A 114,169-nucleotide genomic window follows, 5' to 3' on the forward strand; every position below is an offset into this window, starting at 1 on the left:
AGTTGTGAAATACGGCGGAGAACTCATACGCAATGGTGATAACGATGATCGATAACGCCACCCCCATGACGCCAATGCCGCCATTGTCGGGCAACGCAAACCACAACAGCACCATGGCGGGAACCATGATGGCGGTGAATGCGGCAATCCACGGCTTGCGGGTGCCGCCAAGGTCGGCGATGGCCCCCAGAAACGGTGCCAGAATGGCAATCGCCGCCCCGGCTATGCCATTGATATAGCCCCATATGGCCTGGCCCTGAACCGGGTCACCCACCACGGTGGTGGAGAAGTAGGGCGAAAACACATAGATGGTGATGAGCAACACATAGGGGTTGCGCGCCCACTCAAAAACCGCCCAGGCAATCTGTCCGCGTTTGTCGGCCGGTGTGCCGCCGTCAGCGGCCATTGTGTCCGGACCCGGATTATCTGTTCCGGCAGGCGTTGAGGGCGTGGTGGGTAGTTCCGTTATGTCCTGCGACAACCTTGTGTGCCTCCCGGCATCCTGTGTCCGGGTTGTCCCGGCGCTGTGTTTAGGCAACTAGCTGAGTATGTCCTGTTCGCGTCGTTCAGCTACACCAAACAGCAGCATAAAGCCTGTGACCAGAAACACCACGATGACCGCAAGGCCCGCGCGCTGGCTGTCATAGGCTGTTGTGGCCCACGCGATGGCGAGTGGCGCGAGGAACGCCGTTGCCTTGCCGGACAGGGCATAGAGCCCGAAAAACTCGGTCATCATGCTCGGCGGGGCCATGCGTGCCAGCAGCGTGCGGCTGGCCGCCTGCGCAGGACCGCCGGACATGCCGATGAGAATGCCGAATACCAGATAAATCTGCTCGCCAATGCTGGAGAACGGCGCCGCACCTGGTTGCGGCGGCTCCACCGGCACCGTGAAAAAGATTGTGTCCGGTCCGATAGAGGCGGAACCGATGGTGGCGACAATCAGTCCGAATACGGAAATCTGAATGGTGCGCTTGGACCCGATCTTGTCATCCAGCCACCCGCCGATAAACGCGCCTGCGGCCGCAAACACGGAAAGAATGATGCCGAACAGGCCAAGCGTCATGATCTGCCAGCCGAAAATGCCCGCCGCATAAATGCCGCCAAAGGCAAAGATCGCCGACAGCCCGTCGAAATACAGCATCCGCGAAAACAGATAGAGCGCGATGTTTCGGTAGCGGCGCAAATGCCCAAGCGTGGTCCTGAGTTGCACAAGCCCCTGACGCACCGCCGCCCGCGGCCTGACGCCGGTCGCCGGCACATCGGGCGTGAACAAGAACAGCGGAATGACAAACAGCGCAAACCACACGGCCACCATCGGCCCGGCAAACCTGTCGGCCTCGGACAGCACGGGGTCAAGGCCAAACAGCGGCGGCGTACCCAGCATGGTCAGCCCCGTTTCGCGATCGCCCGCCATGAAAAACAGCATGATGATGAGGGCAACAAGCCCGCCCACATAGCCGATGCCCCAGCCCAGACCGGACAACGTGCCCATGCGCGCCGACGACACCAGCGATGGCAACATGGCGTTGTTGAACACAACGGCAAACTCCATGGCAATGGCGGCCGCCGCCACCGCCACCATGATCGGCACCGGATTGATGGCCCCTTCGCCGGGCATGGCAAACCACAAAAAGGAAACGGCAGCGCAAAACGCGATGCTGCACGCAAGCAGCCACGGCTTGCGACGTCCGGTCTGGTCGGCGATGGAGCCAAGTATCGGCGACACCAACGCGATGACCAGCCCCGCGTAGCCCAGTGTCTCGCCCCACAGGGCCTGCCCCTTTGTGGGGTCGCCCACATAGGTGGCCGCGAAATAGGGTGCAAAAATAAATGTGGTGATAAGCGTGAAATAAGGCTGGTTGGCCCAATCAAACATCGCCCACGAGATCTGCCCGCGGCGCGACGCAACCGCGCCACCAACCGCACTGGTGACGGTGTCGTTGGTCAGACCACTGCCCTCTGCCGCCGTGTGCGTGCTCATACCTGTCCCCCCCAAACCCGATCGGGACTTTAGCAGCCACGCAAACCACGTATACCCCGCGCAGGTGCGACCAAGGTGCGTATGTACCAAAACCGGGCATCCGCCGCACCCACATAGAATGCGACTGTCTGCATCTTCAGAGTCCCTGTGTGGTGTCAATGTAAGGGCTGGAAGACGTGGTGCGCATCAACCCTTCCACCAGCACGCCCAGCGCGGCCAGCGCTTGTTGTTTCCAGTCGCTCATCACCACCATGCGTCCCACGTCGTGATGGCGCAGGCTCACATAGCCATGCAGCAACGCCCATGTCTGCACGGCCGCATCCTGCTGCTGTTTGGGTGTGGCGTCATCTCCGCGCAATGCATTGATGAGTTTGGCCATGGTATTGAAGGCCCTCGCCCCTACCTGTTCAGCCTCCGGTGATGGTCTGAAGTCCGGACCCCGCTCTCCGAAAATGAGGTTGTAGTGAGCCGTGTGGGCCTCAGCCATATCGAGATACTGGGCCGCCGCCGTCAGGATCGCATCACGTGGTGACAGGGATGTATCTGCCACCGTCATGCTGTCAATCACCATCTCGAACCCTTCCACATACAGCGCGTCAAGAATGCCCTGTTTGCCCTTGAAATGGCTGTAAATACCAATGGTAGAAATACCGGCCCGCGCTGCTATGGCCCGCACGCTCAAAGCCGCCACACCACCTTCAAGAAAGAGCCCGGACGCTGCCGCGAAAATCCGCGCCTTGGGGTTGGCCGCATCCTGAGCGGCGGAAACCTGCGGATCGCGGTTAGGCTTTGGGGCTTTTGTCGTGGTCATCCGGGCTTTCCAAAGGGGCCTTGAGAGGCGTCGCGCAATCAGCGCTTGACACGCCATAACGCCGTTATTAAACCATCTCCAAACACATAACGCCGTTATGCAACCGCCGCAAGGATTGATTATCAAGTGACCGAAAAACTGGAAACCGACTATCTCATCATTGGGGCGGGCGCCATGGGCATGGCCTTTGCGGACACCCTGCTGACCGACACGCAGGCCAGCGGCGCACGCATTATGATGGTCGATGGCCATGCCAAACCCGGCGGCCACTGGAACGACGCCTACCCGTTTGTGACCCTGCACCAGCCGGCCTCTTTTTACGGCGTGGCCTCGCGGGAACTGTCCACCGGCAAAATAGATGACACCGGCCTCAACAAGGGCCTGTGCGACCTTTCCACCGGCTCCGACATCAATTCCTATTTCGATCAGGTGATGCGGCATACGTTTTTGCCGTCGGGCCGGGTTCAGTATTTTCCCATGTGCCACTACACCGGCACGCCGGGCAGCAACGAAACGTTTCACTCGATCACCAGCGGCAAAAAGTACGAAGTGACCGTCACCCAAAAGACGGTGGATGCGACATTTCTCAAGAACAGCGTCCCCTCCACGCACACACCCAATTTCAGTGTCGGGGACGGCGTGACCTTCATGCCTCTCAACAGCCTGCCGGGCCTCACGTCAACGCCCGACGGATATGTGGTCATCGGCGGCGGCAAGACCGGCATTGATGCCTGCCTGTGGTTGCTGGAAACAGGCGTGGACCCGGACGCCATTTGCTGGATCGTGTCACGTGATGCGTGGATGCTGGATCGCAGCAACACTCAGCCGGCACCTGAGTTCGTGTTGAAAACCATCACCACCCAGGCCGCCCAGATGGAAGCCATCAGCGCCGCGAAAGATCTCGACGACATGTATGACCGTCTGGAGGCCTGCGGCTACTTCGTGCGCCTCGACAAGACCGTTTGCCCGTCCATGTTCCATGGTGCCACCATCAGCCCGCTTGAACTGGACGCGCTGCGCACGATCAGGAATGTGGTGCGCATGGGCCACGTGCAAAATGTCGGGCAACACGAGATCACGCTTGAGCGCGGCACCATCCCCACCACGCCCAACACCGTGCATGTGGATTGTTCGGCAACCGCGATCACCAACAAGGGCACAAAGCCGATTTTTGCAGGCAACGTGATCACGCCGCAGTTCGTGCGTTCGTACCAGCCACTGTTCAGCGCGTCACTGATCGCCCACGCAGAAGCAACGCTCGGCAACGATGAAGACCTCAAGAACAAGGTCTGCGGCGTGGTACCCCTTCCCGACAGCAATGAAGACTTCGTGCGCTTTACCTTTGCCGCCATGATGAACCAGTACACCTGGTCCACCATGGATGAGTTAAGTGCCTGGTTGCGTGGCAACCGCCTTGACGGGTTCTCAAGAGCAATTGCCGACATTCCGCCCGGCAACAAAGAGGCGCAGGCGGTGTTCAAACGCATAAGCGCCGCAGGCGCGCCAGCGGTCACCCGGCTGGGTGAGTTTCTGGCGCAACTCGACGAGGCCGTAGCATAGGCAGAAAAAAGCAAGGCACCACATCCCCGCATGTGTCGCCTTGCAGCCCGCACAGCTTCATGATGCGATACCCCAAACCATGACACGATAAATGTCACCACAGGGGGAAACGCGCATGAAGATGCCTGCAAAAGGTCGCAGCAAGGATGATGTATTTGCCGCCCTTGAAGCGTTCGGCACAGACGACCTGGATGTGCATGGCGGCGGCACATTCGCCTACATCTATGATGCCGGCCCGGACGTGGATGACGTGGCCAAGCGCGCCTATACCCGCTACCTGACGGAAAACGCACTCGACCCAACGGTCTATCCAAGCCTGCTGCGCTTTGAAAACGAGATCGTCGCCATGGCGATTGACCACCTGCGTGGCGACGAAGAGGTGGTGGGCAACTTCACCTCGGGCGGCACCGAAAGCTGTATGCTGGCGGTGAAGACCGCCCGCGACTATTTCCGCGAGAAGAAACCCGAAATCACCGAGCCGGAAATCATCCTGCCGGTCACAGCCCATGCGGCCTTTCAAAAAGCTGCACAGTACCTGTGTCTCAAGCCGGTGCTCGTGCCGATGGATCCGGTCACCTACAAGGCAGACCACGCAGCAATTGAAGCGGCGATCACCCCCAACACCATCCAGATTGTAGCCTCAGCCGTTTCCTACGCGCACGGCGTGATCGACCCGATTGAGGAAATCGCATCCATCGCCAGGAAGCACGATCTGCTGTTTCACGTTGATGGCTGTATTGGTGGCTTCATGCTGCCCTATTGGCGCAGGCTTGGTGAAAACGTGCCGCCGTTCTCGTTTGAAGTGGACGGCGTCACATCCATGTCGATGGATCTGCATAAATATGCATATTGCCCCAAAGGCGCGAGCGTCATCCTCCAGCGCAACAAGGACCTGCGCCGCCACCAGATTTTTACGTGTTCCAACTGGACCGGCTACACCGTCATCAACCCGACAATCCTGTCCACCAAGACTGGCGGTCCGATGGCCGCCGCCTGGGCGGTAATGAATTTTCTCGGCGATGAAGGCTATATGGGCATCGCTGATCGCATGTTGCAGGCAACAAAGAAAATCCGCGCCGGTATTGCCGCAATGCCTGAGTATGAGATTTTGGGTGACCCCGAACTCTGCCTCTTGGCATTCACATCGAATGTCATGAGCGTCTTTCCGGTCATCGACGAAATGAAAATGCGTGGCTGGTTCATTCAGCCACAGCTTGGTTTCTTTGGGTCGCGCGAAAACATTCACCTGTCGATAGATCAGGCCAGCCTCGCGCAGGCCGACGCCATGCTGAAAGACCTGCGCGAATGCACCGACATTGTGAGGGCCCGCAACCAGGAGGCCGTGCCCGCCGATATAAGGGAGTTTGTCAAAGCTCTCACGCCCGCAGACTTTACGCCGGAGCTGTTTCAGGAGTTCATGAAAATGCTCGGCTCGACGGCGTCCGGCGAACTGCCGACCGGCACCACCGAAATCAACGAACTGCTCAACATCATGGACCCCGGCGTGGCGCAAAAAGCCCTGACCGAGTACATGAACCAGCTTTATGTTCCGCCCGCCAAGAGCCACGCCGCCGACTAGATTGCTCCGCCCTTCACCGGACTTTAGGCAGGATCACGACACGCGGGCATTCCCCGCTGTCCGCGTTTTGGGGTCGCATTCGCACCTCCGGCCCGCTACCCTGCGGGGAACCACGTCAGTATAAAAAGGCCCGCCCCACATGAGCACCCAACAGCAAACAGACCTGCGCACCAACTGGACCCGCGACGAGGTCACGGCCCTGTTCGACATGCCGTTCAACGATTTGCTGTTTGCCGCCCAGACAGCCCACCGCCGCTACTTTGACCCCAATGAAATACAGCAGTCGGAGTTGCTGTCCATCAAGACCGGCGGTTGCCCTGAAGACTGCGGCTACTGCTCACAGTCAGCGAAGTTTGAAACAGGCCTCAAGGCATCCAAGCTGATGGACGTTGAAAAAGTGCTGGAAGAAGCCCGCAAGGCCAAGGCGCGTGGCGCGACACGCTACTGCATGGGCGCAGCGTGGCGCTCCCCCAAAGACCGCGATCTGGATGCTGTGTGCGCCATGGTGGAAGGCGTCAAGGACATGGGCATGGAAGCCTGTGTCACGCTGGGTATGCTCGACGCCATGCAGGCCAAACGCCTGCGCGAGGCCGGTCTCGACTATTACAACCACAACATTGATACCGGCCGCGAGTACTACACCGACATCATCACCACCCGCACCTTCGATGACCGCATCGACACACTGGCCCATGTGCGCGACGCTGGCATTCACGTGTGTTCCGGCGGCATCATCGGCATGGGCGAACAGCAAAAAGACCGCGCCGACATGCTGATGGAACTGGCCAACCTGCCGGAACACCCTGAAAGCGTGCCCATAAACGCACTGATGAAAGTCGGAGGCACACCGCTTGGCGAGGTGGACGACCTGGACCCGCTGGACTTCGTGCGCACCATTGCCGTTGCAAAGATCATGATGCCCGCCTCCATGGTGCGCCTGTCGGCGGGTCGTGAAAACATGTCGGACGAATTGCAGGCGCTGTGCTTCCTCGCCGGTGCCAACTCCATCTTCGTCGGCGACAAGCTGCTGACCACCGACAACCCCGGCGAGACCCACGACAAGGCGCTGCTTGCGCGCCTGGGCATGAAGCCGATGGCTGCACATAGCGCTGCCCCCGCCGTGCAAAAACCGGCAACGGTACACGCGGCCGAGTAACCGCGAGTGGTCGCGTATTTCCAGCCAGACTATTACGCCTTCCGGGATCAGTTTCGCGAACTGGCAACCCAGCGCGGCTTTACACTTGAAGCCCACATGCTGGATGCCAAAGGCCCTGGTGGCCGCGACCTTACAATCGATACCGCCTATCTTGGCCCGGCGATCACGCACACATCCGGCCCGGCCCGCGTACTGGCCGTGAGCTGCGGCACCCATGGTACCGAGGGACCGTCGGGCTCCGCCGTTCAGGCCCAGTTTCTCAACGATATGCTGGATGATCAGTCCCTGCCCGAAGATGGTGCCGTGCTGCTGGTCCATGCGCACAACCCGTATGGCTTTGCCTGGGTGCGGCGGCAGAACGAAGACAATGTGGACATCAACCGCAATTTTCTGGCCCCCGACGACCCGCGCCCCACATCGCCGAACTACCGCGATGTGCATGACATCCTGAACCCGACGGTTCTGTCGGACGAAACAACCGCGCTGTTCATTGAGCAGGCCTGGGCGCTGGTTGAAAAGCACGGTATGCCATGGGTCCAGCAGGCCTTTACGGAAGGGCAGTATGAGTTTCCCTTCGGCGTATATTACGGCGGCAAAGACCGCGTGCAGTCTAACCGCCTGCTGTCGCGCATCTATGGCGACGTGCTGCGCCATGCCAAAGAGGCGGTGCTGATCGACATGCATACCGGCGCGGGTGACTACGCGACCTATGAGGCACTGTCGCGCCACGAGGTTGGCGCGCCGGGCTACATCTGGCTATGCGACGCGCTGGGCGAGGAGAACGTCAAATATCCCGCCGGTGAAGCAAGCGTGATGACCCCGACACAGGGCAACGTAACCGCAGGCATTGCCCGCGAAAATCCGCATACGGATATTCGGGCCTTCTCCTGCGAAATAGGTACATTCGAGGGTGCACGCATGATTTTGGCAGAGCGCGCCGAGGGGTGGCTGTGGGCGCATGGCGACCGCGACAGCGAACAGGGCCGCGCCATTGTTGCGGAAGTCGGTGAATGCTCCAACCCTGCCGACCCTGAATGGCGCGAGAAGGTTCTGGATATCGGCGATGAAGTGATTACGGCCTGCTGGAAAAAACTGTTTGCCTAACACTCGCGTTGCCGCGGACTTGATCCCGAGCCTACGCGCGGATGCTCCGCACCACAGCAAATGCGAGTGGACCCCGTATCAAGTACGCAGTGACGGCAGGTGCCGGGTCAATCAAGCAACACACCGGCAGCGCCGCTGAGGGCAATCACACCGAACAGATAAGGCGCGGGTACCTTCAGCATTTCACCGCCGACCACACCCATGCCGATGCATATGAGCGACAATGCTCCTGCCATGAGCGCAGCCATGATGGCCACATCGCGCGCGGCAAACCCCAGCGCCACAGATGCGAACGCCAGAGCAAACGACACCAGCAACAGCGATACCGCGTGCCAGCCTACGTAGCCGAGCCATTTGGCCTGCTCAGTCATCTGGTCAGTGGCAAACAACGCATCGACGAACATGCGACCACCCGCCGATATATGGCCGACGGTGCCAAACGCCGCTACCGCAAAGGCGAGCCAGAGAAAAATTGTCGATAGTGATACCGTCATTGTGCACGCCTTTCGTTTGTCATCCCGACAAACCTAAGCCTTGGGCGCGGGTGTGTCACGGGTCTCCGGCGCATCCACCGCGTCATCAACGGCCTTCTGCCAGCCGGAACGCTTGAGCGCGCGGCGCACCCACCAGGCAAAAGCAACCCACAAAATGAGGATCGCCACCATCAGCGCCAGGTCCATGGGGTCGCGGCTGGCCAGAAAGTCACCCAGGCTTGCCCCCACATAGGCCACCACGGCAACCTTGGGCACGGTGCCAATGCCGGTGCCGATCAGAAACTTTGCAAACCCCACATGGCTGGCCCCGAACGCCATGTTGAGAATGACAAACGGCATGGTGGGTACCACCCGCGAAACGGCAGTGGCCAGAATGCCGTGTCGCCCCAGCGCCTCACTGATGGAATTGATCCGTACACCTGCAAACCGGCGCAGTGCCTGTGCCCCTGAAAAGTGCCCGGCCCAGAAAAACACCGACGAGCTGACAAGCGTGGCACCCCACGCATAGATAAAACCAAGCCACGGCCCGAACACAATAATGGCAGCCGCCTGCAACAGGAATTGTGGCGCACCCAAAGCCCCGAGCCCAATGTAAATGAGCACGACGGCAAGAGGTGCGAGCACCGGGTCATTGACGCTGGCAATCATCGAGGCCACGTCACCCTCGCCGTCCAGCGCCAGCCAGGCACTGCCAAACAGAATAAGCGTCAGTGCCGCGCCAAAGGCAAAGAACGCCAGGCCAATGACCATGACGGCCCGACTGTCGAGTGCCCGCAGGCGCGCCTTGATGCGGTCTGCCAATGTCATGACGTCAGCACACTCCGCTACTGGTCCGCCTGCAGGCTGTCTTCGCCTGTCTGCGTCCGCAGACTGTCTGTAATTTTTTGCGGCTGCGACATGCGCCGCTGAAGCCAGGCTACGCCTGCAATATCAAAAATGCTGACGAACAGCCGGTCCAGCGTGCCGTATTTAGAAGTCCCATGTTCACGCCCGCGATGTTTCACGTCGTGGTTCACGACCCGGTAGCCGTGCCGCTGCATGAGCGCGGGCAAAAACCGATGCATGTGGTTGAAGTAGGGCAGTTCCAGAAATGCATCCCGCGGAAACAGCTTGAGGCCGCAGCCGGTATCCGGCGTATCGTCCTGCAGCAGACGCGCGCGAATGCGGTTGGCCCAGCGCGACGACACGCGCTTGATCCAGACGTCCTGCCGTGTGGTGCGCCGCCCCGCCACCATCAGGTCATGCGAACCGTCAAGCCGCGCCCACATGCCGGGAATGTCAGCGGGCACATTCTGACCGTCCCCATCCAGCGTCACGATCATGCGCCCTCGGGCATGTTTGACGCCGGTATGAACCGCACGGCTCTGGCCGCAACTGTTTGAATGGGTGAGTATGCGCAATGCCGGAAAAGCGACCTGTGTTGCGCGCAGGCGTGCAGGCGTTTCGTCGTCAGAGCCGTCGTCCACATAAACAATCTCGTATGCAGCACCGGTTTCGCGCAGGGCTGCGTCAATTTCCGTCACCAGCGGCAAAATGTTTTCCGCCTCGTTCTTGACCGGCACAACGACCGAGACGGCGAGGCTTTCAGGCATGTCAGCCACAGGCAAAGGCTCCGGATCGTCAGATGGATAGCGCAACAGCGCCTCTTAGCACATTAGCGCCGCAACGCACGCTTTTTGCTTTGGCGAGGTAAATAAGAGGGGGCAAAACCCAGATACTTAGGTGGGCAGGAAAATGAAGTTGAACACATACTCAGCCGCCGTAGCTGTCGCCCGGTGGTGGGCTTCCGGGTCAAACTTCGCCAAGGGCGTCAACTGGCCGTGCAGCATGAAAAACCCTGAAAAGCCCATGTCGGCAATCTTGCCCAGCATGTCTTCAATCGGTTCGCCGGTGTGTGATTCTTCAAGTTCAATCAGCAGGTTGGGTTTTTCGCGCAGCAATGTCTCGCGCGCGCCCGCCAGAACGGCGGCCTCAAACCCTTCCACATCAATTTTGATAAACCCGATATTGCGCAGGTCAAACGCATCCAGCGTCTGCGTTTGAACCGCCACCTCACCATGGGGAATAGCCGCCTTGCGGGCGGACAGCGACCCACCCTGATTGGAGTAGCCTTTGCGCCGCTGCGGCACAAAAAGCCCGGCCTCGCCCGCACTATCAGACAAGCCCACCGCATAGCTGGTGGCATTTTCAGGCAGCACGGAGTTGAGAATACGCAGCATCTTCGGGTTTGGCTCAAATGCATGGACATGGTTGGCGCTGCGGGCCATCCACCACGTATAGACGCCGCGATTGGCACCAATATCAATCGCGTCCTTGTTGCGCGCGCACAGATATGGCACCAGCCCGAACTCAGGCTCCCCCTTGCGCAGCTCACGCGCCACCCGGCGGCGAATATCCAGCGAGGGCGGGATCAGCGCCTGCTTCAGCCGCTCTGAAAACTCGGTGGGTGGCGTCCAGCTACTGGTAGTGGTCATGCCTGCTGCACCTCGTTCAGCCCCGCAGCCACTATGGCTGCGGCAGCACACATGCAGGCAAATACAGCAATCACCACCCAGGTGCCAGCCAGCGACGCCACCACGCCAAAGCCCGCTGCGAGCAGAAGCAGAATGCCAACGGCTGTGTTGGACAGCGCCGTGTAGGACGCCCGCGTATCTTCATTGCCCATATCAACAATATGCGTTGAGCGACCAAGACGCACGCCCTTGTAGGCAATCATCAGCACAAAGAGCACTGCCGCCATGGCATAGGCAAGCAGGCTGGCAGGCACCAGGAATGTGGCACCAACCGCCAGAACAAGCGCGCCGGATCCCATCATTGCTGAATACATCAACACCCGGCGCGACGACGTGTCAGACATTCGCCCCCAGAAATACGAGCTCAACACCGAAGCCAGCCCGGACGCCACAATGAACGGCCCAAGCTGCCCCAGATCAGTACCGCCGCGCTGAGCCGCGATTGTCACCAGATAGGGTGGTGCCAACCCGGTCGCGATCAGCAGCCCGCGCGTGGCAATAAACCGCTGCAACTGCTTGTCTGTACGCAACAATGAAAGCTGGCTGATGGCGGTCTCGAACGCATTGCCGCCACCGCCAGTGGCGCCCGGCTCTTCCGCGAGCGTGGAAAACACAACGGCGGCCAGCATCCAGCAGCCTGCCGCGACAAACAGCGCCGCAGCCACAACAGAAACAGAGCGCTCCAGCACGCCAAAGCTCAGCGCCAGCCCAAACGCCAGCACCACGGCAGCAGACAGCGTATCGGCTGTGCCCGTGGTTGTGCCCCGCTTGGCCTTTGACACGGTTTTGCCCAAAACATCCTTGTAGGCAACTGATGCAACAGACCGCGCAAGGGCGAACACGCTGAGGCAGACGATGACACCCCACCCCGCAGCGGCACCACTCAGCGTCAGCACCGCAACGCCCATGCCCGCAACACAGACCCCCTGAACGGCAGAGGCGAGAGCCCACGCCCATTTGCGCACCGGCAAGGAGCGAATGGCCCCGGCCGCAAACAACTGCGGCACCAGCGCACCCGCCTCGCGCAGCGGCACCAGTAAACCGATGAGGAACGCAGGCGCGCCCACGGCATTCAGCACCCACGCCAGAACGAGCTTGGGGTCTGCCAGCCCGTCACCCGCCTTGGTGGCGGCGAGGCTGATGAGATGCGCCGACACATTTTCCGGCTGCGCATTGCACGCGCTTTCAGGAATATCGCGACAGACGCGCCCCTCATCGTCACCGAACAGGGCATCATAGGCAGCAGTGTGCAGAGCCAAGGGAAGGCACCTCCGGCGTATGGTCTCGATCAGTTTACGACTACGACGTCAGGACGTCCTCAAGCGGTGCAACATCAACGGATACATCAACAGTGTGCGAACCACCGCCGGTGATGACGCCCGCGATCGGACTGACATCCGCATAGTCGCGCCCCCAGGCACTGGTTATGTGATCCGTCGAGACAACCAGATTATTGGTTGGATCAAGATCAATCCACCCCGGCCCGGGACAATAGACCGAGACCCAGGCGTGGCTTGCATCCGCCCCAATCATCCGCTCTTCGCCCGCGGGTGGGTGGGTCAGCAAATATCCGCTGACATAACGCACAGGCAGGCCGAGTGACCGCATACAGGCAATCTGCACATGCGCAAGGTCCTGGCAGACACCCGCCTTGAGATCAAACGCCTCGTCCACCGGCGTGGTGACGTCGGTGACCGCAGGATCATAACGGAACTCTTCGTGAATGCGCCGTGTCAGATCGAGTGCTGCATCAAAAAACGGCCGTCCCGGCGTAAACGATTGCAGCGCATAGGACGGCAGATCTCGACTCCACTGGGTGTGCGGACTGTCGAAGCAGTATTGGACCGCGTCATGGGACACATCCGTTGGATCATTGGCCAAAAAGCCATGCACCTGTTCCCACGGCATTGTGGAAGCAGGGTCCGGCAGGTCGCGGGTTCGCACTTCAACCTCGCTGACCGCCAGAATAAGCAGCAGCGTATGGTCGTCCGTCAGGGTGAGATAGCGCACCGGGTTGCCGAAGAAATCCTCACCAACTTCGTTGTGTACCGCCTGGGGAGCCACGGACATGGAAAACTGCAGACATGTTTGTGTCTGCGTCTCACGCGGCATCAGATGCACGATCTGTTGCGAAACAGTGACCGGCGACGAGTAGGTGAATGTTGTGCTGTGCGAGATGCGGTAGCGTTTGGTTATCATAGCACCCGCCCCGATCCGGATGCCGGCCCCAACGCCTGACCCGGTTCAGGCAACACGGCAGGTTCAGCCAGTGACAACGAAGCCTGCGCACGCGGCGCAAACGATATGCGCTGCGACGCCGCGTGCGCAAAGTAAATGCGGCTGATCGCGTCAGACAGGTCATTGATCTGGCCGTCCATGCGCGTCAGCATGGCGTCAAGCTGATCGCGGTGACCTTTTGAATCAACCGCACACACCTCATCAAGCTGCGCAAGGCGAATGTCGGCTCCAAGCGCTGTCAGCACACGCTGGTCCTGCGGCAGACCACCGTCATGTGGCGGCTTTGGCAGCCGCGAGACACTGGTTGCCAACGCCTGCACCTGATAGGCCAGCGAGCGCGGGTTGGTTTCATCCAGCAGCACCAGGTCAAGCATCGGCGCCAGTTGCGGTGCCGCCAGATAGCGCGTGCGGTAAGTCATGAAGCTGTCGGCAAGCTCAAGCAGCAATGCCAGCGAGCCGTTGAACGCCGGCTCACCATCCACCACCAGCGTATGCAGCATGGAAATGATCGTCCGCGCGCGCTCAATGCGCTTGCCCATATCCATGAACAACCAGGCAGGTCCGCGTGTGGAGTTTTCGGCCTGCAGGCCCGCCAGCGCCGCAACCACTGTGAGGTTCTGGTTGAGGGTGGCAAGCATCGGCGTTGTATCGAAGGCAATGGCGCGCGACAACGGCGGGATCGACGGCGAAAACTCAGTGATGATACGAAACGAGTCCATCGACAGCCGGTCGCGCACCAGATAAGCCGTACGCTGAACATTCTCGATAGCGCCGGGAAAACTGTTGGTCAACGCACTGTCGGTCAACAGTGCATTCAGCCTTTCAAGCAGCACTTCAAGCGGACCAGCCCCCTCCTCGGCGTCAATTTCATAATCGGTTCGTGCATGTAGCAGCACCGCCAGCCGCGACAATGCAGCGCTTCCGCCGGGATAGGCTTCAGGTTCCGCCAGCCGCATGACGCAGGCGCGCAACAGCCGCAGCGTGGCATCCGCCCGCTCCTGATAGCGCCCCAGCCAATACAGATTGTCAGCCGCACGACTTGGCATGTCGCCGCCCGCCCGCCGCGACGACACCGCCCGGTCAGCGTTGGGCAGCATGGAGAAAGACGACACCGGCTTGTCGCTCAGAACCCAGGCATCTTTCGAGCCATCGCCGGACTGCATGGAGATTGCGTGCGGGTCACGCGACGTTGAGAAACGCGCCATACCGCCGGGCATCACCACATAGTCGTTGCCGACGGCCGCTACATAGCAGCGCAGTGACACCGGCCGTGCCTTCAATTCATCGTCTTCAAGCACCGGCGATGACGACAACGTGACCAGTTCCTGCGCCACATAGTCAGCACCGCGAAGCTGCATGGCGCGCAACAGGTGAGAGCGTGCCTCCGCATCAATCTGGCTGCCGGCGGTGCCCGATGCGGCAGGTGCCATCACCCTGTGCGTGTTGGTGGCTTCACGGATCGCCAGCGTATCCAGATTGGCAACCACGTGCTGGCGGGCGGCGTCATCGCCACACCACCAGGTGGCAATGTCCGGCAACAGCAGGTCGCTGCCCTCAAAGTGTTTGGCCACTGCCGGCATGAACGCGTGCAGCGCCTGGGTTTCCAGAACGCCGGAGCCAAGCGCATTGGCAACCACAAGGTTGCCCGCGCGCACGGCACGCACCATGCCCGGCACACCCAGCGCCGAATCGCCGCGCAGCTCCAGCGGATCACAGAACTCGGCATCCACGCGCCGCAACACCATGTCCACCCGCTTGAGGCCATCCAGCGTCTTGAGATAGAGCACATCGTCGCGCACCGTCAGGTCGTCGCCTTCAACAAGCGTCAGCCCCAGATAGCGCGCAAGATAAACATGCTCAAAATAGGTTTCATTGTAGGGGCCAGGCGTCAGCAACACGGCGCGGCCATCGTCGCGGGCCATCATCGACATCAGGTTGTCGCGCCAATGGCCAAAGAATGACGCCAGCTTGTGCACCTGCGCCTTTTCAAAAATCTCCGGCAGCGACCGCGACATGATGATGCGGTTTTCAATCGCATAGCCCGCGCCCGAAGGGGCCTGGGTGCGGTCTGCCAGCACCCACCAGCGCCCATCCGGCCCGCGCGCCAGATCAACCGCATAAAAATGCAGGAACGTATCGTTGGGCACCGCAATGCCATGCATCGGACGCAGAAAATGCGGGTTGCCCAGCATCAGGCTGGCGGGCAGCACACCCTCCTTGATGAGCCGCTGCTCGCCGTACACATCGCGCGCTATTGCATTCAGCAGTCGCGCGCGCTGCTTGAGCCCGGCTTCAATGCCCGTCCATTCCTGCGCGCTGAGCACAAGCGGAATGAAATCCAGCCCCCAGGGTCGCCGCAGCCCCTGCGGATCACCGTAGATATTATATGTGATGCCGTTTTCGCGGATCAGCTTGCGGGCCGTATCCCATCGCCAGCTACGCATCTGCGGACCAAGCTGCGCCAGCCCGTCGATGATGCCGCGCCAGTGCGGGCGGATCTGGCCGCTGGCGTCCAGCATCTCGTCCACCGTGCCATCAATTGGATGGTAGCTGCGCAGAAGCTGTGCTGCGTCCTGCACATCTGATGTGGGATTGTTCAAAAATGCCGCCACGGCAGACTACTTTCTATGGTTCAGCCCGAAACACAGGCGCGCACCACTCCGGCCAAAAGGCGGGAACGGCACCGGCGCGCAACCCTTATAGATCACTCAACAGTCAAAGGCGTTGTCTTTTTGGATGCCGGTCAGGCCGCTTCGGGGAAGAAACTCAGCGCGAACTCGTCACTGACGCGAATGAGCTCATCCTGAATGGAATCCAGAAACTCATGCAGACCCTGCTCCATCACTTCTTCGATGGACTCGTTCTCCAGCGTCTTGATGAGATGCCGTAACTGCTTGCGGGTCTTGGTGCTGGGCGCAACCTGATAGGTTGATTCCAACCCCTCAAGCACCTGCACCAGCCGCACCAGGCACGCGCGCACCGAGCGCGCAAAATACTTGTCGAACAGCATGAACGCAGCGACAAGTGCAGGGGTCATTTCCTGGGGGTGCGCCCGGCGAAACGCATGATACCCCGCCGCCGAACGCAGCAGCGCGTTCCACTGGCTGACATCAAGGCGCGACCCCACATCTTCAACCGACGGCAGCAGCAGGTGGTATTTCACATCAAGCAGCCGCGTCGTCTGGTCAGCACGCTCCAGTGCCCGACCCACTTCATAAATGTACCAGGCCTCATCACGCATAAACGTGCCTTCGGTGATGCCGGTGTGCGTCTGGCACCCCTCCTTCACCATGGCGCAGAACGTTGAGAGTTTGGCTTCATTCACATCCGCCCGCCGCTTGCCCGCCACCTTGCCGTGGAACGTGTTGATGTGCGTCCACATCTCGGTGGAAATCAGCGGACGCAGGGCGCGGGCATTTTCCCTCACGGCCTTGAGTTGCGACACGATGGAATTGGGATTGTTCGTATCCAGCGTATAAAAATGAATGACGGCATCGGTTGTGGCGCTGGTGTCGCTGTGCAGTTTGGCGAACAGCGCCGTGTCTGAAAAGATTTCCAGCACGGCAGCCCAGTTTTGTTCGCCCAGCGCATTGCGCGAGAAGGTTTCGTTGACGTCCAGCATACGCGCAAGATTTTCACACCGCTCGATATAGCGCGCCAGCCAATAGATATTTTCTGCGTGGCGTGAAAGCAGGCTTGTCATTCAAGCACCCATGTATCTTTGGAGCCGCCACCCTGCGACGAGTTCACCACCAGCGACCCTTTTTTGAGCGCAACGCGCGTCAGCCCTCCAGGCAATACCCAGGTGTTCTTGCCGGTGACAGCAAACGGCCGCAGGTCCACATGTCGCGGCTCAACCCCGCGTGGCATCAACGTCGGGCTGACGGAGAGATTTATCATCGGTTGCGAGATGAAATTATCAGGGTCGTCCTTGATGAGTTTTCGGGTGCGCGCGATCTCGCGCTTGGAGGCACGTGGCCCGATCACCACCCCATAGCCGCCCGACCCGCCAACGGGCTTGACCACCAGGTTCTCAAGATTATCCAGCGTGTATTCAAGGCCCTCAGGCTCGCTGCAGATATACGTATCCACATTATCGAGCGCGGGCTTTTCGCCCAGATAATATTCAATCAGCCGGGGCATGTAGGCATACACCGCCTTGTCGTCGGCAACGCCGGTGCCCACCGCATTGGCCAGCGCCACATTGCCCTTGAGGTAGCTGCGCATGATGCCGGGCACACCCAGCGCGCTTTCGGGGTTGAAGGTTTCGGGGTCAAGAAAATCATCGTCGATGCGACGATAGATGACGTGAACCGGCTCAAGGCCCTTGATTGTCTGCATAAAGACTTTGTCATCACGCACCACGAGATCGCGGCCTTCAACCAGCGGCACCCCCATCTCGCGGCTTAAAAATACGTGCTCGAAAAACGCCGAGTTATAAACGCCCGGCGTCAGCACCACCACCTGCGGGTCGCGCACATTGGCGGGCGCCACCTCGGCCAGCTTTTCGTGCAGCATCTGCCCGTAGTTGGAGACATGCCGCAGACCAATGTTGCGCATCAGGTCGGGAAACGCCCGCTGCATCAAATGGCGGTTCTCGATCACATACGAAACACCTGACGGCGTGCGCGCATTGTCTTCAAGCACGCGAAAATCGCCCTGGCCATCGCGCACCAGATCGACGCCGCAAATATGCGCGTAAGTGCCGTAGGGCAGATCCACACCCTTCATTACGTCGCGGAAGTTCTCGTTGCCTTCCACCAATGACGCGGGCACCACACCGTCCTTGATGCAACGCTGCTCATGATAAATGTCATGCAGGAACTTGTTGATGGTTTTGACGCGCTGCTGCACGCCGGTTTCAACTTTCGCCCAGTCCCCTTTTGAGATGACGCGCGGAATGATGTCGAACGGCAACACCCGGTCGATCACATTTTTTTTCGTATAGACCGTGAACGTAATGCCTGAATTGAAAAGCTCGCGCTCTGCTTCGCGCGCCCGCCTGCGCAGTTCGCGCATGTCCAGCGGATCCAGCAGTTTTCGGACCGGCGTTGCAAACCTGGCCGGCTCATCAACCGCGCCGGTCAATTCGCAGTAAAAATCGCCCGCATCGTAATCCGCCATCAGGCTGGGCACGTCGGGAGCCGCCACGGCACCGCTCCGGGGGCGCGGCGAGGCAGATGGCTTTTTCTTCTGTCCTGTCTTTGTCACGGCAGTATTCCTAGCATCTTCGCCAGCGAGTTTCAATTTTTGCATGTTTGGTGGGCAGAATAGGGGACGCGGAAGGTTTGCACATTTTTTGGGCGAACGGGCGCGCCGCTGTTTATTCTTGCATCCGCCACAAACGCGGAGTTAGGCTACGCAATAACAGGCGCGATCAACGCGCTCGGCAGACTGAAAGACCGCCACACACCCCTTGGGAGGGACCCCACCATGAGCCAGGCTGTATCAAGTGACGCAGGTGCACCCGCACCGCTCACCAGCAAGACCAACATCGCCGACCCCGATCTGTGGGATCGCAACCTTTATTTTCCGATCTTCGAACAGATGCGCGCGCAGGACCCGGTGCACTACTGCGCGGAAAGCGAATATGGCCCGTACTGGTCGGTGACGCGCTACGACGATATTATGGCGGTAGACACCAACAATCACGTTTATTCATCAGAAGCAGACCATGGCGGCATCGTCATTGATGACCGCATCACCATTGATCCCGAGCGGGACTTCAAGGCCGTCAGCTTCATCTCGATGGACCAGCCAAAGCACGACGAACACCGCAAGGCTGTGAACGGCATCACCAACCCGAACAATCTGCAGCACTTCGGCACCATCATCCGCGAGCGCACCAGCAACCTGCTGGACAGCCTGCCCGTGGGCGAAGAGTTCGACTGGGTGCCAACAGTCTCCATCGAGCTGACCACGCAGATGCTGGCGACCCTGTTCGACTTTCCCTTCGAGGAACGTCACAAGCTCACCCGGTGGTCTGATGTCATCACGGCAGAGCCGGGGTCGCCCATTGTCGAAAGTCAGGAAGCCCGCATCGCTGAGCTGAACGAGATGGCCGGATACTTCATGGCCCTCAAGCAAAGCCGCCTCGCCAACCCGGACGGCATCGACCTGCTGACCATGATGAGCCACCACCCGGCGACCGCGGAAATGTCGCCCGAAGAGTTCATGGGAACGCTATCGCTACTGATTGTCGGCGGCAACGACACCACCCGCAACTCTATGTCCGGTGGCGTGTACGGCTTTAGTCAGTTCCCGGATCAATGGGCAAAGATGGTGGCCGACCCCTCGCTGATCGACAACGCCGTCGCGGAACTGATCCGCTGGCAGACGCCGCTGGCCCACATGCGCCGCACCGCCCTTGAAGACGCCGTGCTGGGCGGCAAACAGATCCGCAAGGGCGACAAGGTGGTGATGTGGTATGCGTCAGGCAACCGCGACACAGCCATTTTTGATGATCCCGACGTCATCCGGATTGACCGCAAGAACGCCCGTCGGCATCTATCGTTCGGCTTTGGCATTCACCGCTGCATGGGCAACCGCATCGGCGAGCTGCAACTGCGCATCCTGTGGGAAGAAGTGCTCAAGCGCTTTTCACGTATTGAAGTGACGGGCGCACCCGTGCTCACCAAATCCAACTTCGTGAAGGGATATGCGTCGTTGCCGGTGAAACTGCACGCCCTTTAGGCGCAAAAACACAGTCAACAAAAAGGCCCGGCGGTGTGTCGCCGGGCCTTTTTAATTACACTGCCTGCCAGATGATGAGCGCGCCGACGCCCATTACCACGCTGGCAAAGACCGTTCCCAGCACATTGCCCCTGCGCCCCAATGCACGCGACGTGCGCTGCCCAGCAAAGCCGCCGACCACCCCGCCCGTGATCATCGCAAACGCGACCGGCCAGTCCACGAGGCCGGACACGCCATAGTTTGCAGCGGTTGTGGCGCCAAACGCCAGCACTGCAACAAGCGATGTGCCAACGGCAACCGAGAGCGGCATCCGCGTGGCCGCCATCAGCCCCGGCGCGATCAGGAAACCGCCACCGATCCCGAAAAAACCTGCGCCCGTCCCGGCCCCCAACCCAAACGGCACCAGACGGGGCAGCAGCTCGCGTGCCGTGTCCAGCGTCAGCCGGACATCGGGTTGTTCCTCACGCGTTTTTGGTACCAGCGTCCAGATGCCAATCAGGATCATTGCCGCGCCAAACGCTGCAAGCAACGCGTCGCCGTCAATGGCTTTACCAAGACTTGACCCGGCATACGCACCCACAATGCCCGACAGGCTGAACACCATTGCGCAGCGCCACTTCACAGTGCCTGCCCGCGCATGGGCCACCAGCCCCGAAGCGGCATTCGCAGCAACACCCACCGCCGCCGTGCCGATAGCAATGTGCGGGCTGGCCACACCGACAACGTAAAGCAGCAGCGGAACGGCAAGGATCGATCCGCCGCCGCCCACCAGACCAAGAATGAACCCCACCAGCACACCCACGCCGCCCGCGAGCACCAGCATGGTCGGGTCCGCCAGAAAGGCCTCCACTAGACCGCCATCCGGTCGGACGCGGAACTGCCGGCACGCGGCATCCGGTTCCACGGCATCAACGCCAAAAGCCGCGCCATGCCGCACCACCCCGATGCCCCGGCAAAAAACAGCCCGGCCCCGACAAACCCGGACAGAGCCAGGAAGCCCGGCGATACGAAATACCCAAGCATCACGCCCAACAGCACAAGGCCGCCAGCGGTCATCTGCACCTGCCGCATGATTTCAAGCGGTGCCCCGGGCGTGCGCTCCACGGCAAGCCCCGCCTTCTTCCAGGCATCCAGCCCGCCTTCAAGCACATATGCCTTGCCCGCCGTGCTGGCGGCGAGGGCAGCCGCGTGAGCCTGGGTCCGCGCCCCGGACCGGCAATGAAAAATGATGTCGTCGCCTTCGGTATCAAGCTGCTGCGGCAAGGCGGAAGCAGGCACGCACCTGGCTCCTGCGATCCGCTCGCGCAGATGCTCGTCGCGCTCGCGCACATCAATGAGGCGGGTGCCCCTGGCAATGCGCTGCTGCGCATCCTGCGGGGTAAGGGGATGAAGTGTCATGACGGTCGTCCTTTATGGCTTGAAGTAGGGGGGCCGGCCTGAAGAAGGGGGGCGGCCTGAAGAGGTGTCTGCCGCATCGGGCGGACAGAAAATGTCGTGCAGCACCATCACCAGTTGCTCCACGCGTGCGTCACTGATGCGGTAGAAAACCGTCTGGCCATCGCGGCGGGTGCCCACCAGGCCATCGTCACGCAACAAGGCAAGGTGCTGCGACAACGCTGACTGCGACAGCCCCACATCGCCCGCAAGCGCGCCGACAGACGCTTCGCCGATTTCGATCAGCCGGCACAACACCAGCAATCGCTTTTCGTTCGACAGGGTCTTGAGAAAGGCTGCTGCTTCGGCAGCGTTTTCAGCCATGTCCTGTGCCCGGTTATCGGCAGGCGTTTTGGGTGTGTCGATCACGGAACATCCTATATATTAGTTATTGCTAATTTAGAGAGTTATAATATATATGTCAAGCAACATGACAGCCATACCGAGGAGAGCAGACATGACCATGCGCGCCGATGTGCAGGGCTTCTTTGACGCTGATACCAATACGGTGAGTTATCTGGTGTCTGAACCAGGCGGGCCAGCGGCCGCCATCATCGACCCGGTTCTTAACTACGACCACGCCAGCGGCACCTTCACGAAGTCCGGCGCACAGGCCATTCTGGATGCAGCCGCTGCCCGCGGCCTGACCATCAGGTGGATTCTTGAGACCCATGCCCATGCGGATCATCTGTCTGCCGCGCCATTCATAAAATCCAAAACAGGCGCGCCGGTTGCCATCGGCGAGCACATCACCGATGTGCAGCAGATTTTCAGCACGGTGTTTGACGCAACCGACGTCAGCAGATCAGGAGCTGAGTTTGATCGTCTGTTCACGGACGGTGAAACGTTTGACATCGGCACTCTGACAGCAAGGGTCATTCACACCCCCGGCCATACGCCGGCCTGCGTGTCCTACCAGATCGGCGACGCGGTATTTGTCGGTGATACGCTGTTCATGCCGGACTACGGCACCGCGCGGGCGGATTTTCCAGGCGGCGATGCCGGCACGCTGTACCAGTCAATTCACAAACTGCTGGCACTGCCGCCGGAAACGCGGCTGTTCGTGTGCCATGACTACCTGCCCGCAGACGGGCGCGATATCCACGCATGGGAAACCACGGTGGCAGCTCAACGGACCGGCAACGTGCATGTGCATGATGGCGTCGCGCAGGCAGATTTTGTGCGGATGCGGCACACCCGCGACAAGTCCCTGGCAGCACCGGCATTGCTGCTGCCGTCCGTTCAGGTCAACATCCGCGCAGGGCACCTGCCGCCCGCATCACCCAACGGCACCAATTATTTGCGCATCCCGATAAAACCGGCCGCCTGAGCAAACACTTCGGTCGCGTTACCAGTTTTGCGACCCCGGCCCGCCCTTGATCGGGCCCTTGATGGCGCGCGTGACCCAGCCTGCATAATAGCCGCCGGGCTGCGGCACGACCTTCTCAGATCCGACAAAACACGCATCCACCCGCGCGGGATAAAACGCAACCCACCCGGCAATGCGCGCCATGTTTGCGTCCAGATCGTCCAGCGGCTCAGGGTAGGCGAATGCTGCGTGCTCCACGCGCACACCAGGCAGCACCAGATCATAATGAACCGCCGCCCCCTTCCATTCGCACACGGTTACATAATCGGTTTCACGCAACACGCCGTCAGCCACATCATCACGCGGCACGAAATACACCGGCGCACCAGCTGTTTCGACAACCCGCAACGCCCGATCGCTTTTTGCTATTACCTGACCTGCATGTTCCACACGCACCGGACCAAGTGCGCCGCGCACCTGCGGCGGACGCGGATAGTCCCATACCGATTCCTCACCCGCCGCCACAGGCTCAATCCGGGCAGGGCGCACGGAATTACGCCACGCATCACGCGCGCCCCCCACACGCTCAAGCAGCCACTTCTTGTCTGGTATCTTTTGCATCAATGCTCCGCTTACGGATAAACGGCCAGCGTCTGTTCGCTGACGGCAGCAGCCTGCCCTTCAGGGGTCCATAATGTTGTGACATGATGACCATAGCCGTCACGCAAAGACGTCAACCGCGTGTGAATAAGCCACCAGCCGCCTTCATCAACCGGCGCTGGCGGCTCGAACAGCGACACCGACCACGCCACCGTGCTGGACTTGGCCATGCCCGGCATTACGCCGATGGCAGGAGAGGGAATGGCGTCGGAAAACAACACGCTGAGCGCCTCAGGGCCGATCTGCCCGTCGCGGGCGCGCAGCCAGGTCAGACTGTCGGTTTCGGTGGAGCCTGAATAGGGAACCGCCCCGCGCACCCAGCGAAACTCGAAATGCTGCAAAAATTTTGGCATCAGACCGTCAATATAGGGCGCGGCCTCGATCATGTCCGGTGCGGGCGCGTCCGGCCACACAGGCGGCGGCACCCGGTCAACCGTATCCAGCGGCAAACCGAAGATCGCCCGCGTCGTTGCAACCCGCTCACCATCCTGAAACCCGATGGCGCGGATCTGCGTCAGGTTGCGGCCATCGCGCTCCATGGAGGCTTCAAACCGCAACGGCCCCGGTTGCGACGGGCGCACAAACGTCGTCTGCAATGCCCGCAGCCGACGGTCGGGAGCGGCCAGATGCCGCGCCGCCATCAGTCCAAGCGCCGCCACCAGCCCGCCAAAGGCCGCACGCCCCTGCAACCAGTCGTCAGTGATGGTAAAAATCGTCGCATCACCATCGCGCTCATATGCGGTGGTGAGGGTTTCAAGTGTTGAGGACATGGGTGGGGTTTTCCGCTTTGTTTAGGTTAGACTTGGCGCAAACGCACACAGAAACAATGGCCGAAGAAGCCCAGAGAAGAAAAGAAACCTGAAACCAATGAAAACAGTCATCCGCAACGGTCACATCCTCGATACAGCCACCATGAAAATGGGTGAAGCCCAAACCGTCACCATCGAGGACGGCGTCATCGTAGAGGTTGGCGGCACACCCGGCACCGGCGCCGACCACGACATTGATGCCAAAGGCGGCTTCGTATTGCCCGGCCTGATTGATGCTCACGTGCATTTTCGCCTGGCCACGCTGGATTTCAGCAAGCTGGCGTCCTGGACCGAAGTTGAATACGGCATTGCCATGACCCGCCTCGCCCGCGAAACCCTGGCGCGCGGCTTTACAACAGTGCGCGACATTGGCGGCGATGTATCCGGCCTGATGCGCGCCATCCGCACCGGCGCCATTCCCGGCCCACGCATTTTCCATGCTGGCCGCATGTTGTCGCAAACCGGCGGCCATGCGGATGCTGAAGGCGGCCCGCGCCCGGTGCCAACCTGTGCCTGCGAAATGCGTCACACAGCATTTGGCATTGTGGCAGATGGTGTGGAGGCCGTGCGAAAGGCCGCGCGGCACAACCTGCGCGACGGGGTGGACTTCATAAAAATTCACGTCTCCGGCGGTGTGGCGACACCTTCCGATCCACTGGACTCGATCCAGTACACTCCCGAAGAGATCCGCACCGTTGTTCAGGAGGCGGAGCATCGCCATACCTATGTGGCCGCCCACGCCTACAGCCCGCAATCCATTTCCATGGCAGTGGAAAACGGTGTGCACACCATTGAGCACGGCAATCTGCTGGACGCAGACGCTGCAGCGAAAATGGCAAAGGCGAATGCGGTTCTGGTACCAACCCTCGTCACTTACATTGCGATGCAGGAAGTCGGCAAACAACTTGGCCTGCCGCAAACCAACATCGACAAAAACAAGGTGGTGGCCGACGCAGGCATTGCATCCCTTGAAATTGCCAAGGCCGCCGGTGTCACCATGGGCTTTGGCACCGACCTCATCGGCGAAACACAGGGGATGCAGAACCGTGAGTTCACCATCCGCGCGCAGGCCCTGACACCTGCCGACATTCTCCATGCCATGTATGTTGTGAACCCTCAGATCATGCGCCTTGAAGGTAAGGCCGGTGTCATCGCGCCGGGTGCTGCCGGTGACATTGTGATCGCCAATGCCAACCCGCTGGACGACATCAACGTGCTTGCCGACCCGGCAAAGAACTTCACCCACATTCTGCAGGCAGGCAGTCCCGTCAGCCGATAATCAGCAAGATCGCAGATATGAAAAACATGCTCCTCGCAGGGCTTCAGTTCCTCTTCAGGATAGGCCCCATCCTTTTTGGCCTGGCGTTTCTGGCACCGGTCAGCGCAGAGCTGATGACGCTTGCAGGCATCATCCAGCCGTTCGGTATGCCCTCCATTTATGTGGGCCTCATCATTGGCCTGAGTTGGGGCAGCTACGCCCTGCTGCGCGGGAGATGGATATGAATACCCCTAGTCTCACCAAAGAGCGGGACGCAGAACTGCGCACCCTTGAATACGCCATCGCCAAGAAATACACCGGCGGCACACCCTGGCGCATTGTTGCGTGGGGCATTGGCAATGTCGCGGTGTGGCTGTCTCTCTGGCCGCTGGTGATGACGGGCGCGCTGCCGCTATGGGCTGGCTTCATTATCGCCACACTGTGCGTCACCGTGTGTTACCTGCCGTCGCACGAAGCGCAGCACAACAACATCGCCCGCCCCGGCACGCGGCTTCGCTGGCTCAACGAACTGGTGGGGTATGTCTCAACCATTCCCATGGTGCTGCCGTACCGGACGGCACGCCTCACCCACCTTGAGCACCACGCCCACACCAACAACCCGGAACTGGACCCGGATTATGGCGTGACCGCCAAAGGCTGGTGGGACGCAATCCGCACATCCGTCATGGCGCGGATCGACCGCACCAGCGGTGGTGGCAACGCCGCCTATGCCCGCACCCTCGACAGGATTGGCGGCAAGGCGGCAGACAGAGCCCGCATCGAAGCCCTCATCCAGTCACTGGCGTTCTGGATCATTCTGGCGGTGATGGCGTGGAGTGGCTTTGCTCTTGAAGCACTGCTGCTGTGGTGGCTGCCGCGCCACATCGGCGTGACATACATCCAGCTCCTGTTGAGTTGGGCACCCCACCACCCCGGCGAGTTGAAAGGCCGCTACAGGGATACGCGCGCCTTCAAGTATCCGTTCGGCAACATCGCCGCCATGGGGATGGAGTATCACATCATCCACCACCTGCACCCGTCGATCCCGCTGCACAAAAACATGCCCGCCTACCGCGAGCTGAAACCGATTCTCGAAGAACGCGGATGCGACCTGGGTGGGCTCTAGGCCGTAGTCCGGGGCGGCAGCCCCGGCACCCCAAACAGCGCAAGCTGCAAACTCGCGGCAATTCGCTCCGCGCGCTCCATGAAGTAGGCAACGGTCTGCGCTGAAGGCGAGATGTCTTCAAGCGTTTGGCGAAACAGCCCCAGCCAAATGGCAAAATGCGCGCGCTCGATTTGCGGGTGCTTCATGTGCGCAGGCACGGGCTTACCGGAATAGCGACCGGCATTGAGCGCCACCGACGCCCAGAAATCCTTCATGGTCGCCAGATGCGGTGCCCACGTATCGCCAATGGCGTTTTCAAAGATAGGCCCCAGCGTCGCATCGGCACGGATACGTCCGTAAAACGTCTCAACCAATTCATCGATAAACGCATCATCAATGCCAAGTTCGGCAGCGTTCGCCTGAATGTCCGCGCGACGCTCCTGCGCTGTTCTCAGCCGTGTATTTGTCATGTCTGTTACTGCTGCGTGCCGGATAATCTGGTCAATCGGCATATGTGGGCATCTTGGCAAATATCCGACCGCTGCCATACTACGCCTTATGACCTATGATCCAAACCTTGCTTCGCTAAACGCTCATCGGGTTCCCAAATGGTATGACGATGCAAAGTTCGGCATCTTCATTCACTGGGGCATGTGGGCCATTCCAGGCTTTGCCGGATCAAGCGGCAGCATCGGCGATATCTTTCGCGATCACTACGACAAAGCCGTGGCCATGACGCCGTACACGGAGTGGTACGAAAACGCAATCAAAGTCCCCGGCACACCATCCGCCCGGTTTCATGCAGAGACCTATGACAACCGGCCTTACGCAGACTTTCGCGATCCGTTTCTTGAAACCGTTGAGCAATGGAATCCCGACGCCTGGGCAGACCAGTTTGCCCGCGCAGGCGCCCGATATGTAGTGCTAGTTACAAAACACCACGACGGGTTTTGCCTGTGGCCATCGAATGTAAGAAACCCGAAGCGCGACAACTGGTTTTCAAAACGCGACATTGTGGGCGAGCTGGGCGAGGCCGTGCGGGCGCGCGGTATGCGCTATGGGTTGTATTACTCAGGCGGCATCGACTGGACCTTCAACCCCAAACCGCTGCGCACTCTGGGGGACTTCATCGCCTCCGTGCCGCGCGGAAAATACCCCGCCTATGCCGTGGCGCAGATGCGCGAACTCATAGACCGCTATGAGCCGTCCATTCTGTGGAATGACATTTCGTGGCCAACACCGCTCAAGCCGCAGATGCAGCTTTTTGCCGACTACTACAACGAGATTGCCGATGGCGTTGTGAATGATCGCTGGATGCCCGTCTCATGGAAATCAAACCTTATGCGGCTGCCTCCAGTGCGGCGCAGTTTTGACCGCGCAGTGCGCAAGCGCATGATGTCGGATGCACCGCAAAAAGGCATTACGCCGCCCAAGCCGCCCCACTATGATTTTCGCACACCCGAATACGCAACCTTTGACGACATTTCGCCGGGCAAGTGGGAAGCCACACGCGGCATGAGCCATTCCTTCGGCTTCAACCGCAATGATACGGACGCAGACTATCTGACGACGGCAGAAATCGTGCATGGGTTTGCAGATGCCGTATCAAAGAACGGCAACCTGCTGCTCAATGTCGGCCCGCGTGGCGACGACGGGACGATTCCGCCGGAGCAGACCAAACGCCTTGATGCATTCGGTGCCTGGATCAACCGCAACGCAGATGCAGTCTATGGCACACGACCGTGGGGCAAAGCACACGGCGCGGCGGTGACGGAAAGTGAAACCATAGAGCTTCGCTTTACCTGCACCGACAGCACGCTGTTTGCCCACGCGCTTTCAGCAACCCGGCCTGAGCGCGTGCGCATTGCTGACATTGCCGTGGCCGAAACAGCCCGCATCGAGCTGTTGGGCCATGGCGCCGTCGCGTGGAGCAGCGAAGCAGGCGGTATTGCATTGACCCTGCCGCCCAAGACCGACGCGGACCCCGCGTGGGCACTGGCGATCACGCCCAAACCCGCATAGGTCGCGCGCAACCGCTAAGCAGTGGCCGATACAATCCAGACGCCTGCACCAAGCATCACCTGTCCATCTGTGATTTTTGCTGTCATGGCATCTGTCAGATCTGACATCACGGCGGCTTTTTCAGCGTCGGTCTTGTCCATCATCACCCGCGAGATAGGTCCGCGCAGCATCAGGCTTTCAGCCGCGGCCTGTGCGGAGCTTCCCTGATTGAGCTTGGCCGCAAACGGCTCCGCGCTGGCGTTGGACCATCCGGCATCCCCCAGAATGCCGAGCGTTCGCTCAATATCGGCAAACGCAAACGGCCCCGGCGCATGCGGGTCCGGGGGCGGCGGAAACGCCACATGCTTCTTGGCAATACCCAGGCCGATATGCACCCACTCGTTCTCACGCACCGGTTGCCAGCAGACAAACACCATCCGCCCGCCCGGCTTTGTGTGCGCATGAATGTTTTTGAAGGCCGCGACTGGCTGCTCAAAGAACATCACCCCAAAGCGCGAGATCACAAGATCGGCGGCATCTCCCAGCGTATCCGTCTGGGCATCCCCAAGCGCAAACGTTGCGTGAGCCGCCCTTGCGTCTTTGGCGCGCGTGCGGGCCAGCTCCAGCATCGGTTGCGAAATATCAACGCCATGTACAGCACCCGCCGCGCCAACAGCACTGGCAGCCCGAAGGGACGTATCGCCGGTGCCGCAGCCGATATCAAGCACGCGTTGACCATCAGCAGGCGCTGCATGAACCATCAACTGCTCAGTGAACGGAGCAAGAAACCGATCCATCTCTTCCTGTCCCGAAACCCAGCTTGACCCGCCCTGTCCGTTCCAGAACTCTTTTTGATCCTGATTGATGTCAGCGTCCGTCATCTAGCGGCCCCCCTGACCATCATCAACCGTGATAACGGTGCCGGTTACAGCCTCCGATGACGGCGACACGAGAAACAGCAGCGTTGAATCCATCTGCTCTGCGGTGCAGATACGCTTGCGCGGAAAATGCTTTGAGAAATCGCCCATGCGTTCCAGCATTCCCTCCAGCATCTCGGTCATGAAGGCACCGGGCGCAATGCCGTTGACGTTGATGTTGTAGCGCGCCCACTCAACAGCCAGCGCCTCCGACATCCGCGCGATGGCGCGCTTGGTGATCGAGTACAGCGCCGCCCCGTTGCCGTCATAACGGTATGCCGCCACGGAGGCGATATTGACGATGCGTCCGGGCTTCTCGGCGGCGATCAGCCGCCTGGCAACTTCCGCCGCCAGAATGTATGGCCCGCGCAGATTGGTATCGATCACCCGGTCGATCAGCTCAACTTCCATCTTGTGTGCACGCTGCGCATCCGGGACGCCGGCATTGTTGATGAGAATATCAATCGTGCCGAACTGCGCTTCAGCCTCCGCCACCACCTGTTTGATATTGTCCGCATCCGTCATATCCAGCGGCAGGGCAATGGCCGTACCGCCCATGCCTTCAATCTGCTTCCTGACTTCTTCCAGACGCTCCACCCGCCGCCCGGTCAGCACCACCTTCGCGCCCGACTGCGCCAGCACATGGGCAAAGCGTTTTCCAAGACCGGATGTTGTGCCTGTCACCAGCGCCACACGGCCTGAAAGATCGGCTGAAAAACGGGGGGCTTCAATTGTGTCGGCCATCGTCACTCTCCTGAATCGTTTTATGTAATTTTTTCATCCTATCCATACCCACCCGCCCTGAAAGCAGCAAACCGTGATCCCGGCCGGATGTGAAAACGACGACGCAGATATCTTCCCGGACATTTTTATGTCAGAAAAGAAGGGACATATGGCAAATGCGACAGTTGCGGAGCCGACCACTGGTGCGGTGCAATATATATCAGCTAATGTAGGCCCTATATCATCTTCGATCGGTGATTTACCGCACACAAACGAGAACATCATGCTGCCGGAATTGAAGCCCCACAGCGACGCCATGGCCACAACAGCCCATGCCATGGTCGGCGGTGTGGTCTGGCAGACCATCGCTCTGTCACTGGGGTCCGCGGCGGCCATCGGGACCGTCATGACTCTGGGCGCGCTTGGCATGATGCCGCTATGGGCGGTGGCAATTGTGGTCTATGGCAGCGTCTATCTCAGCTACACGGCGCTGCATGAATCCGTGCACCAGAACATTTCCGGTGACCGCAAGGACATGGTGTGGATCAACCGCGCGATCGGCACATTGTCATCGTTCTTTCTGTCGCACTCCTATGAGATGCACCGCACCATTCACCTGACCCACCACCGCAACACCAACGACCCAGAACACGATCCGGACCATTGGGTGAAGGGCTCAAACGGTCTGATGACGATGCTCCGTAGTCTGACGATATTTCATGGCTACTTCCTGTATTGCGCCCGCCATTGGGACGACAAGAGAATGCGCCGTGCCTACTGGGTCGGTCTGCGTGACACCCTGATTTCCACGCTCGCATTGGTGCTGGTCGCTGTTTTTGTGGACTGGAAGCTGGCGCTGTTTGGCTACGCCGCGCCTGCAGCCCTCGCCGCCATGACGCTGGGCCTGCTGTTTGATTATTTTGTACACACGCCGCACAAGGCGCGCGCCCGGTTTGAGAACACCCGCGTGTTCGTGTTTCCCGGCTGGCTGGATACGCTGGTGACATGGGCCTATGTGCAGCAGAACTACCACGGCGTGCACCACGCCTTCCCGCGCATTCCGTTCACGAGATACCGTGCGTTCTTCCGCGCCACTGACGCGGACATGGTGAGCGCTGGCATGCCGGTCGCACGCCCGCTGGGGTAAGCCCCCGGCGCGTCAGGTGGCAGACATCTTGCGTCGCGCCTTTGACGACGCGCTTGATGACCCGCTTGCGGGGGCGGATTTCTTACCGCGCGGACTGCGCGGCGCGGTTCTGGTCATTCTGCCGCGCGAACTTGACCGTGCGCTGCGTTCAGCGGTGCTGCCTGCTGCATTTGCGGCCAGTTCAATTTCCAGCGCATCATATTCAACAAGAATGCGGTCAAGTGTCCGGCTGATCTTTGTGCAAACCCTGATCATCTCGATCTTCGGCCAGGTTGCCCGCTCGCCTTCTTCGACGAACGACATGATCTCGTCCTGCGTCGGTTGCGACAACAGCTTACGCGGATCAAAAATACGGGCCGTCGGAATGATATTGATGTCGCCGGTATAGGTCTGCGTCGCGACGGACGAAAACATCGACAACACAAAGTTCACCCGCGGCATGTCGCGCGTGAACATCTGCGTCATCGACACACCGCTGCGCACAAGCTCCTTGGCAAGCTTGCCCGCCTGCTGGGTAATCAGCGCAACAATCCCGGTGTCTGTCTTGGGATCCCTGATCCACGGAATGACCAGCGGGTTCACCATCGACACAATAAAGTGGTTCACGCCGTAAAGCCGCATCAATCGCTTGGCCGGCAGATCGTCATGCACCGACCCGTCAACCCATTTACGCGTCGGCAGATAGGGCTGCCTGTCACCCCGAACGGTCTTGGCTTCCAGCATGACCGGCGGAAAAACACCCGGTACCGCGCTGGAGGCCAAAACAGCCTTGCGGACATAAACGTTCGGCGATGTGATGGCATTGAGCAGCCGCGAGGTCTGGTGCATTTCGGCAGGCGCAATGGAGACATTGATGTGCCGCCCGGTCTTCTCAAACGCTTCCTGAAACGTCAGATCCGGGATCAGCCGCGCAATCATCTCTTCGACTTCATGAATATCAAGTTGTGCGTGCTTGCCCCACAACGCGCGATCAAACCACTTGGCCTCGCGCCGCGCCTCAAGCGCAAGTGCGGGGTCCGCCACCAGCCGCGCCAACTGTTCATCGCTGTTTGACCCAAGCACCGCAGCAACAATGGAGCCGGCGCTGGAGCCGGACACAACCGTCGGCAACAGATCATGCTCAATCAGCGCCTTGACCACGCCCATGTGGTAGTTGCCAAGAATACCGCCGCCCGACAGCATCAGTGCCGTGCGACCATAACAATGACTGGCGCGGCGGAAAAAATCGACCTTCTCCTCAAACGAGATTTCATCCGTATCAAGAGCAGCAAGGTGCTCAATTGCTGACGCAATCTCGTCCACGTAGTCGCAGATCAGCTTCTTGGTGCCAAACTTCGCGCGTTTATACAGCATGGGTTTTCCCATGCCGCCCATGTTTCCGTGGATGCCTTCGTTGAGCGCAAACAACAGGCCCACATTGTCATGACGCGCGCGCAGCTCGCGCAGCCTGTCAAGCCGCGACCTGATTTCCACATGGTCATAGAGGCGCGATTGATCCATGCGCTTCCACCGGTCCATACCGGTCTTGGCATCATGGTCCATCGCCGCCTGCGACCACTCGGCGTAGCTGTCTGCCATCGCGATGGCGTCTTCGAGTTTTTTAAGGCCGTTGAACATTTAGCGCTGTCCCCTGCGTTGTTCAGCGCGAAGTATAGCACTTTGGCAGCATCATTTCGCGCCTGCGAAACAGCCGCGACCATTGAACCCGGAAAAGAATAAAAACCAAACAAAATCAGTTGGTTAGAAACTCACGCCCCAACCAGTCATTGATGGTTTCAGCGCTTTGTTCCCACGCCGGGTCCACCATCAGGTTATGAGCGCCGGGCACAACCGTAAGGGGTGCCGCGAAAGTTCTCGCCAGCCACTCATGGTCGGCCATCGGGATGGACCAGTCATCACGTCCGGCCACGACAAGCACCGGGCGGGTATCAAGATCGGGCGTCGCCGGAGGCGAACGCTTGAAGGTTTCAGCAATGGCACGCGGAGATTCGCTGCATAATTCGGATATGTATTTTGCCCTCAGGGTCGGGTCCAGATCATCCCCATAGAAAAACGAAACAAAGGCCGGCATACCCGCCTGCATGTTTCCGAAAATCTGTGCACGGATGAGCGCGATCGGGTGTTGACGCAACATCCGCCAGGCAACGCCAAGAGACGCACGCAGGGGAGATGAAGCAAGCAGAACCGCCCCCACAACATTCCTGTTGGATGCCCGCACCATCTGCGCCAGAACCCCGCCCATGGAATGGCCGATGAGCACAACCGGCCCGCCGATGCGCGCCATGGCGGATTCAACATCCTGCGCAAAGTCATCAAGGCCCGGCTTGTCAACCGCCAGGTCGCCGGGACTGGCACCATGCCCACGCAGGCTCACAGCATGTGCCGCCCAGCCCTCCGCTGCAAACCACGGCAAAAAATGATGATCCCAACACCGGGCATCATGAAAGCCACCGGGGATGAACAGCAGCGACGGCCGATCTGCGGACGCACATCCGCGCGATATGAGTTCGAGTGTCATGGTGTTCCCTTTGTCATGGACGCATCACGGCACGGTCACACGCATCACGCAATAACCTCAAAGGGAAGGACGCTAGACCCCAAGACTCTTGTTGATGATGCGGATCGTATCCGCCCGCAGCATCCGCTTGTTGTTGCGATACGCCTCGCCGGGAAGCTGTGCGAGTTGCGCCGCGATGCCGGACGCAGCCTCAACCACCTTTTCCGCGTCCACCACCTGATCCAGATAGCCCACGCTGACCGCACCGTCGGGGTCATACATTTTTGCCTGCACGATGGCGGCCGAAAGCTGTTGCGGATCAAGCCGCGCCTTGGGCAGCTCGATACCAAAGACCGGCAGCGTCATGCCGTTGGTGGTCTCATTTGCACTAATCGCAAACTCGCCACGCGCACCAACACGCGTGTCGCACGACAATAGAAAAAACGCACCCATGGCAATCGCGTGGCCGGTGCAGGCCGCCACCACGGGAAGTTCTCCGCCGTAAAGCCGCATGGCGAACGCGCCACCGCGATTGACCAGCGCGGCCACTTCTTCGCCGGTCGCACCCCGCATGAGCTTGAGGTCAAAGCCCGCTGAAAAAAGTCCCGGCTTACCCGCCAGCACAACGGCCTTTGCTTCGGCCTCCGCCTTGTCCAGCGCCGCCTCCAGCCCTTCCAGCAGTGTAGGGTTCACGGCGTTGGCCTTGCCGTCATTCATGGTGATGACGGCAACATCGCCGTCCATGTCGAGCGTCACACTCATGCGCGCATTCCTCCTGATTTTTTCTCTTCTGCAAAACGAATAAGGGGCCACGGCACAAAATGCCAGTGGCCCCTTAGCGGTACACAACGCAAACCCGCGCGCTTAATCCGCGGCCGCAATCTTGTCGGCGGTCTTGGTATCAAAATCGCTGGCGTCGTGGCGCTCATGCAACTGTGATTCAGGCGCGCCAAACACGCGGTTGACCATCCGCCCGCGCTGAACGGCAGGGCGTTCGCCCACCAGATCCATCCAGCGTTTGACGTTTTTATATTCTTGCGTCTGCAAAAACTCCGCAGCGTCATAAGCGGCATTTGCCACCACAGCGCCGTACCATGGCCAGATCGCCATATCGGCAATCGTGTACTCGTCACCCGCCATATATGTGTGGTCCGCCAGATGCCGGTCCAGCACATCAAGCTGGCGTTTTACTTCCATGGCAAAACGGTCAATCGCATATTCGATCTTGATCGGGGCGTAGGCATAAAAGTGGCCAAAGCCGCCACCCAGATAGGGCGCACTGCCCATCTGCCAGAACAGCCACGACAAACACTCGGTGCGCGCGGTGTGATCCGTCGGCAAAAACGCGCCAAACTTTTCAGCCAGATACAAAAGGATCGCCCCGGACTCAAACACCCGCGTTGGTGGCGTTGTTGAATGGTCCATCAGCGCAGGGATCTTCGAATTGGGGTTAGCCCCCACAAAGCCGCTGCTGAACTGCTGGCCTTCACCAATGTTCACCAGCCATGCGTCATATTCAGCTCCGCTGTGACCCTTTGCCAGCAGTTCTTCAAGCATCACCGTCACTTTCACGCCATTGGGCGTACCCAGTGAGTAGAGCTGCATGGGGTGCTTGCCCACCTGCAACTCTTTATCGTGCGTGGGGCCAGCAATCGGGCGGTTTATATTGGCGAACCGCCCACCGCTTTCCTTGTCCCACGTCCACACTTTGGGTGGCACATATTCAGTTGTGTCGCTCATGGCGCGCTCCCTGCCTGTCTTGTTCGGGTTGTATGTCTAAAGAGGGGTTGCCCCATGTGACCACGCATGTGCACAGCCGTCGAGGCAACTTTCATGACCCAAGGTGAGGGCGTGGGCCACGAATTTCAATTCACGACATTTGAGGCCACCCCGCCACCCCTTCGCAATACGCCGCTGCTGACATACTATTCGACAGGAAAGCAGGCTGAATAACAGCCTCAAAAACATGTCGCACACGCAAAACACGCGTGCGTAAGGGGGGTGAATGATCTGGATTGCACGTATTGCCGTTGGCCTGGCGGGCCTGTTCTCACTGGCCATGGGGCTGCAAACCTTTTTCACCCCGGAAGCTGCCGCCGTCGCGCTTGGCCTGGGCAGCAGCCTGCCGGACCTGGGCATGAACACATTCCGCGCTGATGTCGGGGCGTTTTTCCTTGCGGCGGCAACATTTTGCATCATTGGCCTGTTTGCAGGACGGCCCGGTGCGATCTATGGCGCAGCGCTTCTCTATGGTCTGGCGCTCATCGGACGCATCCTCGGCGTGGTGATGGCGGGCGCGCCAGCAGGTGTGGAAACGCCGATTGTTGTAGAAGCGATTTTGGTGCTGCTGCTTGTGTTTGGTGCCCGCACGCTTGGCAAACGGTAGAACGTAGCGCACCTGTAATGTCCAGCTTCACACACCCGGAAGATGTCCTGCGGTTTCTGACCGACACGGCCACCGCCGGGCGCTCCGGTGCGCTGGTCGCCATCACTGAAACCGTTGGCGGCGGACTGCGGGCACCCGGCGCCCTGATGGCCGTGGACGAAGCAGGACGGTTCGCGGGCTACATGTCAAACGGGTGTGTCGATGCTGATGTCATTCTCAATGCGCGGGAGGCCATCCGCGATGGCAAACCCAGGAACCTGACATACGGCGCAGGGTCCCCATTTTTGGATATCCGCCTGCCCTGCGGTGGCCGTCTGAGCATGATCGTTGTTCCAATGCCTGATACGCAGGTCATCAGCACCGCCTGTGCACAGCTTGAGAGCCGCACCGGGCTTGGCCTGAAAATTGCCGAAACCGGCATTTCTCTTGCTACGCACATGCCTGACAAAACCGCATGGGATGGTGATCTCCTGACAATGCGCGTGGTGCCCAAACTGCATTTGCGCATTGCCGGGCGCGGCGAGGAACTTCTGGCCCTTGGACGGCTGGCGGCAGCCGCCGACTTCGCCGTCACGGTTCAATCCCCGGACGACATAACCCTCAGTCGCGCGAAAGAGGCCGGGCTCGCACATCAACGCCTGACAACACCACACTCCCTGCCCGCCCTGCAGGACGATGAATGGACAGCCTTCATTTTGATGTTCCACGATCAGGACTGGGAGGTGCCGTTGGTGCGCCAAACCCTGAACGGGCCTGCATTCTGGCTGGGGGCTGTTGGCAGCCGCCGCACCCACCAGGTGCGTTGCGAGGCGCTGCGTGAGGCGGGCGTATCGACAGACGGCATTCGTCGCCTGAACGGGCCCATCGGCCTCATTCCGCGCACCCGTGACGCTTCCATGCTGGCCGTCTCAACACTGGCCGAAATTGCAGGCAGCTACAAAGACCTCAATACATGAGCCTCGCAGACGTCGCGATCATCATTCTGGCCAGCGGCTTGTCGCAGCGCTTCGGTACCCGCGACAAACTACTGGCGCCGCTGAACGGCCAGCCTATGGCGACGTTCACCGCCAATCTGGTGAGCGGTCTCGACGTTGGAAAGGCCATCAGCGTGGTGCCCGCAGATAACCCGCACCTCGCGACCATTTATGCGGACGCAGGCATCGAACTGGTGCTCAATCCCAGTCCCGAAAAAGGCCAGGGGGCATCGCTGGCCCTGGGTATTGCGGGCATCCAAGGCCTGCCCGTCGCAGCAGCGCTGGTATTGCTGGCCGACATGCCCTTTGTGACACCAAGCCATATTCAAGCTGTTGTCGCTGCATTGGACAATCACGCCGCCGTGGCAAGCAGATATAAGGGCGTCATCCTGCCGCCCGTTTTGTTCGCGCGAAAGACCTTCGGTACCCTTACCCGGCTGACAGGCGACAAAGGTGGCAGGGCTGTATTTGAAAACCTGAGCAAGACGGCCTGTGTCGATATGCCGGAGCGCGATGCAACCGATATTGACACGCCGCAGGCACTTGCTCGCTCGTCTGTGAACTGACTAATCGGCCGCTGGGCATGGGGTGCCCGCGTTCTGCCATGTGAGCAGCGCGGTTTTCACCTCTTCAGCACTATGGGGCGCGGGCTCCCGACCGGGGCCGGGAGACCAGCCCCACAGCACCAGCGGATCATCAACAACGTGCTGAGCAACCTGCTCAACGCTCTTGCCGCCATTGCGCTCAGGGTCTTTTATCTGTTCGCAAATCTGGGTGGAACTTTGGTCCCACCAGACCATTTCCACCGGCGCCAGAACCCAGTTCGGCGCACCCGGCGCACCACGCGGAAACGGCATATTGGATGCACGGTGGCAGGTTGCACACGACAATCCCGCAGCCTTGCTGCGTGTGGCATCCGCCACAACACCCATGCCATGATATGGCCCTCGCCCCTCATAGCTGGGGCCAGACCAGCGCGGCTTGTTATCGTCCGGCACATGACAGTTGACGCAGCGCGCGTGAGAGAAAACTTCAAACGCCGTGTTCCACGCCTCCAGACCTTGTGCCTCACTTGTTTGTGTTCGCGCATCTGACAGTGAGCCTGCCAGCACCACAAACACACCGATGCCAAATATTGCTGCACCTGTCAGAACACGGAACATATTGGCAGCCCCTCTAGACCGAGAAAGACTGACCGGCAAGCGGCAGCTTGCGCGGGCGGATGCCGGTTGCATTGAACACCGCGTTGGCAACGGCCGGTGCGATCGGCGGCGTGCCGGGTTCACCGCCGCCGCCAATATCGTCCGGTGCGCCATTGATGATCTCGACAACGATGTCAGGCGACTCGAACATCCGCAGCATCTGGTAATCGTGGAAATTGCTCTGCTCCACGGCCCCGTTGCGAATACTGATTTCACCGTAAAGCGCCGCCGTCAGCCCGTAGATGATGCCGCCCTCGATCTGCGCGGTGAACCCGTCCGGGTTCATGGCAAAGCCGGGGTCGGCACAACAATAGACCTTCTTCACCGTTGGCGAGCCGCTGCTCATGTCCACATCCGCGACCATTGCCACAATGGTGTTGAACGAGCGCACAAGTGCAACGCCCCTGCCGTGGTTCGCCGGCATGGTGCTGCCCCATCCGGACATGTCGGCGGCTTTCTTGAGAATCGTCGCAAAGCGTGGCGAGTTACCCAGCATGGAGAGCCGGAACGCGACCGGGTCCTGGCCCGCCGCGTGCGCCATCTCATCAACAAAGGATTCAACGAAATAGCCGTGCTGGCTGTGGTCCACCGAGCGCCACGCCCAGAACGGCAGCGGCAACTCAACATCGTTGATGGCCCGAACCCGCTGTGCAGGTATGTCGTAATAGGGCACGAAGGCGGCATCCGCAGGATCGTTATGGAACAGGAAGATATTGTCCCAGCTCAGCGGTTTGCCGTTCTCATCAAGGCCCGCCCTGAAACGGCTGGTTGTCGCGTTTCGGTAGGCAGCTTTTTGCGTGTCTTCCTCCCGCGACCAGATCATCTTGACCGGACCGTCCACCTCTTTGGCAATGCGCGCCGCCATGGTGACCATGGCGGCATCCGAACGCCGGCCAAAGCCACCGCCCATATGCAGCAGATGCACGGTCACATCATCCACGCTCACATCAAAGGCCTCCGCCGCTGCGGTGCGGCAGCGCAGCGGTGACTGCGTGCCAATCCAGACTTCCACCTGCCCGTCATGCGCCCATACCGTGCAGTTGATGGGCTCCATGGCAGCGTGTGCCAGAAACGGCACCTGATACTCAGCCTCAACCTTGGTTGCAGCACCTGCAAACGCTTCTTTCGTGTCGCCAACAGACACAAGACCGTCGCCGCCGTCCTCGCCGGCTTCATTGAGTGCGGCATCAAACATCGCAAACATGCCGGCCTGATCAAGCGTGTCTGTCGCCGTGGTTGTATAGGTTGCGTTGAGCGTGTTCGCCGCCTGCTGTGCGTGCCAGTAGCTGTCAGCAACCACCGCCGCGAACTCACCAAGGTTCAGCACATGAGTGACACCGCGCATGGCGCGGGCTTCAGCAGCATCGAGCGTCGCGATTTTTGAACCGGGAACCGGTGGTGCCAGCACAGCCGCATAGGTCATGGTCTGACCGGGCACCTGGGCATCAATGCCAAACAGCGCCGTGCCGTCCACTTTGGAGGGGATGTCCAGACGCACGGCGGATGTACCCATCAGCTCAAACTCGTCAATGGATTTGAGTTTGGGTTTAGCCGGCACACTTTGCCGGGATGCTGCGGCCGCAAACTGCGCATAGTCGGCTTCATTGCCGCTGGCCGCATGATAAAGGCGGCTCTTGCGCGTAGTGATTTCACTCGCCGGAACGCCCCACTCATGCGCGGCTGCGCCAACAAGCATTTCACGTGCCGCGGCACCTGCCGTGCGCATACCCAACTGGCCCGTGGACCGAACGGAAAAACTGCCACCGGTCAGATAAAGGTCCATGGACCCGGCAAGCTGCTGGAAAATCCCGTCAACCGTGGGCTCCAACCAGCGACCCGGATCAAGTCCGGGCGCCACAAAATGCCGTGCCATGTCACCGCCGACATAATCACCATTCGCGGGCGCGGACATAACGTCCATCTTGTCCCAATCGGCGTCCATTTCGTCGGCCAGCATCTGGGCGAGAGTGGACAGTGCGCCCTGGCCCATATCCGTATGCGGTGCAATGGCCGTCACCACATTGTCTTCGCCGATCTTCACCCACGCATTGACAAGCTGCTCGCCCTCGCGCGCGGCACCGTTCTTGGCAAGCTCGCCAACCGGGTTGCCGGGACGGATGGCAACGCCCACCACAAGCGCCGTACCCCCCACAAGACCTGCACCAATAAACCCTCGCCGGGACCACTTGTTCATGTTGCCGCTCCCTTATGCGCGCGCTGCGGCTTTGATGGCCGCGCGGATGCGTGGATAGGTGCCGCAGCGGCATATGTTGCCTGACATTGCAGCATCGATGTCGTCGTCGGTCGGGTTTGGATTGTCGCGCAGCAAGGCGGCTGCCGACATCAACTGGCCTGATTGGCAGTAACCGCATTGGGGCACCTGCGCATCAATCCAGGCCTGTTGCACTTTCGCCAATTTGCCGTCTTCATCCGGCAGGCCTTCGATGGTGGTGATCTCCAGACCTTCAGCAACTGAAATAGGCGTAGTGCATGAGCGCACCGGCTGACCGTCAAGATGCACCGTGCACGCCCCGCACATGGCGATGCCACAGCCAAACTTGGTGCCGGTCATCGCCAACTCTTCGCGCACTACCCACAAAATGGGCATATCCGGGTCCACGTCCAAAACCTGTGGTTTACCGTTAATCGTCACATTGATCATGGGATAAGTGTCCTCCCGACACGAAGCCCACCATGGAGCTTCGACAGCCGCCAATTCAAATTACGAATATGACCATAAGTCATTCTGCGGCGTGCGCAAGAGGCCACAACTGCTGCTGACCCGCAGTGCGCACTGCCAGGACAGCGCCATGGAAGATGGGTATGGTGCTGCCGTAGCAAACATCACACTCAGGAAACCATGACCATGCTGAAACTGCTCGGATTCCCCGCATCGAATTACTACAACATGGTCAAGATGGCGCTGATGGAGAAAGGCGCGGCCTATGAAGATGTGCGCGTTTATTCCGGCTCAAAAGAAGAGTTTCTGTCCAAGAGCGCCATGGGAAAGGTTCCCTGTCTTGAAACCCCTGATGGATTTCTGACCGAAACAAGCGTCATCCTCGATTACATCGAGGATGCAGTGGACGGGCCGTCGTTCTATCCCGCCGACCCCTATGAGCGCGCCCGTGTGAGGGAACTGGTCAAATACTCAGAGCTGTATCTGGAGCTGCCCGCACGCCGCTGCTACGGCGAAGCCTTTTTTGGAACCGGACCCGTTTCCCAGGAAGTGAAAGACAGCGTGCGCCCGGTGCTTGAACGCGGCTGCAGCGCCATAAAACGACGCGGTCGTTTTACGCCCTACCTCGCGGGCGACACACTGACCTACGCAGACATGGTATTCCTGCATTCCTTTCCGATGGCCGCCAGCGTCGCGCATAGCGTTTTCGACTGGAACCTGACCGAAGAACTACCCCAGGCGCAGGCCCTGCTGGAACACCTCAACCAGCGCCCGGTTGTTGCCCAAATTGCCGAAGACACGAAACAAGGCATGAAAGAGTTCCGCAAAGCATACGGCATGGCTGACTAGACCGCAGCCGCCATCCCGGCGCGAAGCACTCGCGCCACCAGCTAAAAACACCATCAAAGCAGGCGCTAAAGCGGGCGAAGCTGCACGGGAACGGACGCAATGCCGCGGATGAAATTGTTGGAGAGCCGCTCAACATCTCCCACAACCTCAACTGCGTGGAACCGCTTCATGATTTCTTCCCACAGCACGCGAAGCTGCATTTCAGCCAGCCTGTTGCCCATGCAGCGATGAACGCCGAAGCCGAATGAAACATGCTGGCGCGCATTCGGCCGGTCAATAATCAGCCGGTCCGCATCCGGAAATACCGTTTCGTCGCGATTGCCCGACAGGTACCACATCACCACCTTGTCGCCTTTCCGAATGGTCTTGCCGCCTAGCTCCACATCTTCAAGAGCCGTTCTGCGCATGTGAATGACAGGCGTCTGCCAGCGCACGGTCTCGGCCACCATGTTTGGAATAAGGTCAGGGTTTTCACGCAGCCTGGCGTATTGATCCGGATACTGATTAAGCGCCACGACACCACCACTGATGCTGTTGCGTGTGGTGTCATTGCCGCCAACAATCAACAAAATGATGTTGCCAAGCATGAGCAACGGGTCTTCACTCAAATGCCTTGTGGCCTCGCTGTGCGCCAGCATCGACACGAAGTCGAACTTTGGCGGCTGCGCAGCCCGCTCCTGCCACAGCCCGTAGAACGTCGTGGCGCACTCAATCAACGCGTCCCGGCGGGCATCCATGTCATTGGCCTCGCCCGTGACCTTGGGCACGGCAGTGGCAACATCCGACCACCGGATCAGGTCACGCCGCCTTTCATATGGAAAATCAAACAGCGTGGCGAGCATCCGCGCCGTAAGTTCTACCGACACCTTGTCCACCCAGTTGAAGGTTTCACCAACCGGCAGATTATCGAGAATGTCAGCCGCACGTTCACGGATGATCGGCTCAAGCTCTGCGAGATTTTTGGGCGCAACTGCAGGCGAGACGGCATTTCTTTGTGGGGCGTGCCGCGGTTCATCCATCGAGATAAACGAGGGGTCGCGCATGAGCTGCTCCCCATCGAGCGGCATCGGATCCACAATGGCAATGCCGCCTGCTTCAGATGAAAACACCTTGTGATTGGCATCGACCGCCTTGGTCATTTCATGACTTGTAACTGACCAGAAAGGCCCGTTATCGCTGTCGGCCAGATAGTGCACCGGAGCCTCCGTCCGCAACCGCGCGAACCACGGCCGCCAGGTATCATCCCGGAACAAATGCGGCTGGGAGACGTCAATCTCGTCAAGTGGAATACTGCTGACGTCTTGCGCAGCAGACACGCCGGTTTGTGTGGTTGCCGTCATTGACGCCTCTTTCTCGCGCAACCGCGCTGGTTGGGGTGGTTGCCGCTGCTGTGACGCGAACCGCTGGCAGCTCGCTGCATACCCTCTTGTCAAGCCTAGTCCGTAGCCCGCAGGACACTCAAGTCATCCGACGAGGCACATGCCGGAAACCGCGATCAATTTGGTGCGCACGGCGAGGAGCATTCAGCAAACCGCGCTTCGGCTGCCGCATTCCGCAAAAATGCCCGCCTCCGCCGCCCGCGCCATGGACCCGCCCCAAAAGCGATCCGCAAGCCAGTCCAGATCCTGATCGCCGGGGCCGATGCCGGCGCTGACGACCCTGGGCGGGATGACGGTCACGGTTTCATCGCGATACTCGGCAATGGCAAAGCGGAAGACATAGCCCGGCGTAAGCCCCATGCGCAGGTCAGAAACGACAATTTGCCGGTCCAGCATTTCCGTTCGGTAATACCCCCGGCTGAACCACTCGAGTTTCCTGAACGCATCGGCATCTCGCAACCCCGCCAACAGTTCAGGGTGCCGGGGATGGGTATAAATCTGCGTATCATTGCTGTCATCAAACAGCGACAGATACACATTGTGATATCTGTCCTCTCCAAGCCCCACCACCTTCCAGAGCACAGTATTCAGCGGCCCCGCAGTGGCAAAGACACGATCCACGGCTATGCCGGCATCCGCGAAAACAGCCTTGGCCCTGCTTTCAATGTGCGCCTGCACCACCGCGCCAAGGCCCATATAGCCGGTACTCAAAACCAGCGCCGCCACCAACCCGGTGCGAAACGCCCGCGACCGGCTATCTCGCGCCAGCGCCCAGATGACGACAGCGAGAAGCGGCAGCGTGTATAGAGGGTCTATGATAAACACCGAGCCCACGCCCACGGGGTCAGGATAAAACGGCCAGAAAATCCGTGTCCCATACACCGTCATGGCATCAATCATCGCGTGCGTGGACAGGCACAGGAACACCGTCAGCCACACCATCCAGCGATGATCTCGCAGCGCTTTGAACGATCGCACAAGCAGTTCGCCGATCACAGGCGCTGCTATCGCGTGAACGAAAACCGAATGCGTCCACCCGCGATGCAGCACAAACGCATCGACCGGATTGTCGAAAGGAATAAGAACGTCCAGGTCAGGCAGTGTGCCCAGCGCACCGCCGAGCAGGGCCGCCTTGCGAACCCCAAGCGTCTTGCCCAGACACAGCGTCGAAACAGCGGCACCAAGTGCGAATTGTGTGAGCGAATCCATGACGGTGATCTTGTTCCCGTGTCAGATGCAGCGCGATGCCGCGCGGGCCCTGGGCCATCCGTCGACACAAGAAGTATGCCGACTGACAGACAACATAGCTCACAACGTGTGTGTGCCGAGAAAAACGTCTGCACACGCACGCCTTGCCCGTATGGCCGGGAGCAGCGCAGTATGCGGGATCAATATTTATGGCCTGCGTTCTGTGCTCCCAGTATGGCAGGAACGCAGGCCGGACAAACTCAAGAACCACCCCGGAGGATACGCGCGTGCACTCTCAAAACCCTGACCTTTTCGATCTTGCAATGTCTGAGAAGGCACGCCCGCTTATGGACGCCGTCAAGCGCCATATCGAGCAGAACGTCGTGCCGATCAGCGAAGAGTTCAAAGCCCTCGACGCCCAAAAAGACGACCGCTGGACGTGGCATCCCCGCCAGCTTGAACTTCTGGATGGTGCCAAGGCAAAGGCGAAACAGTCAGGCCTGTGGAACTTTTTCCTGCCTGATTCTGAATATGGCGACGGCCTGTCCAATCTCGACTACGCCTATATCGCAGCCGAGCTGGGCAAATACCCGCTGGCGTCAGAGACACTGAATTGCAGCGCCCCTGACACCGGCAACATGGAAGTGCTTGAGCGTGTGGGCACCACCGCCCAGAAGGAAAAGTGGCTGAAGCCGCTTCTCGATGGGGAAATCCGCTCCGCATACGCTATGACGGAGCCGGGACTTCCGTCATCCGATGCCAAGAACATTTCCACCAGCGCGGTTCTTGAAAATGGCGAGTGGGTCATCAACGGCGAGAAGTTTTATATTTCTGGTGCCGGCGACCCGCGCTGCAAGATCATGATCGTCATGGTGAAAACCAGTCCCGACGCAGCACCACATAAACAGCAGTCGCAGATCCTTGTTCCCAAGGACACGCCAGGCGTGGAAATTCTCGAAGGCATGGAAGTGTTTGGCGAGGACCATGCGCCGCGCGGCCACATGCACATCAGGTTCAACAATGTGCGCGTTCCAGAAGAAAACATTCTGCTTGGAGAAGGTCGCGGTTTTGAAATCTCGCAGCTTCGCCTGGGCCCAGGCCGCATTCACCACTGCATGCGGTCAATCGGCAAAGCAGAGATGGCGCTGGAACTGATGGTGCGCCGTGGTGCCACCCGCGATGCCTTCGGCAAGCCGCTCATCAAGCTGGGCGGCAATCTTGAAAAAGTGTCGCGCGCGCGTATCGAAATCAACGCCATGCGCTTGGCCGTGCTGCAGGCCGCCAAAGCCATGGACGTGTTGGGCAACAAGGAAGCGCGCGTATACATCAGCGCCGTCAAGGCAATGGTGCCCGAAAAAGTCTGTCAGATCATCGACGACGCCATCCAGATCCACGGCGCCACCGGCGTTTCCCAATGGACACCGCTGGCGTCACTGTATGCCGACATCCGTCACCTGCGGTTCGCAGATGGTCCAGACGAAGTGCATCACATGGTTGTCGGCCGCGCCGAAGTGCAAAGCTACGACCTTTGGTAGCATGCGCAAATACCTGACGAGATGCTGGTTCCGCCAAGGGCACAAAGACCCGGAACCAGCATGTCGCTACGGGTTCTGCGCGACATCTATCTGATGATCGCGAAAGACCGTCAGGTCGCAGCACGGCACGTCCTATGGTGTCACACGATAGCGCCACAAAATTATGTTGTCGGTCTCAATATCCGCCGACCAGATGAGCTTTGCTGATCGGTCCCACTCAATGTCGTTATACCCAAACCGGGCGCCGATTTGTTCCGCGGTGTACTCAGTCGCTGCTGCCCAGCCGGTGTCATCAAAGTCAGCATCCTTCCAGCCGGTTGGCTCGGCGGAGACTTTGAACTTGCAGTCAACCAGTGGCTGCCGTGATTTCTCACAATCAGGGTTGAGTGGTGCTTGATGCACGACCAGACCGCGCCAATCGCTCGATGTTGTGGCAACCACATCACCACTGCGCGTCTCCGCAATCTGTGCAATGAAACCGCCATCTCCGATCTGTTGGAAGGGCGTGAAAAACTCACCCACGTAGAACAAGCCGAAGAACGAGCCGATATATTCCAGGCCACTGTCGTTCTCGACATAGTCTTTCGTCACCACGGCAATATCAAACGGGTATGATGCGCGGAACGTGAATGTCTGCGAATTGAACGAGCGGATCTCGGTCACCGGCACAATGTCTTCTACCACCAGTTCACCGTTGACGTAAAACGCAAACCAGTTGTCGGCCCAGACCGAAGCTGTGAACTCCATATCGTCGGCTGCCGCCGGGAGTCCCGCAATACCAACGGCACAAACAACGCATACGGACAATACAGCCTGCCTGAAAGACTCAGCATATCGCGCAACCATGAAAGTGATCCCTCCGGTTAGGAACGTAGCTTGCTACTCAGCTACCGTATTGACCAGCTCGCCTAGTTTATCGGCTGTGATGGTTATGGTTTCGCCTGCCTGCAGGTAACTGCCCTGCGCATAAGCGCGCGCAATCTGACGCTCAATGACCCAGTGTGTGACGGGTTTATTCCAGCCCCCCAACACCCAGTCAGCCACCCCCCTGACAATGGCCATGGTGTCCATTCCCCTGAATATCGTGCCGTCCGGCGTACCTCCGAGCACGCCCGTGCGCGCGGGCACAATGCCATTGCGGATTGGAAGCCCAACCGTCCTGTCATTGTAATCCCAGGTGACGTCGGCACGCGCTGCTGACTGCCTGAGAATCTCGTCGAAATCCCAGATGGCAAGCGACTGCCTGGCTGATTGCGCAAGCTCACCACCACGATAAAGCCGCAGATCAACGTCAGGCGCAAAGCTGCGCAGGTCGCGCGGGATAACAAAGAGGTTGCCGACAGGCAGATAGCCCGGCGCACTCTTGCCGGTCGTAAACCCGTCGCCGGAAGTAACATCAGACGCATTGAGGTTGCGCATGAGCTTTGCGCGATCCGTTACGTCGTTGCACAAAATAAGCCCCGCTTGCGCAGGCGCAGAGGTGATCTCGAAATCCTCAAGAGCGACGAAGCACAGCTCCACTTCAAAATCCAAGAGCCCGTCCCCTTTGGGGATCGGCGCGTTGAACGCAGTTGGCTCAACTTCCTTGGCAAACAGGAATGGCCCGTCTTCAACCGATGCTTCTTCGGCATGAGCCGGAAAGTTCGTCCCCACTGCAATGTGTGATGCCGTCAGGTCAACGGGTAGCGCCAGGTCTTCCACTGGCACGTCCATGGCCGGGCCATCCGCCGACGCAATCGCGTCATAGCCCTGCGCGCTGTAAAGCGTTATGGGGTCGTCCGCGCCAAAAACTGACGACAGGTTGATGCCGCCGACCTTGCCGTCAACATAGGAGGAGACCAGCATCAACTGGTACGCACCAGGTGCTCCGACCCTTGCAAATGTGAGCGCTTCATCGCGCGGCGCGATATCCACTTTCGCCGCCGCCGGGTGAGACAGAACCATCAGGATGCTCCAGATCAGAATGAAGGGGGTGCGCATATGCATTTCCTTACGCATTCAAAACCAGCCAGACACCCGCCGTATTGACGACAACAAAGATGCTTGCGCCGAACAGGTTGGTATCGACAAGATAAATCCGTCCGAGGATATTGAAGCGGAAGGGCTTGATGCCGTTCTCGTCTTTCAACGCCCCGCCATAAAGCGGCATGGTGGCCATCGTGGCAAAAAAGCTGGCGAGCCAGACATAGTTGAGCAAAGCCGCCAGCCCTATGTGCGTGGCGTAGTCCGGCGAAGGGGCCCACAGCAAATACAGGATCGCCATCGATATGCCCGCCTGGCTCAGCACCTGCCAGACCACATGAAAACGCGCATGCGGCGTCCACAGGGGATTGGTTGCATGTGTCTTGTTGAAGTCGGCAAACATCGGACCGACGGCAATGGCGAAGGCAATAATCGAAAACAGAATCCGCGGCACAAGCGTCTGGTCGTAGAAAGCATCCATGATCTTTCTCCTAGATAAGACCGGCGTATGATCCGCCGTCGAGTTGCAGGTTCTGGCCGGAAATGAACCCGGCCTGCGCGCTGCACAGGAATGCACAGGCATCGCCGAACTCCTCCGGTCGCCCCATGCGTTTTGCAGCAATGGTCTCGCAGATTTCCGCACGCGCCTCTTCGCGCGTGATGCCTTTGGCAGCCATTGCGAATTGCGCCATGCGCTCCTGCCGGTCAGTATCGAACCGTTCAGGCAACATGTTGTTGATGGTGACATTGAAAGGCGCCGCCTCAACCGACAGGCCCTTGCACAGGGCCGTCAGCCCCGACCGCGCAGCGGTGGAAAGGCCCATATAATAGTTGGGCGACTTCACCATGGCAGAGGTGATGTTGACGATGCGCCCGAAGCGCCGCTCCTTCATGCCCCCGATCACCGCCTTGATCATGAAGGCAGGGGCCAGCATGTTCGCGTCAACCGCTGCGTGCCACTCAGCCACGCCCCAGTTGGTAAACTCACCCGGCGGCGGACCTTCATTGTTCGTGACCAGAATGTCCGCATCCGGACAAGTGCGCACAAGCGCATCTCGCCCTTCTTCGGTGTTGAGATCAGCGGCAACACCCGGGACGTTTGCCTCATCAACACCAGCCTCGATGGCGACCGCACTGCGCGCGACTTCCAGGGTGTCAGCGTGTCGGCTGTTGAGTATCACCATCACCCCTTCACGAGCGAGCGCGACGGCGCAGGCGCGGCCAAGGCCCCGCGACGATGCACAGACAATGGCCTTTCGGCCTTCAAGACCAAGATTCATGAGATGCTCCCGGGCTGAACCATGAGTGCGTTCGCCAGCGCCGCGCGCAACGCGAGTTCCGGATCGTTTTCGGTGCCGGAAAACCGTGCCGCGATGTGACCGTCGGGGCGAACAAGAACCGCACCTGAGGCAGGCAGACCGGTGGCGTCACACCAGTCAAACCCGCCGTCAAAGTCACACCCCTTGCGGCGGATATCCAAATCCATACCGCCCACCTTGAACGCATCAGGTGCCTGTGGGCCCACCAACAGGGAAAAGCGGTTCATGGGCAGCAACGAATATGTCGAGGTCGTTGTCGCGCCCTGCGTCACCCAGTAGTGCGGCACATGCGCACCCACGTCCCATTGAGGATGAAACGCGCTTGTCTCAATGGCGGATGCAGCAGGCAGCGGCTCGGCACCTGGCAATGCAGCCGATGCATAGCGATACCCGATCTGCAGGTTGAAACTATCGAAGTGCGGCCGCTGGGCTTCAACCACATCAGGCAATGCGTCGATACCAGAGGGGTTTGCACACAATGCCGCGTAGTGCTCGCTTGCTTTGGTCGGGTCCAGCCCATGAAGCAGTATAAAAAGATCAATGATCTTTGCGGCGTTGGTCAGGCTTTGCTCAGAGTTGATGCGCGCAATGGGCTGACGTTCGCTTTCGTATGTATCAAGCAGGTCCAGCGATGCCTCGCCCTTGATGACAGCCGCGAGTTTCCACGTAAGGTTCTGCGCATCGCCTGCACCGGTGTTCAGGCCAAGGCCGCCGCTTGGCGGAAACCGATGCGCCGCATCGCCGACAAGAAACACACGCCCCTTGCGATAAGACGACGCAATCTGCGCCGACATCGCCCAGGAGCTGATGTTCTTGATGGACAGCTCAAGTTCAGATGCACCAACAGCGCCGCGCACCAGGGCGGCGCATCTCTGTGCATCAAAGTCGGCGAGTGTTTCGGACTGCGGATCATAGGTGTGCATCAGCACCCACGTGCGTGCGCGGTCATAGGCAATCAGGACGCCGGCATTGTCCGGATCAAACAAAAAGTAGAGCACACCAGTGCGCGCATCTGTTATCGACCGCAGATCAGCCTCGAAATGGATAGTGATGAAGTTCTCGAGAACTTCCGGCCCTTCCATTGCAATGCCAAGGGCATCCCGGGTTTGCGACCCGGCACCATCTGCTGCAATCACATAATCATAGGTGCACGTCCTGGCTATTCCCGTGGAGCAGTCTTCGATCGTTGCAATCACCCCGCCATCGACTGTTTTTATTCCCGCGCATTGGGTGCCGCGCCGCAGCCGTACCAGAGGCTCTGCGCGCACATGCGCTTCCAGAACCGCTTCGAATTTTGGTTGGGGAATATTGGAGAGCGGATATGGCGTATGGGCAAGCGCCGCATTGTCCTGCCGTTCATAAGGCAGGACGCCAAACTCAGGTCCGCTTAAAGTTCCCATGAAGCGCACCCAGCCGCCGTCGTTAGCACTTGCGCCCTGCGCTCGCAGATCTTGCGCATCTATTCCAAGGCGTTGGCAAATTTCCAGCGTCCGCGCATTCACGGCATGGGCTTTGGGTGCAGCGCCAATTTCGACGCGTCGGTCAATCACATCACACGCGATGCCGTGTCGCGCCAGCGACAGGGCCGATAGCTGCCCTGCCGGGCCGGCACCAATAATGAGTACGGGCGGATCATGCGTCATGGGTCACATACCGAGGTCAAACTGTTGAACTGAGAGCGCTCTCATTTTTGAGATACACCTCATTTATCTGGTCTGTCAACCCGGCACACGGCATACTGCGGCGTGCAGCATGGATTCGAGCCGGAGCAATGACGTGGACGACAGGTTTTTTTCAAACGCCGCCAGTGGCCTTGGCAAACGTGAAAGAACACTGGCCGCCCTGCTGGATGCGGCGGTGGATGTCATTGGGCGCAAGGGGATGGAAGCTGCGAAAATCAGCGACATGACAACCGCTGCCGGTCTCGCCAACGGCACGTTTTATAACTACTTCCAATCCAAGGAAGAGATCCTGCACAAGGTGGCGTTGGACCTTGCCATCGAGGTCAGCCGGCGTCTGGACGACCAGATGACAGGCATCAACGACGGGCCGACGCGCGTCGTCACGGCAACCTCAGGGTTCGTTGACCTGGTCCTCAACTCACCCGACTGGGCCGCGATACTGCTAGACGCGCAAGAGTACGTATCGACACCCCCTGAAGGAGCGTTTCAGCATCTCATCGCTGACCTGACGCGCGGTGTGGAGCAGGAGGTGTTCAGCACACAAATCGATGCCTTCACTCTCAGCCAGATCGTGGCGTTGATAGGCGCTGCCATCCACTTTCAGCTCAAACACGGCCGCGACCAGACCCTGACACACCGCCTGTGCATCCACATCCTGCGCCTGCTCGGCATGAGCAAACGCAACGCAGATTCGGTGACGCGCAACGCATTGGCGCGAGATATCCATATCTGAAGAAAATTGGAGCGGGCGATGACATTGGAGCTCACGACCCCACCCCAGGATTGAATTGACATTCTTAGTGCCAATTTATTAGTCTTGCGGCAAGCGCTGGACGCTGGTGCATGAGAGGCGGTTCCACCCGGCGATCAGACCTGCATCAGCAGCCAAAAGCAGGCTAGCCAGGTCGTACCTCGGAGGGGTGTAATGAAGATCGTCATACCTTGGTGGCTCACGCTCATCATCATTATTGAAACATTGCCGATGTTCATCGGTCCGGTTGTGGCATTTGCTCTGCCGGGCTTTCTGGGTGGCCCCGGGGCCGAAGAAGTGAACCAGGCCGCCTATATCTACGCCGCGCGCAACCTGGCAGTTGGCTTTGCCTTTATCATCGCATTCGCACTCAAGAGCGCTCCAATGCTCTTTATCCTGATCTTTATTCGGCTCTTCACAGACCTGATCGACCTGCCGACACTCCTGCATTTCGGCCTGTCGACCAACACCGCCCGCGTCGTGTCGATCTTCGTTTTTCTCTACTACATCCCGGCTCTTATTGCCCTGCGGTATCTCTGGAAACAGATGAGACAGACCAATGCAGAGCCAACCGCTGCGCCCGCTTAAGAGGCGTGAGCCCCCGCATAGTGATGCCCCGCGTTTAAAAGGTTGAGCACGTGAAAAGACTGATCCTGATATCCTTGGCGATAGTTGTCATCGTCGCCGCCGGCATCGTGATTGCTTTGACGCGCGATGGACAATTGGTCACTCCTGAAGGAGCGGGGACCGTCGCTATTGAGGGGAAAAACTTCGAAGCGTTTCCCCTGCCCGACTACGCCGCGAAGCTCATTTCGGACGACTACAAGAGCTACTTCATCGAGGTAGAGCCGGGCATCAAGGTGCACATGCTGGAAGTCGGGACCGGGTACCCGGTGTTCCTGATGCATGGCAATCCAACGTCAGGATTTCTCTATCGCAAGGTGGCGGACGAACTGCCGACGGACCGGCTGCGGCTGATCATGCCGACGCTGGTGGGGCTCGGGTTTTCCAGCAAGGTGCCCGCAAGCCAGCACACCCTCGACAATCACATGCGCTGGATAAATGCAGCGCTCGCCCAGTTGGATCTGACTGAACTCGTTTACATGGGCCAGGACTGGGGCGGTGCCGTCGGGCTTGGAGCTTTGAGCCGATCGCCCGGCCTGATTGAAGGCGCCGTGATACTCAACACCGGTTTCAATGCACCGACGCAGGCAGGCAGCCTGTCGAGAGCCCATGACATTGCCAAGACTCCGGTGCTTGGTGAAGTGGTGTTTGAAGGTCTTGTTTCGATCTTTGACCGGTTGCGCGATGCACAAGGTGACCCGGACTCAATTCCTGCGGAGGTGGCAGACCTCTATGGGCGTCCGGTTGTGGAAAGCGGCAACGCAAAGGCCCCCCTCGCCATGATGCGCATGGTCCCCTACAGCCCCGACGAGCCAAGCTCGACCCAGCTCAGAGACATTGAGCGCTATGTGGCCGGTCTGAACATTCCTGTCGAAATCGTCTGGGGCATTAACGATCCCATCCTCGGGCAAGTGCTGCCAAGGATGAAACAGAACTTTCCCGACGCGCCGGTGACGCAGACCCAGGGCGGCCATTTTCTGCAGGAAGAGGTGCCTGCGGAAATCGCCACAGCCTTGTTGCGCATCATTGATCAGGTTCAGTAGGGAGGAGGTCCATGGCCAAAGACCTCAGAACAGCGGTCGTGACAGGCGTTTCTTCTGGTATCGGGCGGGCCATCTCCGCGCAGCTGATCAACGATGGCTGGCATGTCTTTGGCACCAAGTAGCGCCACAGGACAGATCGGCGAAGAAAATTGAGCAACGCAACGGGTTCCAGCAACCAGCGGCTTCAACGCGCCAGGGATTTTACTGGTGACAGGCTCACGACATTCCGCGAGGTGTTTGTACGCCACGGGCTTCCGGGTGCCGCCCTTGCCCTGATTTGCCTGGCTGTGCCCGGTTTGCAGACCGCCTTTTCACACAGTCTTGCAGAAGGTATGGCGAACCCGCAGCTATACTTTCTCGCGCTCGTTGTGCTGTTTCTTGCCTTCAACGGGCATGCGTGGCTGATTGACCGGCGTTGGGACGCATCGAAACTGGGGTGGATCATCTATCTGGGCGCCCTGTCCTTCTGGGAAGAGTGGGTGTTCCGTCTGGCAGTGCCAAACCTCCTGGAAGGCTTTGGCGCATCGGTCTGGGTGGCGGCCACGCTTAGCGCCGTGGTATTTGGAGCCGCGCATTATTTCACCCTGCGGTGGAAGTGGCAGTGGTGCGTGGCGGCGTTTGTCGGCAGCCTCGCCCTGAGCCGGCAAATGGAGCTGCATGATGATCTGTTGCTCATCACCGCAATCCATTGGATCGCGACCTATCTCAATACGCCCCGCCCGCCTGCGGGGTCTGTATCGAACCAGAACCGGAAATAGGAAACTTCAAGCCGACGCAGCCGCATACTGCATCACTTGATGCCGCAAGACCCCGAAAACCGGTATCTATGATGTTGGAAAATTGGAGCGGGCGATGAGATTCGAACTCACGACCCCAACCTTGGCAAGGTTTGCATAGTGACGTTCAACGGTTTCATCACTTTGCAGGAGGTTGATGAAAAGTAGACTAGCTGGCTGTATGTATAGCTCTCTTATGGTTGGCAGAATGGCCCTGAAAGCCTCAAGTCGGGAATGTAACCGCCCAGTAACCGACATGCCGTGCATCATGGTGTCTGATAAACCCCATCGATCTACGAGTTCTGGCCGCAGTTGGATGAGCATTGAGGCTCAGTTCACTAGCCAACGGCGCGAAATGACAAAACGCGGTGGGCGGTCAGCGGCTTTCCAATAGCCGCTTCTGCATCTCGGCAATCAAGCAAAAGTAGTTATTAGGCTGGCGACTCTAAGGGCAATTCAGGTAGAAACAGGCAATGGAAAATTCCGGCTCCACTTTCTCCGGTCGCTTCGGGTACCACGCGCCTGCAGTCGAGATCACTATTCGCGAAGACGCCCCGACTTCGGTGCGCGATGGCATCTTGATGCTGGGCTACGGTGCTGACCTAGGACCGGGGGAAATGCGCGACATCCTCTGTCGGGTCTTACTGACTCGCCCCGATCAGAATAATTGGTCGGCTACCAACATTGAGCGTGAGGTCTCAGGGCTAATCGACGATGCGCCTTGGTACAAGGTCTATGACTTTGCGGAACGTCTTTACATCAAACTAGGTGCAGATGGTCATACGGGCGACCGTCAAGACTCCTTCGAAGCTCAACTCAATCAGCTCTTCCGCGAGAAGGGTGTCGGGTGGGAGATGAAAAACGGAGCCATTGTCGCTCGCGGCTCAGAAGCATTCACTCTGGCAACTGGGCACGCGACGGATGTCATGCGCGAAAGTGGGACCCCAACTGCCGCGAGCGAAATCCACGAAGCGCTTCGCGATATTTCACGCCGCCCAGATGCCGATGTAACGGGCGCAATCCAGCACGCCATGGCAGCTTTAGAATGTGTGGCGCGGGAAGTGGATGGCAGTAGCGATACGCTAGGACAGATCATCAAGCGACTTAACCTGGCTGCACCACTTGATGGTTCACTGCACCAACTATGGGGATTTGCCTCGCAGCAAGGTCGCCATATTCAAGAAGGTCGGAATCCAAGCTTCGAAGAAGCAGAGTTAGTAGTTACGCTTGCGAGCGCGGTTAGCATTTTTCTCCTTCGGCGTCGGGACGGTTGATTCAGCCGACCATCAAGCCTTATCACGCGCCATTTGCTTTTGCAGAAGCGGGCGGACGGTTGAGGTCATTTTCCCCTGCGCCCAGTTTTCAAGACCCGGAACAACAGACCCTTTGAGACTGTTGAGCGCATGATGGACCCTGACGGTCGCCGGCAGGGAGTCAGCCTCGACCAAGCGCAGGAAGAAGAAATCAAGATCACGCCATTCCTCATGTAAGAGTTTGTGAATGGCGGAAGTCAACGGCTCCGCCAAAGCGTGTTCCGCACTCAAGACGCTGCCCGCATTTCCAAGGTTTGCAATACTATGCGCTTTGAGGTTGGCCATGTTTCCACCGCGCACAAGCGGCATCCGGGCGCGGCCGACATGAAGCATAACCTCTATGTCAAGGCGCTCCTCAATTGTTTCGCCAAAAGCGGTACGGACGGACGCTAGTTGTGAGAGGATCAGCCAGGACATCATGTTGCCGTATGCAACGCCGAAATCGTCATCATCCGATAGTGGAGTGTAGTCGCCAACGACATTGCCATACACATCGAGAGCGGCTACCTCGCCGTCTTCATTAAAATGGAGGTCGCGTACGGTACCGTCTGCCATCTGAATTCCGATGGTCTTGCCAAATAGACTCTCAACGCAGGGCCGATCATTCATCAGCGATCCCATCAAGCCTAAAGGCAGGCCATTTCGCTTTCGACCGAGATCGCAAAGGGCCTGTGCGCCTACAATATCGCCGAGAAAGAAGCGGCTTGCTTGCTGAATCAGTACTCGCCAAGCCTCATCAGGCTCAGCGTTGAGGGCAACTTCGATCGTGTCGGCGAGCTCCCGCGCCAATTCGCTCATGAAAAGTTCGGGTACGCGGAAGGCAACGAGATCCTTACCGGTCGAATGCCGATAGAAGCCCACCCATCCTTCCTCCTGTAGTTTGACCGCAGCGTCCTCACCATCAGAACTGAGCGCGTCCCGCCGGATGACGAATGCGTTGGTGCCGGCCAAGGTAACTTCCGGGTTCGGGGCTTCCTCATCACAGAGCGCGTCGCGGACAATAAGGCGGTGACGGCGTGCGACATCATGGAGCGGATCGAAGCGCTCTCTCGCACTCTGAACTAGTCTGAGACCCATGGTAGCAGGAATTGCAGCAGCAACGTTTTCCTTCTCAGGTAACGCACCGCCCGCAAGGACGGAGCGAAGCACCCAGGCAGCGCGATATTCGTCAGACAGCTCCGCGCCTGGATAGAAGAAAATCCGGTTCCTGGAGAGATGTTCTCTGATCGCACTGAACTCATCATCGTCGAGGGTGTCGACTTGCACAACCTTAGCAATTGATGAGACCGCTGTTTGGCCGCGGCCCGTGCCATCGAGAAGGATGTCATCGGCGCACTCCGTGCAACCTACAAGACGGAGACCTTCGCCAAAGCCCGTCTCGGCGAGCTCCTCGAAATCGTGTGCAACCGGAGATCCGGGCTTCAATCCGTCGACGGCGAGGACAAGTGCGGGCTTGCGCGTCGACTGGGACATTCGCCTCAGCCAAGTGCGGACATCATCCGCTTCCAGCTTCCATTCCAGCGCCGCTCCCAGAATATTGGCCAGACGTTGAAAGAGACCAGGACCGGCTGTTGCGCCATTGACCATGAATATGCCCCAATCAGGCGAACAGCGCGTGGCGACCGCCAATTCGCGCAGGACGTTGCTCTTGCCAGCGAGAGGGGGCCCCTCAACGATCACCGCTTTGGTCGCGCTGTCGAATTGCGCGATGATCTCGTCCGTGGCCCTCCGGTGAAACAGCAGCTCCTCACAGAATGGCTTAAATGTATCGCCTGGTTCTCCCGTCATGCGATCGATCAATTTATCAGTGCGTTGACGCACTGCTTCAACCCAAACGCTGGTCTCTGGACCCATTAGGACCTCAATGGCCCAGCTATTGTCAGCTGCAGCCAACTTACCGATGTTGGCGAAGACCTTTTCGATAGTCGCCGCGCCATCGAGACCAAGAGGTAGTTCCTTGCCGCTATCGACCTGGCGAACCCACGTCTCGTTGCCATTGCTCACAATAACAAGAGGCGGCCTAGGAGTCAGAACTGCAGCATAGCTCTGGCCTTGCTTAAGATCCTGCGCCATTAGCGCCTTATCCGCGCGCTTAAGCTCGACAACGGCGAGCGGGTCCCCGTCATAAAGAAGTAGAAGGTCAGCCCGTCCCTCGGCCTCCCAAGCGGCAGTGCCGTCATAGTCATTATCCGTATGTCCGAGTTTGAGCTTGAGGCGCTTCTCGACCTTAAAACTCTCAGCTTTCACATGCGGAAAAGCTTCGCGGGCTAAGCCCACAACATAGGATTGCAACTGTGCTTCGGGAACGACTGTCATTCCCCTATTATAGGAATTTTAGTGGGGCAACCGCGATAAAGTTTCATCGAACACCCACCAGTGTCTTAGTTGTTTCAAGAGGCTGACAATTTGAAAATCCTTATTTAGCTGTGTGACGAACGTGTCGGGAGCAGAACCTTAACTAGCTAGAGCGCCCTGCACGCTGCAGGATTTGGCCATTTGACGATTGACCACCGGAAGGTGGACCTAGCTTGGAAGAAGCCAGGGACCTCGGCAGGGTGATTTTCATTCCGATGGCATTGGCCCAACCGGTTGCGGTACGGAGCGGGTAGCTGAGCGGCGACCCACGTTGTTCTCGAGGGAATTGAGCCCCTTAATCGAACAGTAGCGACTATCGAGGGTGTCCGTCCTTCCTAATCGAGTGAGATTCTTTGCCGATGAACAGAAAGCAATTCATCCAGTCCAATGGAGCGGAGTGTGCGAACTGGACATGGAGCTGGTCTTTTGTGAACCACGCCAACAAAATGGTCATATTTGGACTGTGGGAACAGTATGACCACGGGGGCTTGGGCTTACTGATGGCGAAGGACTGGGCCATCAGCAACCGGGGAAGAAAGCAACCAGGGTATGCGCAAGCCGTGCATCATCTCAACTTAGTCGCGGACAAAGGCTACATACTGTTTACATTTCCTATCCGGCCCAAGTTTGGTGTGGAAAAGCGTGACACCCTCGAACCAACCAAGATATCCAGTTTCAAGCCGGAGTTGACGCAGAAAGTTCTTATTGTCCTAGGCGGCGGTTGGTACGCAGCGCCCGCTGGACAATCCAGCATCCCAGACGAGGAAGTCAGCTCCGGCGAGCTCCTTTTTGAAGGAGCTGTCCAATCGACTACTGTGAACGCTTACGAGCGCAACGCTGGAGCTCGCCAAATGTGTTTGGATCATTTCGGACACACCTGCTGCGTATGCGCATTTGACTTCGAGCACGTCTATGGAGAGCTGGGAGCGGACTACATCCATGTTCACCATATCATTCCGCTCAGTGAAATAGGGGAAGAGTACGCGATTGACCCCACAGCAGATTTGGTGCCGGTATGCCCGAACTGCCACGCGATGATCCATAGGACACGCCCAGCCCTGACCATAGAAGAACTAAAATCGCAGATAGAAAAGGCCTCTCCTGCGCATGGTCAGCATCGAGGGTAGAATACCAAATTAGTAGGCTAGGAATCACAACTTCCATACAATTCGTGTACAGACTGTTTCTAGCTATATGTGGTTTTGTCAGAGCGCGCCTCTACTCTTATTGCCTAGCGTGAAATCTAGAGCACAGCTTCGGCTCCAAAATCGAAAGTCACTTTGATGTCTATTGAACCATATGAGCCATGGGTGGGTAGCAGCTATGGAAAGGGCATCAATGGGACGCGCGTAATGCTAGTGGCGGACTCCCACTACGTTACGGAGGGCGAGAAGCGACATAAGAAGTCCAGCCATACGACGGACATTGTCAAATGGTGGGTCCTAAAACAGAAGAATGGTAAATCGAACAAGCATCCACCTGAGACGCCGCTGTTTTTTAGGCGGCTAACAGAGGTGGTACAAAGCGGACTTGATTTTCAAGCCACTGAACCTGAGATCTGGGATCGCCTAGCGTTCTATAATTTCATCCCTGAGCCGATGGGCACGGCTACCAGCATACCTTCCCGCCGCCAGTTTAAGGCAGGAAGAGATGTCTTTCGCAAAGCCCTCGACAGCATCACGCCAGAACCAAACGTAATCCTAGTTTGCAGTATGAGGTGTTGGGACTGGATGGAAGCGGAAGAGCTCAAGGTTCTAGAAACTCACCCAAAAAGGCGTTGGGCTTATCGCATCGGCGAGAGCGTGGCCGGGCCGATGCATCACCCGAGCTACTGGAACAGATCTGGAATGGCAAACCCTGCTAAGAGCTGGAGCAATGTACTGCAAGAGCTCGCGTCTTTTTCAAAGGCTCCAGCCCCTTAGGACTCTCGCAGCGGCCTGTAAGGAAGTCCCCTTCCTGGCTTCGCGAGATAAAAGTATGTCCCGCCGTTGCATTCCATATTCGGACACCTGCCACGTCTGTTGATCAGCGTGGCATGAGGACCATGCAATTTCTCGAGCATCTCGTAGGAAACTCGGAGCTTGAGAGCACACCGGCTGCAGCGCGCGTAAACCGGTACACTGGCAGCTTTCATTTCAGCGATGGTTTGGAGGGATCGTGGCCAGATGACCGTGAGGTTTCGCATGGCTATCATGGTGACTACTGTGCTGTGCAACCTCAACCACGCGATAGGTAAAAGCGTACACTCCTAGCCCCTGGAAAGTTGGTGCAGCGATGGCCAAACCCCCAAAACTTACTCAAGAGCCGCCGAGCTACCTGCCGGAACCTTCGGAAGATGACTATTGGGATTGGGTCAAACGCGAATTCGAGGACAACTGCGTGACCATCGAATCGGTGCGGCTGGAAACAAGAAAGGACGCGATCGGAATACGGACGAGCCAGAAGAAATGGCAATCCACATCGGCGTCGGAGTTTCCATATGTGGAGCTCAATCCTTCAGAGAAGGAGCTCAAGAACAAGCCCAAACTGGGCAAAATCAGCACAAAGCATCACATGTACATTCTCCACAATGAAGCTCACGACGCAGAGTATCTCGCCGAACACCTGGCATTCGCCCGTTCGCTGATCGATGAAATTTCAGAACAGATTGAGAAACGCGTCGCGACCCCAAAACTGCTCAAGCAGTTGAGTGGGTTCAATTACTCAGTCGGCATAATCATACACGCGTGGACGAACGAGCAGTCCGACATGTCAGCAACCAGACGAAGCGAACAGGCGAAAGAGGCCGACACAGTTCATCGCAAAAGGTGGTTGGCTCACTACGTCCTGCGAGAATTCAAGCACCGACAACGCAAGGCGGCGGATGATGCGTTCGAACGGTTGGTGAACCGGCTTGTCTTTACAGCCCCGCGAGACCTCACCAATGCGGAGTTGGAAGCCGTAACCATGAAGGGACGCCCTTGGTTCGCGGCATATTTGGGGATCGAAGATATCGGAGCCCACGAATATGGGCTTCTGAGTGACACTTACCGACAAAAGAAAATCAAGAAGGCCATGTTGGAAGACTTCGCGACGCAATCGACCAAAGACCTACCGTCCTTCAACTTGGAAATTCCCCGGTCCTAGAAGCGGGGAATACCCATCATCCAACTCCTGACAATTTCTCCGTTCGTGCGGCCGATGGTCGGCTGCCTGAACTTCGGAGAAATGGTCATGAAAACGGCTAAACAAGACCCATCGGTGCTGTATGGCACTATTCCCAACGTAGCAAAACTTCTGGGTATCAAGGAGCACGCCCTCCGGCGTGCGGTGAACAAGGGGCTCATCCCCTTCTACACACCGTTCGGGTCTCGCCGCTACGTGCGGCTTGATGAGGTGCAAGCCTTCATTCAGGCACACCGCTGCCTGGGAGGTGCGCTATGAAGTTGCGTCCACTTGAACAGGGCATAGACGATTGGCGAGAGAGTCGGATACCAATCGTTCCCTTCAAGCCCAGGCTGAAAGAACCTTCAGAAAAAGGCTTTCTTGGATACACCTCCAACCCGGCAAGTCGACAGCGAATTGACGAATGGAAAGCGAAGTTTCCCGATCACAACATCGCTGCGGTCATGGGAAGCAAGATTGCCGACGGCTGGCTGATCGCAGCAATTGATATTGACGACGAGGTCTGGGTGAATGTCATAAAGGCCCTATTCCCGAATTTCGTCAGTGCTAAACGCGGAAAGAAAGGACTGACGATCTTTGTAAAGGTCCGCACCGGGCTGAACATCAAATCAACGTCGTTCCAAAGTGTAAGCGTTTTTGGCGGTGTGGACTTTCTGTTCAACGGTAAGTGTTGCCTTGTTCCGCTGTCAATTCATCCGGAAACAGGCAAGCCATATGAGTGGATTGGCAAGCCGCTCTATGAATGCTCACCGGATGAAATTCCCGAGTGTACCAAGCGCCACCTCGACATTATCAAGGCGACAGTTACCTCCGCCCAATCGGCCATCGTTATCAGTGGCACAGGCACACATGATGCTGGACTCGCATTGGCGGCCGAACTTGTGAGGGCCGGTGCAACGGATGAGGAGATCAAAGCGATGTTCGCGGCGCTCCTGCCAACAGACTATTCCGGGAATTCGTTGGACGAGCTCCCGGAATGGATTGAGAGCGCTCGTCGCAAAGGATTTGATTTACTAGACGACAATACCCCACCGCGCGACGAGCACATCGCGCGTCTGGTCGAAGAAGAGCTTGGCTTGATCGCTTATGTCGAAGGGCACGGCTTTCTTCAATACGAAGAAGGCCACTGGCAGAGCCTACTCGACAGCCTCATTGATCAGGTGTCGAAGAAGCACATAGTGGCCGGCGGTGGCAGATCGTATGCGAGTTCCTTGCTGCGACCGGTGCGTACTTGCCTGTCACTAAATGTGCTTCGGCCCAAGTTCGGTGAACACAGCGGGCTTATCTGCTGCAACAACGGTACACTTGATGTTCGGACTGGCGAGTTGCTCGAGCACTCTCCAGACCATGAACTTCGATATCGTCTAGACATCGACTACGACCCCAAAGCCGAGTGTCCCACCTACGACAAGCTCATCAACGATACACTGAAGGGACATGCTGGGTGCATCAGGCTATTCGATGAGTATGCTGCGCTCACGTTGATCCCGAACATGCGTTTCCAGGTTGCATTATACCTTGTCGGTGAAGGGGGTAGTGGCAAGAGCACCTTGCTGAGAGTTGTGGAGATGGTTCACGATCCCGATGCGGTCAGTACGACCCCGCTTGATAAGGTCGACGACGAACGGCACCGAACCGACATTGCCAACAAATTGGTTTGCATCAGCTACGATGTGCAAACTCAGTATAAAATCTTTGGTGAGACTTTCATCCGCATCACCGGCGAGGACTCAATTACGACCCGGCGGCTCTATCAGGAAGTCGATAGCCGGGTTCGGCCTTCAGTCCGTTTCATCGGCTCAATGAACCCAGAGATGCCCGGGTTTATTGCAGCACCGGACGCCCTGAAGCGGCGACTGTTGTTAGTGCCCTGCGGTCCTCGTGTCGAAGACCCCGATCCTGACCTCTTCGACAGACTTAAAGCTGAGAAAGCCGGCATTCTCGCGCGCTATGTCACGGCTCTTAAACGGCTCCTGAAACGAAAACGCTTCGATATCCCTGGCTGCGTCAGGGACGAAGTACGGGAGTATGTCAGCTACCAAGACGCCTTTGATGCCTATGCGGCAGAACGACTTCGGCGCAGCGAAAGTACAACTCCGGTGGCCGAAATTGCTCTGGATTTCAACGATTGGGCTGATCGGCATGGCGAGAAGCATCTCAGCACTTTCGTGGTTGGTCGCAAGCTCAAACGGCTGGGGTTCACCGGAGGCCAAGAGCGGCGCGATAGGGGGCAAGGCAGCACCAATACAAGGGTGGTGAACGCCGAGATTACGGTGCCCCGCCGGAGCCGGACGAGCCCCGAATTCTAGATGGCCGTAACAGTGTCACAGTCCCAAACCCGCATTGAGCAAGACCCAAGAGGGGGAGGGGGGTATCCACCCTCCCCCTCCCCTCAGTGGTGCCGTCAACCTCAGTTCTGCGTTGTGACACCGTGACAGCGCTCTTTGGTAGACGCCCAATCAATGCGGGTAGTTCGCAGCGGCAGAGTTCCGCCCCAAAAGGGCCATTGTGGCAGCTCGGTTACATGTTCGGTTACACGAAACACTCCGTACACATACGGAAATTCCTGCGCAGACTACGTCATGATTTTTTCGGTCTTTTGACCAACGGATGAAACTATGTCGTTCAAATCATCAATCACCAAGCGCGTCCGGAAGCGCAAGAACAAAGCCGGTGAGGTCGTGCTGCACACGCGGCATGTCCTCAATTACAAACACCCAGCGGACGGGAAACGTCGGCAGGAGTTTTTCGAGCGTCGCGCCGAAGCACAGGATCGCCAATCACAATTGGCGGCGAGTATCGAGATCGACCCTTTCTTCGATCCGATGAGCGGGCTGACTGTATCCAAGGCCGTCGACCACTGGCTGGAGAACAAACAGAAGCGCGTGAAGGCAAGTAGCTATGCAGCCTGCCTGGCTGTCGTGGAGCACATCCGGGGGCCGGTGTTGATTGGCACACGGGACGAGCGCGCGCAGTTCAAGAAGACGGGCATCGCGCCCGTCGGCACCGACGTGCAGGAGCGCCTCGGCAAGCTCCTGGTGTCGGAGCTGAGAACTGCCCACATCCGCACATGGTTCAACGAAGTCCGAGACACTTCCGGTGCTTACACCGCTCGGCGGGCCAAGTCGTTCTTCGGCAGCGTCCTTGCTTTGTCCGAGGAGGACTTCGGCATCCGCGTTCCTTCCATGCCCACACAGTTGGGCAAGGGTAATCCCAAGACACGCAAATTGATCCTTGAACCGCAGCAAGTTGCCCAGGTTATCCAAGAGGCCCAAGCCGATAGTGAGCACGGCCTCTACTATGCCTTCCCGTTCCTTGCCGGCACCCGACCGAGCGAGCAACTGGGGCTGTTGTGGTCCGAAGTGGACTTTGATCAGAACACGATCCGCATCTGCCGTATCCAGGAGCGGGATGGGACCCTATGCGAGACGACCAAGACGGCCGCAGGGACGCGCGAGGTACCCATGGGCGGTACCCTTAGGGCGATGTTGCTCCAATGGCGCCTCCGATGCCCAAGGGAGGCCGGGGAGCTATATCGCGTGTTCCCCGGTCCCGGTCGACTGCAGCCGTGGCCACTCCCGCGCCTCGGAGGCGGTCCGCTGCTGTATCAGAATTGGCGACGGAGGTACTGGCAGCCCGTGTTCAAGCGGCTGGGTTTGCCATACGTGACGCCCCACTCGGCGAGGCACACCTACATCTCGACGCTACAGGCGCAGGGTATTGAGGTCGGACTAGTGGCCAAGATGGCGGGGCACGCCAATCCGACCGTGACTCTGGGCATCTATACCCAAGCAGTGAGGGGCGGGGAGGACGCTGTCCGGAAGCTCGACGAGGCATATTCGAGGTAGCCCGGGGCCCATCTCATTTTCGCGGCATAGCAGACCGCCCGCCCCGAGACAGAAGCATTTGAGGTAAAAACCTCTTTACACCAGAGCTATCCCACCGCTACACTCTCAACAGTAGGAATAGGAGTTCTTGGCATGCGGGATATTTCAATCAGCATCGATTTGTTCGCCGAGCTTTGGGCTCTACGAGAGCCACAAGAGCAAAGCGAAAACGACATTATTGGCAGGATATTAAAGGACTATGTTGAGATGAAGAGCCCCCCTGGCGCCCCGAACGCAGTAGAGGCGCCGGCTGACCTTCAGAATCAGACACGTACGGCACCAAACCGCAAAGTTCGAGCTCCAAAAGAGGGAAATAGCTCTAAAAGGGCTCGGAAATTGGGTGGTTTAGAACCTGAGCAGCAGGTGGGGAAAATACGCTGGGTGGATGATATTCGTGCCGCGCTGCTTATCCTAGGCGGCAGCGCGACCCTTCATGAAATTTACAAGGAGGTCCGAGTTCAGAGGCAAGAAGCCAACCGGTCCGTTCCTCGGACATTAGAAGCAACTGTGCGACGAACGTTAGAGGACCACTCCTCAGACTCTGCTAACTTCCGAGCTGCAGACCTGTTTAAGAAAGTACGTCGTGGCGAATGGGCGCTACGCTCGCCCTCGGCCTCGGAGGCTTGATTAGAGCGCAAAGTCGGACCACGGCATGCTTACGCCACTAAACCAAGGCGGTACGGGGAGGCGAGGACGCTGTCCGGAAATTGGATGATGCCTATTCGAGTTAACCCGGGAGCACTCTCTTTTTTTTGCAGTGTCGTAGGTCACAGCTCCGCCGCTTCCAAGATGGATCAAGTAGCGGATTCCGTATTGTTCAGCCGATAACCTTCGACAAACCCCGGGTCGAAATCGCGAGCGACCTCCATTGCCCGTGGCGAGAGGTTTGCCAGGTGCTTGGGATTGATCACCAATAGAAAGACAACATGCTTAGTCCGATAGGCCCACACATCGACGGCCGCCAGACTTGACGTGAGCCTCTGCCGGCAGCTTTCGATAAAGGCGTCGCGCTTCACGCGAGGAAAGTGCTGGTAGATCAGCAGCGACTTACCCGCCTGGAAGAATGGAATAGTCTCATCGAGGTAGAGAAACTTAGATGAGTTCTTGCGGCCTCGGGGCAGTGATCCTTCCATCCCATTGTCTGGATCGAAGAAGACGAGATCGCAGTCGGCAAATTGCTTCTCACAATCGGTCCAGTACGCCAGCCTCCCATTTTTGTCATCGGGCAAGACTGAGTTGAAATACTTGGCTTCGGCAATCAGCTTCGCTTGCTCAATGGCCTCCAAGGATCGGTTTGGGTGATCATCGACGACCGTCCTCAAGTGATCGAACAGCCCTGGATCATGTTGGCGAAATTGCTCTGGTTGGCTGAGGTATTCGAGCATCATTCCATCGGGACCGCGATCATCAGGGGTTAGCATCCAGCAGACCCCGATCTTGTGATTGCCCTCCGCCGAAAGCGCTCGCAGCAACGCGTATTTGCGGTAGTCGCTTACATCGGCCACGTATTGTTCTTTCACTTCTGCCACCTCTCCAACGAAAGGGGCAGAGTGCATCAATACCCGATTTTGGGGTACTCTAAATTCGGGTGCCTTTTATGTGCCGTTCCAACAACGGCACAGCACCTTGTCTTCAATACGCTCTGATCTCTATTGGCGCATAATCGAGTTGATGATTCAGGCACGCAAAGATGCCGGAATCACGCAGGCGGAACTCGGCCAACGGATTGGCCAGCGCCAGACCTTCATTTCAAAGGTTGAACTCGGTGAACGGCGGATAGATGTCGCGGAGTTCGTGGAACTCTGCAGCGCTCTTGAGATCGACTACGCGTCGCTCTTGAAGAATGCAGCAAATAGATAGTTGCGCTGCCGTTCAGCTTGAGCCGTGCATTAAGCGAACTAGGCCCCCTTATGGAGCGGGCAGCTCCACACCAGTCATCAAGCAAACTGAAACACATCACAATTTGTCGAAGACCGATCCCATGCGCGGGCTAAACAGCCGCTCATAGGTCTTCAAGAGGTAGGAGTCCGTCATGCCGGCTACATAGTCACAGACCGATCTGTGGATGTGACCTACGTCTTTGCAATTCTCGTAGACGTCAGTCGGCAAAAACTTTCCTGGCTCCGCCAGCATCACTTCAAAGACCGCGATCGCCATCGTCTGACCCTTGAACTCAAGATGTTGAACGCTTGGGCTTAAGATAACGGCTTCGTAGACAAAGTCTTTGAGAGCTCTCACGAAACGATACGCAGCGTCGGGCATCGAAGCACGAAACTTCAAACGGGGCTCTTCGAACTCAGGCTCTTCTCTAATCTGCACGCTTGGGATGACGTAGTTCAGAATACGATTGATTTGGTGCTTTCGTTCTCCGCCTTCGGCGAACAATCTGTCTACAAGTCCTCCGTATATGTCATTGCCGTATTCGTCCTTATAGTCGCTGAGATAGTCGAGCATGCCTTGGCATTTTTCAGACGTGACAGACTTTTCAAATTGCTCGCGCGTCACGAGACGAAGCGCCAAGACATCTTCGAGATCGTGGATGCCGTAGCTGATGTCATCTGCCAAATCCATGATGCTGCAAGCGAATGATTTGTGCTGGGCAGAATGGTGCTTATTGCTCTTGGAATCGAAGCTTTGCAGCAGGTCTCTGTCAGACTGAGAGAGAGGCTCAAGCAACCAATCAACAACATCCTGCTCGCAATCAAGGTAGCATTTGGGCGGCTTCGATGCGTTCCGGTCCAGAATAGCCGTGCCGCTTGTGTTTGACAGCATGGCCGGAAAAAACGCCGGACTACGCGCCTTGCTGAATGGGACTGGATACTTCAGTACACCGAGGAGTGTCTCCCGCGCGAGATTTGATCCAGATTTTGCAGAGAATTTCTCTAGTTTCGACAGTATGCGAAGTGTCTGACCATTGCCTTCAAAGCCGCCATGGTCCCGCATACAATAGTTGAGCGCGACCTCACCACCATGTCCAAATGGGGGGTGGCCCAGGTCATGCGTGCATGCAATGGCTTGCATCATTGAGCGCTCGGGAATGAACTGCACCGCCGCATGCTCTGGAAAAGTGTGAGGTAACTGTTTCGCGAGGCCCCCGGCGATCTGTGCCACCTCAAGCGAATGGGTCAAACGTGTACGATAAAAATCGCTATCGCCGAGGTTGAGGATTTGGGTTTTGCCCTGTAGACGCCGGAATGAAGCTGAGTGGACAACGCGCGCATAGTCCACATCACCAGGAGACCTCGCATCAAAGGGCTTTTGAACGTATTCCTCCATACGATCATGCCAGATCGATTGCGTACCTTTGATATCAGTCATGCCGCCATCTCCTTAACATCATCGCGTTCGTCCGTGCGTTTGCGAGAGAATGCCCCTGATGACTATTTCGATTAGTCCTGAGGTGGGGTCATCCTTTTGGTTTACGCCCACCTTTCAGAGGCGCGGGCGGCTTCTCACCCGGCTTAGGCCGCACAAAGAACTCTACGATATCGACTTCAAGCGCATTCGCTAGCCGGTCAAGGATCACCACAGTCGGGTTCTCCATGCCCCTTTCCATGCGGCTGACATAGGTCCGGTCTACCTCAGCCTCAGCGGCTAAGGCATCCTGGGACAATTCACTCACGACCCGCAATCGGCGCAAGTTGTGCGCCACAACACGTTGGATTTCCATCCAACGAAGGCAACATCTTGTGCGCGATTAAACCACGGATTATAATCCCAGTGTTTATTATACCAATTATAATGGGATGTTTTGGATGTCGATTTTAGTTTGCGACCGCTTGCGCGGCGCGAGAGTTCTAGCCGGAACCACCGTGGCAATCATTCTGTTGAGTAGTTCTTTGGCGCTAGCCGGTAAGGCGTCGCGAGTTCAGGAAGGGTACGTCGGGTGCATCAACGACGATGCGCTCGATGAGTTTATCGGGGCAGCTATCGACAAGAACCAGCGCCAGATGGATAGCCTGAGCGCGTCTGGGCAATGCTTTTATGTTGGGGGGCTGGAATTCGACTATGTTGACGCTGGGTTCATGACCAGCGAGATCCGCGTCTATGTGCCAGGCGGAGGGTCGCTGGTTCTGTTCATCCCGACCGAGGGAACACGAGAGTAAATCGCGACACGAACAAGCAGGGGAAATCGAGCATGGACCGTGCGATCACTACGTGCGCGCATTATGAATTGCAGTATAATCGTAGAGTTGACGCGCTTTGACCTTCCGAGCCATACGCAAAGATGTTGACGAAAATCAAAAATCCCAAACATTCAGGCCCCATGCCAACAATAACTGCTCTTGCTGACAGGGTGCGGCGCGATGTGTCTCCTCGGTTGGATGGCAAAACGCGGGAAGAACTTGGCCAGTTCCTGACCCCGGAGTCGATTGCCCGCGACATGGCGACAATGTTTGGTCAACTGCCGCAGGATGTTGTCTTGCTGGACGCTGGGGCTGGCGTGGGCTCCTTAACAGCCGCGTTCGTATCGGAGGCCCTCTCTAGAGATGAGCCACCGCGCTCAATCACCGTCACTAGTTTCGAGGTTGACGAGGGGCTAGCCCAGCTTCTTGCGGAAACGCTAGAGCGTTGTCGCGAGGCCTGTGAGGGAGCCGGGGTTCGCTTCGCATCTAAAGTAGTCTGTGATGACTATATTCTGTATTCGGCTGAACCGCTTCTCACAATGGTCGACAGTTTTAACTGCGCCATCCTCAACCCGCCTTACGCAAAGCTCAACAGCGCCTCACGCTGGCGGCAAGCCCTACGCTCGCAAGGCATAGAGACAGTCAACCTCTATTCGGCCTTTGTCTCACTCGCCGTCAACCAGCTAGAACCCAGCGGCGAGCTTGTCGCCATCACACCACGCTCATTCTGCAACGGGCCGTACTACCAACCCTTCCGCCGCCACGTGTTAGATTCATCCAGCATTGAACGCCTTTATCTCTTCGAATCACGAAAGACGGCCTTCAAAGACGACGCCGTCCTGCAGGAGAACGTCATCTTTCACCTTCGCAAAGGCAAACCGCAATCCAAACTAGTCCACCTTGAAACAGATGGCGGCGATACTCGAGAGGTCCCATTTGAGGAGATTGTTCTACCGGATGACGAACACCACTTCATCCGACTGACCATCTCGAAAGAAGACGCTGAGCTGGCCGAGCGGGTACAGGCGCTGCCTTCCACACTGGTCGACCTCGGCTTGAATGTATCAACCGGCCGCATTGTCGATTTCAGAGCAAAGGAAGCCCTACGCAAGACGCACGGAAATGATACCGCTCCCCTGATCTACCCAGCTCATCTTCGGGACGGAGGTGTTCGCTGGCCTATCCCAGACTTCAAGAAGTACAACGCGATCGAAGTTACCGAGCGCATAGAGCGTGAGCTCGTTCCGCCGGGCCGTTACCTCCTCGCCAAGAGGTTTTCCTCAAAGGAAGAGAAGCGGCGGCTAGTCGTATCCGTGTATGATGCCGTGGCCCCGGCCGCGTTCGACAATAAGCTGAACTTTTTCCATTGCGACGGCAAAGGACTCCCAGATGAGCTCGCTCTCGGGCTCGCTGCCTTTCTAAATTCGACTGCCGTGGATGACTACTTCCGGCTTTTCTCCGGCCATACGCAGGTCAACGCCACAGACCTGCGGAACCTCCACTATCCTGCGCGAGACGTTCTCGAGGCCCTTGGCCGGGCAGACCTGGGCGGGCAGGAGAAAATTGATGCGGCAGTAGAGGCGCTCTTTTAGCCAGACAGCAGCAATTGCTTCGCCGGGTCATCCCGAATCCAGATGTAAGTATTAACCGCGACATTGCGCTGGGCTCCTTGCCGAGCGGCTGCCTCTTTCCACGTACGGTATGCCGTAGTGAAGCCCACGCCAGCCTTGCCACACCGATGGGCGAAGGCCTGCATCCCTTTGACTTTATGCGCGTCCACTTCCCCGTCGCTGGTCACAGCCTCTATCACCCACAGCCAATCTGTTTCCGGGTGCCTGAGGAGAACGTCGGGCATCGGGTCGGCAAGCGTGAGAACCGCGCCAGCGGCCTCCATCTTGGCGCGTTCCTCGGGACTGATTCGGTCCCCATCGCTGTCGTCCACATAAAGAACCTCGTACCCCGCGAGAAAGCGCGGGGCATAATACTCGACACAATCATTGATAAGCGCAGCGTGCCCAGTGTCTGAGGCCGCCTTCGCCGCCGCTGCCATCTTAGCTTGGAATGCCAACCGCTCCCGGGCCATCTCGGAAGCGGCCCATGCATCGAGGCTCTCCTGCCACTCCCCATCCGGCGCTGTTAGTATCTCCCGGAAGGCCGCCTCAAGCCTGTAGGAGGAGTTGGGGCTCTTCGCTTTGGTGTGGCCCGGGACGAATTCACCGCGGTCGAGCGTGACGGCCTCGATGCCCCCCAGATCACGGAGCGGTTTGATCCAGTAATCCCGGCCCTCCCGATCTAGCTTTCCGGCACCACGCTGTAGGATGCCGATATGACAGGCAAGGTGCGCTGTCGACGCGCCGTCGGATAGCGTTGAACCCTTTGGAGCCTTTGAGAACCAGCTAAGAGTCTCGTCGTCTAAAAGTGCAAAGACGGCATCAATGAGATCATTATTACCTTGGAGATCAAGATGCCTGAGAACCCGCCGAATCTTATCCTTGGTAACCCCTTGGTATTGATCTGACACAGCCCGACCGTACTCTGCTACCCGCCTTTCCCTTAGACCCTGCACTTTCCCATCCAGCGCCATACCCATCTCCGCATAAAGCGTTGAAAATTGAATCGATGCCACAAAGACACGGGTCAAGCCAGCTCTATCGATTTCCTGACAATCTCCGCGACCGACCACAAACGCCCATCTGCGGGGCATTAATATGGCGCCATATCCAGCAGCTCGCCACACCCCTTTGCGAAAGCGTTTTCTGACAGGCTTCAAAAGGGGCGCTATAGATGTCAGCTGAGATAATAGTGCCGGGCACCAGCTCTACAGCACATCCGGCCCGCCTCAACGACCATAGATTTTTCAGGCCAGACGAAGGATCACAGCAATGCCCCGTTCTATTTCACAGCAGGATGTCAGCTGGTTTCTAGACCTGCATGAGAAGAACCAACTTGATCTCGACCCTCCGTATCAAAGACGGAGCGTCTGGACACTTAGCGACAAGCGGTTTTTCATAGACACCATCCTGAATGACTATCCAGCGCCTCCCATCTTTCTACACAAGTCGCTAGACGAAGGCGGTAGGCCCACATATCACGTCGTTGATGGCAAGCAACGACTTACTACCATAATTGATTTTGTCGCCGGTAAAATCCGTATACCCGACGACTTTGGCGATACCAGCTTGCAGAAGAAACGATGGAAAGACTTGCAGCGCGAAACTCGCGAAGCATTCTGGAACTATGTCCTTATCGTCGAGATGCTGCCAAGCGTTGACGAAGCTTCCGTAAGAGACACGTTTGAGCGAATTAACAGGAATTCGAGGAAACTCGAGCGACAAGAAATCCGCCACGCAAAGTTTGATGGTTGGCTGATAAATTCCGTCGAAACCGAGGCCAACAGAGATGAGTGGAAAGAGTTCGGCATAGTAACAACGGCACGCGCTAAACGTATGTCAGACGTCCAATTCATTTCGGAATTATATGCAGTTGTCCTCAAACGCAAACTGAACGGCTTCGATCAAGATTGGCTGGACAATCTTTACGCAGAATATGAGGACCCCCAAGAAGATCCTTTGTTCATCGAACAAAATTTCGCAGAGGTCTTCGAGAAAACAAAGAAAGTTGTTGGGGAAGTTTTAGAGCACTGCCCCGACATCAAGAACCACACCAAAGTACTGGTACATTTTTACACGCTTTGGGGGTTCTTGGTGCTGCACACCGACAAAAAATTTGATCCAAAGGTTTTTGCAGACAAGTACATCACTTTCATGAACAACGTGACAGAGGAGATAAAAGCAGCGGCATCCGACAACCCCAGCCCCACAGTGGATGAGGCAATCCGCATCTACGCAGCCAACTCACGCGGAGCGAGCACAGATCATACCCCGCGCGCGGCACGTCTCAGTCAACTGGTAACCGCAATGGCAGGGATCCAAGGCGTCAACCATGAAGGTAGCTAATGGAATCCGCAACACGTTCCATGAACAACATCCGTTCTTCGAGCGCTTGGCGGAGGAGGTTGAAGGAAAGCTCGGTGGGCAGGTTGTTCAAAGAGGTTGGTTCTTCGTCCACAGACTTAAGGAACTAGAGAGTTTTGCGCTCAAAGTCGAAACGGGGCGCGTGGAGCATCCTGATCGCATGGATGACTTTTTTGCTTGCACAATTGTTGTTCCGACGGTCGCTCAGATCGATGACGCAGAGACCCTCGTTCGCTCGATTTACAAAGTAGTCGAGCGGCGCCCGAACGACAAAGATAGAACCCACAAGAAGGCATCGGATTTTGTATTCGATGATCTGCGAATTTATTTGCAGCGACAACCTTCAGACACGGGGCGGAACGCCGACCTAGATGAGTTGGTGTTCGAGGTACAAATCAAAACTATCTTGCAACATGCTTGGAGCATCGCTTCACATGATCTGATCTACAAGACAGACGCCATTAGTTGGTCGAAAGAGCGTATCGCGTTTCAGGTCAAAGCGATGCTTGAACATGCAGAAATAGCCATTGCGGAAGCTGAGCAATTGGCAAAGTCGTCAGTGATGTTGGTGAGTGACCAAAATACTGAAGATACTTTAACTGTCGTCACCGCCCTTCGCTCGTTTTGGGATGCAGAGCGCCTGCCGACAGACATCAAACGGCTTGCCGAGAACGTAAGGGGAGTGCTCGAAGCCTGTGAACTACAACCTAAAGCTTTGCCAGACCTTCTAGAGGATGAGCGCAACCGCATTGGCTTTATCCCGAAAGACCTCGCTCCATACGCTTTTTTTGTACAGGCACTCGCCCATGCCAAGTCACTCGATCTGGAAAAGAAACTGAACAGCCACAAGAATAGGCGCATCAAGATTTTTGTGCATGACGATATGGAGCTACCAACCTGGATGAAAGACGACCACAAGCGGATTGTTCGCCTAAAGAAGAATACTTAAGCTGACAGCAAACGCGCACAGCCTCATACGCACTAGCGCCCCACTGTATTCCTCTAAAGAGTTGGGTGCAGAGCTGCAGACCGGGACACTCTCAGCCGTTCATGTAACCCACGCGTAACCGAAGGGCGCATGGGAGCCCCAAACGCCCGCAAGTTGAGCAAATGAAATTGGCGGAAAAGCACCACTCTAAGCGCTAAGAAATTGGAGCGGGCGATGAGATTCGAACTCACGACCCCAACCTTGGCAAGGTTGTGCTCTACCCCTGAGCTACGCCCGCTCTGACGTGGCCTGCATGTCGCAGGCCGGGCGGGCCTGTGTGCCCACCCCCAAGGGAGCGGTGTTATTGCGCAAGAAATGTATGATTGCAAGAGGCTAGATGGCCCCCGCAATGGTGATGCCCACACCGAGCGCACCCCTCTTGAACTCCCTCGTTAGGTGCATACCGGGAGATGTTCACGCCCGGCCCCTCTGCATATGTGCAACCGCCCCGTGCTATAGTGGGCAAAAGCCCCCCTCACCCCATATTGGGTGGTGCGGCGGAGCTCCAACAGCAAAACAAGAGCGCACGCAGGAGAACATGATGAGCGATATTTCAGGCATCGGCAGCCCGCCCGACGACGCACCCAAAGTCCAGGCCCCTGGCGGCGCTGCAGACCTCATCAAGGATGCCACCACCCAGACATTTGCCACCGATGTGCTGGATGCCAGCGCGCATACCCCCATCATAGTCGATTTCTGGGCCCCGTGGTGCGGTCCCTGCAAGCAATTGACGCCGATACTTGAAAAAGTCGTGCAGCAGGCCGGCGGCGCCGTGCGCCTGGTGAAAATGAACATTGACGACCACCCCGAGGTCGCCCAGCAACTTCGTGTGCAGTCCATTCCCGCCGTGTTTGCGTTCAAGAACGGCCAGCCGGTGGATGGCTTCATGGGCGCGCTGCCTGAAAGCCAGATCAAGCGCTTCGTCGAAGCGCTGGCGGGCGGTGCCCTTGAGCCCACCCAGAGCGAACAGATGCTGGAAGCCGCCGCACAGGCGCTGGACGCTGGCGACATCGGCACCGCCGCACAGGCATTTGCCGCCGTCCTGCAGGAAGAGCGCGAGAACCCAAAGGCCATCGCCGGACTGGCGCGCTGCTATATCGCATCCGGCGATCACGACCGTGCCGGCGAGGTGCTGGGTCTGGCGCAGGGCAACGCAGCCAACGATCCTGATATTGCCGGTGCCCGCGCGGCGCTTGAGCTGGCCCAGGCAGGCCCTGCCACGCCGGAAATCGACCTCGCCCCTCTGCACGCCAAGCTCGAGGCTGATCCCAACGACCATGCAACCCGTCTGGAGCTTGCCGTGGCGCTCAATGCCGTTGGCGACCGCAGTGCCGCAACCGACCAGCTAATTGAAAGCGTCCGCCGTGACCGGGCATGGAACGATGAGGCCGCCCGCGCGCAGTTGCTGCAGTTCTTTGAGGCGTGGGGCCCAATGGATGAGGCCACTCAGACGGGCCGCCGCAAACTCTCCTCTGTTTTGTTTTCCTAGACCTTCATCTACGCCCGCCACAGAAAGCCGCTATGACCTCGCGCTATCAGTCGATCAAAGACCTTCCGGCCAAGCTCCCCATCTTCCCGTTGGGGGGTGCATTGTTGTTGCCGCGCGGGATTTTGCCGCTCAATATTTTCGAGCAGCGCTATCTGGCGATGGTGGATGCAGCATTGCGTTCCGGCAACCGGATGATCGGCATGATCCAGCCCAAGGGCAACGATGCCGGCTTTGGTCAGTCAGATGCCAAAGCACGCCCTGCAATCCATCAGGTGGGATGCGTCGGCCGCATCACCGGCTTCAATGAAACAGAAGACGGGCGCATCCTGATGACGCTCACCGGGATATGCCGGTTCAAGGTCGCGCAGGAACTGGACGCCATGACGCCGTACCGGCAGGTCACCGCAGACTATGCGCCGTTTCATGGTGACCTTGCCGCAGGCGACGGCGAAGACGATGTGAACCGCAAGGGCCTGCTGGATATTCTCAGGCGCTATCTTGAATCCAACGGGATGCAGGCCGACTGGGACGCCATTGAGCGCTCCTCCAACGAGGCTCTGGTGAACTCCCTCTCCATGATTTCGCCGTTTGGTCCGCAGGAAAAGCAGGCGATGCTTGAAGCGCCAACGCTGGAGCAGCGCAACCAGATTTTGATTGCCCTTGCCGAGATGGCGCTGGCGCAAACCCAGGCTGATGATGATACAACGCTGCAATAGCAGCACCTTGAAGACGACACAGGACACAGTGCCATGAGCGACGCCAAATCACCTGACGCCATTCCCGGTGCCGACAGCACACTGCGCGCTGCCGCAGGCGAGGTGGACCCCAAGCTGCTGGAGATCCTTGTGTGCCCTGTGACCCGCGACACGCTGCACTATGACCGCGACAAACAGGAACTGGTCAGCAGGAGCGCCCGCCTCGCCTACCCGATCCGCGACGGCATTCCCATCATGCTGCCCGAAGAAGCCCGCTCCCTTGATGATGCGCCGACAGGTGCCTGAACCGATGAGCACCACCAAAGCCGCCGCCGCAACAACCGCTCGCCCCTGGCCGACAGAACTGCGGCTCAAAAAAAGCGAGCGCGTTCTGGAGGTCGATTTTGACGACGGCAACACATTTGCCATCAGTGCCGAGTTGCTGCGCGTCGAAAGCCCGTCCGCCGAAGTACAGGGCCACGGCTCAGGCCAGAAAAAAACCGTGCCCGGCAAGCGCGCCGTTGCCATTGAAAAGGTGGAACCTGTCGGCACCTACGCCGTGCGCCTGATCTTCTCCGACAGCCACGACTCAGGCCTGTTCACCTGGGACTACCTGCACGAGCTTGGCCGCGATGCCGACGCCAAAATGGATGCCTACCTCAGCGCTCTCGACGAAAAAGGCTTGAGCCGCGACTAGGGTGGCCCGACACTCGTGTCCAGCCATTTGGAGGGACACATGCTTAGCCGTTTCAAAATCCCGCTCATCGCACTTGCTGCATTCGCCATCGGCCAACTGGGACCGCTAACATGGGTGTTCTGGCAGGCCGCTGAATGGCGGCTCCCGCAGATCAAGGCGGAGAGCCTTGCCGAACCAAGTCCGTTTGAAACGATGTCAGAAGACGTCTGGATCGCGCAGACGCAGAACGCATTCGCGATTGAAGTGAAGAAAGAGAAGTTGGCCCCGGTCCATCTTCTGGTCATTTCAAAACAACGCTACGAGACGATACTCGACGTTCCGGCTGATATCCGTGGTGAGATGCTCAATTTTGCAGTCGAGCTTGCGCGCGCCCAAGGCGTTGCAGATAGCGGATTTCGTCTGACCACCAACACCAATCCGCAAGGGGCTCAAACGGTTTATCACGTTCATATTCATGTCATTGGCGGGCGCCAGATGGGGTGGCTTGGATAGCACAGTTGTGCTGGCTCCCCGCCATCCCCATATCTGCGACACACGCGGGAGAGGGACAGACAATGACGCTGATAACAGACAACATATTCTGGATACTGATTGTTTCAGGCGCACTCACGTCAACCATGCTGTTGGCAGCCGTAGCCCCACGCCCTGTATTTCAGCAGTTTTTTGGCAACCCGCTGGAAGGGCCGCTTGGCAACGCCATCATGCGCAACTGGGGCCTGATCGTCGGCATGTCCGGCCTGTTGCTCATCTACTCAGCATTTGACGAAACCATCCGTACACCAATCATGCTGTTTTCCATTATCGGAAAGCTGTTCTTTGTGGGCCTGGTGTTCGCAGCCGGCGGTAGTCTCAGGGCGGCCCGCGGTGGTGCACTCATTGACCTTGTGATTTGCGCACTGTTCGTTGCCTATCTCATTGGCACCTGACAAAACGCCAGCGGCTAGCCGCGCATCAGCCTCGGCAACTCGCCAACGGCACCGGCCGCCTGCCGCATGAACAGGCGGCGCGCAGGGCCGAAACGGTTGACGAGATCAAGCCCGATGTCGCGGGCAAACCGCAGCAGCGCGATGTCGTTTGAGAACAGGCGGTTGAGGCCGTCTGTCATGGCGGCAAGTGCTGTGCTGTCAAACCGCCGCCAGCGCTGGTAGCGGTCCAGCACCGTCAGTGCGCCAATGTCCAGGCCCACGTCACGAGCCTCTACCAGCACATCAACCAGCGCCGCTACATCGCGCACACCCAGGTTGTAACCCTGCCCTGCGAGCGGATGAATGGCGTGCGCGGCATCCCCCACCAGCGCAAGGCGCGGACGCACATATTCACGCGCCAGTTGCAGCGACAACGGATAAGACCAGCGCGGACCTTCAGGCCGGCACGCGCCAAGATAACTGCCGAACCTGTCCTGTGCTTCTGCCGCAAAGGCTGCGTCATCCAGCGCCATCAAATCGGCAGCGACGGATTTTTTTTCGGTCCACACAAGCGACGAGCGGTTGCCGGTCATCGGCAGAACCGCAAACGGCCCGCCGGGCAAAAAATATTCCTGCGCCACACCTTCATGCGGCAGGTCGTGCGTCATGGTGGTGACAATGCCGGCCTGATCGTATCCCCAGCCGACGGTTCTGATACCTGCCTGTTCGCGCACCGGGCTGCCACGCCCGTCTGCCGCCACACACAAAGCTGCACGCACCGCCGATCCGTCATCAAGTGACACATCCACATGCCCGGGGTGATAAGCGACATTCTGAACGCGGGCGGGCGCAATCAGCGTGATTGCATCACACGCTGCAACCGCATCCAGCAGCGCTTCGCGCAGGTGGCGGTTTTCAACAAAGTGGCCCAGCGGCGCACTGCCGGTTTCATCGGCGATTTCAGCCGCGGCAAAATGCAGAAACATCGGCGACGCTCCTTCGCGCACCTTACCGTCAGTCACCAGAATGTCGTTGATCGGTTGCTCGCGGCCTTGAAGGCGGTGGGCGATGCCGAGCGCCTCAAACAGCCGCCATGACGCATAGGCAATGGATGAGTTACGGCCATCATAGGCCGCACCCACCACCGTCCTGGGGTCCTGCGCATCCACCACAACCACACGAAACGGCGCCCCTGCCCGACCACTCGCAAGCGCCAGTGCAGCGGTCAGCCCCACAAGGCCGCCACCGGCAATGACAATATCTGTTTCCTGCATGTTCATAGGGGCAAGGTGGCTCACCGCCTGCAGATCAGCAAGCCCTGGCAGCACTGCACGGCAAACCGTGGCGAAATGTCCCGCACCAGCATACGCTGCCCACATGACATCTCCCGCGCCGCTTACAGCCCTGGAAATTGGCAAAGCCATTTCCGACGGAACCATTGATCCACGCGATTTGCTGGAAGGCTATGCCGCCCGCATTGCCGAACGCGATGCAGAGGCGCGCATTTTTTACCGCACGACCTTGCCGCGCGCCCGCGCCGAGGCAAAGGCGGCCCGTGAACGTGCGCGGGCAGGCCTTGGGCGCTCTCCCCTCGATGGTGTGCCGCTTTCGTGGAAAGACCTGTTTGACAGCGCGGGCACACAAACACCTGCGGGATCAAAGATGCTGGCCGGTCGTGTGCCCCGGCACGACGCTGCGGCGTTGGCCCGGCTTACGGCAGCAGGCACGGTCTGCATCGGCAAAACAGCAATGACGGAACTCGCGTTTTCCGGTCTTGGCATAAACCCGGTTTACGGAACACCGGCCAATGCGTGGGACGCCGGAACTGAGCGTGTGCCCGGCGGCTCGTCTTCGGGTGCTGCCGTCAGCCTCGCGCACGATATGTGTGCAGCGGCAATCGGCACCGACACCGGCGGCTCGGTGCGCATTCCCGCATCATGGAACGGCCTTGTTGGATTCAAACCAAATCATGGCAGCATATCAACGCGGGGTGTTGTGCCTCTTTGTCTGTCGCTGGACACTGTCGGCCCGCTGACCCGCTGTGTGTCAGATGCAGCAGCATTGTTTGCGCTGATGGCAGGTACGCGCGCACCAGTGCTGGAAGATGAGACGCTCCGGGGGCGGAGCATCATTGTGCCTGATGAGCTCGTGTTTGATGATGCAGATGCCGGCATTGCGCAGGCTGTGGAAGCTGCGCTCGACACCATTGAAAAGTCAGGCGCCCACGTGCGCCGCGAGGCTGCTGACCCCATAAGCCGAATGAATACACTGACATGGGACAGCGGCATTTCGCTTGCCGCCGTTGAAGCCTGGGGGCATTGGGGTGACACGATCAAGCGGCACGGCGCACTGATGTATCCGCCCGTCCGCGCCCGATTTGAGGGTGGCGCAAAACCATCCGCGCAGGACGTATGGAGGCTTATGATCGAACGCAACCACCAGCGTTCCGCCCTCAGTGCGCAGTTGGCAGCGGTGGATGCCATTGCCATGCCGACCATCCCCATTGATCCACCGTCCATCGCAGCCCTTGCAGATGGTGGCCCTGACTATGACCGTGCCAACCGGCTGGCGCTGCGTAACACAACCTTGGCCAATCAACTGGACATGTGCGCCATAACGCTTCCCGTGGGCACCAGCGCGGCGGGCTTGCCGGTTGGCCTGATGCTGATGGCTCCAAGGGGCCGTGACGTGCGGTTGTTGCGCCTCGCCCACGCCGTGGAGAGGGCGCTGGCTTGAAGACGCGGCCATAAAAAACGGGTGCCGGAAAAACCGGCACCCGCTCTTTTTATCCGTAGGCAGACTAAAGCCTAGCCGCCCTGCGACCCGGCTGCGATCGCCGCCTTGCGGTCTTCGCGGGCGCGGGTAACGATGTAGCCATAGATCAGATCGATCTCTTCATCAGAATGAAGGTCCGAGAACTTTGCCATACCTGTGTGGCCCAGCATTCCATCCGCCACAATCGCCTTGAAGTTTTCATGGATGACCGGCGACATGTAGCGAAGGTCAGGAATAACCCCCGGTGAAATGGCCAGAGCGCCATGACACAGCGCACAGGTTCCCATGAACAGCACACCGCCCTGCCGTACTTCGGCAGCGGTAAGCTGCACGTCAGAAGGCGGTTCGGGGATGTTGAGGTTTTTCTCGGTCACCTGCGGATACTCCGCCGTACCGCCAACCTCAAACACGAGCAACCGGCCTTCGTTGCCATAACGCGCCGCCGACGCCGTGCGGGCATCGCCTGCGGTGATGGCCGCACCGCCCCAGCCAAGCAGCACAGCAACATATTGCTTGCCATCAACCGCATAGGTGATGGGTGGCGCAATGATGCCTGTCTTGGTTTCAACTTCCCAAAGCTGCTCGCCATTGTCCGCACGGTAGGCGCGGAACATGCCATCGCCAGTACCCTGGAACACCAGGTTGCCCGCTGTTGTCAGCACGCCCCCGTTCCAGTGGTCCTTGTGGATGACCGCCCAGGCTTCTTCCTGCTTGACCGGATCCCATGCCTTAAGAACACCGCGGTTGTAGGGAAGATCGCCTTCGGCTTCCAGTGTCTCGATGATGGTGTCGTAATAGGCATCCCACTTCATGCCGGTGTTCCACCAGCGGTCACGGATTTCATGCACCTCCTGGGAATCCGCATAGATGCCGAATGTCTCCATGGCGGGGATGTACACCAGCCCCGTGTCCGGGTTGAACGCCATCGGATGCCAGTTATGGCCGCCGATCGCGCCTGGCAGAACAATCTGCGTTTGGTCTTCGTAATCGGATTCCGGTGCCTCCACGGGCCGCCCGGTTTCCATGTCCACATGGGTGGCCCATGTTGCGAGCGTATATTTCTCGGCCGAAATAAGTTCGCCCGTCACCCGGTCCAGAACATAGAAGAACCCGTTCTTGGGTGCCTGCATCGCAACCTTGCGCATCTCACCGTCTATTTCGAGATCGGCCAGAATAATGTGCTGTGTAGCGGTGTAGTCCCATGTGTCGCCGGGCGTTGTCTGATAGTGCCATTTGAGATCGCCCGTATCCGGGTCCACCGCGAGAATGGACGACAGATAGAGGTTGTCGCCACCACCGGGAGACCGCACATAGCGCGACCATGGCGAGCCGTTGCCGGTCCCCACGTAAAGCGTGTTGAGCTCCGGATCATAGACCATGGTGTCCCAGGTGGTGCCGCCCCCGCCGATTTCCCACCACGGCGGGCCGGTGTAATCCTCGCCCATGGACCATGTATCCATGGCCGCTTCGAGAGCCGGGCTTTCAGCAGGCTCGTCCGGGTTGCCGGGCACCGTATAGAAGCGCCAAAGTTGCTCGCCGGTATTGGCGTCGTAGGCCGTGAAGTAACCGCGCACCCCAAGCTCGGCGCCGCCATTGCCGATAATGACCTTGCCATTGATGACGCGCGGCGCACCCGTGATCGTATAGGGCGGCGTGTTGTTGATGGTATCCACCTGCCACACAGGTTCGCCCGTCCTGGCATCCAGCGCATGGAGGCGTCCGTCGAATGACGCCACATATACCTTGCCGTCCCACACGGCCACGCCACGGTTCACCACATCACAGCAGCCATAGCGGCCCCATTCGCCGGGCACTTCAGGATCAAACACCCAAAGCTCCTCGCCGGTGCGCGCATCAAGGGCGTGCGTCACACCCCAGTTGCCGGTCATGAACATGTAGCCGTCCACCACGATGGGCGACGCTTCAAGGCCACGGTTTGTATACATCTCATAGGACCACGACAGGCCCAGCTCAGACACATTGTCGGCGTTGATCTCATTGAGCGGCGAATAGCGCTGCTCTGAGTAGGTGCGCCCGTGCGCCAGCCAGTTCTGTGGCTCGCTGTCAGCATCAATAATGCGTGCCGCCGTAATCTTGGTGGCGTCTGCAATACTCTTTCGGGCTGTGTTTTCAGCAGGCGCTGCTGGCTCTCCGGCAGCCACCTCCGCAGGGACCGCTTCCTCTACAGCCGCCGGAACCGTCGCCTGCACGGCCTGATCCGCATCCAACGGTCCGCGATCAGGGCCAAGCGCCACCGCAGAAACAACAAACACCGCAACAATGGCCAGACCGGCCATGGCCGGGGTCACAGACCCCGCACCCTTCCAATAACTCATGCTGGTCCCCTCCAAGGGTAGGGCACAAAAAGCCCCGACAGACGGTGCCGCTGATTATTCGCGGCGTTTTTTCAACTATTCAGCCACGAAACTAGCGCGCCTTCGCCGTTTGTGAAAGCGGGAGCAAAAATTACCCCTCAAAGTACGCACAAAAAATGGGCATTTACCTGTGGCCGCCTACTAATTAGGCGGAATTACCGCCTCAGCGCTGTGCACCGAATCTGACCCCCGGTGATTCTGACCGTGATTCCAACGCGCTAGCCGGTTAATGCCGACTTGGCACGCTTCATGATTCCTTAATGGTCGCCTGGGGGGCTGGAGCGCACGAAATCATGCGCGTTTTCTCCGGGAACACATCAAGGCGATCGGCGCTCGTGCCGGTCGCCACACAACTAGGCCAGTGAGAAACCGGCCAGAGCCCATACGAAGGAGGCCCAATGAAACTGGTTATGGCAGTCATCAAGCCGTTCAAACTGGACGAAGTCCGCGAGGCACTGACCTCGCTCGGCGTTCAGGGTTTGACGGTGACGGAAGTGAAGGGGTTCGGGCGGCAGAAGGGCCACACCGAAGTCTATCGCGGCGCTGAATATGCCGTGAGCTTTCTGCCCAAACTGAAAATCGAAGTTGTCATCAAGGACGAGCAGGTGGAGCAGGTGGTCGAATCGATCGCCTCCAACGCCAAGACCGGCCAGATCGGCGACGGCAAGATCTTTGTGTACCCGATCGATCAAGTGATGCGCATCCGCACCGGCGAGACCGACGGCGACGCGCTTTAAGAGATTTCGTGTGAGAGGAGAAATCTACTATGGATAACCTGAAGAAGTTCTGGGGTCTTGCCATTGCGGTAGCCCTTACGGGCATGCTGCTGGTGGACCCGGCACTTGCCCAGGAGGCTGAAGAGGCACCGCCCTCAACATCTCCCGAAGAAGCCTATTTCGTATTCAACACGCTGCTGTTCCTGATCGGCGGCTTCCTGGTTATGTGGATGGCAGCAGGTTTTGCCATGCTCGAAGCCGGTCTCGTTCGCTCAAAGAACGTGGCCATGCAGTGCACCAAGAACATCGGCCTGTTCTCTATTGCGGGCCTGATGTACTGGCTGGTCGGCTACAACCTTATGTATGACGGCGTCGATGGGGGTTACCTCGGCTCGTTCACATGGTTCGCCCATCCTGAGCACAGCGCAGAAGACCTTACCTACGCTGCGGGCACATCAGACTGGTTCTTCCAGATGGTGTTCTGTGCAACCACCGCGTCCATCGTGTCCGGTACGGTTGCCGAGCGCATCAAGCTGTGGCCGTTCCTGATCTTCGTTGCCATCCTGACGGGCTTCATTTACCCGATCCAGGCGTCCTGGCAGTGGGGCGGCGGCTGGCTCTCAGAAATGGGCTTCTCCGACTTCGCCGGTTCTACGCTTGTGCACTCCACAGGTGGTTGGGCAGCGCTCGTTGGTGCCATTGTTCTGGGTGCACGTGCAGGCAAATACGGTCCCGATGGCCAGATCAATGCGATCCCCGGTTCATCCCTTCCGCTTGCCACGCTTGGTACGTTCATCCTGTGGCTCGGCTGGTTCGGCTTCAACGGCGGTTCACAGCTTGCTCTTGGTACGCTTGGTGATGCGTCTGACGTCAGCCGTATCTTCGCCAACACCAACATCGCGGCTGCCGCAGGTGTTGTGGTTGCGATGGTGCTGACCCAGGTCATCTACAAGAAGGTGGACCTCACCATGGCACTTAACGGTGCTCTGGCCGGTCTTGTGTCAATCACGGCTGAGCCGCTGACACCGACCTTCCTGTCAGCAGCTCTTATCGGTGGTGCCGGTGGCCTCATCGTGGTGCTGACCGTGCCGCTTCTTGACCGCCTTCACATCGACGATGTGGTCGGCGCAGTCCCGGTTCACCTGTTCGCAGGTATCTGGGGCACGATGGCGGTTCCCCTCACCAATGGCGACACGAACTTCGTGACGCAGTTCATTGGTGTGGCTTCAATCGGCGCCTTCGTGGTGGTGGCCAGCCTGCTGTTCTGGCTGATCCTCCGCTTCACGATCGGCATCCGGGCGTCTGCCGAGGAAGAGATGGAGGGTCTCGACCGCTCCGAACTCGGCCTCGAAGCCTACCCGGAGTTTGGCCGCGGATCGCAAACCATCTAATGGCGATCTAACGCTCAACCAACTCAAACAGCACCGGGGCGCGGTTTGCCCCGCCCCGGTGCCCTCCTTGTTTCCTCCGCTCTGTTTTGCCCTTCTCCCTTGAAGGTCGCGTCACAGAGCAACCTCCCAACTTGAGGCCCGGCGGTTTTTCCGCCGGGCCTTTTCTTTTGAGCTCATCGGTCTTTTGGCTGATCCGGCCCGTGTGCCCAATTGCCCATGTGCCGCGCCAAATTGCACACTTCGTCTAAGGCTGTTTGTTGTGCATACTGCCAGCCTGCTAACCAACGAAACAGGCGGGACCAAAAACACCGCACAAAGACTATGGATCGACGCCCACCACGCTGCCCGCAAAAGCAGCCGGAGGGATCAAAATCTGTGCAGCACCAATCGCGGTCAACGATGCGGTCACAGCACAAACGGCAAAAACAAAACGGGCGCTGACCACAGCGTCTCATTCCTGGAGGGGGAACCAGAATAATGGAAAACTTCGATCCGGCGGCTGTCTCGACGGCCCTGACCGGCGCAGACGTGTTTTTCGTGCTGATGGGCGCGATACTTGTGTTTGCCATGCATGGCGGCTTCGCATTCTTGGAAGTCGGCACGGTGCGGCGCAAAAACCAGGTCAACGCGCTGGTCAAGATCATGGTGGATTTTTCAATCTCCACCGTCTCTTATTTTTTCGTCGGCTTCATGGTCGCATACGGCACCACATTCTTCCTGTCCGCCACCATCCTGTCAGGCAATGCGCCTGGCCCCGATGGCGTCCAGTTCGCAGGCTCAGGCCTCGACCTTGTGAAGTTCTTCTTCCTGGCAACGTTTGCCGCAGCCATCCCCGCCATCATTTCAGGCGGCATTGCCGAACGCGCCAAGTTCTGGCCACAGGCGATGGCAACAGCCGTCATCGTCGGTCTGATCTACCCGTTCTTTGAAGGTCTGATCTGGAACGGCAATTACGGTATCCAGGAAACACTCGAAGCAACCTTTGGTGCGCCGTTCCGTGACTTTGCGGGGTCTGTCGTTGTGCATGCCGTTGGTGGCTGGCTCGCGCTGGGCGCCGTGCTGGTGCTTGGCCCCCGGCTTGGCCGCTACAAGCCCGGTCAGCCCGCAGCGCAGGGCATTCCGCCCTCCAACATTCCATGGCTCGCAATGGGTTCGTGGATGCTGTGCATCGGCTGGTTCGGCTTCAACGTGATGACCGCAGGTTCCCTTGAAGGCGTGACCGGGCTTGTTGCCATCAACTCACTCATGGCGCTGGTCGGCGGCGTCATTGCCGCCGTCATTGTCGGCCGCAACGATCCGGGTTTCGTGCACAACGGCGCGCTCGCAGGTCTTGTGGCTGTGTGTGCCGGGTCTGACATCATGCACCCCATCGGCTCGCTGATTACCGGTGGTGTGGCAGGCGCACTCTTTGTAGTCACGTTCCAGTTGGCGCAAAACCGCTGGAAAATTGACGATGTGCTGGGCGTGTGGCCACTGCATGGTCTGTGCGGCGCATGGGGCGGCATTGCTGCGGGCATCTTCGGCTCAACCGCACTGGGCGGCATGGGCGGCGTGGCCCTTGGCTCGCAGATAGTCGGTACCGTGATGGGGGCCGGATATGCGCTCATTCTGGGTTACGTGCTCTATGGCGTTCTCAATGCCACCATCGGCATTCGCCTGACGCCGGAAGATGAAGAGCGCGGCGCGGACCTGTCGGTCCACTCGATCTCGGCCTACCCGGAGGACGACCTCACTTCGAGGCGCTAGCCCGCAGGGAATACCAGACCAAACGGCACAAGGCCCGGCTGCGAAAGCGGTCGGGCCTTTGCTGTTGCACCATAGTGCGCGGGCTGGGGCACAACGGCAAAACTTGTTTTGCCGGCAAGCGTAAGCGCGCGGCCTGCCTGTTGATGTGCTGCGACACGTCTCCAGCGGACAATGACCTTTCCGGCACGCGGGGCAAACCACAAGGTGAGCCCGCCGGCAAAAACAGCCAGATCAATTATCAGCGCCTGCATGATGTTGAAACCCATGGCAATGGACGCGCACAAAACATAAAGGCCCGCAAAGGCCGCCGTGAATGCCATCAGCCCGCCCAGATGGGCAAGCCTGCTGGTGGCAGCGTATGATCCGGTCACATGCATCTCATCTCACCCGCCTGTACATCTTTTGAAGCAACATCGGTTCGAGCTTGAGATGAATCCTAGACGCCAGATATTGCACCTGCCCTGACAAGGCCGTTGGCAATTCGTTCAACTTGTAAGCAGCCGCTTTACGGATTTAGAGGCATGACCCCAAGCGCCGCGTTAACAAAGCGTTAAGCCTAAGGCTTCAGGCTGACATGACTGCCCAAAAGCGCCCAAACCCTGCGCCCTGCGCGCTCCTGACGCCCCATCATGACGGACCCCGTTCGTGCCGCATATGACCGCCTCAACTGACCGTTTTGACGGGATGCCCGCGTCGCCATTTGCACGGCTGCGCACACTGCTGGCCGACCATGAGCCCGGCGACACGCCCATCAACATGGCGCTGGGCGAACCGCAGCACCCCTACCCTGACTTCATCCTGCGCGAGATCACGGCCGCTGCAGCAGGCTTTGGACAATACCCGCCTGCCCTTGGCACACCTGCCTTTCGTGCTGCCTGCGCTGGTTGGCTTGAGCGCCGCTATGCGCTTGCCGGTGCGATTGATGCCGATGCCATGATCCTGCCCGCCAATGGCACACGCGAAGCGCTGTTCAACATTGCCCAGGTCATCACACCGCCGGGCACGTCTGACAAAAGCAGTTCCCGCCCTTCGATCCTGCTGCCAAACCCGTTTTATCAATGCTACGCAGCCGCAGCGCTGGGGGCTGGTGCCATCCCTGTCTATCTGAACGCCACCGCCGCGACAGGCCACCTGCCCGACCTTGCCTCTGTGTCCGAAAAAGAGCTGAAGCGCGCAGCCGCGCTCTACATCTGCTCGCCTGCCAACCCGCAGGGCGCCGCCGCCGACACCGGGTACTGGACATCACTCATCAAGCTCGCCCGTGCCCATGACATCGTCATTGTTGCGGATGAATGCTACGCGGACATTTATACGCGCACACCGCCGACGGGCATTCTGGAAGTAGCGCACCACGCGGGGCTTGGGTTCAACGGCATCATCACTTTCCACTCGCTGTCAAAGCGCAATAATCTGCCGGGTCTGCGGTCCGGATTCTCCGCAGGCGACCCCGACCTGACCGCGCGTTTTGCCAAGTTCCGCAATCTTGCAGCCCCTCAGGTTCCGTTGCCGGTAATGGCCGCCAGCATTGCCGCATGGAACAACGACGATGACGCGGCCCGCAACCGTGCCCTTTACGCTCAAAAGTTCGATGCGGCCGCCAACATCCTTGGCAACCGTTTTGACTTTTGCGTTCCCGACGGCGGCTTCTTTTTATGGTTGAACATGGCTGAGGCTGGCGGCGGAGAAAAAGCAACCCTTGCCCTGTGGCGCGAAGCTGGTATCCGCGTCCTGCCCGGTGCCTATTTGTCGCGCGACACTGAGCACGGCAATCCGGGTACAGACTATATTCGCGTCGCTCTTGTCGGCAGCCAGCAAGACACCGTTCGTGCCCTTACACGCATGTCGGAGATTTTCTGATCATGCGCCTGTCCGTCAGCATCACATCTGCCTTCGCTGGGGCCATCAACATGGTGCCCCTGGCCGTGCGTGACTTCATCCGTGAGCGGACAAATGAACTCATTGGAGTTACGGCTGTTCTGGGAGCCGTGTGGAGCGCGGTCGCCCTTGCCTCGTGGAGCCCGCGCGACCCCAGTCTGAACAATGCAACCACCGCCACACCTCAGAACTGGCTGGGTGAGGACGGCGCCATGGTTGCGGATCTGATGATCCAGGTCGCAGGTATTGCCGCTGCCGTTCCGGTTCTTGTGATGGCCGTTTGGGGCGCACGTCTTATCGTTCACCTTGAGATTGAGCGTATCGGCCTGCGGCTTCTGGCACTCAGCGCGGCAACGCTGGGGCTCGCCTGCGCTGCCTCCCTGTTTCCCCTGTCAGTGCTGCCCGGCGCAGGCGGCGCGTCAGGCGCAATGGTGCTGGCATTTGCCACAAATATTGCCGGCGACATTGTAGCGCCCGTCATTGCGCTGCTGGCAGGCGCAGGCGGGATGCTGCTAGCCGCATGGGCGATGCCTGTCTCCATCGACCAGATTGCCCGCACTGCTCCGTGGCTTGTCGATTTTGTGCGGGAGGTCGCGTGGCGTTTGCGCCCTGCAACAGCCGCTATCGGCGGAACCATAAAGGCAACCACACTGCTGCTGGTGCGTTTCTTTAGCCGCGGCGACGATGACGATGCGCCCGACCGCGGCGACCGGCGCGAGCCGGTCTTCGGCCAGCGCCGCCGTGACGAGGCGGCGGGCCGCAACGGTCCTGTAGGCATTGCCGGACCAGACGACAGCCCGACAGTCTCCAAACGCGTGACCCGCATTTCAAAGCCGGTGCGGGAAAGCAAACGCGCGGCGGCAGAGCGCGAGCCGACCCTCGACCTGGTGCCCAACGCCGATTACGAACTGCCACCGCTCTCGCTCCTCAGCAAGCCAATCGCACGCCAGGGTGAGACGATCTCAGACGAGGCGCTGCAACAAAACGCCCGCATCCTTGAAAGCGTGCTGGAAGACTTTGGCATTCGCGGCGAGATCATTGAAGTGCGCCCCGGTCCGGTCGTCACCATGTATGAGCTGCAACCCGCACCGGGCATCAAGTCCAGCCGCGTCATCGGCCTGGCAGACGATATTGCCCGCTCCATGAGTGCCGTCTCGGCCCGCGTGGCCGTGGTGCCCGGACGCAATGTCATCGGCATCGAACTGCCAAACGCCAAACGCGAGACGGTTTTCCTGCGTGAGCTTCTGGCGTCAACTGACTACGAGGCCACCGCCACACATCTGGGTCTGGCGCTCGGCAAGGACATTGCCGGTGAACCGGTAATCCGCGACCTGTCGCGTATGCCGCATTTGCTGATTGCAGGCACAACAGGCTCAGGCAAGTCGGTCGGCATCAACACAATGATTTTGTCGCTGCTGTATCGGCTGTCGCCGGACCAGTGCAAACTGATCCTGATTGACCCCAAGATGCTGGAATTGTCCGTGTACGACGGAATACCGCATCTGCTCTCCCCTGTTGTGACAGACCCCAAGAAGGCGGTGGTGGCCCTCAAGTGGGTCGTGCGCGAAATGGAAGAGCGTTACAAGATCATGTCAAAGCTCGGCGTCCGCAACATCGAGGGCTACAACACCCGCGTGGCCGAAGCGCTTGAGAACGAAGAAATGTTGTCGCGCACCGTACAGACCGGCTTTGACCCCGATACCGGCTCCCCGGTTTACGAAGACGAGCAAATGGAACCGACACCGATGCCGTTCATCGTCGTCGTCGTGGACGAGATGGCCGACCTGATGATGGTGGCCGGCAAAGAGATTGAAGGGGCCGTGCAGCGTCTGGCCCAGATGGCGCGCGCGGCAGGCATTCACATGATTACGGCAACCCAGCGCCCGTCGGTTGATGTCATCACCGGCACCATCAAAGCTAATTTCCCCACCCGCATTTCGTTTCAGGTCACATCCAAAATCGACAGCCGGACCATCTTGGGCGAACAGGGTGCCGAACAACTTCTGGGTCAGGGCGACATGCTGTACATGGCCGGCGGCGGCCGCATCCGCCGCGTTCACGGGCCGTTCGTGTCAGACGAGGAAGTGGAAAAGGTCGTTCACTTCCTCAAGAAGCAGGGTGCTCCGCAGTACCTCGAACAAATCACGGCGGAACCCGAAGACGGCGGCGACAGCATGTTTGGCACCGGCGTGGCGGATGGCTCAGGTGATGAGCTGTACGACAAGGCCATCGCTATTGTGGCGCAGGACAAGCGCGCCTCCACCAGCTACATCCAGCGCAAACTGCAGATCGGCTACAACCGCGCCGCCCGGCTGATTGAGCGTATGGAGGAAGAGGGCATCGTCTCCGGCCCCAACCACGCAGGCAAACGCGAGGTGCTGATCGGCGAGATCGGCTCCGGCGATCACGCCTACTAAAACCATCATTTCGCCTGAACTTCTATTCAGGATAGGTTCACGCCGCGCGCTTAGACTGGCGTGACTGTTAACTACCAGGTATCCGCTCCCATGGGTCGTTTTCGCCATATCATTGTGATCTTTGCCGCAGCCGTACTGCTGGCCGCCCCTGCGCGCGCCGACCTGACGCCGCAGCAAAATGCCGACGTCGAGCGCATCAATACCTACCTCAACGACCTCACAAACCTGTCCGGACGGTTCCTGCAGATAAGCCCCGACGGTATGTTGGCCGAAGGCGCGTTTTATCTGGCACGGCCGGGGCGGGCCCGCTTTGACTATGACGACGAAGACCTGATTGTCGTGGCCCGTGGTCAGCAGTTGCTCATCAAGGAAGGCAACTTTGTCACCAACGAGCTGCCGCTCGACGGCACGCCCCTTAAAGTGCTGCTGGGGCGCGACGTTGATCTGGCCAGAGACACGCGCATTGTGGCGATCGATGCCCGCGCCGGCACGCTTTCCGCCACCATTCAGGATCCCGAAGCACCGGAACTGGGACAGGTCACACTGGTTTTTACCGGCCCCGCCCTGCAGCTTCAGCGCTGGATCGTGACGGACGCACAGGGGCTGCGCACCACCATTTCGCTCACCCAGGTGGACTATCCCGAGCGCATTGATCCCGAATTGTTCAGGCTTGAATCCGGCAATTCGTCGTTTCGTGGCCGCCAGGATTAGGCCCCGAAAACCCGACCTGTTAACCACAAAATGTGCGGATCAGCGCCACAAACGGGTCTCCGGGCGCCTGACCGGCACTTTATCCACACCTATCCGCGTGCGGAATCCTCAAGTACTCGGCCCAAAATATGACACTACGTTCACCTTTGCTTTACGAAAGTGACGGATTTGCGTTGAACCCCGCAGCAGTTCGACTTACGTCTAGAGCATTAGCGGGGTCGCGGTTTAAGTGTGTCCGGTTGAGCGTTGCCCCCCCGCTCGTTCACCGGCAAAACCGCACCCAGCCCCGCAAGCGCCGCTGATCCCCCTCTCGGCGCGAAAAGAGCGCTACACGCGCGGCCCCCGGCTGTCCCCGCAGCCGGGGGCTTTTCTTTTGAGTAACCTGAAAAGGGTCATCTGGCGTTTGCCAATACGCCGCGGTAAGAGAGCACATGGCACGCGACTCTTTCCCCACAGATGACAACGACGACGACCTCTCAGGGCCCGAATTGCAGGCGCTTGAATCGGAGCTGCCGTCGCTGGCACGTATCCGCCGGTTTGCCACCGCCGCCACCCGCGTGGACTGGTTCGCCCATGTCGGCGAGCACCCCGGACCCTTCACCATGGACATGGCGGAACACTATGCGGATGCGCTGGGTTTTCCCGATGCCCGCGTGGCACTTGTCACCGACTGGGCAGAAGCAGCAGCAGCCGCTGAAACCCTGGACTTTGACTCAGCCTCCTGGGAAGCCGAAGAACAGCTTCGGTCAGCGCTGACCATGGACGCGCTCGCCGTTTTGAGTGAAGACGCACTATCTGTGGCGCTCACCCATGTGGCAGCCACCATCCACGCGCCAATCCGCACCAGCGTGGAAGAAGCGCTGGCGATCTGGGATGAGCCGACAGATGAAATGCTCGACCTTGCCGTGGGGAGCGCCGTTCAGGCCTGCCATCAGGCAGCCCTCGTGCTTGCGGCCGGGGCCGAAGAAGACCACCCATTTGCATTGCGGTTCCGCCTGTTTGAAGGGGGCCGCTGGCCCATCGGCGTGGCGGGCCTCAGCTTCAACCTGTTTTGAATAAGGCCTGACCCAACGTGTCTCTCAAAGTTGCTACCTGGAACATCAATTCCGTCCGCCTGCGGATTGATCTCGTCACAAAACTTCTGGCCGATGAAGCACCGGACGTCTTGTGCCTTCAGGAAACAAAATGTCCCGACGATCTGTTTCCGGAAAAAGCGCTTCATAAGGCCGGCTACACGCACATCGTTAAAAGCGGCCAGAAGGGATATCACGGCGTGGCTATTGTCGCGCGCGTGCCGCTTGAGAACGCCAGCGTCAAACAGTTCTGCGGCAAGCAGGATTGCCGCCACATTCAAGCGACGGCAAAAGGCGTTGAGATCCACAACTTCTATGTGCCTGCGGGCGGCGACGAACCCGACCCCGTCAAGAACGAAAAGTTTGCGCACAAACTACAGTTCCTCGACGAGATGGCCACATGGTTCAAACGGGCAAAGGCCAAGACAACCGCAAAGCGCGTTGTGGTAGGCGACCTCAATGTCGCCCCGCTGGAACACGACGTGTGGTCGCACAAACAGATGCTGAAAATTGTGAGCCATACACCCGAAGAAGTCGCACGCTTCGAAGCCGTAGTGGCTGCCCACAAATGGATTGACGTACCCCGCCTGTTCACGCCCCACGACGAAAAACTGTATTCGTGGTGGAGCTACCGCGCCAAGGACTGGGAAACGTCCAACCGCGGCCGCCGCCTCGACCACATTTGGGCAAGCCCTGCCCTCGACGGTGCCGCAACCGGCGTTAAAACACTGACACATGCGCGCGGATGGGAGCGCCCGTCAGACCATGCACCGGTGATTGCCGACTTCGCCGTTTAGCGCGCGTTGATCAGCCTTTGACGAACTGCGCGGACGCAGCCCGCGCATCGCGCGTTGCACTGCTGAGCGCGCTTTGATCCGCATCCGCATAGGCCCCCACTTTGTGCAGCGCGCCCGAGAGCGCATTGACCGCCTCTTTCACCATGCGTGTTGCAACCGGAGGCATGTCAGCCGCCTGCATGGCCAGCTTCGTGGCAACAGCCACAGCGTCACCGGCCTCCGCCAACTCGTCCACCAGACCCCAGTCATGGGCCATCTGCGCATTCATGCGCTCGCACAAAATGCAAATGCGCTTGGCCCGTGCAGGCCCCACCATGGAAACAAGCCGCGGCAGCGCGCCCCATTGCAGGTTGATACCGATCCTGACTTCGGGAACGTACAAAAAAGCATCGCGCGACATCACCCGCCAGTCCAGCGCCAGAGGCAGCGCAACACCCGCCCCCACCGCCATGCCCTCAATCGCCGCGACCGTGATTTGCGGCATGTCTTCCCACGCCTGACACAGCTTCACCCCGCGATAATAAACCTCGCGCAGTTCAAGATCGCTGGACGCATCATCATCGCGCGTCGCACGCTCCTTGAGGTCGATGCCTGCCGAAAATGCGTCAGCCCGCCCCGTCAGCACCACGGCGCGGGTTTCAAGATCATCATGAAAGCGGCGCGCGACTTTTGTGAGCTCAAGAATAAGCGCCTGATTGAATGCATTCAGGCTGCCGCCGCGGTCAAACCGCACGACGGCCACGTCACCGTATTTGTCAACTGAAACCAACTCACCCATTATTACCTCCCGCGTTTTTATGATCCGGGAAGTCTAGCAAACGAACATTATGCGGTTGGTTTTTCTTCGCGCTTCTTGAGCGTCACCAGCGTGCAGGTGCTGGAACCCTTGGCCAGCAAAGTGCCTTCCGCATCCAGCAATTCGCCTTCAACGAACACAACGGATTTACCCCGCCGCAATACCCGTCCACGCCCCACAAGCCGTCCGGGTCTGGCGACGGACAGCATGGACACTTTCATTTCCAGCGTTGGTGAAATCTGGCCCCATTCCAGTTTCAGCCCGACGGCAATCGCCAGAATATCGTCCATCATGGCCGCCACCATGCCACCGTGAATGCCGCCCCACAGGTTGCAAAGATTTTCCGTTGCCTCAAACGCAAGCTCAACAGTCCCCGCATCCACATCGCAGTCGATCACTTCAAGACCCAGATACGCGCTGGCCGGTGAGCGGCGCTTGAAGATTGCCTTGATGTTGGGTGGCCACTCATCTGTTGCCCGCGCGCTCGTCATGTGATTTTCCTTTTTGGTTTCCTGAGGGGTGGGCTAGCGCTGAGCAGCCATGCGGAGCTGCGCGCGGATGCCGCCGGCAAGTTGCCGCAGATCGGCGCCTGCCGCCCGCATCATGGCGCGCCCCATGGCCGGATATTCCGTGATCAGCCGCGCGACCAGCGCCCGGTCTATGACCAGCAGGCGCGCGTCGGTCTTAGCCGTCACGGCAGCGCGAAGCGCCACACCCGCCAGCGCGCCGGGTGCATTTATCAGCACACCCGCACCAGCCTCCTGCCCGGCTATGTCGAGGGTGCCCTGTATTACCAGATAGGCCGGCGCATCCTTGGCACCTTCACGCGCCACGCACCAGCCATTTTCAAAATCGCGTTCCTGCGCAGAGAACGCAAGCAGCCGCAACTGCGGCAACTCCACATCACGAAACAGCGGCGCGCGGGCCAGCGCTGCCACGCGATCCTCAAGCGCCATTCCCTGTAGCTCGTTTCGTTCTTTGCCCATGGCCGCAAGTTGTGGCAAAGCAGATGATCTGTTGCAAGCACCCAGGACGCACCCCCCATGAGCAGCTTCATGAGCAGCCCCGACTGGGACCACGAAAACCCGTTTGTCGCCCCCTTCAAAGTGCGCCCCGACGACATTGACGGGTTTGGCCACGTCAACAACGCAGTGTATGTGCGCTGGATAAACGACGGCGCGTGGGCGCACTCAAAGGCGCTGGGCCTGGGCTTTGACAGCTATCGCGACCTTGATGCGGGGTTTGTGGTGGTGCGTCACGAGATTGACTATCTGAGTTCAGCCATGCCCGGCGAAACGGCACTGGTGGCCACCTGGATTACGTCCAACGACATGCGGCTGCGCTTGTCGCGCCGCTTCCAGATATGCGACGAGGCAACAGGGCGCACGCTTGCCCGCGCCACCACTCAATTTGCTGTTATCGCGTTATCAACCGGCCGCCCCAGGCGTATGCCGCAGGCGTTTCGGGAAGGCTATCCGGTGATGTGGCCGCAGGAAAAAATACCCGTCTAGGTTTTTGGCCGGTCGAGCATGATGGCAACGCCCATGGCGAGACTGCCGAAGGTCACGGACAGCCCGCCAAAAAACAAAAGCCCGAACAGCCACCAGTCCGGCGATGCAAACAGCAGCGTGCGCAAGCTGGCGACATTGGTTGCAATCAGCGCACCACCAAACACGAGCCCCGCCGCAAGCCCGGCAACAAGATGCCCCGCCATGAATGTCAGCAGTTTACGTTCTTCCGGCTGCATGCAGATGCGCTCCCGTAACTGCATGAAGGGTTGCACACCCGGCCCGACAAACGGATGCGGCGGCGTGTCGCTGCGACAGCCGCAAACCGCACGCCCATATCTGCCAAGGGTCCCGGCGACCCACCAGGGGCTTCGGCGACCCAGAGCACCAACGAACGGAAGAGCATCCATGAACCATGCCCACAACCTGCTGATGACAATGATCAACGCCCTGTTGGCGCTGGCGCTCGCAGCCCTGCTCATCAGCCCGATGGTGTTCTTTTACGCAGCCCTTGCAGCCGCCCCTGCCATGCTGGTGGTGCTGGTAATCATTACCCTCACCACGCGTGCCAAAGCGCCCCAGTCAGCAAAGGCCCCGCAGTCCCGCGCTCAGGGAACCAGTCTGTAACCGCCGGTTTCCGTTACCAGCAACGCGGCGTTTGACGGGTCAGTCTCAATTTTTTGCCGCAGTCGATAGATGTGTGTTTCCAGCGTGTGCGTTGTGACGCCCGCATTGTATCCCCACACTTCGTGCAGCAGCACATCGCGACCCACCACCCGGTCGCCGGAGCGGTACAGGTATTTGAGGATGGATGTTTCCTTTTCCGTCAGCCGCACTTTCTTATCGGTTTCTTCTTCAAGCAGCAGCTTGGCTGCAGGCTTGAACGTGTACTGACCAATCTTGAAAACTGCATCTTCGCTTTGTTCGTGCTGGCGCAACTGCGCCCGGATACGGGCCAGCAAAACCCCAAACCTGAACGGCTTGGTAACGTAATCATTGGCGCCGGAATCAAGACCCAGAATAGCATCAGAGTCGGAATCATGACCGGTCAGCATGATGATCGGACATTTCACACCCTGACTGCGCAGCAACCGACATACTTCGCGCCCGTCCATGTCCGGCAGGCCCACATCAAGCAGCACAAGGTCCACATGGGCATCCTTGGCCAGCTTCACAGCGTCCGCACCCTTGTCGCAACTGCTGACATCAAACTCCTGGTGCAGATCAAGCTGTTCGGCGAGTGAGTCGCGCAGCGCGTCATCATCATCAACCAGCAGTATTTTCCGGATGTTGCTCATAAAGGGGCCCCCGCCGCCTGAAGGTGACGCCTGCAAATCAACCTGATCTGCCGACGCACATGGTTGTACATTGAACCGGCCCGCCTGCCCAACCTGTCGATCTTGAGAGGGTCAAACACATCACCGGTATCCGCTGTATGTAGGGGCCACACCCGATCAACTGCCACACACAGTGCTTCACCTCCACGTCAACTTGCCGTGAGCGGCATGATGCGCCGGGTCGGGGCAAAACCCGGCAAATAGTGCCGGGGGCAGCGCGGGCTCAAGCATTTAAGTACCTGAAAAATAAGGAGGTTCTGACTGGATTGGGTCTTGCATCCACAAAGGCAAAGGAGCCCCGGATGACCGTTCAGCCGCTCACAATGCCTGCCGCCACGCCCGTGCCCGCCGAACCGACCCACCGGTTTGGCCGCGCGCTGGACGACCGGCTGCCATTTGCGTCCAGCCTTTCAGCTCAAAAAGCCACGGCGGCATCAAAGGCGGAGGCAACGCAGGAGACCACCGGCATGTCGTTTGATGATGTGCTGGACATCATCAACCCGCTGCAACACCTGCCCGTGATATCGACGCTCTACCGCGAAATGACCGGCGACGAAATTGGCCCTGCTGCAAAGGTGGTGGGGGGCGGCTTGTTCGGCGGCATCATTGGGGCCGCAGCATCGCTCGTGGATATTGCCGTCGAGCAGTTTTCCGGCAACGACATGGGCGGCCACATCATGACCGCTCTGTTTAGCGATGAGCCAACGCCCGACGAGCGTTCGATTGCCGAAGCACAAACAGTCGCCACGCCGGTGGGGGCCTCGGCAACGACACCAACAACACCAACGATGGCACCCGTACACCCCGCCAGCACGACACCAGCGATGGAGCCATCACCACCACCAGCAGGCATCAAAACAGACCGGGCCGATGCATCAGCGCCGGTTCCCAACATGAGTGCGGACGCTTTTGATGCACTCATGCGGTCATTCGGGGCGAATGAGGAAAGTGACCGCCCGCATGGTGAGAACAACGGGCACATTTCTCTGGCACCCGGCCTTGCGTATGCGGCACCTGCGCGCGCAGGACAAGTTCTGGATACAGCACTCTAGACATGTGCCGCGCCCGGAAACATGTGCCACGCGCGGCCCGGCCAATCTGATACTCTGCGGCCATGATCTTTTCGGTTTGGCAACACGGCGCGCGCGCCCATGACGGCCTGATGCGGGCAGGCCCCCGCACGGTGCGCTGCGCCCTTGGGAAAAACGGCATTGTCGCCGATGGGCGCGAAGGGGATGGCGCGACGCCTTCGGGCACCTACCCGCTGCGCCACGTGCTCTATCGCGCTGATCGGGGGGGGCGACCGACAACAGCCCTCAAGGCCAGCCCGATAGGCCCCCGCGACGGATGGTGTGATGATCCTGACAGCCAGGCCTATAACAGGCCCATCCGGTTTCCGTTCCCACGAAGCGCGGAGCATCTGACGCGCCGCGACCGGCTGTATGACCGTATTGTTGTGCTGGGTCACAATGACAATCCGGTGGTGCCCGGATTGGGTAGCGCCATCTTCATGCATGTGGCTCGCGCTGATTATCGCGCGACGCTGGGGTGCGTGGCGCTGGCCCCTGACGACCTGACCTATGTCTTGAAACTTGCGCACCCACACAGCCGACTGCACATCATGCAGACGCCACGCTAATGCTGCGGGCGCGTGCCAAAGATTGCGCTGCCGACACGAACATGGGTTGCACCATGCGCAATGGCCGTTTCGTAGTCCGCGCTCATGCCCATACTCAGGCCAGAAAGGCCATTACGCCTGGCAATGCCTGCCAGCATATCGAAATGGCGGACCGGATCATCCGCGGCAGGGGGAATACACATCAGGCCGCCAATCGCCAAACCGAACTCACTTTGGCATTGGCGAATAAACCCGTCCGCATCTGCAGGCAGCACGCCCGCCTTTTGCGGTTCTGCGCCGGTGTTGACCTGCACAAACACCTGCGGCGCGCGGCCCTGCCGGTCAAACTCCTGCGCCAGCACGCGCGCCAGTTTGGGGCGGTCCAGCGTATGGATGGCATCAAACAGCGCCACCGCCTCCCGCGTCTTGTTGGTTTGCAGCGGGCCAATGAGATGAACCTGCGCGTCTCGATATTGCTCGCGCAACGATGGCCATTTATGCATCGCTTCCTGCACGCGGTTTTCTCCAAACACCCGCGCCCCGGCGTCAAGCACCGGCACAATATCATCAGCGGAAAATGTCTTGCTGACGGCGATAAGGGTCACATCATTCACGGTGCGGCCAGCGCTCTGCGCGGCTTCAGTCATCCGTTCACGGACGGTTTTCAGGCCGTCGGCAGCACTATGGGGAGTGACTTTGCTCATGACGCCGGACAGTAAAGCCGCCTTAGCTGCCAGCGCAAGAGTATGTACGCGCACCTTCGGACCGCGCGGCCCCCATGCGTGGCCATCGCTGATGGTGATGACCGACCACGCACAGCAGGGCGATGCCACGCACCTGATGGATGCCCTGCCTGCCGGAACACTTGTGTGCCTGCGCGACTACGACCACCCCGCCCGGCCAGACCTTGCCCTTGCCCTAAGCGCAAAGGCGAAAGCGAAACGGCTCAGATTGTTGATCGGCAAAGACCCGTGGCTGGCACTGGCGGTGGGGGCATGGGGTGTACATATGCCCGAAGGCCTGTGGCGCATGTCAGCGCGTGGCATATCTGCTGCGCGCGCCCGCGGACTGCGTGTCACGGTATCGGCCCACAGCGTCCGTGCCGCCAGATCTGCCATCAATGGCCCGGCGGGAGCATGCGATGCGCTTGTGGTGTCGCCCGTATTTGAGACCCAAAGCCACCCCGGCCGGAAACCAATGGGCGCGCTTGGCTTTCAGCGCATTTGCAACAGCGCCGGCACTCAAGGCCGCAGCATCCCGGCCTATGCCCTTGGCGGCATGAATGCGCAAACAATTGCAGGCCTTAAAGGCACACATGCATGGGGCGCATGCGGCATTCGCTTCACTGCGTAACTCCAGCGAGCACCAGACAAAAGCAGGCATCAGACAAAAGCGGGCACCGGGCAAAAGAAAAGGGCGGGTCAAAAGACCCGCCCTTCCCGTGTAAGCAGCTAAGTCGAAAGACTTAGAACTTGACGCCGAATTCGGTGAACAGTGCAGAACCTTCGCGGTTCACTGCATCGTCTTCAGCATGCTTGTAACCGAGAGTGACGTTTGCGCCACCGCCCAGTGAGTAGGCAACACCGCCAACCCAAGCTGAGAGGTCAAGCTCGTCGATGCCAGCACCGGTAGCAACGCCGTTCACGAGAAGAGTACCAATGGCACCCGTGCCGCCAACTTCGTCGCGCTGTGCTTCGGCATACTCAAGACCAAAAGTCCAGGGACCCGTGCCATACGTGGCGCCGAGGTTCCAGTGCTTTGTTTCTTCGAGAAGTGCACCCGTGTTGATTGCTGCAATGCCGTCAGTTTCCTTTTCGGCATATGCACCGCCAACTGTGAAGCCAGCGAAACCAACGCTTGCACCCAGAGCCCAGTCTTCGACATCCGGCGTGTTGAGCAGCGTGCCGTCAGCAGTGAGGTAAACACCGCTTACGCCAACATCAACGCCATTGAAGCCGTATTCCCAGGTCAGACCAGCTTCAAACACATTTTCCCATGCGTTGTTGCCAGAGAACGGATCCTGTGTGGATTCGTCACCGGAGAGCTCTGTGGGCTCAGGTGTGTAAGACACACCTACCTGGAAGCCAGCAATGCGCGGCGTGAAGTAGATGATCTTTTCGTTGTCGCCGGAGAAATCGACGACCGTGTTGATGATGCCGCCGGAGTTCGGTGTCATCACGTTGTTGATACCGAAGGTTGCGTCTGTGAACAGAGCAGGCATCGGGTCAAGGTCTGTGTCGTTGGCGAACGTTTCCAGGAACGGCGACGGAGCAACGATTGGCATCTGATCGCCAATACCGTCCTGTGCACCGAACTGGAACTCACCGAAGGCGCCGCTCACCCAGAGGTAGGCTTCGTCCATGGTGTCGAACGCACCGGTTTCACCGGTTTCAAGTTCGAACTTCACGCCAACTTCAATGCCGTTGTCGAGAGTGGTTGAACCCTTGAAGTGCACTTCCGATTCACGAGCGAAACGGATCGTGCGCTGGTCAACGCCTGCACCAAGCGCAACAGGAAGACCCGTCGCACGGTTGATGCCTTCGCCTTCGTCGCTGTCAAAAGCAGCAGCGATACCGCCGACGAAATAACCGCCGACTGCAATGTTAATTTTATCAGCAGCCATAGCGGGCGCGGTCGCAAATGCGGCGGCCACCAGGGCTGTAGTTCCAAGAAGCTTCTTCATGTGTCCCTCACATTCGAAAAGAGGTGTGCTACAGAGCACGAGAACATGCCCAAACGGGACGATACTCGCCCCCCATGCTCGAATGGCAACCTCTGACATTGAACGGCCATCGTCAAGCAAACAGAGGCCGCCGGAAGCTTGCGACCACCACAATGTGGCAAACCCGCCACAATTCCCTAACGAAGCGTTACCAAAACACCCTCTAAAACCCGCAAACGCCCTGAACCGGCGGGAAATCGGAACGGACGAGCCGTCGCAGCATAGGCACGGGCGGGCGCATGGGCGCCATTTGCATGGCGGTCATCCCCTTGTCCGCGCCCGACTGTTGCATCTATGCCGCATCCCGCAGGGGGACGGTGAAGGCACCAGATGCGCGCTCAGCCGAGCGCCCCGGAAACCCGCCGCCCGTGGCGCTTGCTAACGACGGTTTTGGGTCGCTATAAGCGTTGCATATCAAAGTAGAGCGGTCGCGACTGCGGAAACACTGCCGCTCCGACCAGGGTTGAGAAACCAGCACACGATTTGCGCAAAAGGATTCTGTAAGGCTGTGACACATATCTTGAAGGTAGCGGCCCTGGCGGCGCTCAGTTTTGTCCTGGTTGCCTGCAGCGGTGTTGAATCCGAGCAACGCTACCCGACTGAAAAGCCGGGCGGCCAGAGCGACCCGTTTGGCCGCGCCGGTAACGAGCCGGGCATTTTCGGCGAAGGCGGGCTTTTCTCGCTTGGCCTGGGCGGCGACGACAGCGGCGGCGGCAACGGCATCGGCGTCAACAGTTTTCTGTGGCGCGCCTCTCTGGATACCACCTCCTTCATGCCCCTGTCTTCGGCAGACCCGTTTGGCGGTGTCATCATCACCGACTGGTACTCGGCCCCCGAAGCCCCCGGCGAGCGGTTCAAGATGACCATTTACATTCTTGATACGCGGCTGCGCGCCGACGGCGTGAAGGTCTCTGTGTTCAAGCAGGCGCAATTGCCGGATGGCACAGGCTGGGCGGACGCTGCCGTTGCGCCGGGCACTGCCTCACAGCTTGAAAACGCCATCCTGACCCGTGCCCGCCAGTTGCGGATTGATACGCTCGCGGCGGAAGAGTAAGAGCGGCGAGCCTACACCTGCGGCCGCAAACATCGATGCTTGTGCGCCCGCAAGGCCGGATGCATACCGCTTGTCCACCCTCTGCCCCGTCACTTCGTGTCTGCACCCAATCCGAGCCTGCATAAATGACTGCTCCCACGCCCGACACACCCTCCGCAGCGCCGGACCGCTACAACCCCAAAACCGCTGAAGCCAAATGGCAGGCCGCGTGGGACGCGAAGCGCGTTTTTGCGACACCCCCCGGGACCGACCCGCGCCCCAAATACTACGTGCTGGAAATGTTTCCCTATCCGTCCGGGCGCATTCACATGGGGCACGTGCGCAACTACGCCATGGGCGACGTTGTGGCCCGCTACAAGCGCGCCCGCGGCTTTGCTGTTCTGCACCCCATGGGCTGGGACGCCTTCGGGATGCCTGCTGAAAACGCCGCAATGGAAAAAGGTGTCCACCCCAAAGGCTGGACCTATGACAACATCGCCGCCATGCGCGCGCAGCTCAAGGTCATGGGGCTGTCGCTGGACTGGGAGCGCGAGTTTGCCACCAGCGACCCCGCCTACTATCGCCACGAGCAGGCGCTGTTTCTGGACTTCCTGAATGCAGGCCTCGTCGAACGCCGCAATTCCACCGTCAACTGGGACCCGGTGGACAACACCGTGCTCGCCAACGAACAGGTGATTGACGGGCGCGGCTGGCGCTCAGGCGCACCCGTTGAGCAGCGCGAACTGACCCAGTGGTTTTTGAAGATTGCTGACTATGCCGAAGACCTGATCGCAGGCCTGGATACGCTGGACCGCTGGCCCGAAAAAGTCCGGCTGATGCAAAAGAACTGGATCGGCAGGTCGCAGGGCGCGCGGGTGTTTTTTCCCCTCACGGGGGATAATCTGCATACGGATGAAAAGCTGGAGGTTTTTACCACCCGCCCGGACACATTGTTCGGGGCGTCCTTCTGCGCCATCTCTCCGCAGCATCCGCTGGCACAGCGCCTGGCAAAAACCAACACCGCCGTTGCTGATTTTGCCGCCGACTGCGCTCGCGTCGGCACCAGCGAGGAAGCAATCGAGAAGGCTGAAAAGCGGGGGCTTGATACCGGTCTGACAGCGCAGCACCCGTTTATCGAGGGCAAGCATCTGCCGGTGTATATCGCCAACTTCGTGCTGATGGACTACGGCACCGGGGCGATCTTTGGGTGCCCTGCACACGACCAGCGCGACCTTGATTTTGCCCGAAAATATGATCTGCCGGTAACAGCCGTTGTAGCTCCCGCCGACAAGGCGGGCGATGCTGCGTTTGCAGCGGAACTCGAAGCCGGAACGGACGCTTTTACCGGCGATGGCGTGGCCATCAACTCCGGTTTTCTCAACGGGCTGGCGGTTGATGCCGCCAAAGCCCGCGCCATAGAGGCATTGGAAAACGCAGGCCTTGGCACCGGCACCGTCAATTATCGCCTGCGTGACTGGGGCATATCGCGCCAGCGCTACTGGGGCTGCCCGATTCCGGTCATTCACTGCGAGGCATGTGGCGTTGTGCCGGTGCCGCGCGCCGACCTTCCGGTGACGCTGCCCGAAGACGTGACCTTTGACGTGCCCGGCAACCCGCTTGATCGGCACCCCACCTGGAAAAACGTGGACTGCCCCACCTGCGGCAAGCCTGCCCGCCGCGAGACCGACACGTTTGATACATTCGTTGACTCGTCCTGGTACTTCGCCCGCTTCACAGCACCGGATGCGGACACCCCGACAGATATTGATGCCGCCAATGCGTGGCTGCCGGTAGATCAATATATTGGCGGCATCGAGCACGCGATTTTGCATCTGCTGTATGCGCGGTTTTTTACCCGCGCCATGCACAAGACCGGGCATGTGGATGTAACGGAGCCGTTCGCCGGGTTGTTTACCCAGGGCATGGTCAACCATGAGACCTACCGGGCTGCTGACGGCACCTGGCTGTCGCCCACCCAGGTGAGCTTTCAAACCATCGACGGCAAACGTATTGCGACGAACCCGGCCACGGGTGAGGCAGTGACCATCGGCAGTGTCGAAAAAATGTCGAAGTCGAAAAAGAACACCATCGACCCGACAGACATCATCGCTGAATACGGTGCCGACACCGCCCGCTTCTTCATGCTGTCAGACAGCCCGCCCGAACGCGATGTGGAGTGGACAGAGGCCGGTGTCGATGGCGCATGGCGGTTTACGCAGCGCCTTTGGCGTGCCGTCACCGGTCAGCTTGCGGCGATGGCACACCTTGATGCGCCAATCCCGAATGATTTCGATGACCATGCGATGGCACTGCGCAAGGAGACCCACAAAGCCATTCAGGGTGTAACCGAAGGCATTGAGAGTTTTCGGTTCAACAGCGCTGTCGCCCGGCTGTATGAGCTTGTGAATGCGCTGGTGGCCTTCAAGCCTCGCCGCGGCAACGCCGCTGATGGGTTTGCATTGCGCGAAGCAAGCGAAGCGTTGGTGCGGTTGGCGGCTCCCATGATCCCGCATCTGGCCGAAGAGGCTTGGGCGCAGCTGGGCCACAGCGAGCTGTTGGTCAACACGCCCTGGCCCGAAGCAGATACAGCGCTGCTCGTAGAAGACACGGTAACGCTGGCCGTACAGGTCAACGGCAAGCGCCGCGACGAGCTGACAGTTGCGCGCGATGCGGATCAGCCTAGTATCGAACAGGCTGCGCTGGCACTTGAGAAAGTGCAAAAGGCTCTGGACGGTAAACAGGTGCGGAAAATCATCGTCGTGCCCGGGCGTATCGTCAACGTGGTTGGATAAGCTGCACAAACCACATTGAAACGGAAGACAGGGATACAGATGCACCGATCCGGCGGTTTTGTTTTCGCACTTGCAGCCTCGCTTTTGCTGGCGGCGTGTTCTTTCAGGCCGTTATATGGCAGCGACCAGCAGGGCACAGCGGCACGCGAAGGTAGCGCCGACATCATGATTTCAGCCATTGGCGACAACCGGGTAGGTCAGCAGCTTCGCAACGGCCTTATCGACCGCCTCACCCCGCGCGGCCAGTCGGCCAGCGCCGCCTACCGGCTTGATGTCGCAATCACCGATGTGCTCGCTGATCTCCTGGTGCAGGAAGACTCAACCGTGCTGCGCCGGAACTACCGCCTGACAGCGACCTACCGTCTGATTGAGGTCGCAACCGGCGAGCAGGTGTTCAGCGCACAAACCACCCGAACCGCAGCGCTCAACCGCCTTGATTCGGAATACGCCAACGTCATAGCCCAACGCGACGCCGAAGAACGCGCAGCAGACGCTGTTGCTTCTGTCATCGCTCAACGTCTCGGCATTGCCTTGTCGCAGCTTGCGTCACCTGAAAACCGCCGCAAGGCAGCACTGCGCGAAGCGGCTATTGTTCAGCAGGCACCAGCGCCCCGCGCAACACCGCCGCAACCTGCCGAGTTTCCCCTTTCTGCTCCCCGATCTGATCCGGCGCCCGCGCCTGATCCCATCGCAGCACCAGTCGCAGCGCCAGTTGTGGAGCCCGTTTCGGCAACGCGTCAAACAAGCGATCAGCGCTTTCCGGACCCCGTGGCTATTGAGCCCGGCCAATAGACTTTGGCAGAACCGGACGCTGCACTGGCATGAAGCTGAAACCCGCCGAGATAGACCGCTTCATCAAAAGCCCGCCTGATACAGTAAGAGCCGCGCTGATTTACGGTCCGGACCTTGGCCTTGTGCGCGAGCGTGCGCGGGCATTGCTCAACGCCCTGACAGACACGCCGGACGATCCCTTCAGTGTAGCTGACGTGGAAGAACAGACCCTGAAGGGAGACCCGGCCCGCCTTGCCGATGAGGCAGGTGCTGTGGCGATGTTCGGTGGCAGGCGTGTTGTGCGGGTACGTGACGCGGGCGAGGCCGCGGCAAAATCATTGGACGGCTATTTGAAACTGCCCGGCGACGGCTTTGTTATTCTTGAGGCAGGCGACCTTGCGCCCAGATCAGCACTGCGCAAGCTGACCGAAGCATCAAAGCAGGCGGCAGCCCTGCCCTGTTATTCTGACACCACGGAGAACCTTGAGCGCCTCGCCGCATCGATGATCCGCGAGGCAGGGCTCCAGATTGATGCGCCGGTGCTTTCCACACTTGTTGAGCAACTGGGCGCTGACCGGCAGCTGTCGCGCAATGAAATTGAAAAACTCATTCTCTACAAGGGCGGCGAAAGCCCCGTGACGCTTGACGACATCGCCGCCAGTGTCGGCGGGGCGGATGGACGCGGCCTTGATGACGCCATCGACAGTGCGGCAGGCGGCGACATGCAGGCGTTTGACGCCAACTTCGCGAGGCTCATTGAGGCGGGCATGGCCCCAGACCGAATAATCCGTACACTGACAATGCACATGCAGCGGCTGCATCTGGTGTTGGGCCGCGTCGAGCGCGGCGGGCGACTGGACGAGATCGTTCGGTCGCTGCGCCCGCCGCTGCATTTTTCGCGGCAGCCAGCATTGCGCCGACAATGCGCGGTGTGGTCAAGGCGACGGCTGGATGGTGCCCTTGCAATGCTGGCAGATGCCGAAGCGCAATGCCGGGGTGCCGGACCGCTCTCACAGGCCGTGGTGGCGCGCGCCATGATGAGCATCGCCCACGCGGCCGCCGCAGGTCGCCGGGGTTAAATCAGACACCACAAAGACACGGCGCGGCCTAGATCTTGCCGTGCGCCAGACGGCGGCAGATTTCATCAAGCTGCTCAAGCGTCCTGTATGACACCGACAAGGTGCCACCCTTGTCGCCCTTGTGATCAATCGACACCGCCAGACCGAGGGCATCGGTGATATTGCGCTCCAGCGATTTTGTGTCGGCATCCTTGGGCCGCTTCGCCGCTGAAGACTTGCCACCCCCCTTCGGCGCATCAGCCAGAGGAGCCTTGCCCAAAGCCTCAGCCTCACGCACCGACAGCCCGTCAGCAATAATCTGCTTGGCAAGTGCAACTGCGTTGTCATGCCCCATGATGGCGCGCGCATGACCTGCCGTGAGGTCGCCGGACGCCACAAATCCACGCACTTTTTTCGGCAGCGTCAAAAGCCGCAACGTGTTGGCCACATGGCTGCGGCTCTTGCCAATGAGTTTTGACACATCCGCCTGGGTATATTTGAACTCGTCCATCAGCCGGTCATAACCATCAGCCTCTTCAATGGGGTTGAGGTCGGCGCGCTGCACATTCTCGATGATGGCAATTTCAAGCGTCTCGGCATCGGTGAGGTCGCGGACCGTCACCGGCACCCGGTCCAGCTTCGCTGCCTGCGCCGCCCGCCAGCGCCGCTCGCCGGCAACAATCTCGAACGAATTGGTGGCGCCCGAAACCGGCCGCACGACGATGGGCTGCAATACACCCTTCTGCGCAACGGAAGCTGTCAGGTCGGCCAGATCATCCGCCGTGAACGTGCGGCGCGGCTGAAAAGGGTTGGGCCGCAGAAACTCGATGGGCACCGTATTGGGACTGATCTTGGCAGCGGGCGCACCAGCCCCCGTAGTGTTCGTCGGTTCGTCGCCGATCAGCGCTGCAAGTCCGCGCCCAAGCCCCCGCCGTTTACCTTCATCTGCCGCCATTTTCCTGAACTTTCTGTTGTTGTAGGCACCTGAGAGGTGCGGGCACTACCTGGCCCTACTTTTGGGGTGTTGCGTTGCTGACGACCGATCAAAACCGGGTCAGGCAGCGGCGTGACGAATGTCCCGCTCACGCTGGATCAACTCGGAAGCGAGCTTCATGTATGCCTTCGAGCCCGCGCATTTGTAGTCATAGACCAGCGCCGGCTTGCCGAAGCTCGGCGCCTCGGAAATGCGCACATTGCGCGGAATGACCGTGCGATACACCTTGTCGCCCATGTGCGCACGAACGTCTGCCGCCACCTGGTCCGACAGATTGTTCCGCTTATCAAACATTGTCAGCACAATGCCCTGGATTTCCAGATCCGGGTTCAGGCTGGCCTTCACCCGGTCCACCGTCCGCAGCAACTGGCTCAACCCTTCAAGGGCAAAAAACTCGCACTGCAGCGGAACCAGAATGGCATCTGCTGCGACCATGGCATTGATGGTCAAAAGATTGAGCGACGGCGGGCAGTCAACCAGCACATAAGAGTAGGCGCGACCGGCATCCGATCGGGTGAAAGCATCCAGCGCATCGTTCAACCGATGTGAGCGGTGATCAAAATCAGCCAGCTCAAGCTCAGCCCCCAGAAGATCCATTGTCGAGGCCACCAAAGACAGCCCCGGAACGGATGTATCAATCACAGCGTCGGCCAACTCGGCATCGCCAACCAGCACGTCATAAGCCGACACCGGTCGCTCATCGCGATCAACCCCAAGACCGGTGGACGCATTTCCCTGCGGATCAAGATCAACGATCAAAACCCGCTCGCCGACGGCAGCCAGCGCGGTGCCCAGATTGATGGCGGTGGTGGTTTTGCCGACACCGCCCTTCTGGTTGGCCAGCACCAATACGCGAGGCTGCGACGGCGCAACGGCGGCACGAATGGCAGAGAGGTCAATCAGATCCTTTGCCGGGGCAGACGCACCCGCCTTGCCGGACGCGTCATCGGGCGACTTGCGATCTTTATGCTTTGACTTCTTGTGGGCGGACACGGGCAAGCTCCTCAAGCTTTAGTATGACCCCGTCGCCGGACGTATGGCTTGGGATATTGGACGCTTTAATCGTCCACCATTTTGACGCCTCGGTCAATTCCAACCCTACATCTCGGCCCTTTGGAAACAGACCCACACTATGTTGTGTCCAAAAAGGCTCAATCATCTCCAGGAGCTTCGGGAGGGGTGCCAGTGCACGGGCGGAAATCACCTGCAGCCCTGCAGGCGGCAGGGCTGCAAGTTCGGCCGCAGCACTACCTGCGCGCATCGCCATTACACGGGCGGGCGCGCCGGTCTGCGCAATGACCGTTTGCAGGAATGCACATTTGCGGGTGTCGCTCTCAACAAGCACAACCTCCGCACGCGGATCAATCTCCGCGAGCATGATCGCGATCACCAGACCGGGAAAGCCTGCCCCGCTTCCAATATCCAGCCAGCGTTCAACGCCTTGCGGTGCCAGCGCCAGCAACTGCGCGGAGTCGGCAAAATGCCGCTCCCAGGCCTGCTCAATGGTGGAAGGCGACACGAGGTTGATCGTGCCCTGCCACTTTACCAGCAGAGCATGGTAGGCGCGCAGGCGTTCGCGTGTTTCACGTGAAACAGCCCCCAGGCCGCAAACAGATTCCAAGTCAGTCACTTGCAGACCTTTATCCACAGGAAATGCAGCGAAGGCAGCGCCCAGGCAGCACCTAGGCAGCAACACCGGAGCCGGACGGGCGCGACCGCAAATGCATAAGCAATGCGGTGATCGCCGCCGCCGTAACACCCTCAACCCGCGCAGCCTGTCCCAATGTTGCAGGCTGCACACGCGTGAGCCGCTGCTGACATTCAATCGACAGTCCGGGCACGGATGTATAGTCGAGGCCGGACGGCAGCCCCACATTCTCATCGCGCTCGAACGCGCGAATGTCGGACGCCTGCCGGTCAAGATAAACCGCATAGCCCCCTTCGATTTCCATTTGCTCGGCGACGGCAGCATCCATGCCGCCAAGCTCTGGCCACACACCGCTTAGCCACGCCATATCCACATCGCGGTAGCGCAGCATTTCAAAGGCAGACCGGCGCACGCCGTCCTGATTGATCTTCAGACCTTTTTGAGCAGCCTCCCGCGGCAGGATGGTGAACGCGTCCAGCATCGCCCGCGCCCTGTCAAGCGCCTCACGCTTGGCGGCAAAGGCCCGCGACCGCTGTGTGCCTACACAGCCAATTTCAATGCCGCGACCGGTCAGTCGCTGGTCTGCATTGTCGGCCCGCAAGCTAAGGCGATATTCAGCGCGGCTGGTGAACATCCGGTAGGGCTCGCTGACCCCGCGTGTCACCAGGTCATCAATCATCACGCCGATATACGACGTCGAGCGATCAAAACTGACTGCCTCCCTGCCGCCGGCAAGACGCGCCGCATTCAGACCCGCCACCAGCCCCTGGGCGGCAGCCTCTTCATAGCCGGTGGTGCCGTTGATCTGCCCCGCCAGAAAAAGCCCCGGCACGCTCTTGACCTCAAGCCCTGCGCTCAGTTCGCGCGGGTCCACATAATCATACTCAATGGCATAACCCGGCCTGACCATCCTGGCACCTTCGAGGCCGGGAATGGTCTTGAGCATGGCAAGCTGGACATCTTCGGGCAACGACGTGGAAATGCCGTTTGGATAAACCGTCGTGTCATCCAGGCCTTCAGGCTCCAGAAAAATCTGGTGACGGTCTTTTTCCGCAAAGCGCACCACCTTGTCTTCAACGGACGGGCAATAGCGCGGCCCGGTGCCTTCGATCTGGCCCGAATACATCGGCGCACGATCAAGATTGGCGCGGATAATGTCGTGGGTCGCCTGCGTTGTGCCCGTCACATAGCAGCTTATCTGGCGCTGGGTAATGGCCCCCGTCAGTGTTGAGAACGGCTCGGGCGGCTCATCGCCTTTTTGTTCCGGAAGCGATTCCCACCTTATGGTCCGCCCATCAAGACGCGGCGGCGTGCCGGTCTTGAGACGCCCAAGGTTTAGCCCGAAGCTGTCCAGGGTTTCCGCCAGACCAACCGCCGGGGCATCGCCGATGCGCCCGCCGGCGGACTTCGTCTCGCCCATATGAATGATGCCGCGCAGGAACGTACCGGTGGTCAGCACCACTGCGCCAGCAAGCAGTCGCCGTCCGTCTGCCAGAACCACACCGGTCACGCGGCGACAGTCAACAACCAGATCCTCGACGCCGGATTCAACAACGACAAGATTGCTGACAGATGAAATGGCCCCCTGCATGGCCGTCCGATAGAGCGCCCGGTCTGCCTGCGCGCGCGGGCCGCGCACGGCAGGCCCCTTGCGCCGGTTGAGCATTCTGAACTGAATGCCGCCTGCATCCGCCACACGCCCCATCAACCCATCGAGCGCATCAACCTCGCGCACCAGATGACCCTTGCCGATGCCGCCGATCGCAGGGTTGCACGACATTTCGCCAATCCGGTCTGCACGGTGGGTCACAAGCGCCGTGCGAGCCCCAAGCCGCGCGGCAGCAGCAGCAGCCTCGCAGCCCGCATGGCCCCCGCCAATGACGATCACGTCATAGCTGGTGCCGTCTGCGGGAGACGCGATATTTGTCATGCAGGGCATATCTGTCTTCATGGCCGCCGTGCTTACCGTACTTTGCACGCCAGCTAAAGAGCCAAGGGTGCGGTTTATCCACAGCTTTGGACTCCCTTTGTTTCACGTGAAACATTCAGCGGGCGGGCAGGTTCACTCCGGCTCTTATTTGCCGATGCAAAAATCGCGGAAGATCACGTCCAGCACGTCTTCCACATCCACCGCGCCAACCAGTCGGCCAAGTGCCCGCAGCGCCAGCCGAAGTTCCTCACTGACCAGCGCCGCTTCGCCGTCATCACGGCTTTCCTCAAGGCATCGCTCAAGGGCCGCGTGCGCGTCGCCCAAAGCCGCAGCCTGACGCGCACGGCCAACCACCGACGCAACACCTGCTCCTCCCGCCAACTGCATTGCCGCATCAAGCAGCCACGCCTCGAGCGCGTCCATGCCAGCACCGGATTTTGCCGAAATGGCAATATCAATACCATCAGGCGCTGCGCTGTCGGCAATGTCAGCCTTGTTGCCCACATTCAACTTGCGGCCCTGCCCAATGCCAACCGGCCAGTCGGGCCTGTGATGTCCGCCTTGGCTCAGGTCGCTCACCAACAGCGCAATATCCGCGCCCGCAGCGCGCGCATGGGACCGCGCAATGCCCTCACGCTCCAGGGGATCGTCCGTCTCCCGAAGCCCGGCGGTATCCGCCAGCACAACGGGTATACCGCCCAGATCGAGCCGCACTTCAATCACGTCACGGGTGGTGCCTGATATGTCGGAAACTATGGCCGCGTCGCGCCGGGCAAGCCGGTTCAGCAAACTGGACTTGCCCACATTCGGCGGCCCCAGAATGGCGACCTGAACACCATCACGCATGATTTCTCCACGGCGGGCGAAGGCCAGTATATCCGCCATCTCCCGCGTCACCAGTGAGATGCGGGCAACGGCCTGCGCATTCAGGCCGTCGGGAAGCTCCTCGTCGCTGAAATCAATTTCGGCCTCAACGAGCGCCAGGGCGCCGATCAGCGTCTCGCGCCATGCAGCGCAGCGCGCCGCCAGACCGCCTTCCGCCTGCGCCAGTGCCAACCGCCGTTGTCCTGCGGTCTCTGCCTCAATGAGATCCGCAAGCCCCTCCACCTGGGTCAGATCCATGCGGCCATTGCCAAAGGCGCGGCGGGTGAACTCGCCGGGTTCAGCAAGCCGCACACTTTCAAGGGCGCCAAGCGCGTTCAGCACCCCCAAGACGACTGCCCGTCCGCCATGCACATGAAACTCGGCCATGTCCTCGCCCGTGACAGTGCCCGGCCCCGGAAGCCACAGCACCAGCGCCTTGTCCAGCATGTCCCCGGTTTCAGGATCAGTCAGAGTGCGCACAGTGGCGCGGCGCGGTGAAGGCAGCCGCACGCCGGTAAGCGCCCTTATTGCTGCGCCCGCTGCCCCACCGCTGACACGGATTACCGCTATACCTGCGCGTCCCTGCCCGCTCGACAGGGCAAAAATCGTTGAGTCCATACTCTTGTCGTGCCGCTTGTCAGAACACTATTAGCTGCGCTTGCGCGGGCGTTTAGCGGTCTTTGCTGCGGGGGGTGAATCGCCCTCGCCCACCGCTGATTTGGCAACCGCCCAAAGCAGCTTCTGCAACTTGTCGATACCTTCAACACCAACCGGCAACACGCTTTTCACCAGCAGCTCCGGATCGATATAGGCGACGTTGCGCTTGATCTGATCGCTGATCTGCCCAACAAGCTCCTCCTGCATCGGAGCCAGATCCGGCAGGCCGATTACCTTGCGCGCTTCTTCCGGCGTCATGTCCACTTCAATGTTGATCTTCATTCGCTGCTCCTGCACCCATAGGGCTACCGTTCCAGTACTGAAGGCTACCATGTCACAAAACCTGCTCGCCGAAGAGACCAGTCCTTATCTTCTTCAGCACAAGGACAATCCGGTGCACTGGCATCCGTGGGGACCGCAGGCGCTGGCGCAGGCCAAAGCATCCAACAAACCCATCCTGCTGTCGGTAGGCTACGCCGCCTGCCACTGGTGCCACGTGATGGCCCATGAGAGCTTTGAGGATGAAGACGTTGCCGCCGTCATGAACGAGCTGTTCGTCAACATCAAGGTGGACCGCGAAGAGCGCCCGGACATCGACACGATTTACATGTCCGCACTGCATCATCTGGGT

The 114,169-nt window shown here is 59.1% G+C and carries 112 protein-coding genes and 1 tRNA gene (2 of these 113 cut by a window edge); 57 read left to right on the forward strand and 56 right to left on the reverse strand.

The window, feature by feature from the left end:
• The 3 genes from RIB87_RS05930 to RIB87_RS05940 form a co-directional block, all read right to left on the reverse strand.
• Nucleotides 1–481: the beginning of an MFS transporter gene (locus RIB87_RS05930; RefSeq protein WP_350144528.1), read on the reverse strand. Its footprint begins 995 nt before the window's first position; only the first 481 of its 1,476 coding nucleotides appear in the window; its start codon is at nt 479–481; its stop codon lies beyond the left edge, outside the window.
• 57 nt (nt 482–538) lie between these two features.
• The gene (locus RIB87_RS05935) at nt 539–1,981 is read right to left on the reverse strand and encodes an MFS transporter (RefSeq protein ID WP_350144530.1); all 1,443 of its coding nucleotides are present in this window, start codon (nt 1,979–1,981) and stop codon (nt 539–541) included.
• Between the two features lie 136 nt (nt 1,982–2,117).
• Nucleotides 2,118–2,792 (reverse strand): TetR/AcrR family transcriptional regulator, encoded by a 675-nt coding sequence (locus RIB87_RS05940; protein ID WP_350144532.1) that lies wholly within the window; start codon nt 2,790–2,792, stop codon nt 2,118–2,120.
• Nucleotides 2,793–2,918: 126 nt separating this feature from the next.
• Here RIB87_RS05940 and RIB87_RS05945 point away from each other — a divergent pair, with 126 nt between their 5' ends.
• From RIB87_RS05945 to RIB87_RS05960, 4 genes are all read left to right on the forward strand, one after another.
• Nucleotides 2,919–4,352, forward strand: coding sequence for a hypothetical protein (locus tag RIB87_RS05945; RefSeq protein WP_350144534.1), 1,434 nt, complete (start codon nt 2,919–2,921; stop codon nt 4,350–4,352).
• 115 nt (nt 4,353–4,467) lie between these two features.
• Entirely contained in the window at nt 4,468–5,931 is a 1,464-nt protein-coding gene (locus RIB87_RS05950) for a pyridoxal phosphate-dependent decarboxylase family protein (RefSeq protein WP_350144536.1), read from the forward strand.
• Between the two features lie 139 nt (nt 5,932–6,070).
• The gene (gene bioB, locus RIB87_RS05955; protein WP_350144538.1) at nt 6,071–7,087 is read left to right on the forward strand and encodes a biotin synthase BioB; all 1,017 of its coding nucleotides are present in this window, start codon (nt 6,071–6,073) and stop codon (nt 7,085–7,087) included.
• Between the two features lie 6 nt (nt 7,088–7,093).
• Complete coding sequence (locus tag RIB87_RS05960; RefSeq protein ID WP_350144540.1) at nt 7,094–8,191, forward strand: DUF2817 domain-containing protein; 1,098 nt, start codon at nt 7,094–7,096, stop codon at nt 8,189–8,191.
• 107 nt (nt 8,192–8,298) lie between these two features.
• On the opposite strand, the gene RIB87_RS05965 is transcribed toward RIB87_RS05960, so the two are convergent.
• The 9 genes from RIB87_RS05965 to RIB87_RS06005 form a co-directional block, all read right to left on the reverse strand.
• Nucleotides 8,299–8,685 (reverse strand): hypothetical protein, encoded by a 387-nt coding sequence (locus RIB87_RS05965; protein ID WP_350144542.1) that lies wholly within the window; start codon nt 8,683–8,685, stop codon nt 8,299–8,301.
• A 33-nt stretch (nt 8,686–8,718) separates the two neighbouring features.
• Nucleotides 8,719–9,492 carry a TVP38/TMEM64 family protein gene (locus tag RIB87_RS05970; RefSeq protein WP_350144544.1) on the reverse strand — a complete coding sequence of 258 codons (774 nt, stop codon included), beginning with the start codon at nt 9,490–9,492 and terminating at the stop codon, nt 8,719–8,721.
• 17 nt (nt 9,493–9,509) lie between these two features.
• The gene (locus tag RIB87_RS05975) at nt 9,510–10,277 is read right to left on the reverse strand and encodes a glycosyltransferase family 2 protein (RefSeq protein WP_350145581.1); all 768 of its coding nucleotides are present in this window, start codon (nt 10,275–10,277) and stop codon (nt 9,510–9,512) included.
• A gap of 126 nt (nt 10,278–10,403) precedes the next feature.
• Entirely contained in the window at nt 10,404–11,159 is a 756-nt protein-coding gene (locus RIB87_RS05980) for an FkbM family methyltransferase (protein WP_350144547.1), read from the reverse strand.
• Nucleotides 11,156–12,457 (reverse strand): MFS transporter, encoded by a 1,302-nt coding sequence (locus RIB87_RS05985; RefSeq protein ID WP_350144548.1) that lies wholly within the window; start codon nt 12,455–12,457, stop codon nt 11,156–11,158. The genes RIB87_RS05980 and RIB87_RS05985 overlap by 4 nt, the downstream gene beginning before the upstream one ends.
• A gap of 40 nt (nt 12,458–12,497) precedes the next feature.
• Entirely contained in the window at nt 12,498–13,397 is a 900-nt protein-coding gene (locus RIB87_RS05990) for a transglutaminase family protein (protein ID WP_350144550.1), read from the reverse strand.
• Entirely contained in the window at nt 13,394–16,048 is a 2,655-nt protein-coding gene (locus tag RIB87_RS05995; protein ID WP_350144552.1) for a circularly permuted type 2 ATP-grasp protein, read from the reverse strand. Before RIB87_RS05995 ends, RIB87_RS05990 begins: the two co-directional genes overlap by 4 nt.
• A 131-nt stretch (nt 16,049–16,179) precedes the next feature.
• A complete protein-coding gene (locus RIB87_RS06000) occupies nt 16,180–17,139 on the reverse strand; it encodes an alpha-E domain-containing protein (RefSeq protein WP_350144554.1) in 960 nt (319 codons plus the stop codon).
• Nucleotides 17,136–18,647 (reverse strand): circularly permuted type 2 ATP-grasp protein, encoded by a 1,512-nt coding sequence (locus RIB87_RS06005; protein WP_350144556.1) that lies wholly within the window; start codon nt 18,645–18,647, stop codon nt 17,136–17,138. Before RIB87_RS06005 ends, RIB87_RS06000 begins: the two co-directional genes overlap by 4 nt.
• A gap of 222 nt (nt 18,648–18,869) precedes the next feature.
• Here RIB87_RS06005 and RIB87_RS06010 point away from each other — a divergent pair, with 222 nt between their 5' ends.
• Nucleotides 18,870–20,129, forward strand: coding sequence for a cytochrome P450 (locus tag RIB87_RS06010; RefSeq protein ID WP_350144558.1), 1,260 nt, complete (start codon nt 18,870–18,872; stop codon nt 20,127–20,129).
• A gap of 55 nt (nt 20,130–20,184) precedes the next feature.
• On the opposite strand, the gene RIB87_RS06015 is transcribed toward RIB87_RS06010, so the two are convergent.
• The 3 genes from RIB87_RS06015 to RIB87_RS06025 are packed head-to-tail and all read right to left on the reverse strand — an operon-like array spanning nt 20,185 to nt 21,932.
• Complete coding sequence (locus tag RIB87_RS06015; RefSeq protein ID WP_350144560.1) at nt 20,185–20,979, reverse strand: sulfite exporter TauE/SafE family protein; 795 nt, start codon at nt 20,977–20,979, stop codon at nt 20,185–20,187.
• Entirely contained in the window at nt 20,979–21,527 is a 549-nt protein-coding gene (locus RIB87_RS06020; RefSeq protein WP_350144562.1) for a rhodanese family protein, read from the reverse strand. The genes RIB87_RS06015 and RIB87_RS06020 overlap by 1 nt, the downstream gene beginning before the upstream one ends.
• Before the next feature lie 12 nt (nt 21,528–21,539).
• A complete protein-coding gene (locus RIB87_RS06025) occupies nt 21,540–21,932 on the reverse strand; it encodes an ArsR/SmtB family transcription factor (RefSeq protein ID WP_502943210.1) in 393 nt (130 codons plus the stop codon).
• A gap of 88 nt (nt 21,933–22,020) precedes the next feature.
• Here RIB87_RS06025 and RIB87_RS06030 point away from each other — a divergent pair, with 88 nt between their 5' ends.
• Nucleotides 22,021–22,893 (forward strand): MBL fold metallo-hydrolase, encoded by an 873-nt coding sequence (locus tag RIB87_RS06030; protein WP_350144564.1) that lies wholly within the window; start codon nt 22,021–22,023, stop codon nt 22,891–22,893.
• 18 nt (nt 22,894–22,911) lie between these two features.
• Here the strand turns inward: RIB87_RS06030 and RIB87_RS06035 are convergent, their stop codons facing one another.
• Together RIB87_RS06035 and RIB87_RS06040 are read right to left on the reverse strand one after the other, a co-directional pair.
• Nucleotides 22,912–23,493 carry a DUF427 domain-containing protein gene (locus RIB87_RS06035; protein WP_350144566.1) on the reverse strand — a complete coding sequence of 194 codons (582 nt, stop codon included), beginning with the start codon at nt 23,491–23,493 and terminating at the stop codon, nt 22,912–22,914.
• An 11-nt stretch (nt 23,494–23,504) separates the two neighbouring features.
• Entirely contained in the window at nt 23,505–24,302 is a 798-nt protein-coding gene (locus RIB87_RS06040) for an acyl-CoA thioesterase (protein WP_350144568.1), read from the reverse strand.
• A gap of 97 nt (nt 24,303–24,399) precedes the next feature.
• Here RIB87_RS06040 and RIB87_RS06045 point away from each other — a divergent pair, with 97 nt between their 5' ends.
• From RIB87_RS06045 to RIB87_RS06055, 3 genes are read left to right on the forward strand one after another with little or no spacing between them, the layout of a single operon-like run.
• Entirely contained in the window at nt 24,400–25,620 is a 1,221-nt protein-coding gene (locus RIB87_RS06045) for a metal-dependent hydrolase family protein (RefSeq protein ID WP_350144570.1), read from the forward strand.
• A gap of 17 nt (nt 25,621–25,637) precedes the next feature.
• Complete coding sequence (locus RIB87_RS06050; protein WP_350144572.1) at nt 25,638–25,844, forward strand: hypothetical protein; 207 nt, start codon at nt 25,638–25,640, stop codon at nt 25,842–25,844.
• Nucleotides 25,841–26,725 (forward strand): fatty acid desaturase, encoded by an 885-nt coding sequence (locus RIB87_RS06055; RefSeq protein WP_350144574.1) that lies wholly within the window; start codon nt 25,841–25,843, stop codon nt 26,723–26,725. Before RIB87_RS06050 ends, RIB87_RS06055 begins: the two co-directional genes overlap by 4 nt.
• Here the strand turns inward: RIB87_RS06055 and RIB87_RS06060 are convergent.
• On the reverse strand, nt 26,722–27,216 hold the full coding sequence (locus RIB87_RS06060) for a group III truncated hemoglobin (RefSeq protein ID WP_350144576.1): 495 nt from the start codon (nt 27,214–27,216) through the stop codon (nt 26,722–26,724). The two genes, RIB87_RS06055 and RIB87_RS06060, sit on opposite strands and share 4 nt — an antisense overlap.
• 46 nt (nt 27,217–27,262) lie before the next feature.
• On the opposite strand from RIB87_RS06060, the gene RIB87_RS06065 reads away from it, so the two are divergent.
• Nucleotides 27,263–28,726 (forward strand): alpha-L-fucosidase, encoded by a 1,464-nt coding sequence (locus RIB87_RS06065; RefSeq protein WP_350144578.1) that lies wholly within the window; start codon nt 27,263–27,265, stop codon nt 28,724–28,726.
• Between the two features lie 14 nt (nt 28,727–28,740).
• Here the strand turns inward: RIB87_RS06065 and RIB87_RS06070 are convergent, their stop codons facing one another.
• On the reverse strand, nt 28,741–29,586 hold the full coding sequence (locus RIB87_RS06070; RefSeq protein ID WP_350144580.1) for a class I SAM-dependent methyltransferase: 846 nt from the start codon (nt 29,584–29,586) through the stop codon (nt 28,741–28,743).
• Nucleotides 29,587–30,366, reverse strand: a complete 780-nt coding sequence (locus RIB87_RS06075; protein ID WP_350144582.1) for an SDR family NAD(P)-dependent oxidoreductase — start codon at nt 30,364–30,366, stop codon at nt 29,587–29,589.
• A gap of 262 nt (nt 30,367–30,628) precedes the next feature.
• Between RIB87_RS06075 and RIB87_RS06080 the strand changes: the two genes are divergently transcribed.
• A complete protein-coding gene (locus RIB87_RS06080; protein WP_350144584.1) occupies nt 30,629–31,492 on the forward strand; it encodes a fatty acid desaturase in 864 nt (287 codons plus the stop codon).
• 12 nt (nt 31,493–31,504) lie between these two features.
• Here RIB87_RS06080 and RIB87_RS06085 read toward each other — a convergent pair whose 3' ends face one another.
• The 4 genes from RIB87_RS06085 to yghU all read right to left on the reverse strand — a co-directional run bounded on the left by RIB87_RS06085 (nt 31,505) and on the right by yghU (nt 35,729).
• Nucleotides 31,505–33,109, reverse strand: a complete 1,605-nt coding sequence (locus RIB87_RS06085; protein WP_350144586.1) for a DUF3336 domain-containing protein — start codon at nt 33,107–33,109, stop codon at nt 31,505–31,507.
• A gap of 115 nt (nt 33,110–33,224) precedes the next feature.
• A complete protein-coding gene (locus RIB87_RS06090) occupies nt 33,225–34,010 on the reverse strand; it encodes an alpha/beta hydrolase (protein ID WP_350144588.1) in 786 nt (261 codons plus the stop codon).
• Nucleotides 34,011–34,082: 72 nt separating this feature from the next.
• The gene (locus RIB87_RS06095; RefSeq protein ID WP_350144590.1) at nt 34,083–34,751 is read right to left on the reverse strand and encodes a crotonase/enoyl-CoA hydratase family protein; all 669 of its coding nucleotides are present in this window, start codon (nt 34,749–34,751) and stop codon (nt 34,083–34,085) included.
• Between the two features lie 102 nt (nt 34,752–34,853).
• A complete protein-coding gene (yghU, locus tag RIB87_RS06100) occupies nt 34,854–35,729 on the reverse strand; it encodes a glutathione-dependent disulfide-bond oxidoreductase (protein ID WP_350144592.1) in 876 nt (291 codons plus the stop codon).
• A 265-nt stretch (nt 35,730–35,994) separates the two neighbouring features.
• Here yghU and RIB87_RS06105 point away from each other — a divergent pair, with 265 nt between their 5' ends.
• The 3 genes from RIB87_RS06105 to RIB87_RS06115 are packed head-to-tail and all read left to right on the forward strand — an operon-like array spanning nt 35,995 to nt 37,915.
• Nucleotides 35,995–36,375: a hypothetical protein gene (locus RIB87_RS06105; protein ID WP_350144594.1), complete on the forward strand. Its 381-nt coding sequence runs from the start codon at nt 35,995–35,997 to the stop codon at nt 36,373–36,375.
• Nucleotides 36,376–36,392: 17 nt separating this feature from the next.
• Entirely contained in the window at nt 36,393–37,331 is a 939-nt protein-coding gene (locus tag RIB87_RS06110; RefSeq protein WP_350144596.1) for an XdhC family protein, read from the forward strand.
• Nucleotides 37,328–37,915, forward strand: a complete 588-nt coding sequence (locus RIB87_RS06115) for a nucleotidyltransferase family protein (protein WP_350144598.1) — start codon at nt 37,328–37,330, stop codon at nt 37,913–37,915. Before RIB87_RS06110 ends, RIB87_RS06115 begins: the two co-directional genes overlap by 4 nt.
• Here RIB87_RS06115 and RIB87_RS06120 read toward each other — a convergent pair whose 3' ends face one another.
• Genes RIB87_RS06120 through RIB87_RS06130 form a run of 3 tightly spaced genes read right to left on the reverse strand, consistent with a single transcriptional unit; the run spans nt 37,916 to nt 41,213 of the window.
• Nucleotides 37,916–38,512, reverse strand: coding sequence for a hypothetical protein (locus RIB87_RS06120; RefSeq protein ID WP_350144600.1), 597 nt, complete (start codon nt 38,510–38,512; stop codon nt 37,916–37,918). It lies immediately after the preceding gene.
• Between the two features lie 13 nt (nt 38,513–38,525).
• Entirely contained in the window at nt 38,526–40,745 is a 2,220-nt protein-coding gene (locus tag RIB87_RS06125; RefSeq protein ID WP_350144602.1) for a xanthine dehydrogenase family protein molybdopterin-binding subunit, read from the reverse strand.
• A 12-nt stretch (nt 40,746–40,757) separates the two neighbouring features.
• A complete protein-coding gene (locus RIB87_RS06130) occupies nt 40,758–41,213 on the reverse strand; it encodes a (2Fe-2S)-binding protein (RefSeq protein WP_350144604.1) in 456 nt (151 codons plus the stop codon).
• Between the two features lie 198 nt (nt 41,214–41,411).
• Here RIB87_RS06130 and RIB87_RS06135 point away from each other — a divergent pair, with 198 nt between their 5' ends.
• On the forward strand, nt 41,412–42,080 hold the full coding sequence (locus RIB87_RS06135) for a glutathione S-transferase family protein (RefSeq protein ID WP_350144606.1): 669 nt from the start codon (nt 41,412–41,414) through the stop codon (nt 42,078–42,080).
• 65 nt (nt 42,081–42,145) lie between these two features.
• Here RIB87_RS06135 and RIB87_RS06140 read toward each other — a convergent pair whose 3' ends face one another.
• Both RIB87_RS06140 and RIB87_RS06145 read right to left on the reverse strand, forming a co-directional pair.
• On the reverse strand, nt 42,146–43,420 hold the full coding sequence (locus RIB87_RS06140) for a cytochrome P450 (RefSeq protein WP_350144609.1): 1,275 nt from the start codon (nt 43,418–43,420) through the stop codon (nt 42,146–42,148).
• 183 nt (nt 43,421–43,603) lie between these two features.
• The gene (locus RIB87_RS06145) at nt 43,604–44,668 is read right to left on the reverse strand and encodes a metal-dependent hydrolase (RefSeq protein ID WP_350144611.1); all 1,065 of its coding nucleotides are present in this window, start codon (nt 44,666–44,668) and stop codon (nt 43,604–43,606) included.
• 302 nt (nt 44,669–44,970) lie between these two features.
• Between RIB87_RS06145 and RIB87_RS06150 the strand changes: the two genes are divergently transcribed.
• Nucleotides 44,971–46,182 (forward strand): acyl-CoA dehydrogenase family protein, encoded by a 1,212-nt coding sequence (locus RIB87_RS06150; protein ID WP_350145586.1) that lies wholly within the window; start codon nt 44,971–44,973, stop codon nt 46,180–46,182.
• 132 nt (nt 46,183–46,314) lie between these two features.
• Here the strand turns inward: RIB87_RS06150 and RIB87_RS06155 are convergent, their stop codons facing one another.
• From RIB87_RS06155 to RIB87_RS06175, 5 genes are read right to left on the reverse strand one after another with little or no spacing between them, the layout of a single operon-like run.
• A complete protein-coding gene (locus RIB87_RS06155) occupies nt 46,315–47,028 on the reverse strand; it encodes a PEBP family protein (protein WP_350144613.1) in 714 nt (237 codons plus the stop codon).
• A gap of 33 nt (nt 47,029–47,061) precedes the next feature.
• A complete protein-coding gene (locus tag RIB87_RS06160; protein WP_350144615.1) occupies nt 47,062–48,162 on the reverse strand; it encodes a fumarylacetoacetate hydrolase family protein in 1,101 nt (366 codons plus the stop codon).
• A 10-nt stretch (nt 48,163–48,172) separates the two neighbouring features.
• Nucleotides 48,173–48,625, reverse strand: coding sequence for a DUF6640 family protein (locus tag RIB87_RS06165; protein WP_350144617.1), 453 nt, complete (start codon nt 48,623–48,625; stop codon nt 48,173–48,175).
• A gap of 10 nt (nt 48,626–48,635) precedes the next feature.
• Complete coding sequence (locus tag RIB87_RS06170; RefSeq protein WP_350144619.1) at nt 48,636–49,424, reverse strand: SDR family oxidoreductase; 789 nt, start codon at nt 49,422–49,424, stop codon at nt 48,636–48,638.
• The gene (locus RIB87_RS06175; protein ID WP_350144621.1) at nt 49,421–51,106 is read right to left on the reverse strand and encodes an FAD-dependent monooxygenase; all 1,686 of its coding nucleotides are present in this window, start codon (nt 51,104–51,106) and stop codon (nt 49,421–49,423) included. The genes RIB87_RS06170 and RIB87_RS06175 overlap by 4 nt, the downstream gene beginning before the upstream one ends.
• Before the next feature lie 109 nt (nt 51,107–51,215).
• Between RIB87_RS06175 and RIB87_RS06180 the strand changes: the two genes are divergently transcribed.
• The 5 genes from RIB87_RS06180 (at nt 51,216) to RIB87_RS06200 (ending at nt 55,613) form a co-directional block, all read left to right on the forward strand.
• Entirely contained in the window at nt 51,216–51,878 is a 663-nt protein-coding gene (locus RIB87_RS06180; protein WP_350144623.1) for a TetR/AcrR family transcriptional regulator, read from the forward strand.
• A 192-nt stretch (nt 51,879–52,070) separates the two neighbouring features.
• Nucleotides 52,071–52,484 carry a hypothetical protein gene (locus tag RIB87_RS06185; protein WP_350144625.1) on the forward strand — a complete coding sequence of 138 codons (414 nt, stop codon included), beginning with the start codon at nt 52,071–52,073 and terminating at the stop codon, nt 52,482–52,484.
• 74 nt (nt 52,485–52,558) lie between these two features.
• The gene (locus tag RIB87_RS06190; RefSeq protein WP_350144627.1) at nt 52,559–53,563 is read left to right on the forward strand and encodes an alpha/beta fold hydrolase; all 1,005 of its coding nucleotides are present in this window, start codon (nt 52,559–52,561) and stop codon (nt 53,561–53,563) included.
• A 149-nt stretch (nt 53,564–53,712) separates the two neighbouring features.
• Nucleotides 53,713–54,321: a CPBP family intramembrane glutamic endopeptidase gene (locus tag RIB87_RS06195; RefSeq protein ID WP_350144630.1), complete on the forward strand. Its 609-nt coding sequence runs from the start codon at nt 53,713–53,715 to the stop codon at nt 54,319–54,321.
• Nucleotides 54,322–54,812: 491 nt separating this feature from the next.
• On the forward strand, nt 54,813–55,613 hold the full coding sequence (locus RIB87_RS06200) for an AbiJ-NTD4 domain-containing protein (protein ID WP_350144632.1): 801 nt from the start codon (nt 54,813–54,815) through the stop codon (nt 55,611–55,613).
• A gap of 12 nt (nt 55,614–55,625) precedes the next feature.
• Here the strand turns inward: RIB87_RS06200 and RIB87_RS06205 are convergent, their stop codons facing one another.
• Entirely contained in the window at nt 55,626–57,968 is a 2,343-nt protein-coding gene (locus RIB87_RS06205) for a hypothetical protein (RefSeq protein WP_350144634.1), read from the reverse strand.
• Between the two features lie 398 nt (nt 57,969–58,366).
• Here RIB87_RS06205 and RIB87_RS06210 point away from each other — a divergent pair, with 398 nt between their 5' ends.
• The 6 genes from RIB87_RS06210 (at nt 58,367) to RIB87_RS06235 (ending at nt 65,020) form a co-directional block, all read left to right on the forward strand.
• Nucleotides 58,367–59,134 carry an HNH endonuclease gene (locus RIB87_RS06210; RefSeq protein ID WP_350144636.1) on the forward strand — a complete coding sequence of 256 codons (768 nt, stop codon included), beginning with the start codon at nt 58,367–58,369 and terminating at the stop codon, nt 59,132–59,134.
• Between the two features lie 156 nt (nt 59,135–59,290).
• Nucleotides 59,291–59,929, forward strand: coding sequence for a hypothetical protein (locus RIB87_RS06215; RefSeq protein WP_350144638.1), 639 nt, complete (start codon nt 59,291–59,293; stop codon nt 59,927–59,929).
• A gap of 352 nt (nt 59,930–60,281) precedes the next feature.
• A complete protein-coding gene (locus RIB87_RS06220; RefSeq protein WP_350144640.1) occupies nt 60,282–61,133 on the forward strand; it encodes a hypothetical protein in 852 nt (283 codons plus the stop codon).
• 87 nt (nt 61,134–61,220) lie between these two features.
• Nucleotides 61,221–61,430 carry a helix-turn-helix domain-containing protein gene (locus RIB87_RS06225; protein ID WP_350144642.1) on the forward strand — a complete coding sequence of 70 codons (210 nt, stop codon included), beginning with the start codon at nt 61,221–61,223 and terminating at the stop codon, nt 61,428–61,430.
• On the forward strand, nt 61,427–63,481 hold the full coding sequence (locus RIB87_RS06230; protein WP_350144644.1) for a phage/plasmid primase, P4 family: 2,055 nt from the start codon (nt 61,427–61,429) through the stop codon (nt 63,479–63,481). The genes RIB87_RS06225 and RIB87_RS06230 overlap by 4 nt, the downstream gene beginning before the upstream one ends.
• Nucleotides 63,482–63,790: 309 nt before the next feature.
• Nucleotides 63,791–65,020, forward strand: a complete 1,230-nt coding sequence (locus RIB87_RS06235) for a site-specific integrase (protein ID WP_350144646.1) — start codon at nt 63,791–63,793, stop codon at nt 65,018–65,020.
• An 833-nt stretch (nt 65,021–65,853) separates the two neighbouring features.
• Here RIB87_RS06235 and RIB87_RS06240 read toward each other — a convergent pair.
• The gene (locus RIB87_RS06240) at nt 65,854–66,579 is read right to left on the reverse strand and encodes a hypothetical protein (RefSeq protein ID WP_350144648.1); all 726 of its coding nucleotides are present in this window, start codon (nt 66,577–66,579) and stop codon (nt 65,854–65,856) included.
• Between the two features lie 151 nt (nt 66,580–66,730).
• Between RIB87_RS06240 and RIB87_RS06245 the strand changes: the two genes are divergently transcribed.
• On the forward strand, nt 66,731–66,919 hold the full coding sequence (locus tag RIB87_RS06245) for a helix-turn-helix domain-containing protein (protein WP_350144650.1): 189 nt from the start codon (nt 66,731–66,733) through the stop codon (nt 66,917–66,919).
• Between the two features lie 96 nt (nt 66,920–67,015).
• Here RIB87_RS06245 and RIB87_RS06250 read toward each other — a convergent pair whose 3' ends face one another.
• A complete protein-coding gene (locus RIB87_RS06250; RefSeq protein ID WP_350144653.1) occupies nt 67,016–68,377 on the reverse strand; it encodes an anti-phage deoxyguanosine triphosphatase in 1,362 nt (453 codons plus the stop codon).
• 88 nt (nt 68,378–68,465) lie between these two features.
• On the reverse strand, nt 68,466–68,729 hold the full coding sequence (locus tag RIB87_RS06255) for a helix-turn-helix domain-containing protein (RefSeq protein ID WP_350144655.1): 264 nt from the start codon (nt 68,727–68,729) through the stop codon (nt 68,466–68,468).
• An 85-nt stretch (nt 68,730–68,814) separates the two neighbouring features.
• On the opposite strand from RIB87_RS06255, the gene RIB87_RS06260 reads away from it, so the two are divergent.
• Both RIB87_RS06260 and RIB87_RS06265 read left to right on the forward strand, forming a co-directional pair.
• Nucleotides 68,815–69,165, forward strand: coding sequence for a hypothetical protein (locus RIB87_RS06260; RefSeq protein ID WP_350144657.1), 351 nt, complete (start codon nt 68,815–68,817; stop codon nt 69,163–69,165).
• A gap of 122 nt (nt 69,166–69,287) precedes the next feature.
• Nucleotides 69,288–70,778, forward strand: a complete 1,491-nt coding sequence (locus RIB87_RS06265) for an Eco57I restriction-modification methylase domain-containing protein (RefSeq protein ID WP_350144659.1) — start codon at nt 69,288–69,290, stop codon at nt 70,776–70,778.
• Here the strand turns inward: RIB87_RS06265 and RIB87_RS06270 are convergent.
• Nucleotides 70,775–71,827 (reverse strand): BsuBI/PstI family type II restriction endonuclease, encoded by a 1,053-nt coding sequence (locus RIB87_RS06270; RefSeq protein ID WP_350144662.1) that lies wholly within the window; start codon nt 71,825–71,827, stop codon nt 70,775–70,777. The two genes, RIB87_RS06265 and RIB87_RS06270, sit on opposite strands and share 4 nt — an antisense overlap.
• Before the next feature lie 241 nt (nt 71,828–72,068).
• Here RIB87_RS06270 and RIB87_RS06275 point away from each other — a divergent pair, with 241 nt between their 5' ends.
• Both RIB87_RS06275 and RIB87_RS06280 read left to right on the forward strand, forming a co-directional pair.
• Nucleotides 72,069–73,142: a GmrSD restriction endonuclease domain-containing protein gene (locus RIB87_RS06275; RefSeq protein WP_350144664.1), complete on the forward strand. Its 1,074-nt coding sequence runs from the start codon at nt 72,069–72,071 to the stop codon at nt 73,140–73,142.
• A complete protein-coding gene (locus RIB87_RS06280; protein WP_350144666.1) occupies nt 73,129–74,109 on the forward strand; it encodes a RelA/SpoT-related domain-containing protein in 981 nt (326 codons plus the stop codon). The genes RIB87_RS06275 and RIB87_RS06280 overlap by 14 nt, the downstream gene beginning before the upstream one ends.
• Nucleotides 74,110–74,311: 202 nt before the next feature.
• On the opposite strand, the gene RIB87_RS06285 is transcribed toward RIB87_RS06280, so the two are convergent.
• A tRNA-Gly gene (locus tag RIB87_RS06285) sits at nt 74,312–74,386 on the reverse strand.
• 300 nt (nt 74,387–74,686) lie between these two features.
• Here RIB87_RS06285 and trxA point away from each other — a divergent pair.
• The 6 genes from trxA (at nt 74,687) to RIB87_RS06315 (ending at nt 77,955) form a co-directional block, all read left to right on the forward strand.
• Nucleotides 74,687–75,637, forward strand: coding sequence for a thioredoxin (gene trxA, locus RIB87_RS06290; RefSeq protein WP_502943212.1), 951 nt, complete (start codon nt 74,687–74,689; stop codon nt 75,635–75,637).
• 32 nt (nt 75,638–75,669) lie between these two features.
• Nucleotides 75,670–76,353, forward strand: a complete 684-nt coding sequence (locus RIB87_RS06295; protein ID WP_350144670.1) for an LON peptidase substrate-binding domain-containing protein — start codon at nt 75,670–75,672, stop codon at nt 76,351–76,353.
• Between the two features lie 33 nt (nt 76,354–76,386).
• On the forward strand, nt 76,387–76,638 hold the full coding sequence (locus RIB87_RS06300; protein WP_350144672.1) for a Trm112 family protein: 252 nt from the start codon (nt 76,387–76,389) through the stop codon (nt 76,636–76,638).
• 4 nt (nt 76,639–76,642) lie between these two features.
• The gene (locus RIB87_RS06305) at nt 76,643–77,029 is read left to right on the forward strand and encodes a gamma-butyrobetaine hydroxylase family protein (protein ID WP_350144675.1); all 387 of its coding nucleotides are present in this window, start codon (nt 76,643–76,645) and stop codon (nt 77,027–77,029) included.
• Nucleotides 77,030–77,044: 15 nt separating this feature from the next.
• The gene (locus tag RIB87_RS06310) at nt 77,045–77,521 is read left to right on the forward strand and encodes an HIT domain-containing protein (RefSeq protein ID WP_350144677.1); all 477 of its coding nucleotides are present in this window, start codon (nt 77,045–77,047) and stop codon (nt 77,519–77,521) included.
• Nucleotides 77,522–77,583: 62 nt separating this feature from the next.
• Nucleotides 77,584–77,955, forward strand: a complete 372-nt coding sequence (locus tag RIB87_RS06315; protein WP_350144679.1) for a hypothetical protein — start codon at nt 77,584–77,586, stop codon at nt 77,953–77,955.
• Nucleotides 77,956–77,969: 14 nt separating this feature from the next.
• On the opposite strand, the gene RIB87_RS06320 is transcribed toward RIB87_RS06315, so the two are convergent.
• A complete protein-coding gene (locus RIB87_RS06320) occupies nt 77,970–79,208 on the reverse strand; it encodes an FAD-dependent monooxygenase (RefSeq protein WP_502943226.1) in 1,239 nt (412 codons plus the stop codon).
• 103 nt (nt 79,209–79,311) lie between these two features.
• On the opposite strand from RIB87_RS06320, the gene RIB87_RS06325 reads away from it, so the two are divergent.
• Complete coding sequence (locus tag RIB87_RS06325) at nt 79,312–80,670, forward strand: amidase (RefSeq protein WP_350144683.1); 1,359 nt, start codon at nt 79,312–79,314, stop codon at nt 80,668–80,670.
• Nucleotides 80,671–80,741: 71 nt separating this feature from the next.
• On the opposite strand, the gene RIB87_RS06330 is transcribed toward RIB87_RS06325, so the two are convergent.
• Nucleotides 80,742–83,045 (reverse strand): PQQ-dependent dehydrogenase, methanol/ethanol family, encoded by a 2,304-nt coding sequence (locus RIB87_RS06330; RefSeq protein WP_350144686.1) that lies wholly within the window; start codon nt 83,043–83,045, stop codon nt 80,742–80,744.
• 437 nt (nt 83,046–83,482) lie between these two features.
• Between RIB87_RS06330 and RIB87_RS06335 the strand changes: the two genes are divergently transcribed.
• The 3 genes from RIB87_RS06335 to RIB87_RS06345 all read left to right on the forward strand — a co-directional run bounded on the left by RIB87_RS06335 (nt 83,483) and on the right by RIB87_RS06345 (nt 86,937).
• Nucleotides 83,483–83,821, forward strand: a complete 339-nt coding sequence (locus tag RIB87_RS06335) for a P-II family nitrogen regulator (RefSeq protein WP_043950300.1) — start codon at nt 83,483–83,485, stop codon at nt 83,819–83,821.
• 29 nt (nt 83,822–83,850) lie between these two features.
• Entirely contained in the window at nt 83,851–85,191 is a 1,341-nt protein-coding gene (locus RIB87_RS06340) for an ammonium transporter (RefSeq protein ID WP_502943213.1), read from the forward strand.
• Nucleotides 85,192–85,668: 477 nt separating this feature from the next.
• Nucleotides 85,669–86,937, forward strand: coding sequence for an ammonium transporter (locus tag RIB87_RS06345; protein ID WP_350144689.1), 1,269 nt, complete (start codon nt 85,669–85,671; stop codon nt 86,935–86,937).
• On the opposite strand, the gene RIB87_RS06350 is transcribed toward RIB87_RS06345, so the two are convergent.
• The gene (locus tag RIB87_RS06350) at nt 86,934–87,308 is read right to left on the reverse strand and encodes a hypothetical protein (RefSeq protein WP_350144691.1); all 375 of its coding nucleotides are present in this window, start codon (nt 87,306–87,308) and stop codon (nt 86,934–86,936) included. The genes RIB87_RS06345 and RIB87_RS06350 overlap by 4 nt on opposite strands.
• A gap of 283 nt (nt 87,309–87,591) precedes the next feature.
• Here RIB87_RS06350 and RIB87_RS06355 point away from each other — a divergent pair, with 283 nt between their 5' ends.
• The 5 genes from RIB87_RS06355 to RIB87_RS06375 all read left to right on the forward strand — a co-directional run bounded on the left by RIB87_RS06355 (nt 87,592) and on the right by RIB87_RS06375 (nt 93,810).
• Nucleotides 87,592–88,794, forward strand: a complete 1,203-nt coding sequence (locus RIB87_RS06355; RefSeq protein WP_350145590.1) for an aminotransferase class I/II-fold pyridoxal phosphate-dependent enzyme — start codon at nt 87,592–87,594, stop codon at nt 88,792–88,794.
• Nucleotides 88,795–88,796: 2 nt separating this feature from the next.
• On the forward strand, nt 88,797–91,229 hold the full coding sequence (locus RIB87_RS06360; protein ID WP_350144693.1) for a DNA translocase FtsK: 2,433 nt from the start codon (nt 88,797–88,799) through the stop codon (nt 91,227–91,229).
• Nucleotides 91,230–91,319: 90 nt separating this feature from the next.
• Nucleotides 91,320–91,940, forward strand: coding sequence for a LolA family protein (locus tag RIB87_RS06365; RefSeq protein WP_350144696.1), 621 nt, complete (start codon nt 91,320–91,322; stop codon nt 91,938–91,940).
• Between the two features lie 431 nt (nt 91,941–92,371).
• Nucleotides 92,372–92,995 carry a hypothetical protein gene (locus tag RIB87_RS06370; RefSeq protein WP_350144698.1) on the forward strand — a complete coding sequence of 208 codons (624 nt, stop codon included), beginning with the start codon at nt 92,372–92,374 and terminating at the stop codon, nt 92,993–92,995.
• A 17-nt stretch (nt 92,996–93,012) separates the two neighbouring features.
• Nucleotides 93,013–93,810 (forward strand): exodeoxyribonuclease III, encoded by a 798-nt coding sequence (locus RIB87_RS06375; RefSeq protein ID WP_350144700.1) that lies wholly within the window; start codon nt 93,013–93,015, stop codon nt 93,808–93,810.
• Between the two features lie 10 nt (nt 93,811–93,820).
• On the opposite strand, the gene RIB87_RS06380 is transcribed toward RIB87_RS06375, so the two are convergent.
• Genes RIB87_RS06380 through RIB87_RS06390 form a run of 3 tightly spaced genes read right to left on the reverse strand, consistent with a single transcriptional unit; the run spans nt 93,821 to nt 95,562 of the window.
• Entirely contained in the window at nt 93,821–94,588 is a 768-nt protein-coding gene (locus RIB87_RS06380; protein WP_350144702.1) for an enoyl-CoA hydratase/isomerase family protein, read from the reverse strand.
• A 47-nt stretch (nt 94,589–94,635) separates the two neighbouring features.
• Entirely contained in the window at nt 94,636–95,097 is a 462-nt protein-coding gene (locus RIB87_RS06385; protein WP_350144705.1) for a PaaI family thioesterase, read from the reverse strand.
• Nucleotides 95,098–95,130: 33 nt separating this feature from the next.
• Entirely contained in the window at nt 95,131–95,562 is a 432-nt protein-coding gene (locus RIB87_RS06390) for a cyclic nucleotide-binding domain-containing protein (protein ID WP_350144707.1), read from the reverse strand.
• Between the two features lie 99 nt (nt 95,563–95,661).
• Between RIB87_RS06390 and RIB87_RS06395 the strand changes: the two genes are divergently transcribed.
• The gene (locus tag RIB87_RS06395) at nt 95,662–96,117 is read left to right on the forward strand and encodes an acyl-CoA thioesterase (RefSeq protein WP_350144709.1); all 456 of its coding nucleotides are present in this window, start codon (nt 95,662–95,664) and stop codon (nt 96,115–96,117) included.
• Here the strand turns inward: RIB87_RS06395 and RIB87_RS06400 are convergent.
• On the reverse strand, nt 96,114–96,353 hold the full coding sequence (locus RIB87_RS06400; protein ID WP_350144711.1) for a hypothetical protein: 240 nt from the start codon (nt 96,351–96,353) through the stop codon (nt 96,114–96,116). The two genes, RIB87_RS06395 and RIB87_RS06400, sit on opposite strands and share 4 nt — an antisense overlap.
• Nucleotides 96,354–96,522: 169 nt before the next feature.
• On the opposite strand from RIB87_RS06400, the gene RIB87_RS06405 reads away from it, so the two are divergent.
• Complete coding sequence (locus RIB87_RS06405; RefSeq protein WP_350144713.1) at nt 96,523–96,741, forward strand: hypothetical protein; 219 nt, start codon at nt 96,523–96,525, stop codon at nt 96,739–96,741.
• On the opposite strand, the gene RIB87_RS06410 is transcribed toward RIB87_RS06405, so the two are convergent.
• Nucleotides 96,723–97,412 carry a response regulator transcription factor gene (locus tag RIB87_RS06410; protein WP_350144715.1) on the reverse strand — a complete coding sequence of 230 codons (690 nt, stop codon included), beginning with the start codon at nt 97,410–97,412 and terminating at the stop codon, nt 96,723–96,725. The two genes, RIB87_RS06405 and RIB87_RS06410, sit on opposite strands and share 19 nt — an antisense overlap.
• 341 nt (nt 97,413–97,753) lie before the next feature.
• On the opposite strand from RIB87_RS06410, the gene RIB87_RS06415 reads away from it, so the two are divergent.
• Together RIB87_RS06415 and RIB87_RS06420 are read left to right on the forward strand one after the other, a co-directional pair.
• Nucleotides 97,754–98,503, forward strand: a complete 750-nt coding sequence (locus RIB87_RS06415; protein ID WP_350144717.1) for a hypothetical protein — start codon at nt 97,754–97,756, stop codon at nt 98,501–98,503.
• A gap of 62 nt (nt 98,504–98,565) precedes the next feature.
• Nucleotides 98,566–99,090 carry a L,D-transpeptidase family protein gene (locus RIB87_RS06420; protein ID WP_350144719.1) on the forward strand — a complete coding sequence of 175 codons (525 nt, stop codon included), beginning with the start codon at nt 98,566–98,568 and terminating at the stop codon, nt 99,088–99,090.
• On the opposite strand, the gene RIB87_RS06425 is transcribed toward RIB87_RS06420, so the two are convergent.
• A complete protein-coding gene (locus RIB87_RS06425; RefSeq protein ID WP_350144721.1) occupies nt 99,087–99,773 on the reverse strand; it encodes a YggS family pyridoxal phosphate-dependent enzyme in 687 nt (228 codons plus the stop codon). The genes RIB87_RS06420 and RIB87_RS06425 overlap by 4 nt on opposite strands.
• Here RIB87_RS06425 and RIB87_RS06430 point away from each other — a divergent pair.
• Nucleotides 99,772–100,422 (forward strand): thiamine phosphate synthase, encoded by a 651-nt coding sequence (locus RIB87_RS06430; protein ID WP_350144723.1) that lies wholly within the window; start codon nt 99,772–99,774, stop codon nt 100,420–100,422. The two genes, RIB87_RS06425 and RIB87_RS06430, sit on opposite strands and share 2 nt — an antisense overlap.
• A gap of 112 nt (nt 100,423–100,534) precedes the next feature.
• Here the strand turns inward: RIB87_RS06430 and RIB87_RS06435 are convergent, their stop codons facing one another.
• Nucleotides 100,535–101,752, reverse strand: coding sequence for a porin (locus RIB87_RS06435; RefSeq protein WP_350144725.1), 1,218 nt, complete (start codon nt 101,750–101,752; stop codon nt 100,535–100,537).
• Nucleotides 101,753–102,299: 547 nt separating this feature from the next.
• On the opposite strand from RIB87_RS06435, the gene RIB87_RS06440 reads away from it, so the two are divergent.
• The 4 genes from RIB87_RS06440 (at nt 102,300) to holA (ending at nt 107,466) form a co-directional block, all read left to right on the forward strand.
• Nucleotides 102,300–102,845, forward strand: coding sequence for a DUF3576 domain-containing protein (locus RIB87_RS06440; protein WP_350144727.1), 546 nt, complete (start codon nt 102,300–102,302; stop codon nt 102,843–102,845).
• Between the two features lie 125 nt (nt 102,846–102,970).
• Entirely contained in the window at nt 102,971–105,616 is a 2,646-nt protein-coding gene (leuS, locus tag RIB87_RS06445; RefSeq protein ID WP_350144729.1) for a leucine--tRNA ligase, read from the forward strand.
• Between the two features lie 39 nt (nt 105,617–105,655).
• Nucleotides 105,656–106,408, forward strand: coding sequence for an LPS assembly lipoprotein LptE (gene lptE, locus RIB87_RS06450; protein ID WP_350144732.1), 753 nt, complete (start codon nt 105,656–105,658; stop codon nt 106,406–106,408).
• 29 nt (nt 106,409–106,437) lie between these two features.
• Nucleotides 106,438–107,466 (forward strand): DNA polymerase III subunit delta, encoded by a 1,029-nt coding sequence (holA, locus tag RIB87_RS06455; RefSeq protein ID WP_350144734.1) that lies wholly within the window; start codon nt 106,438–106,440, stop codon nt 107,464–107,466.
• Nucleotides 107,467–107,494: 28 nt separating this feature from the next.
• Here the strand turns inward: holA and RIB87_RS06460 are convergent, their stop codons facing one another.
• The 6 genes from RIB87_RS06460 to RIB87_RS06485 all read right to left on the reverse strand — a co-directional run bounded on the left by RIB87_RS06460 (nt 107,495) and on the right by RIB87_RS06485 (nt 113,820).
• Nucleotides 107,495–108,400, reverse strand: a complete 906-nt coding sequence (locus RIB87_RS06460) for a ParB/RepB/Spo0J family partition protein (protein WP_350144736.1) — start codon at nt 108,398–108,400, stop codon at nt 107,495–107,497.
• 99 nt (nt 108,401–108,499) lie between these two features.
• Nucleotides 108,500–109,342 carry a ParA family protein gene (locus RIB87_RS06465; protein ID WP_350145592.1) on the reverse strand — a complete coding sequence of 281 codons (843 nt, stop codon included), beginning with the start codon at nt 109,340–109,342 and terminating at the stop codon, nt 108,500–108,502.
• Between the two features lie 61 nt (nt 109,343–109,403).
• Complete coding sequence (rsmG, locus tag RIB87_RS06470; RefSeq protein WP_350144738.1) at nt 109,404–110,069, reverse strand: 16S rRNA (guanine(527)-N(7))-methyltransferase RsmG; 666 nt, start codon at nt 110,067–110,069, stop codon at nt 109,404–109,406.
• A 52-nt stretch (nt 110,070–110,121) separates the two neighbouring features.
• Nucleotides 110,122–112,017 carry a tRNA uridine-5-carboxymethylaminomethyl(34) synthesis enzyme MnmG gene (gene mnmG / locus RIB87_RS06475; protein ID WP_350144740.1) on the reverse strand — a complete coding sequence of 632 codons (1,896 nt, stop codon included), beginning with the start codon at nt 112,015–112,017 and terminating at the stop codon, nt 110,122–110,124.
• Nucleotides 112,018–112,161: 144 nt separating this feature from the next.
• A complete protein-coding gene (gene mnmE, locus RIB87_RS06480; protein WP_350144742.1) occupies nt 112,162–113,499 on the reverse strand; it encodes a tRNA uridine-5-carboxymethylaminomethyl(34) synthesis GTPase MnmE in 1,338 nt (445 codons plus the stop codon).
• 30 nt (nt 113,500–113,529) lie between these two features.
• The gene (locus RIB87_RS06485) at nt 113,530–113,820 is read right to left on the reverse strand and encodes a DUF6489 family protein (RefSeq protein WP_350144744.1); all 291 of its coding nucleotides are present in this window, start codon (nt 113,818–113,820) and stop codon (nt 113,530–113,532) included.
• A 49-nt stretch (nt 113,821–113,869) separates the two neighbouring features.
• Here RIB87_RS06485 and RIB87_RS06490 point away from each other — a divergent pair, with 49 nt between their 5' ends.
• On the forward strand, nt 113,870–114,169 hold the beginning of the coding sequence (locus RIB87_RS06490; RefSeq protein WP_350144746.1) for a thioredoxin domain-containing protein. It continues 1,725 nt past the right edge of the window; only the first 300 of its 2,025 coding nucleotides appear in the window; it begins with the start codon at nt 113,870–113,872; its stop codon lies off the right edge, out of view.

Origin of the sequence: Pyruvatibacter sp., from assembly GCF_040219635.1 — a bacterium.
In the GTDB taxonomy this organism is placed as follows: Bacteria; Pseudomonadota; Alphaproteobacteria; order CGMCC-115125; family CGMCC-115125; genus Pyruvatibacter.

Bases quoted from the DNA above. Each gene is read 5' to 3' on its own strand.
- RIB87_RS06265 (WP_350144659.1), top strand. From the start codon at position 69,288: ATGTTGACGAAAATCAAAAATCCCAAACATTCAGGCCCCATGCCAACA.
- lptE (WP_350144732.1), top strand. From the start codon at position 105,656: ATGCACCGATCCGGCGGTTTTGTTTTCGCACTTGCAGCCTCGCTTTTG.
- RIB87_RS06030 (WP_350144564.1), top strand. From the start codon at position 22,021: ATGACCATGCGCGCCGATGTGCAGGGCTTCTTTGACGCTGATACCAAT.
- RIB87_RS06380 (WP_350144702.1), bottom strand. From the start codon at position 94,588: ATGGGTGAGTTGGTTTCAGTTGACAAATACGGTGACGTGGCCGTCGTG.
- RIB87_RS06255 (WP_350144655.1), bottom strand. From the start codon at position 68,729: ATGGAAATCCAACGTGTTGTGGCGCACAACTTGCGCCGATTGCGGGTC.
- leuS (WP_350144729.1), top strand. From the start codon at position 102,971: ATGACTGCTCCCACGCCCGACACACCCTCCGCAGCGCCGGACCGCTAC.
- RIB87_RS06050 (WP_350144572.1), top strand. From the start codon at position 25,638: ATGAAAAACATGCTCCTCGCAGGGCTTCAGTTCCTCTTCAGGATAGGC.
- RIB87_RS05970 (WP_350144544.1), bottom strand. From the start codon at position 9,492: ATGACATTGGCAGACCGCATCAAGGCGCGCCTGCGGGCACTCGACAGT.
- RIB87_RS06035 (WP_350144566.1), bottom strand. From the start codon at position 23,493: ATGCAAAAGATACCAGACAAGAAGTGGCTGCTTGAGCGTGTGGGGGGC.
- RIB87_RS06305 (WP_350144675.1), top strand. From the start codon at position 76,643: ATGAGCACCACCAAAGCCGCCGCCGCAACAACCGCTCGCCCCTGGCCG.
- RIB87_RS06120 (WP_350144600.1), bottom strand. From the start codon at position 38,512: ATGTTCCGTGTTCTGACAGGTGCAGCAATATTTGGCATCGGTGTGTTT.
- RIB87_RS06395 (WP_350144709.1), top strand. From the start codon at position 95,662: ATGAGCAGCCCCGACTGGGACCACGAAAACCCGTTTGTCGCCCCCTTC.
- RIB87_RS06385 (WP_350144705.1), bottom strand. From the start codon at position 95,097: ATGACGAGCGCGCGGGCAACAGATGAGTGGCCACCCAACATCAAGGCA.
- RIB87_RS06210 (WP_350144636.1), top strand. From the start codon at position 58,367: ATGAACAGAAAGCAATTCATCCAGTCCAATGGAGCGGAGTGTGCGAAC.
- RIB87_RS06135 (WP_350144606.1), top strand. From the start codon at position 41,412: ATGACCATGCTGAAACTGCTCGGATTCCCCGCATCGAATTACTACAAC.
- RIB87_RS05940 (WP_350144532.1), bottom strand. From the start codon at position 2,792: ATGACCACGACAAAAGCCCCAAAGCCTAACCGCGATCCGCAGGTTTCC.
- RIB87_RS06160 (WP_350144615.1), bottom strand. From the start codon at position 48,162: ATGCGCACCCCCTTCATTCTGATCTGGAGCATCCTGATGGTTCTGTCT.
- RIB87_RS06170 (WP_350144619.1), bottom strand. From the start codon at position 49,424: ATGAATCTTGGTCTTGAAGGCCGAAAGGCCATTGTCTGTGCATCGTCG.
- RIB87_RS05990 (WP_350144550.1), bottom strand. From the start codon at position 13,397: ATGATAACCAAACGCTACCGCATCTCGCACAGCACAACATTCACCTAC.
- mnmE (WP_350144742.1), bottom strand. From the start codon at position 113,499: ATGGACTCAACGATTTTTGCCCTGTCGAGCGGGCAGGGACGCGCAGGT.
- RIB87_RS06435 (WP_350144725.1), bottom strand. From the start codon at position 101,752: ATGAAGAAGCTTCTTGGAACTACAGCCCTGGTGGCCGCCGCATTTGCG.
- RIB87_RS06360 (WP_350144693.1), top strand. From the start codon at position 88,797: ATGCGCCTGTCCGTCAGCATCACATCTGCCTTCGCTGGGGCCATCAAC.
- RIB87_RS05950 (WP_350144536.1), top strand. From the start codon at position 4,468: ATGAAGATGCCTGCAAAAGGTCGCAGCAAGGATGATGTATTTGCCGCC.
- RIB87_RS06325 (WP_350144683.1), top strand. From the start codon at position 79,312: ATGACATCTCCCGCGCCGCTTACAGCCCTGGAAATTGGCAAAGCCATT.
- RIB87_RS06105 (WP_350144594.1), top strand. From the start codon at position 35,995: ATGATCTGGATTGCACGTATTGCCGTTGGCCTGGCGGGCCTGTTCTCA.
- RIB87_RS06060 (WP_350144576.1), bottom strand. From the start codon at position 27,216: ATGCCGATTGACCAGATTATCCGGCACGCAGCAGTAACAGACATGACA.
- RIB87_RS06345 (WP_350144689.1), top strand. From the start codon at position 85,669: ATGGAAAACTTCGATCCGGCGGCTGTCTCGACGGCCCTGACCGGCGCA.
- RIB87_RS06405 (WP_350144713.1), top strand. From the start codon at position 96,523: ATGAACCATGCCCACAACCTGCTGATGACAATGATCAACGCCCTGTTG.
- RIB87_RS06430 (WP_350144723.1), top strand. From the start codon at position 99,772: ATGACGCCGGACAGTAAAGCCGCCTTAGCTGCCAGCGCAAGAGTATGT.
- RIB87_RS06315 (WP_350144679.1), top strand. From the start codon at position 77,584: ATGACGCTGATAACAGACAACATATTCTGGATACTGATTGTTTCAGGC.
- RIB87_RS06130 (WP_350144604.1), bottom strand. From the start codon at position 41,213: ATGATCAATGTGACGATTAACGGTAAACCACAGGTTTTGGACGTGGAC.
- holA (WP_350144734.1), top strand. From the start codon at position 106,438: ATGAAGCTGAAACCCGCCGAGATAGACCGCTTCATCAAAAGCCCGCCT.
- RIB87_RS06020 (WP_350144562.1), bottom strand. From the start codon at position 21,527: ATGACACTTCATCCCCTTACCCCGCAGGATGCGCAGCAGCGCATTGCC.
- RIB87_RS06460 (WP_350144736.1), bottom strand. From the start codon at position 108,400: ATGGCGGCAGATGAAGGTAAACGGCGGGGGCTTGGGCGCGGACTTGCA.
- RIB87_RS06410 (WP_350144715.1), bottom strand. From the start codon at position 97,412: ATGAGCAACATCCGGAAAATACTGCTGGTTGATGATGATGACGCGCTG.
- RIB87_RS06330 (WP_350144686.1), bottom strand. From the start codon at position 83,045: ATGAGTTATTGGAAGGGTGCGGGGTCTGTGACCCCGGCCATGGCCGGT.
- RIB87_RS06200 (WP_350144632.1), top strand. From the start codon at position 54,813: ATGGAAAATTCCGGCTCCACTTTCTCCGGTCGCTTCGGGTACCACGCG.
- RIB87_RS06295 (WP_350144670.1), top strand. From the start codon at position 75,670: ATGACCTCGCGCTATCAGTCGATCAAAGACCTTCCGGCCAAGCTCCCC.
- RIB87_RS06090 (WP_350144588.1), bottom strand. From the start codon at position 34,010: ATGACACTCGAACTCATATCGCGCGGATGTGCGTCCGCAGATCGGCCG.
- RIB87_RS06155 (WP_350144613.1), bottom strand. From the start codon at position 47,028: ATGGTTGCGCGATATGCTGAGTCTTTCAGGCAGGCTGTATTGTCCGTA.
- RIB87_RS06070 (WP_350144580.1), bottom strand. From the start codon at position 29,586: ATGACGGACGCTGACATCAATCAGGATCAAAAAGAGTTCTGGAACGGA.
- RIB87_RS06215 (WP_350144638.1), top strand. From the start codon at position 59,291: ATGTCTATTGAACCATATGAGCCATGGGTGGGTAGCAGCTATGGAAAG.
- RIB87_RS05980 (WP_350144547.1), bottom strand. From the start codon at position 11,159: ATGACCACTACCAGTAGCTGGACGCCACCCACCGAGTTTTCAGAGCGG.
- RIB87_RS06335 (WP_043950300.1), top strand. From the start codon at position 83,483: ATGAAACTGGTTATGGCAGTCATCAAGCCGTTCAAACTGGACGAAGTC.
- RIB87_RS06065 (WP_350144578.1), top strand. From the start codon at position 27,263: ATGACCTATGATCCAAACCTTGCTTCGCTAAACGCTCATCGGGTTCCC.
- RIB87_RS06280 (WP_350144666.1), top strand. From the start codon at position 73,129: ATGAAGGTAGCTAATGGAATCCGCAACACGTTCCATGAACAACATCCG.
- RIB87_RS06320 (WP_502943226.1), bottom strand. From the start codon at position 79,208: ATGCAGGAAACAGATATTGTCATTGCCGGTGGCGGCCTTGTGGGGCTG.
- RIB87_RS06390 (WP_350144707.1), bottom strand. From the start codon at position 95,562: ATGGCGCTTGAGGATCGCGTGGCAGCGCTGGCCCGCGCGCCGCTGTTT.
- bioB (WP_350144538.1), top strand. From the start codon at position 6,071: ATGAGCACCCAACAGCAAACAGACCTGCGCACCAACTGGACCCGCGAC.
- RIB87_RS06415 (WP_350144717.1), top strand. From the start codon at position 97,754: ATGACCGTTCAGCCGCTCACAATGCCTGCCGCCACGCCCGTGCCCGCC.
- RIB87_RS06300 (WP_350144672.1), top strand. From the start codon at position 76,387: ATGAGCGACGCCAAATCACCTGACGCCATTCCCGGTGCCGACAGCACA.
- RIB87_RS06040 (WP_350144568.1), bottom strand. From the start codon at position 24,302: ATGTCCTCAACACTTGAAACCCTCACCACCGCATATGAGCGCGATGGT.
- RIB87_RS06000 (WP_350144554.1), bottom strand. From the start codon at position 17,139: ATGACAAGCCTGCTTTCACGCCACGCAGAAAATATCTATTGGCTGGCG.
- RIB87_RS06355 (WP_350145590.1), top strand. From the start codon at position 87,592: ATGACCGCCTCAACTGACCGTTTTGACGGGATGCCCGCGTCGCCATTT.
- RIB87_RS06400 (WP_350144711.1), bottom strand. From the start codon at position 96,353: ATGCAGCCGGAAGAACGTAAACTGCTGACATTCATGGCGGGGCATCTT.
- RIB87_RS06085 (WP_350144586.1), bottom strand. From the start codon at position 33,109: ATGTTCAACGGCCTTAAAAAACTCGAAGACGCCATCGCGATGGCAGAC.
- RIB87_RS06175 (WP_350144621.1), bottom strand. From the start codon at position 51,106: ATGACGCATGATCCGCCCGTACTCATTATTGGTGCCGGCCCGGCAGGG.
- RIB87_RS06165 (WP_350144617.1), bottom strand. From the start codon at position 48,625: ATGGATGCTTTCTACGACCAGACGCTTGTGCCGCGGATTCTGTTTTCG.
- RIB87_RS06425 (WP_350144721.1), bottom strand. From the start codon at position 99,773: ATGAGCAAAGTCACTCCCCATAGTGCTGCCGACGGCCTGAAAACCGTC.
- RIB87_RS06125 (WP_350144602.1), bottom strand. From the start codon at position 40,745: ATGAACAAGTGGTCCCGGCGAGGGTTTATTGGTGCAGGTCTTGTGGGG.
- mnmG (WP_350144740.1), bottom strand. From the start codon at position 112,017: ATGACAAATATCGCGTCTCCCGCAGACGGCACCAGCTATGACGTGATC.
- RIB87_RS05965 (WP_350144542.1), bottom strand. From the start codon at position 8,685: ATGACGGTATCACTATCGACAATTTTTCTCTGGCTCGCCTTTGCGGTA.
- RIB87_RS06370 (WP_350144698.1), top strand. From the start codon at position 92,372: ATGGCACGCGACTCTTTCCCCACAGATGACAACGACGACGACCTCTCA.
- trxA (WP_502943212.1), top strand. From the start codon at position 74,687: ATGATGAGCGATATTTCAGGCATCGGCAGCCCGCCCGACGACGCACCC.
- RIB87_RS06045 (WP_350144570.1), top strand. From the start codon at position 24,400: ATGAAAACAGTCATCCGCAACGGTCACATCCTCGATACAGCCACCATG.
- RIB87_RS06420 (WP_350144719.1), top strand. From the start codon at position 98,566: ATGATCTTTTCGGTTTGGCAACACGGCGCGCGCGCCCATGACGGCCTG.
- RIB87_RS06110 (WP_350144596.1), top strand. From the start codon at position 36,393: ATGTCCAGCTTCACACACCCGGAAGATGTCCTGCGGTTTCTGACCGAC.
- RIB87_RS06075 (WP_350144582.1), bottom strand. From the start codon at position 30,366: ATGGCCGACACAATTGAAGCCCCCCGTTTTTCAGCCGATCTTTCAGGC.
- yghU (WP_350144592.1), bottom strand. From the start codon at position 35,729: ATGAGCGACACAACTGAATATGTGCCACCCAAAGTGTGGACGTGGGAC.
- RIB87_RS06145 (WP_350144611.1), bottom strand. From the start codon at position 44,668: ATGGATTCGCTCACACAATTCGCACTTGGTGCCGCTGTTTCGACGCTG.
- RIB87_RS06245 (WP_350144650.1), top strand. From the start codon at position 66,731: ATGATTCAGGCACGCAAAGATGCCGGAATCACGCAGGCGGAACTCGGC.
- RIB87_RS06150 (WP_350145586.1), top strand. From the start codon at position 44,971: ATGTCTGAGAAGGCACGCCCGCTTATGGACGCCGTCAAGCGCCATATC.
- RIB87_RS06220 (WP_350144640.1), top strand. From the start codon at position 60,282: ATGGCCAAACCCCCAAAACTTACTCAAGAGCCGCCGAGCTACCTGCCG.
- RIB87_RS06180 (WP_350144623.1), top strand. From the start codon at position 51,216: ATGGATTCGAGCCGGAGCAATGACGTGGACGACAGGTTTTTTTCAAAC.
- RIB87_RS06260 (WP_350144657.1), top strand. From the start codon at position 68,815: ATGTCGATTTTAGTTTGCGACCGCTTGCGCGGCGCGAGAGTTCTAGCC.
- RIB87_RS06140 (WP_350144609.1), bottom strand. From the start codon at position 43,420: ATGACGGCAACCACACAAACCGGCGTGTCTGCTGCGCAAGACGTCAGC.
- RIB87_RS05935 (WP_350144530.1), bottom strand. From the start codon at position 1,981: ATGAGCACGCACACGGCGGCAGAGGGCAGTGGTCTGACCAACGACACC.
- RIB87_RS06055 (WP_350144574.1), top strand. From the start codon at position 25,841: ATGAATACCCCTAGTCTCACCAAAGAGCGGGACGCAGAACTGCGCACC.
- RIB87_RS06115 (WP_350144598.1), top strand. From the start codon at position 37,328: ATGAGCCTCGCAGACGTCGCGATCATCATTCTGGCCAGCGGCTTGTCG.
- RIB87_RS06225 (WP_350144642.1), top strand. From the start codon at position 61,221: ATGAAAACGGCTAAACAAGACCCATCGGTGCTGTATGGCACTATTCCC.
- RIB87_RS06250 (WP_350144653.1), bottom strand. From the start codon at position 68,377: ATGACTGATATCAAAGGTACGCAATCGATCTGGCATGATCGTATGGAG.
- RIB87_RS06205 (WP_350144634.1), bottom strand. From the start codon at position 57,968: ATGACAGTCGTTCCCGAAGCACAGTTGCAATCCTATGTTGTGGGCTTA.
- RIB87_RS06185 (WP_350144625.1), top strand. From the start codon at position 52,071: ATGAAGATCGTCATACCTTGGTGGCTCACGCTCATCATCATTATTGAA.
- RIB87_RS06485 (WP_350144744.1), bottom strand. From the start codon at position 113,820: ATGAAGATCAACATTGAAGTGGACATGACGCCGGAAGAAGCGCGCAAG.
- RIB87_RS06275 (WP_350144664.1), top strand. From the start codon at position 72,069: ATGCCCCGTTCTATTTCACAGCAGGATGTCAGCTGGTTTCTAGACCTG.
- RIB87_RS06235 (WP_350144646.1), top strand. From the start codon at position 63,791: ATGTCGTTCAAATCATCAATCACCAAGCGCGTCCGGAAGCGCAAGAAC.
- RIB87_RS06230 (WP_350144644.1), top strand. From the start codon at position 61,427: ATGAAGTTGCGTCCACTTGAACAGGGCATAGACGATTGGCGAGAGAGT.
- RIB87_RS06095 (WP_350144590.1), bottom strand. From the start codon at position 34,751: ATGAGTGTGACGCTCGACATGGACGGCGATGTTGCCGTCATCACCATG.
- RIB87_RS06365 (WP_350144696.1), top strand. From the start codon at position 91,320: ATGGGTCGTTTTCGCCATATCATTGTGATCTTTGCCGCAGCCGTACTG.
- RIB87_RS06340 (WP_502943213.1), top strand. From the start codon at position 83,851: ATGGATAACCTGAAGAAGTTCTGGGGTCTTGCCATTGCGGTAGCCCTT.
- RIB87_RS06010 (WP_350144558.1), top strand. From the start codon at position 18,870: ATGAGCCAGGCTGTATCAAGTGACGCAGGTGCACCCGCACCGCTCACC.
- RIB87_RS05975 (WP_350145581.1), bottom strand. From the start codon at position 10,277: ATGCCTGAAAGCCTCGCCGTCTCGGTCGTTGTGCCGGTCAAGAACGAG.
- RIB87_RS06080 (WP_350144584.1), top strand. From the start codon at position 30,629: ATGCTGCCGGAATTGAAGCCCCACAGCGACGCCATGGCCACAACAGCC.